The following is an 84,609-nucleotide window of genomic DNA, read 5'->3' on the forward strand; positions in this document are numbered from 1 at the left end:
TGGGCGCGTAGCTCAGGTGGTTAGAGCGCACGCCTGATAAGCGTGAGGTCGGTGGTTCGAGTCCACTCGTGCCCATTTAAAATAGTATTATGGTCCGTTGGTCAAGGGGTTAAGACACCGCCTTTTCACGGCGGTAACACGGGTTCGAATCCCGTACGGACTATATATTCGGAGGATTACCCAAGTCCGGCTGAAGGGAACGGTCTTGAAAACCGTCAGGCGTGTAAAAGCGTGCGTGGGTTCGAATCCCACATCCTCCTTAGGGACGAATAGTATTGACGCGGGATGGAGCAGCTAGGTAGCTCGTCGGGCTCATAACCCGAAGGTCGTAGGTTCAAATCCTGCTCCCGCAATAGTTGGCTCGGTAGCTCAGTTGGTAGAGCAATGGATTGAAGCTCCATGTGTCGGCGGTTCGATTCCGTCTCGCGCCATAATTTAATAATAGGAAGGGTAGCGAAGAGGCTAAACGCGGCGGACTGTAAATCCGCTCCTTCGGGTTCGGGGGTTCGAATCCCTCCCCTTCCATAACCTTTACGGGCATAGTTTAAAGGTAGAACTAAGGTCTCCAAAACCTTCAGTGTGGGTTCAATTCCTACTGCCCGTGTTTAAATATGGCGGGTGTGGTGAAGTGGTTAACACACCAGATTGTGGCTCTGGCATGCGTGGGTTCGATCCCCATCACTCGCCTATTTAATATTATTGGGGTATAGCCAAGTGGTAAGGCAAGGGACTTTGACTCCCTCATGCGTTGGTTCGAATCCAGCTACCCCAGTTAAAAACTTGAGCCGGCGTGGCGGAATTGGCAGACGCGCTGGACTCAAAATCCAGTGTCCTCACGGACGTGCCGGTTCGACCCCGGCCGCCGGTATAGCTTAAGTTTAGCGAAGCTTTTTAGCTTCGTTTTTTGTTTTTTTTCTAGTATTTACTTGCAAGCTAAAGCGGAAGATTGAATTTTGATTTTGTTTGTAAATTTATACTCAATTAGTGTGATGGATATTGAAGACTTTTACTATTAAATGTCTTATAAAATCTGGAATGCTAAAAAGTCTCAACTTGGTTTGTTCCTTTTTATTCTCTGATTGTGTTTTTATTTAGGTCTTAAGAATCTAATTGTATGATTAAATATTTTTTGTGAAAAGCATCTGACCTTTACTGAAAATTCTTGACTCTTTTCTTTTTTGTGGTATAATTAACCAGTAAAGCTTTAACTGGTTAAGAGAAGGAGGAGGAAATGACTCATTTAGCAGAGAAGATCGATCAATTTTTAAATGAAGTTATTTTGAAAGCAGAAAATCAGCATGAGATTCTGATTGGTTCTTGCACGAGTGATGTGCCTTTAACCAATACGCAGGAGCATATTTTGATGCTTTTGTCTGAGGAATCTTTGACAAATTCTGATTTGGCAAAAAAACTGAATGTGAGTCAAGCTGCTGTAACCAAGGCTGTGAAATCTTTGGTTCGGCAAGAGATGCTGCAAGCTTTTAAAGATAAGAGAGATGCACGGGTTACCTTTTACCGTTTGACTGAGTTAGCTCAGCCGATTGCAAAGGAACATCAGCATCATCACACGCATACTTTGGCAACTTATCATAAAGTAGCAGAGCAGTTTTCTGATGCTGAACAAGCTGCAATTGCTAAGTTTTTGGATTCCTTAGTGGGAGAGATTGGGAAATGAGATATATCACAGTAGATAATCTTTCCTTTTACTATGACAAGGAGCCGGTGCTGGAGCATATTCATTATTTTCTAGACAGCGGTGAGTTTGTAACTTTGACAGGGGAAAATGGAGCTGCTAAGACGACGCTTATCAAGGCTAGTTTGGGTATTTTGCAGCCTAAGCATGGGGAAGTGAAGATTTCCAAGACTAATGTGCTAGGCAAGAAACTGCGGATTGCTTATCTACCTCAGCAGATTGCTAGTTTTAATGCAGGTTTTCCTAGTACGGTGTATGAGTTTGTCAAGTCGGGACGTTATCCGCGCAAGGGTTGGTTTCGTCGTTTGAATGAGCATGATGAGGAGCATATTAAGGTAAGTCTGGAGTCGGTTGGAATGTGGGAACATCGGGATAAGAGGATTGGTTCTCTCTCTGGCGGGCAAAAGCAGAGGGCTGTGATTGCTCGGATGTTTGCTTCGGATCCGGATATTTTTGTCCTAGATGAGCCGACAACAGGTATGGATACAGGCAGTAAGGATGAATTTTATAAGCTCATGCACCATAGTGCTCATCAGCATGGAAAAGCTGTCTTGATGATTACACACGATCCGGAAGAAGTTCGTAAATATGCCGACCGCAACATTCATCTGGTCCGTAATCAGGACTCGCCTTGGCGCTGTTTCAATGTGCATGAAAGCGACAATAGTCAGGAGGTGAGTCATGCTTAATCTATTTTCCTATGATTTTATGCAGCGAGCCTTCTTGGCAGTTATTGCCATGAGTCTCTTCTCACCGATTCTGGGGACCTTCCTGATTTTACGTAGGCAGAGCCTTATGAGTGACACCCTCAGTCACGTTTCATTGGCAGGTGTAGCTTTTGGTTTGGTTCTTGGACTATCGCCCACCCTCACAACGGTGTTTGTCGTCATTGTCGCAGCAGTCTTTTTAGAGTATCTGCGAACTATCTATAAGAATTTCATGGAAATCGGAACAGCCATTCTCATGTCAACCGGCTTAGCTATTTCCTTGATTGTTATGAGTAAGGGCAAGAGTTCTAGCTCAATAAGTCTGGACCAGTATCTGTTTGGCTCCATTGTGACTATCAGTAGGGAGCAGGTGATTTCGCTCTTTGTCATTGCGGCCGTCGTGCTTGTCTTGACCTTCCTCTTCATTCGCCCCATGTATATCTTGACCTTTGATGAGGATACGGCCTTTGTGGATGGGCTGCCTGTGCGGACCATGTCTATTCTCTTTAATATCGTGACGGGTGTTGCGATTGCCCTCATGATTCCAGCTGCGGGAGCCTTGCTGGTTTCGACCATCATGGTTTTGCCGGCTAGTATTGCCCTGCGGATTGGGAAAAATTTCAAGTCAGTTATTTTGCTGGCAAATGCCATCGGCTTCTTTGGTATGATTGCCGGACTTTATATTTCTTACTATGCAGAGACACCAGCTAGTGCTAGCATTACGATTATCTTTGTCAGCTTGTTCTTGCTGGTCAATCTGGTCAAAAAATTTATGAAATAGGAGCAGAAAATGAAAAAAATTAGCTTACTATTAGCAGGTTTACTGAGTATTTTCTTAGTAGCTTGTTCCAATCAAAAAAATGCAGACGGCAAGCTCAATATTGTCACGACTTTTTATCCGGTTTATGAGTTTACTAAGCAGGTGGCTGGAGATGAGGCCAATGTTGAACTTCTAATCGGGGCTGGTACAGAGCCGCATGATTATGAGCCTTCAGCTAAGGCAGTTGCGACGATTCAGGATGCAGATGCTTTTGTCTATGAAAATGAAAATATGGAGACTTGGGTTCCTGAACTGTTAAAAACTTTGAAAAATAAGGAAGAAACGGTTATCAAAGCAACAGGAGACATGCTCTTGCTGCCTGGTGGTGAAGAGGAAGAAGACCACGACCATGGGGAAGAGGGACATCATCATGCCTATGATCCTCATGTCTGGCTATCTCCGAAGCGGGCTATTAAAATGGTGGAGCACATCCGTGATAGCCTGAGCAAGTCTTATCCTGATAAGAAAGCTGCTTTTGAGAAAAATGCAGCGGCTTATATCAAGAAGCTGGAAGCCTTGGACAAGGAATATGAAGATGGTTTGGCTAATGCCAAGCAAAAAAGCTTTGTCACTCAGCACGCAGCCTTTAAGTATCTGGCATTGGACTATGGCTTGAAGCAGGTGCCAATTTCTGGACTTTCACCAGACAGTGAGCCATCCGCTTCGCGCTTGGCGGAATTGACTGAGTATATCAAGAAAAATAAAATCAAGTATATCTACTTTGAAGAGAATGCCTCTCAGGCTCTTGCTTCTACTCTGGCTAAGGAAACAGGGGTAGAACTTGATGTCTTGAATCCGTTGGAAAGCTTGACCGAAGAGCAGACCAAGGATGGAGCGGACTATATTTCTATCATGCAGGCCAATCTAAAGGCTCTCAAGAAGACAACTGACCAAGAGGGAGCAGAGATTGCAGCCGAGAAGGAAGAAGACGATAAGACAGTCCAAAACGGCTACTTTGAAGACAGTGCTGTCAAGGATCGGACCTTGTCTGACTATGCTGGCGAGTGGCAGTCTGTTTACCCTTATCTGAAGGACGGGACCTTGGACCAAGTCTTTGACTACAAGGCTAAGCTGACTGGGAAAATGACGGCAGCTGAATACAAGGACTACTATGACAAGGGCTACAAAACGGATGTTTCCAATATCAATATCACAGACAAGACTATGGAATTTGTGGTAGATGGAAAATCTAAGAAATATACTTATAAATACGTTGGTAAGCACACTCTGACTTACTCTAAGGGAAATCGAGGGGTACGCTTCATGTTTGAAGCGACAGACGAGGATGCTGGGGAGTACAAGTATGTTCAGTTTAGCGATCACAACATTGCACCAACTAAGGCAGCTCATTTCCATATCTTCTATGGCGGCGAAAGCCAGGAAGCACTCTTTGACGAGCTGGAAAACTGGCCAACCTACTATCCAAGTAAGTTGACAGGTCAAGAAATTGCCCAAGAGATGTTGGCGCATTAATATAAATAAAGTAAGAAGACGGGATTTTCCCGCCTTCTTTTTTCTATATCAGGAAATGATGATAAAAATACTTGACAAATTACGATTACAAATGTAAACTAATAAAGAGTTAGATTACAAATGTAAATGATAAGGGAGTGTTAAACAATGGAACAGCAAAATATTAGTCAAGCAGAATGGCAAGTGATGCGTGTGTTATGGGCCTATCCACACAGTCGCAGTACAGAGATTATAGCGCGGTTGGAAGCCGATTTTTCTTGGAAACCGGCAACCATCAAGACCCTTTTGAATCGTCTGAAGACCAAAGAATTTATCGCTATGGAAAAAATTGAGGGCAAGTTTTACTACGATGCTCGGATTTTAGAAGCGGACCATCTGGAAAGTACTTGGCAGGCTCTTTTTGACAATATCTGTAATACTAAACACGGTGACCTTTTGATTTCGATGATTGAGAGAAGTCAGTTCAGTCAAGGGGACTTGGAGCGGCTCAGCCAGGTCATTGATAAGAAAAGAGCCTCGGCACCATTGGAAATCAAATGCGACTGCCCGCAAGGTCAGTGTCGTTGTGGTCACAGATAAGGAGAATATGATGGAAAAAAAAGAATACAAACTCTCAGGAATGACCTGTGCATCTTGTGCTATGACAGTTGAGATGGCGGTCAAAGATTTAGAAACGGTTGAGGATGTCAGTGTCAATCTGGCGACAGAACGTCTCAGTTTGCTTCCTAAGGCGGGATTTGACAGCCAGCAAGTGCTGGCTGCTGTAGCCGAGGCTGGTTATCAGGCAGAAGAAAAAGGAAAAGACCGACCGTCCGATGTGAGCGAAGAGGCTGCAATGAAAGCGCAGGAATTGCGAAGGAAGAAGCAAGAATTACTAATTCTTTTGGTTACAGCTCTGCCTTTGCTTTATATCTCTATGGGCAGTATGGTCGGTCTTCCTCTACCTAGCTTTTTGGACCATATGGCGCATCCCTTGGTCTTCGTTCTGTCACAACTTCTTTTGACTCTGCCTGCTGTGTGGATTGGGCGCGGCTTCTATCAGAGAGGATTTCGCAATCTTATCAAGCGACATCCCAATATGGATAGTCTGATTGCAGTGGGAACCAGCGCAGCATTTTTCTACAGTCTCTACTCGGTCAGTCAGGTTTTTCTAGGTTATCATGCCTTTGTTCATCAACTCTATTTTGAGTCGGTTGCAGTGATTATTGCCTTGGTTCTTCTGGGTAAATATCTGGAAAGTTCAGCTAAGGGGAGAACGTCTCAGGCAATTCAGTCTCTGCTTGAGCTAGTGCCTAGTCAGGCGACAGTGATTCGCTATGGAGAGGCTGTGACCATTGATACGGAGGATATCCGAGTTGGAGACATTATCCGTATCAAGCCAGGGGAGCGTATGCCTGTAGATGGCCTTGTGACAGAGGGCCAGACCTTTGTGGATGAGTCCATGATGACTGGTGAAAGTGTCCCGATTGAAAAGAAAGTTGGCGACACTATTACCAGTGCCACAATCAATCAAAATGGTAGTATTGATTACCAAGCAACTAGGGTGGGTTCGGATACGACCTTAGCTCAGATTGTTAGATTAGTGGAGGAAGCGCAAGGGTCTAAGGCTCCAATAGCGGCTTTGGCCGATAAGATTTCGCTCTATTTTGTCCCAATCGTGCTGAGCTTGGCTACTTTGTCCGCGCTTGGCTGGTATTTTCTGGATGGTGAGAGTCTTAGCTTTTCTCTGTCAATCTTTATCGCAGTTCTGGTCATTGCCTGCCCTTGTGCGCTGGGGTTAGCTACTCCGACAGCCATCATGGTCGGGACTGGTAAAGGAGCTGAAAATGGGATTCTGATTAAGTCTGGGCAAGCTTTGGAAGCAGCTTATCAGCTGGATACTATTGTTCTTGATAAGACGGGGACGATTACGGTTGGTAAGCCCAGTCTGACGGATTTGTTACCTTTGAGCGATTTTAATCGCTCTGACTTATTGCAGCTAATAGCCAGTGCTGAGCAGCATTCTGAGCATCCTTTGGCTCAGGCTATCTTAGAAGCAGCTGAAGAGGAGGGGCTTGACTTACTGCCTGTCAGTCATTTTGAGGCTATGGTTGGACGAGGCTTATCCGCTCAGGTTGAGGGCAGACAGCTTCTGGTGGGAAATGAGTCATTGATGAAAGACAAGAACATTGACAGCAGTGTCTTTCAAGAACAGTTGTTGGAGCTTTCCCAAGAAGGGAAGACAGCCATGTTTGTCGCAGTAGATGGACAGCTAGCTGGTATTTTAGCGGTAGCAGATGAGATGAAGTCTAGCAGCCTGAAGGCAGTGCAGGAGCTCCAGTCTATGGGGCTGGAAGTCATCATGCTGACAGGAGATCGTGAAGAAACAGCGACAGCTATTGCCCAGAAAGCTGGCATCCAAAAAGTCATCGCAGGTGTATTGCCAGATGGGAAGGCCGCTGCTATCAAGAACTTACAGGAAGCTGGGAAAAAACTGGCTATGGTAGGAGACGGTATCAATGATGCGCCGGCTCTGGTCCAGGCCGATGTTGGAATTGCCATCGGCTCTGGCGCCGATGTGGCTATTGAGTCAGCAGATGTAGTGCTCATGCATAGTGATTTGCAGGATGTAGTCAAGGCTATCAAGCTCAGCCAAGCGACCATCCGTAATATCAAGGAAAATCTCTTCTGGGCTTTTGCCTACAATACACTAGGTATTCCGATTGCTATGGGGCTATTGCATCTTTTCGGCGGTCCCTTGCTCAATCCTATGCTAGCTGGTCTAGCCATGAGCTTGAGCTCAGTGTCGGTTGTCGTCAATGCTCTGCGTCTAGGACGCTTTAAAATGAAGAAATATACGGAGGAATGAATCTATGAAACAAACAATTCAGTTAGAAAATTTATCTTGTCAAAATTGTGTCAAACACGTCACCCAGCACTTCCTGTCTATGGAGGGAGTGTCAGATGTGGTTGTGGACTTAGAACAGCAGACAGCCCAAGTCACGACTGATAAGCCTTACGGTGCATCTGATTATGAAGCAGCTCTGGCAAAGACAATCTACAGGGTTCTGGATGTGGCAGAAGCTGAGTGAATAAAGTCAGTAGCTTTGCGCCTGCCCAGTTGCTAGAATTCTTCTTGTAAAAAGCGATAAAATAATCTATAATGTTACTAATCACATGATTTATCTTACCGTGAGAAAGAGGAGAAAAATGAAGAAAAAAGCTTTACCTTTTTTACTAGCAGGAGCTGCTTTATTAGCAATGACAGCTTGCTCAAACGGCAGTGCTACGAATCAATCAGAGACGCCTACTAGCAGTACTGGCTCAGTAACAAGTTCTGTGGAGCAGGTATCCAGTCAATCAACTGTGTCAGCATCTTCAGCGGCTAGCAGCACTAGCTCAGAGAGTGCAAGCACAGAAAAAAACAAGGAAAAGAAGGAAGCGATGGACATTTCAGCACTTGCAAATGGCAATTATGCCAGCGTTAAAGGAACCTGGCAGGATGCTTCTGGCAACCAGCTTGTTTTTGATGACAAGGGCTTGGTTTCAAGTGTTTATGAATTGTATGGAGCTTCTCTGACAGACTATGGCACTGCTGCTGGCGGTGTCTACGGCGGAGAAAGCGGAGGTTTTCTGATTGAGTTTCTTCCTAAGGGAGTTAAGGTCGCAGACAAGGAAAACTTTACAGACAACTCCGATGCTGGCCAAGATAGAATCTGGACAGGGGTTGGCCTGAATAGCTTTGACGAGCAAGGCAACTTCTATTATCGGGTAGATTAAACGAAGCTTGGCTTTTGATGTTAAAATCTATATAGTTGATGAGAGCAGAAAAACATCTGCTCTTTTTTCTTTTGTAAAGTAAGAAATTTTACCGACAAAAAAGCCTGCCTAAATTAGGCAGGTTTTATAGCTTTTAGTTGAATTAGGACTCACTATGAGGTGTTATAAACTGATCCATAGGGGTTGAAATCACATTCAGGAAGAGCTTGGCGAAATCCTCTGCAGGCATAGGTTTTTCTTTGATAATCCAGATCTCAATGAGGGAGTTAATCCATCTAACAACAATTTCCGTAGCCATTTCTTTTGGAATTCCCAACTTTTTAGAGTCAATTTCTAAATTTTGTACGACCCACTGAGTGAAGAAGGTAGATAGATAGTCACTCCAGAAAGGATCGATAGCTGTAGTGTAGAGCACCTTCATCCATTTCCTATGTTCATAGAGGGTAGGAATCATATGCTTGGCAAAGAAGCAGAATGGATTTTCTCCATTTCCTTCTTCGTAGCTTTCATACAGGGGCAAAAACGGAGTCATAATTGTCTGGCGGATGTATTGGATAATATCTTCAACATTACTAAAATGCTTTTTATAGATAGCCTGGCGCGATAGACCGGCTTGTTTAGCAATCTCTGAAAAAGTAAAATAAGACTTTTCAGGATTTTGCTCTGCCAGCTCAATTAAGGCATTGACGACTTTGTCTCGAGTATCTTGGGGCATAAGTACCTTCCTTCTTTTTTATTAATTTCTTGCTGGTATGTCTAAAAAAATAGAGCAGACTCCAACAAAGCAGTTTACCATTTGTCAACTAAAATAATAACACTTTATAGAGAAAATGTCCAATTATTTTTAAAATTTAATATAAAAAACCAGTCTTCCCTTACAAGGACCGGTTCTGTCATTTCTCTGTTTTTCTTCTGGTTGGCTATGCGATAACAATTTTGTTTGAAGGACCAGCTGGACTATCATAAGCAGCAAAGCTGGTTAGGGGTGAAGATACAAGGTTGAGAAATGTCTTAGAAAACTGCTTGCAAGGAACGGGGTCATCCTGAGTGATCCAATTCTCGATAAGAGAACTAATCCAGCCGGCCAGCAGTTGATTGGCCAGGTCTTCAGGAATACCTAATTTTTGGTGGTCAAGATTTAGATTCTGCTCGATCCAGTCCTTGTAACTGGCAGTAATAAAATCGCTCCACAGGGGATCGACAGAACTAGTATATAATATTTTAATGCGTTGGCGTTGCTCATAAATAGCGGGAAGAATCGTTTGAGCCAAAAAGGTGAAAGGATCTAAGTCTGCTTCAGCATTGTTGCTATTCCAGTTTGGGGCAAAGGCTTGCTTTACCATATCTTGGCGAATGTATTCGATAATTTCAGTAGTGTTATTAAAGTGTCGTTTGTAAATAGCCTGTCTGGACAAGCCGGCTTCTTTAGCGATTTCTGTAAAGGTAAAGCGCGGCCTGTCTGGCTGTTTATCTGCTAATTCAAAAAATGCATCCAAAATCCTATCTCGTGTATTAAGAGCCATAATTTTATCCCTCCTATACCATTTTACTTTTTCTGTCTGAAATAAGCTAGAAAATAGCCCAGAATTTTTACTAAAAAAGTTTACACATTGTTAAATGGGAAAATTTTTAGTTTAATTTCTGGACATCTTGTCTATTTAAAAACTGGACGATTTCACAAAAATGTACATAAATCAAGCCGATAATTCTTTTATTTTAAAAAGTTAATATGATAAAATAATAAAAAATCTTATCAGAAGTCAAATAGAAAGTGTAGTTTAAAGATTACCTAATCTGAAAGATTTATGGGAGGTTTGACTGGACTTTTTATTAAGGGTTACTGATCAGAATAATAAAATATGTTCAGAGGAGAATAAAATGAAAAGAACAGAAAAAGTTTTGCGATATTCTATTCGGAAGTCAGTTTTAGGTGTTGGTTCAGTCCTTATTTGTGCTCTGTTTTTAGGTTACAGTATGGTGGCGGCAGATGAGGAGCAGCCAGTGGCAAATGCAGTAGAGACTTCGGCCGCTGCATCGCCAGTAAATCAGGATTTGACAACGGTCAGGGAGGCTGCTAATACAGAAGTAGGCACGTTTCTGGCTGAGAAAGTGACAGATCTTGGGAATAATCCAAATTTGTCAGCTGAGGAGCTTGCAGCAGCTAAGGAGGAAGTCAATCAAACAGCTGCAAAGGCTCAGAATGAAATTGCTGCAGCTGAGGATAAAGAAAGGATTGATCAAGCTAAGGAAGATGGATTGGCAGACATCAACTCTATCAATCCAGTCGGCAAAGATTTGCTTCTAGATGAAATCCAAAATGGAAAAGCAGAGTTTGATAAACTTGTAGATAGTAGCGATTTACTGCCTGAGGAGCAAAAGAAAAGCTTCCAAGAGTCTGTAAGGAAGAAGGCTGCAGAAGCAGAGGATGCAATTCAGAAATTAGATGTTAATGCAACAACAGCAGAGCAGGCGGAAGTGATTCAAGAGCAGGCAGTAACCGAGGAAGATAAGTTTTTCAAATTTATAGCAAGTTCAACCGTAGATTTCACTCTGGCTGCCAAATTAGCTGACTTGGAAGCAAATCCTAATCTTTCAGAAGCAGAAAAGAAAGCAGTTAGAGGCGAGATAGAGCAGGTGGTGGAAGCGGCCAAGAAGGCTATTGAAGGAGCAGATTCTCAGGAAGTCTATGACCGGGCAAAAGAAACAGCCATAGCCCACTTAGCTAAGATTCACCCCATTGGCAAAGAGCAGTTCTTAAAAGAAATTCAGGAAGAAAAAACAGCTACTATAGAGGCTGTTGAGAAGAGTCAAAGTCTTTCTGCTGAGGAAAAAACTGCAGCTAAAAAGAAAATTGAAGATGCAGCAGCCATAGCTCAAAAAGCAATTGCAGCTTATAATGCTTGGGTTGAAAGTCCTGATGATGCCGAAAAAATTCAAGAACAGGTAGCGGCAGAGAAGCAAGGTTTGCTGAAAGTTACGACTGGGCTGAAACTAGATCTTGCTCTGTCTGATAAGCTAGCAGACTTACGGAGCAACCCGAATCTGTCAGAGGCAGAACAGGCTACGGCTAAAGCTGAAGCGGAAGCAACACTAGCAGATGCGAAAACGGCGCTTGAAAAGGCTGATACCGAAGAGGAACTAGAGAGAATTGAGGAAGCTGGAATTGCTAGCTTGGACACGATTCATCCAGTTGGCAAAGACTTGGTTTTAGATGAGCTTGAAGAAGAAGTCGACAAACAGATTGAAGCGATTGAACATCACCAAACACTTTCAGAACTCGATAAAAAGCAAGCTAAAGAAAAGATTCGAGCAGTATTAAAGACGGTGACAGATGCGATTGCGCAGCTAGATGATAGTGTAGACAGTGCTGAAAAAGCAGAGAAGCTGCAGGAACAGATTGCTGCTGAGCAGACAAAAGCTCTTGAAAATCTAGAAGCGATTGTCAAGAATGCTGCTAAAGCTGAGACAGCTTCTTCTATTCCAAGTGATTCACCACAGGAAGCTGGGCAAGAATTTAGTGGAGGAGTTAGCGACTCTGAACCAGCAACGGCAACGGCGTCGGAATATGATTTGTCTAGCCATGAAGTTGGAACTCATCCCGATACAGCTCCGCAGTCTTCAGTACAACCAGAATTCAGTGGAAATGTTAATGATTCAGAAGCACCAACAGCAACACGGCCTGAATTTAGTGGAGGGGTCAGTGATTCTGAACCGACAACAGCGACAGAGTCAGAGTATGATTTATCTAGCCATGAAGTTGGAACTCATCCTGATACAGCTCCGCAGGCGTCTGCACAAGCAGAATTCAGTGGCAATGTTAGTGATTCAGAGGCGGCAACAGTAACACGGCCTGAATTTACAGGAGGCGTCAATGATTCAGAGCCAACTATGACAGAAAATAACACCTATGATGCTGGCGTTCAGCCATCAGTCAGGAGTGCACATCCAGACAGCGCTCCTCAAATGGCGGCTCTTCCGGAATTTACTGGCGGTGTCAATGCTACTGACGCGGCAGTAGCTGATGCTTTACCTGCTTACCAAGTAACTAGCGGTATTTTGCCAGCAGTTGATGAGGCCAAATCAGTACAAGAGCAGTCTTCATTAGCTAAGGTCACCCAGCCAGCTCAGCTTAAAAACAAGGAAGGTAAGAGTGGTGCGTCAGTCTTGCCGCATACGGGTCAAGCTTCTAATGCTCTTCTCACAGTTGCAGGAGTTATCAGCGCTTTAGGCGTAGCTGGATTGTCATTCCGTAGTAGAAAAAAAGAAGAATAAGTTTTAAAGAGGCCACTTGGTCTCTTTTCTGATGGAGAAAATTTTCAAAAATTATGCAAACGTTTTACTAAAAGTGCTTGAAAAAGTCAAAAAAAAACGATATAATGGACAATGTGAAAGCGCTTTGCAAACGAGAGCTTAAAAGAAAATATTTTTATTCAAAAGAAGGGGCTTATTATGGTCGAATTAAATCTGAAAAATATCTATAAAAAATATCCCAACAGCGACCACTACTCAGTGGAAGACTTCAATCTTGATATTAAGGACAAGGAATTTATCGTTTTTGTCGGTCCGTCCGGTTGCGGGAAATCAACTACGCTGCGTATGATTGCAGGTCTTGAAGACATCACCGAAGGAACTGCCTCTATTGACGGTACAGTGGTTAATGATGTGGCACCAAAAGACCGTGACATCGCTATGGTCTTCCAGAACTATGCCCTTTATCCGCACATGACTGTCTACGACAACATGGCTTTTGGCCTCAAGCTGCGCAAGTACAGCAAGGAAGATATTGACAAACGGGTCAATGAAGCAGCAGAAATCCTAGGCTTGAAGGAATTCTTGCAGCGTAAGCCAGCTGATTTGTCTGGTGGTCAGCGTCAGCGGGTAGCAATGGGACGCGCTATCGTTCGTGATGCAAAGGTTTTCCTTATGGATGAGCCTCTGTCTAACTTGGATGCTAAGTTGCGTGTTTCTATGCGGGCGGAGATTGCCAAGATTCACCGCCGTATTGGGGCAACAACTATCTATGTCACCCATGACCAGACTGAAGCTATGACCTTGGCGGATCGTATCGTTATCATGTCAGCGACCAAGAATCCTGCTGGAACTGGAACGATTGGACGAGTGGAACAGATTGGTACACCGCAGGAAGTCTATAACAACCCAGTTAATAAGTTCGTTGCCGGCTTCATCGGTAGCCCAGCTATGAACTTTATCCCAGTTAAACTTGAAGGGAATGAGATTGTCGCAGAAGGGCTGCGCTTGACTGTGCCAGAAGGAGCTCTCAAGGTTCTGCGGGAGAAAGGTTACGAGGGCAAGGAGCTGATCTTCGGTATTCGTCCGGAAGATATCAATGCGGAAGCTGCTTTCTTGGAAACTTTCCCGAATTCAGTTGTGCATGCTAAAATTTCTGTTTCAGAATTACTGGGAGCAGAGTCTCATCTCTATTGCCAAGTGGGTTCTAGTGAGTTTGTGGCGCGTGTGGATTCACGCGATTACCTAGAAACTGGTGCAGGAATTGACCTAGGTTTTGACCTCAATAAAGCGCACTTCTTTGATCCAGAGACAGAGAAGACGGTCTATTAATCAGTAGATAAATAACGCAGACAGTCCTGTCTGCGTTTTTAAAATGGCTGTTATAACAGCGTTTTTTACTGAAAGGTGATCAGATTTTTTCTTCTTTTAGTTTTCCGATAAGAATCTCAGCTGAAATGGTGGCATGTGTAAGCTGCTCCCAATTGATTAGATTTTTTTCAACATGAAAGAGTAAAGGAGTCATCTGCAGTAGGGCAGTTTTCTCCTTAGAATGCAGGGCATGTGTGGATTCTACGGTTTTTCTGGATAGAATCGTAAAGTGCTTCTGGAAGTGCTGGATGATATCTTGATTAGAATAATCTTTCTTGTCCAGATATTGAGTAGCTTTTTGACGAATTTCTTTCAGATGACTTTCTGTCGGGATGACTTTAATGATAAGCCCCTCTTTTTTCAATACTCGTTGAAATTCATGATAGTTAGCTGGTGAGAAGATGTCCAGTAAGACATCCATGCTTTGATCCTGAACGGGTAAGTGTGCCAAATCCCCGACGAACCATTTTACAGCAAGGCTCTGATCACTTTTGGCAGCTAGTTGGATAGAATCTTTGGATAGATCAAAAGCGTAAATTTCTTTGTTGGGGAATTTTTCCTGAATTTTTCGAGCATAGTAGCCCTCTCCGCAAGCGACGTCCAGAATGGTCTGTTCTTCAGGCAGAGTCTGCAGCAGATCCTGCAACTCGTCTAGGACATGCTGATAAAAGCCGGCTTCCAAGATGACTTGCCTATTTTGAAAGCTTGTTTTGTCATAGTCTTTAGCTTGTCTAGCCTGAGGAGCTAGATTGACATAACCGAATTTGGAGATATCGTAGGAATGGCGATTGGCGCACTTGAGGCTGTTTTCTTCCATAGCCAAACTTTGCTGGCAGAGTGGACAGGCCAGAGCCGGAGCTTGGGCAAATCGGGCAAGTTTTGGTTTCATGAGAACTCTCTTTCTATCTGTTTTTATAAAGTTGAATGTCCTTTCCTTCGTAAGACATAGAAAAGACATAGAAAAATCCGATTCAGGTAATCGGATTTTTATCTTTAGTAGGTAAGGACAAAGTATTTCTTTTTACCACGGCGGATAACTGTCAGCTCGTCTTCCAGTTTATCTGAGTCGCTGAGAACATAGTCTAAATCTTGGATGCGCTCACCATTGAGGTAGATAGCGCCGTTTTGGACGTCTTCGCGGGCTTGACGTTTTGAGTTTACCACGCCGGCTGTCACAAGCAGTTCTACAATATTGAGGTTGTCTTCTACCTGGACCTGATAGTTAGGCACGCCGCGCAGACCTTGTTTGAGTTCCTTGACAGATAGGTTTTTAATATTTCCAGCAAAGAGCTGCTCAGTGATGTTGAGGGCTTCCTGGTAAGCTTCTTGACCGTGAACCAGACTGACCACTTCGCGAGCTAGGACTTTCTGAGCCAAGCGTTCGTGTGGTGCTGCTTCAAACTGCTGACGAATTTCTTCAATCTCATCCAAGGACAGGAAGGTGAAGATTTTCAGGAAGCGGATAGCATCTGCGTCCATGACATTCATCCAGAATTGATACATTTCGTAAGGAGAAGTCTTGTCAGGATTGAGCCAGACAGCATTACCTTCTGACTTACCAAATTTTTTGCCAGTAGCATCGGTAATGAGCGGAACGGTCATCACATGGCCAGTCTTGTCAGCCTTGCGGCGCAGGAGTTCTGTACCTGCTGTCATATTACCCCACTGGTCAGAACCACCGATTTGTAGGGTTACGCCGTGGTTTTGATTTAGGATATAGAAGTCATATCCTTGCATGATCTGGTAGGCGAATTCTGTATAGGAAATCCCTGTCTCAATCCGGCTCTTGACAGAATCTTTACTCATCATGTAGTTGACAGTGAAGTATTTGCCGACATCGCGCAGAAAGTCGATAAAGCTGATGCTGCTGAACCAGTCATAGTTATTGACCATTTCGGCCTTATTATCACCTTTTTCAAAGTCCAGAAAACGAGAAAGCTGATTTTGGATAGATTTTACCCAGCCTTCCACGGTTTCCTTGGTTTGGAGACTGCGCTCAGCATCCTTAAAAGATGGATCGCCAATCAATCCAGTTGCTCCTCCAACCAGAGCGTAGGGTTTGTGTCCGGCTAGTTGCAGGCGGCGGCTAGTCAGAATGGCTACCAAGTGGCCTAGGTGCAGGCTGTCCGCGGTTGGGTCGTATCCGGTATAATAAGAGACTTGTCCTTCTTCTAAGGCCTTGCGTAAAGCTGCTTCATCAGTGGTTTGGAATACCAAGCCACGTTCTTTTAGCTCATCAAAAATGTGCATCATGTCTCTCCTATTCTAAAAGCCAAGAAATTGGCTTATCTATATTTTAAATTTATGTTACTCTATTGTATCATAAAGCTTTTAAATAGCAATGATTCCTTGAAATAAATCATAGATATTTGGTATAATGGGAAGATAACAAGGAGAATCGAACTTGGAACAATTAATAGAAAAATTAAAAGAGTTCTGGGGAAAAGCCCAGCAGTTTATCAAAAAAATACATCTTCCAGAATGGAGCAAGAAAATCGGCAGTGGTAACAACGGCTGGTCTATCAGTGATGTTTTTGCTGTTTTCTTGCGGACTTTTAAACTTCTGATGAATATGGCTTTTGTGTTTATCTTCTTCGGTGCCGTAATCGGTGCTGGGATTGGGATAGGCTATGCAGCTAGTCTTTTCAGTAAGGTTGAAGTGCCCAAGCAAGAAGAGCTGGTCAAGCAGGTGAATAATATCTCTGGTATTTCTAAGCTTACCTATGCCGATGGCAGCTTGATTGCAGAAGTGGACAATGATTTGCTCCGCATCCCGGTCAAGAGTGACGCCATCTCTGAAAATGTAAAAAAAGCCGTTATCGCTACAGAGGATGAGAATTTTGAAACGCATAACGGAGTGGTGCCCAAGGCTGTGCTTCGGGCTACGCTCGGATCTGTTGTCGGAGTTGGATCTTCTAGCGGGGGTTCAACCATTACCCAGCAGTTGATCAAGCAGCAGGTGGTGGGCGATGCACCGACTTTCAAGCGGAAAGCAGCGGAGATTGTTGATGCGCTGGCTTTGGAGCGCTACATGTCCAAGGATGATATTTTGACGACCTACTTGAACGTTTCGCCGTTTGGGCGCAACAATAAGGGGCAGAATATCGCCGGTGTGGAAGAAGCAGCTCAAGGGATTTTTGGTGTTTCTGCTAAGGATTTGACTGTGCCCCAGTCTGCTTTTATTGCCGGCTTGCCACAGAGCCCGATTGTTTATTCGCCTTATGCAGCGGATGGCAGTCTCAAGAGTGAAGGGGATATGGCTCTGGGCTTGGAACGTGCCAAGGATGTGCTCTATAATATGTACCGGACGGGCCATCTAAGCGAGAAAGAGTACAAGGAGTACAAGGACTACGACTTAACCAAGGACTTTAAGCCTTCTGAAAGCTCGGAAAAATCTTCGCATGGCTACCTTTATTACACAGCGATTGAAGAAGCTCAGCAGACCATGTACGAGTACTTGATTCAGCGGGATAATGTTTCTCAGCAAGAGCTGAAAAACAATGACACTGTCAAAGCCTACAAGGAATTGGCCGCTAAGGAACTGAGCGATGGCGGCTATACTGTCACCACCACAATTAACAAGAACATTCATACGGCTATGCAAAATGCAGTAGCCAACTATGGCGGCATCTTGGACGACGGAACTGGCGCAGTTGAAGTGGGAAATGTCCTCTTGGATAATAAAACCGGTGCTGTGATTGGCTTTGTAGGAGGCAGAGACTATGCTTCCAATCAGAACAATCACGCCTTTGATACGGAACGATCACCGGGTTCGACTATTAAGCCGATTCTTGCTTATGGGATTGCTATTGACCAAGGTCTGATGGGTAGTGCCAGCGTTCTTTCCAATTATCCAACTAACTTTTCAAGCGGCGATCCAATCATGCACGTGGACAGCCGTGGTACAGCCATGATGGACCTGCAAGAAGCGCTCAATACTTCTTGGAATATCCCGGCTTATTGGACTTACCGCGGATTACGCGAAAAAGGTGTCAATGTCCGTGGCTATATGGAAAAAATGGGCTATTACATTGATGACTACAGCATTGAGAGTCTGCCTATGGGCGGGGGAATTGAAGTATCTGTAGCTCAGCATACCAATGGTTTCCAAACCTTGGCTAATAATGGAACCTACCAGAAAAAATATATGGTTGAAAAAATCACAGACCGAGATGGCAAGGTGATTTACCAGCATAAGGCCAATCCTGTTCAGATTTACAGTCCAGCAGCGGCTACGATTATGCAGGAGCTCATGCGGGGAGTTATCAATTCTGGGGCTACTACGACCTATAAATCCAGAATCAGTCAGGTCAATGGAACCTTGGCTGGAGCCGATTGGATTGGTAAGACTGGAACAACCAACACCAACGGCGATATGTGGCTGATGCTTTCTACTCCTAAGATGACTTTGGGAGGCTGGATCGGTCATGATGATAATAGCTCTATGGCGGCGTTGACTGGTTATAATAATAACGCCTCCTACATGGCCTATATGGCAGATGCTATCTATCAGGCAGATCCAAATGCCTGGGGTGTTGGTGATAAGTTCACTCTTGATCCGAGTGTGATTAAGTCTGATGTACTCAAGTCCACAGGGGAAAAGCCAGGTACAGTAACGGTAAACGGCCGCTCTGTTAATCTCAGCGGCCCGACAGTGCCTAGCTATTGGGCTAAAAATGGTGCTCCGACCACGACCTACCGCTTTGGTATCGGGGCATCAGATTCGGATTATCAAAAAGCTTGGTCAGCTATTCTGGGCGGTTCTACCTCTAATTCTAATTCCAGTTCCAATTCTAACAATAATCGGCAAGGGAACTAGCGCATCAAGAATAGTTTTAACTTTTCAGAAAGCGGATGAAATCCTTGCAATTTCTAGCTAAATAAGGTATAATGATAACAATAATTTGTCGTGTGCTTTATTTGAAATATTGTCCAAATAGAAGCTTACAGCAGTTAAATCAAACTTGAATAAGTCAGATTTAGCTGCTCTTTTTGTGCCTATTTTTAGGAAAAATGGATTATGTAACCATAATTTAATTTTTCTGAAAATTGAACAAAAGGGACTGATTGTGGCTGTTTTGCAGCATTGTAAATGACAGAGGATTTTCCTCTGAAAACATTTCACAGAACTCGCCCTCAAAGCGTTGAGAAAAAGATACGTCTTTTCTCACTTTATCAAGGGCTTAGTATCTTATCATAAAGGAGTAAAAACTTGGCAGGACATGAAGTTCGATACGGGAAACACCGTACCCGTCGTAGTTTTTCAAGAATTAAGGAAGTTCTTGATTTACCAAATTTGATTGAAATCCAAACGGATTCGTTCCAAGATTTCTTGGATCATGGTCTGAAGGAAGTCTTTGAAGATGTACTTCCTATTTCAAACTTTACCAACACCATGGAATTGGAATTTGTCGGCTATGAAATCCGTGAGCCTAAATATACGCTAGAAGAAGCACGTATTCACGATGCCAGCTATTCAGCGCCAATCTTTGTGACTTTCCGTCTAATTAACAAGGAAACTGGTGAAATCAAGACTCAGGAAGTCTTCTTTGGTGATTTCCCAATCATGACTGAAATGGGGACCTTTATCATCAATGGTGGTGAGCGGATTATCGTATCCCAGTTGGTGCGTTCTCCAGGGGTTTACTTTAACGATAAAGTTGACAAAAATGGAAAAGTTGGCTACGGTTCAACGGTTATTCCTAACCGCGGTGCTTGGTTAGAGTTGGAAACAGACTCAAAAGACATTGCCTACACTCGTATTGACCGGACACGGAAGATTCCATTTACCACTCTGGTGCGTGCGCTTGGTTTCTCAGGTGATGATGAGATCTTGGACATCTTTGGTGACAGCGACTTGGTGCGCAATACCATTGAAAAAGATATCCACAAGAACCCAATGGACTCCCGTACAGATGAAGCTCTGAAAGAAATCTATGAGCGTCTTCGTCCAGGTGAGCCTAAGACGGCTGAAAGTTCTCGTTCCCTTCTTGAAGCGCGTTTCTTTGATCCGCATCGTTATGACTTGGCAGCAGTTGGTCGGTACAAGATTAATAAGAAACTCAGCGTCAAGACACGCTTGCTGAACCAAACCATTGCAGAGCCATTGGTAGATGCTGAAACTGGAGAAATCTTAGTTGAAGCTGGTACAGTTATGACCCGCAGTGTGATTGACAGCATTGCAGAGCAGCTGGATAATGGTTTGAACAAAATCACTTATATTCCAAACGACTCAGCTGTCTTGACAGACCCTGTAGAATTGCAGAAGTTCAAGGTAGTGGCACCGACTGATCCAGACCGCGTTGTGACCATCATTGGTAATGCAAATCCGTCTGACAAGGTTCGGATCGTGACACCAGCTGATATCTTGGCTGAGATGAGCTACTTCCTCAACTTGGCTGAAGGTATCGGTCGTGTAGATGATATTGACCACTTGGGGAACCGTCGTATTCGTGCTGTTGGTGAGCTTTTGGCTAACCAAGTCCGTCTTGGACTTTCTCGGATGGAGCGTAATGTTCGTGAACGGATGTCTGTTCAGGATAACGAAGTACTAACTCCACAGCAAATCATCAACATCCGTCCAGTGACTGCAGCCATTAAAGAATTCTTTGGCTCTTCACAATTGTCTCAGTTCATGGACCAACACAATCCGCTGTCTGAGCTTTCTCACAAGCGCCGTCTTTCTGCCTTAGGACCTGGTGGTTTGACACGTGACCGCGCTGGCTATGAAGTGCGGGACGTGCACTATACTCACTACGGTCGTATGTGTCCGATTGAAACGCCTGAAGGACCAAACATTGGTTTGATTAATAACTTGTCTTCTTATGGACACCTTAACAAATACGGATTTATTCAAACGCCTTACCGTAAAGTAGACCGTGAAGCTGGCGTAGTAACCAACGAAATCGTTTGGCTGACAGCTGATGAGGAAGATGAATTTATCGTAGCGCAGGCCAACTCTAAGCTGAATGAAAAAGGTGGCTTTGCAGAGCCTATCGTTATGGGACGCCACCAAGGTAATAACCAAGAATTCCCATCAGACCAAGTAGACTACATGGATGTATCGCCTAAGCAGGTAGTTGCCGTAGCGACAGCATGTATTCCTTTCTTGGAAAATGACGACTCCAACCGTGCCCTCATGGGTGCCAACATGCAACGTCAGGCTGTGCCTTTGATTGATCCAAAAGCGCCTTATGTCGGTACTGGTATGGAATACCAAGCTGCCCACGACTCTGGTGCAGCGGTCATTGCCCAGCATGATGGTAAGGTTACCTATGCGGATGCAGACAAGGTTGAAGTCCGCCGCGAAGATGGTTCTCTCGACGTTTACCAAATTCAAAAATTCCGCCGTTCTAACTCGGGAACTGCTTACAACCAACGTACCTTGGTAAAAGTTGGCGATGTCGTTGAAAAAGGCGACTTTATTGCTGACGGACCTTCTATGGAAAATGGAGAAATGGCCTTGGGACAAAACCCAATCGTTGCCTACATGACATGGGAAGGTTACAACTTCGAGGATGCGGTTATCATGAGTGAGCGTCTGGTGAAAGACGACGTCTATACCTCTGTTCACTTGGAAGAATACGAATCAGAAACTCGCGACACCAAGCTTGGCCCAGAAGAAATTACCCGCGAAATTCCAAACGTAGGGGAAGATGCCCTACGCAATCTGGACGAAATGGGTATTATCCGCATCGGGGCGGAAGTCAAGGAAGGCGACATCCTAGTCGGAAAAGTCACTCCTAAGGGTGAAAAAGACCTTTCTGCTGAAGAACGCCTGCTTCATGCCATCTTTGGTGACAAGTCTCGTGAAGTCCGCGATACCTCTCTGCGTGTGCCACACGGTGCCGACGGAGTGGTTCGTGACGTGAAGATCTTTACCCGTGCTAATGGTGATGAACTGCAATCTGGCGTTAATATGCTGGTTCGCGTCTACATCGCTCAAAAACGTAAGATCAAGGTCGGAGATAAGATGGCCGGTCGTCACGGAAACAAGGGGGTTGTATCCCGTATCGTTCCTGTGGAAGACATGCCTTACTTGCCAGATGGAACACCAGTTGATATCATGTTGAACCCACTCGGGGTACCATCTCGTATGAACATTGGTCAGGTTATGGAGCTTCACCTTGGTATGGCAGCACGTAACTTGGGCATCCATATTGCAACACCAGTCTTTGATGGAGCAAGCTCAGAAGACCTCTGGGATACAGTCCGTGAAGCTGGTATGGATAGTGATGCCAAGACTATTCTTTATGACGGACGTACCGGTGAGCCGTTTGACAATCGTGTATCCGTCGGTGTCATGTACATGATCAAGCTCCACCACATGGTAGATGATAAACTCCATGCCCGCTCAGTAGGTCCTTACTCAATGGTTACCCAACAGCCGCTCGGAGGTAAAGCTCAGTTTGGTGGACAACGTTTTGGTGAGATGGAAGTTTGGGCCTTGGAAGCTTACGGTGCCTCTAACGTTCTGCAAGAAATCCTGACTTACAAGTCAGATGATGTCAATGGACGTTTGAAGGCTTATGAAGCTATTACCAAAGGGAAACCAATTCCAAAACCAGGTGTGCCAGAATCCTTCCGCGTTCTTGTCAAAGAGTTGCAATCTCTTGGTCTGGATATGCGCGTTCTCGATGAAGATGACAATGAAGTAGAACTGCGTGACCTAGACGAAGGTGAAGATGATGATGTGATTCACGTTGACGATCTTGAGAAAGCGCGTGAAAAAGCAGCTCAAGAAGCGAAAGCAGCTTTTGAGGCTGAAGGAAAAGAATAAGAATAGACACTGATTAGAAAATGAAGAAAGGTAAGAAATAGTGGTTGATGTAAATCGTTTTAAAAGTATGCAAATCACCCTAGCTTCTCCAAATAAGGTCCGTTCATGGTCTTATGGGGAAGTGAAGAAACCTGAAACAATCAATTACCGAACCCTGAAACCAGAACGCGAAGGCCTTTTTGACGAAGTGATCTTCGGTCCAACCAAGGACTGGGAATGTGCCTGTGGTAAGTACAAACGGATTCGTTACAAAGGAATCGTCTGTGACCGCTGTGGTGTTGAAGTAACCCGTGCCAAGGTTCGCCGTGAGCGTATGGGCCACATCGAATTGAAGGCTCCTGTTTCACATATTTGGTACTTTAAAGGAATTCCAAGCCGCATGGGGCTCACTTTGGATATGAGCCCACGTGCCCTGGAAGAAGTCATTTATTTTGCCGCTTATGTGGTGATTGATCCTAAGGATACACCGCTAGAGCACAAGTCCATCATGACGGAGCGTGAGTACCGTGAACGTTTACGCGAGTACGGTGCAGGCTCATTTGTAGCCAAAATGGGAGCAGAAGCTATTCAAGACCTCTTGAAACAAGTGGACTTGGAAGCTGAGATTGCTGTCCTCAAAGAAGAATTGAAAACTGCTTCAGGTCAAAAACGGATCAAGGCTGTCCGTCGTTTGGATGTCTTGGATGCCTTCTACAAGTCTGGCAATAAGCCAGAATGGATGGTCCTCAATATCCTGCCGGTTATTCCGCCAGATTTGCGTCCAATGGTTCAGCTGGACGGTGGTCGTTTTGCGGCTTCTGACCTTAATGATCTCTATCGCCGTGTTATCAACCGGAACAACCGTTTGGCTCGCTTGCTGGAACTCAACGCCCCTGGTATTATCGTTCAAAACGAGAAGCGGATGCTTCAAGAAGCGGTTGACGCTTTGATTGATAACGGTCGTCGTGGTCGTCCAATCACGGGACCAGGCAGCCGACCACTCAAGTCTCTGAGCCACATGCTCAAAGGGAAGCAAGGCCGCTTCCGTCAAAACTTGCTGGGTAAACGGGTTGACTTCTCAGGTCGTTCCGTTATTGCCGTTGGTCCTACATTGAAAATGTATCAATGTGGTGTGCCGCGTGAAATGGCGATTGAGCTCTTCAAGCCGTTTGTGATGCGGGAAATCGTTGCTCGCGATATCGTGCAGAACGTTAAAGCTGCCAAACGCTTGGTAGAGCGTGGAGATGAGCGTATCTGGGATATTCTGGAAGAAGTGATCAAGGAACACCCAGTGCTTCTCAACCGCGCACCGACCCTTCACCGTCTGGGAATTCAGGCCTTTGAGCCAGTTCTGATTGACGGTAAAGCTCTGCGTTTGCATCCACTGGTCTGTGAAGCCTACAATGCCGACTTTGACGGTGACCAAATGGCCATCCACGTACCATTGTCAGAGGAAGCCCAAGCTGAAGCTCGTATCCTCATGCTGGCTGCTGAACATATCTTGAATCCGAAAGATGGTAAACCAGTTGTAACACCTTCTCAGGATATGGTCTTGGGGAACTACTACCTGACCATGGAAGAAGCTGGCCGCGAAGGCGAAGGCATGATTTTCAAGGATATGGATGAAGCGGTGATGGCTCTCCGTAATGGCTATGTTCACTTGCATACTCGTGTTGGTATCGCAACAGACAGTCTTAATAAGCCTTGGACAGAAGACCAGAAGCATAAGATTTTGATTACAACTGTTGGTAAAATCCTCTTTAACGCAATCATGCCAGAGGAATTGCCTTACTTGCAAGAGCCGACTAATGCTAACTTGACGGAAGGTGTGCCAGCTAAGTACTTCTTGGAGTCAGGACAAGACATCAAGGAAGTTATTGAGCAGCTTGAGATCAATGTTCCGTTTAAGAAGAAAAATCTTGGGAATATCATCGCGGAAATCTTCAAACGCTTCCGTACCACAGAAACATCTGCTCTTCTTGACCGCTTGAAGAACTTGGGTTATCACCATTCTACTTTGGCTGGTCTGACAGTGGGTATCGCTGATATCCCAGTTGTTGAAGACAAGGCTGAGATTATTGAAGAATCCCACAAGCGTGTTGAACAAATTACTAAACAATTCCGCCGCGGTATGATTACTGATGACGAACGCTACAATGCAGTTACTGCTGAGTGGCGGGCAGCTCGTGAGAAATTGGAAAAACGTCTGGTTGCCAACCAGAATCCGAAGAACCCTATCGTTATGATGATGGACTCTGGAGCCCGGGGTAACATCTCTAACTTCTCTCAGTTGGCTGGTATGCGTGGTTTGATGGCTGCGCCAAATGGACGTATCATGGAATTGCCAATCTTGTCTAACTTCCGTGAAGGTCTGTCTGTTCTGGAAATGTTCTTCTCAACCCACGGTGCTCGTAAGGGTATGACCGATACGGCCCTTAAGACAGCCGACTCGGGTTACCTGACTCGTCGTCTGGTTGACGTTGCCCAAGATGTGATTATCCGTGAAGATGACTGTGGTACAGACCGAGGCTTGCTCATCACTTCTATCACAGAAGGCAAGGAAATGATTGAGTCTCTGGAAGAGCGTCTCAATGGTCGTTACACTAAGAAAACAGTTAAACATCCAGAAACTGGTGCTGTCATTATTGGTCCAAATGAATTGATCACAGAAGACAAGGCGCGTGAAATCGTTAATGCTGGTGTTGAAGAAGTGACAATCCGCTCCGTCTTTACATGTAACACCCGCCACGGTGTCTGCCGTCACTGTTACGGTATCAACTTGGCAACGGGTGATGCGGTTGAAGTCGGTGAAGCAGTCGGAACCATCGCTGCCCAGTCTATCGGGGAACCTGGTACACAGCTGACCATGCGGACCTTCCACACGGGTGGTGTTGCCTCTAATACCGATATCACGCAAGGTCTTCCTCGTGTCCAAGAAATCTTTGAAGCCCGCAATCCAAAAGGGGAAGCGGTCATCACTGAAGTCAAGGGTGAAGTTACTGCTATCGAAGAAGATGCATCTACTCGTACCAAGAAGGTCTTTGTTAAAGGCCAAACTGGCGAAGGTGAATATGTGGTACCATTTACAGCCCGCATGAAGGTAGAAGTGGGCGACCAAGTTTCTCGTGGTGCTGCCTTGACTGAAGGTTCTATCCAGCCTAAGCACTTGCTGGCTGTCCGCGATGTCTTGTCTGTTGAAACTTACCTGCTTGCTGAAGTACAGAAAGTTTACCGCAGCCAAGGGGTAGAAATCGGCGACAAACACATTGAGGTAATGGTTCGTCAAATGATTCGCAAGGTGCGCGTCATGGATCCAGGTGACACAGATCTCCTCATGGGTACTCTCATGGATATCACTGACTTTACAGATGCTAACCGTGATGTGGTTATCTCAGGCGGTGTACCTGCGACAGCTCGTCCAGTCCTCATGGGAATCACCAAGGCTTCCCTTGAGACAAACAGCTTCCTATCTGCAGCTTCCTTCCAGGAAACAACTCGTGTCCTGACAGATGCTGCGATCCGTGGTAAGAAAGACCATCTCCTTGGCCTTAAGGAAAATGTTATCATCGGTAAGATTATCCCAGCTGGTACTGGTATGGCCCGCTACCGCAATCTGGAGCCTCAGGCTGTCAATGAAGTTGAAATTATCGACGAAGTGACAGAACTGCCAGGTGGATTTGAAACTGAAGAAAATATTGTTCTTAAATAAAGAACTTTCCCTCCCGAAAATCGGGAGGGATTTTTTCTTGCAGCCGATAATTTCTTGCTCGCAACTAAATATTATCCTATAACATACTTAGAAAGTTGTTTTTAAGTTCTCCTTTATGGATAAACAACTATAGAAGAAATATTCAAGATTTCCTGTTTCAGTTTTTCTATGATGCGAGATGCCATATTTATTTTTAATCAGGGAGGTAGCTGGTTTTTTGTAGTATGATAGCGCTAGGTTATATTATTTTAAAAATCCTAAAATAGTAGGAGGAGAGGTTTGAAATTTAAAAAAAGAGGAGGTTGGTTTTAATGGTGGTGGTCGGAGGTTATAGAGAACGATAGCTGGCATTTATCCAGCTAGCTCATTCATGAAGGGAGGATTTTGAAATATAAAGAATAGAAAACAATTAGATTACAAATAGAATAATATTTTATTACAATGAATAAAGATTAAAAAATATAGGTAAAAAACACAAAATTCTGCATAAAACAGGGCTTTAAGCCTATAAGTTCTTTCCTTTTTATTTATTTTTTTGAGAAAACCGAAAAATTTCAGTAATTTTAAGTTACAGTTAAGTTAAGAAAATTAAAATAATCTTAAATAAGTTACCAACATGTAAATTACTATTAAGAAAGTATAAAATAATAGTTCATGCTTTGATTATTGAAACGCTTGATGGTAAAATAACTAAGGTTGCTTAAAGCAAACATTTTTTAGTAAAAAGTTAATATAACAATGTTGATTTTTGGTGAGGAAAAATGAAGAAAATTAAGGTAATGGTTGTTTTTGGAACTCGTCCAGAAGCAATTAAGATGGCTCCACTGGTTATTGAACTGAAGAAGCAGGCAGACTTGTTTGAGACAACAACAGTTGTGACTGCTCAGCATCGTCAGATGCTGGATCAGGTACTTGAAACTTTTAAGATTAAGCCTGATTATGATTTGGATATTATGGGGAAGAATCAAACCCTGACAGATATTACTGTCAAGATCTTGCATAAGCTGGATGATATCTTAAAGGAAAACAAGCCAGATATTATGCTGGTGCACGGTGATACGACAACGACCTTTGCAGCTAGTCTTGCAGCGTTTTATAATCAAGTTCGTATCGGCCACGTAGAAGCTGGCTTGCGGACTTGGAATAAATACTCTCCTTTCCCAGAAGAAATGAATCGTCAGATGACCGACTCTTTGACCGACTTGTATTTTGCACCAACGGATCAGAGTAAGGCTAACTTGCTCAAGGAAAACCATCCGGCAGAAACAGTTTTTGTGACAGGGAATACAGCTATCGACGCTCTCAAGCTGACCGTCCAAGCTGATTATCATCACGAGGTGCTTGACCGTATTAATCCAGCTCGCAAGATGATTTTGGTGACCATGCATCGCCGGGAAAATCAAGGTGAGCCGATGAGAAGGGTCTTTCGAACTCTACGGCAGATTGTAGATGCCCATGATGATGTAGAAATTGTCTATCCCGTTCACTTGAGCCCAGCGGTTCAGGAAGCGGCTAGAGAAATTCTGAGTGACAATGAGAAAATTCATCTGATTGAGCCTTTAGATGTGTTGGATTTCCATAATATCGCAGCTAAAAGCTACTTCATCATGTCAGACTCAGGCGGAGTACAAGAGGAAGCACCTTCCTTAGGTAAGCCTGTACTGGTACTTCGTGATACAACAGAGAGACCAGAAGGAGTTGAAGCCGGCACCTTAAAGCTGGTCGGTACAGAAACTCAAGCAGTAGCAGAGGCGATGGAAGCCCTGCTGACAGATGAGTCACTCTATCAGGAAATGGCCCGAGCCAGCAATCCGTATGGTGACGGTAAGGCTTCTGAGCGGATTGCTCAAGCAATAGCTCACTATTTTAAGCAGACGGCTAGGCCGAAAGAATTTAAGACAGGAGTAAAAAATGTTTAGGAAAAAAGGACTAGAAAAATCATTAGCAGTCTTTGTACTGGCAATTGGACTAATTCTTTTCTACAGTTGGAATTTTGCAGCTAACATATTTTATATCGGAATCGCGCTGATTTTATTAGGTATCTTTAGTGTCTTTGTCCTATCTGATCTCTTGGTGACATGGGCTATGATTCTGGGTGTGGTTATCGCAACTCTGATCTTGCTCTTTGATGTAACCTACCTACCAGACAATCAAGTTCTCTTCTTGCTTTATGTCTTCCCTGTCAGTGCTTGGCTGACCAGCCGAGTGAATTTCTATCTTCATCAGCGCTTGGGATTAGTGCAGGATGACAGTGAAGATGCTGCTGAGGCCTATGAAGAAATGGTTCAGAAAGTAAATCAGAAACAAGCTCCAGCCTTTCAGGCCTTGTTGGTCCATTGGGCACACAATCATCATTTTTATCAAATTCACTCTCGGGAGTACAAGCGGATGCTCAAGAGAATTTTACGACTGCTTAACTGGGACTTCCAGAATGTAGAAACAGTTTACTATGTATCCAATGGTAACTTTCTCGTTCTGGTAGAAGATCTGGATCAGGAAGTCAAGGAATATTTCCAAGAGAAAGTGCGTGACGATTTAACGATGATGCACTTTGAGAATAAGAAAACTGACCAAAAAATTCAGTTTCAGTCCGGTAGTTTAAAACTGAATGCTCAAAATATTGACAAATTCCATAATTTTGATGACGCTTTGAGCAATCTGGAGCGTCAGCTTGAAACCGACATTATCGTAGAATACTAGGAGGTAAACACATGTCTTTAACAGAAGTATTTTTTATCATCTCTATGGTGCTAAGTATCTTTTTTGCTATTAGCTTTTTGGTCCTCTTCATTTATTATCTGGTTATTTACAATCGGGTCAATAAAAATTTTAGGGCGGTGACTCGTCATGATTAGTCAACTTATTATGATTGTCACTCTGTTCTCCATCTGGATGTCTCTGGCTTGGGCCTTGGTTATTCTATGCTCTTCCGTGCATTTCTGGATGAAACGCAGTGACTTCAACGTGGATACCAGCCCATTGGAACATTATCCTATGGTTACTGTCGTTGTCCCAGCCCACAATGAAGATGTGGTTATCGCTCAGACAACTAAGGCCATTCTGGACTTGGACTATCCTCATGACCGAGTGGAAGTTCTGCTCTTTGCGGACAACTGCTCGGATGACACTTATCAAGAAATGCTGAAAGTTCAGGCTATGCCTGAGTACGCTGGACGCAATATTACAATTACAGACCGTACTGGTACGGGAGGTAAGGCAGGGGTGCTGAATGACGCCCTGAAGATGGCCAAGGGTGAATATATCTGTGTCTATGATGCGGATGCCATGCCAGAGAAGAATGCTCTTTACTTCCTAGTCAAGAAAGTTTTGGAAGATCCAGAACGCCACGTTGCTTCCTTTGGACGCAACAAGACTCGGAATGCCAATCAGAACTTCCTGACACGTTGTATCAACCAAGAAATCGTTGTAACTCAGCGTGTTTACCACGTAGGTATGTGGCACCTCTTTAAGATTGGGCGGATTCCAGGTACGAACTTCTTGATTAACACTGAGTTTGTTAAGAGTATTGGTGGTTGGAAAAATGGTGCCTTGACAGAGGATACGGAAATTTCCTTTAAGATTATGCAGAGCGGCAAGCTGATTGCTTTGGCTTATAACTCAGAGGCCTTCCAACAAGAGCCAGAAACCCTCAAGTCTTACTACATGCAGCGTAAGCGCTGGGCTAAGGGGAATTACGAGGTGGTTCTTGCCAACTTCAAGCATCTTTTTAGCGGCGGTAACTGGCGCGTGAAGCTGGAAGTGTTTAATTATTCTTGTATCTTCTTCTGGTTTAATTTGGCGATTGTCTTATCTGACTTGGTTTTCTTTGCCAATGTAGCGGCGATGATTACCCAGCTCTTTATACCGGATGTGCGGATTCCTTTCGCTTTTGATGCTCAGAATATCTATATCGTCCAGCTGATGCTCTTTAACTGGCTTCTGATGATTTTGCTTTATCTTTTGCAGATCAATATCGCCCTGGCTTCTCAGTTTGGACAGGCGACCACCAAACAGATTTGGCTGGCTCTTGTGTCCTATTTGACTTACTCTCAGCTCTTTATCGTTGTTTCTTTAGATGCAGTAGGATCTGTTATCTTGGACAAGATTTTGAAGAGGAAAGAAACCAAGTGGGTTAAAACAAAACGATTTGCAGGTTAGGAGAAAGTGTGAAAAGAACAAGATTAAGATTTATTTGGTTTGTGACAATTCTGGCTGTTTTGGCTGGTATCCTGTTGTACACCCGCATGGGCAGTACTCCTAATATCAAAAAGAAGATATACAGCCAATGGTCTAAAGAATATGTCGTAACCAAGGACAAATTGTCTTATATCAGGACGACAAACAGTAAGACTGAAGATGTTGTGCTGTCTGAGGCACAGGGTTATGGCATGGTGATTGCTGTGGATGCAGCTAAGCAAGGCGATGCCAGTTCGGCTGATTTTGAAAAGCTCTACCAATATTATCTAGCTCATCGTCTGAAAGATACCCAGCTCATGTCTTGGAAACAGACGATTAAGGACGGAAAGAGCAATCATGAAGACGAAAACAATGCTACAGATGGCGATCTCTACATTGCCTATGCTTTGATTCAGGCGGCTAAGCAGTGGCCAGACAAGGCTAAAGAATACCAAGCCCAGGCTCAGGCTATTCTGAAAGATGTCTTGGCATATAACTATAATGAAAGCAACGGCGTTTTGACGGTTGGGAACTGGGCGAATGCAGAATCGAAATTTTATAATCTCATGCGGACTTCTGATACATTGCCGCAGCAGTTCCAAGCTTTCTATGAGTTGACAAAGGATAAGCAGTGGCTGACAATCCGGGATAACATGCTCAGCAAACTTGAAGCAATCAGCGCTGATAACAAGACTGGTTTGATACCAGACTTTATCTGGGTTGAAGGCGACAAAGTTCGGGCAGCTGATGCTGATACGGTTGAGTCTGCAAATGATGGTTATTATTCTTATAATGCCTGCCGACTTCCTTACAACTTGGCTCAAAGCAAGGATGAAAAAAGTCAAAAAATGCTGAAGAAGATGTTAAACTTCTTCCTCAGTCAAGAAAAGATCTATGCGGGCTACACTCTGAAAGGTAAAGCTCTCAATAGTAATCAGGCTGGCAGCTTTACCGCTCCGGTATTCTACGCGGCTAACAACAATATGGAATTCCGCAAATTGGTGCAGCAGAATAAATATCTCTTCATGCAAGGTTTGCCGTCAGATAATTACTATGACGCAGCTGTGACAACGATGATTGCTTTAGAAACTTTATAATGCAGAAACGAGTAAGATGAAAATTTTGCTTAAGATGATGCAGACAATAGGGTGGGACAAAATGATATTTGTCTCACCTTTTTTGAAGAAAAAGATTGAGATTTATTTCAGAAATTGTCAAAATAGAAAGCTTGTATTTATGCTAAATCAGGACTTACCCAGTTTCTAGATGTTGAGAAACCTGTCGTATGTGCAAATGGACCAACACTATTTGTTCGCATGGTTAAGAACACTATCCATGAGGTTACTCTTCATATTATGAAGAGCGATGTGCTTGCCTCCGTTCCAATAAAGTTCTTGTTTTCTGATTTTGAGCAAAATAGTTTTGTTCGTCAAAGAATTCATATATAATATACGGTACAAAGAGAGGACGAGTATGTATTGTGTAATTGAGATGTACGGGGACTATGAACCGTGGTGGTTCCTAGATGGCTGGGAAGATGATATCGTTGCAAAAAAGCAGTTCGATGATTATTATGAAGCCCTTAAGTATTATAAAAGCCGCTGGCTGCAAATGGAAGAGCAGTCACCTTTGTATAAGAGCCGCAGTGATTTAATGACAATTTTTTGGGATCCGGAGGATCAGCGCTGGTGCGAGGAATGTGATGAGAATGTTCAGCAGTATCACTCGCTGTTTTTGCTGGAGAATGACTGCCAGATTCCTCAGAGCAAGTACCGGCCAGGCTATACTAAGCAGAACGGCCTTGAAAAGCACCGAGCTTGCTCAGTCAAACTAAAATCCGCTAAGCCTCTTTAAATCGACAGAATATATTTTGCAAATCTGATAATAGAGCAGCAGAAGAGACCTAACTTGTTATAAGTTAAGTTTCTTCTGCTGTTTTTTCTTTTTCTGGATTTTTTGCGAATAGTAAGGTGAGGAGGAGGATGTATGGTTCAAGAAATTGCAAAAGAAATGATCAGGCAGGCTCGGCAAGAAGGGGCGCAGGATATTTACCTCATTCCTAAGACTACTTGCTATGAGCTTTATATGAGAATCGGTGATGAACGCCGCTTTATAAAGACTTATGATTTTGAGATTCTGTCAGCTGTTATCAGCCACTTTAAGTTTGTCGCAGGTATGAATGTTGGAGAGAAGCGCCGCAGTCAGCTGGGGTCTTGCGATTATGACTGTGGGGAAGCCAAGGTTTCAATCCGGCTGTCGTCAGTTGGGGATTACCGTGGTTTTGAAAGTCTGGTCATCCGACTCCTGCATGATGAAGACAGGGAGCTGCGCTTTTGGTTTGAGCAATTGCCGGAGCTGCGCAAGAAAATTCAGGCTCGCGGTCTCTATCTTTTCTCGGGTCCGGTCGGCAGCGGCAAGACGACCTTGATGTATCATTTGGCTCAGCTCAAATTTTTTGGCCAGCAGGTTATGTCGATTGAAGATCCGGTTGAGATTAAGCAAGAGACTATGCTGCAGCTGCAACTGAACGAAACCATTGGTATGACTTATGACAGTCTAATTAAGCTGTCTCTGCGACATCGGCCGGATCTCTTGATTATCGGGGAAATCCGTGATCGAGAGACAGCTAGAGCAGTGGTTAGGGCAAGTTTGACCGGAGCTACGGTCTTTTCAACAATTCATGCCAAGAGTGTTCGCGGTGTCTATGAGCGGCTTTTGGAATTAGGCGTTAGTGAGGACGAGCTAAGAATGGTGCTTCAAGGTGTTTGTTACCAGCGTTTAATCGGGGGAGGAGGTGTCGTTGATTTTGTCAGTCAAAACTATCAAGAGCACGAAGCCGCAGTCTGGAATCAGCAGATTGATCAGCTTTTTGCAGAAGGACATATCAGTGCTGAGCAAAGGCAGACAGAAAAAATTGTCTACGCCTAAGCAGAAAAGGATTATTGAGCTCTTTCATAATCTCTTTAGCAGCGGTTTTCACTTAGCAGAGATTGTAGACTTTCTGAGGCGAAGTGCCTTGCTGGAGGAAGTATATGTCACTGAAATGCGGGCAGGCTTGTCAGCTGGTCAGTCCTTTTCAGAGATTGTCAGTCGACTGGGATTTTCCGACAGCGTTGTAACCCAGCTGTCCTTATCTGAGCTACATGGCAATCTGACACTTAGTCTGGGCAAGATTGAGACCTATCTGGAAAATCTGTCCAAGGTTAAGAAAAAATTGATAGAGGTAGGGACCTATCCTCTCATGCTGCTGGGCTTTTTGGTCCTTATCATGTTGGGATTACGCAACTATCTTTTGCCTCAATTGGACAGCCAGAATCTAGCTACCCGGCTGATTAATCACCTGCCTCAGATCTTTTTGTGGAGCAGCTTTGCTTTAGCTGTCTTGGTTTCATTGGCTGTCTTTTACTATCGAAAGTCTTCCAAGATTCGTTTTTTCAGCAAACTAGCAGCTCTGCCATTTATTGGACGTTTGGTACAGGCTTACTTGACCGCTTATTATGCTCGTGAATGGGGAAATATGATTGGCCAGGGCTTGGAACTGAGTCAGATTTTTGCGATTATGCAGGAGCAGCCTTCCCAGCTCTTTCAGGAAATCGGAGAAGATATGGCTGCAGCTTTGCAAGGCGGTCAAAGCTATGCGGACAAGGTGGCAAGCTATTCTTTCTTTAAGAAAGAATTGTCCCTGATGATCGAGTATGGTGAGGTAAAGTCCAAGCTGGGGAGTGAACTGGAAGTCTATGCTGAAAAGACTTGGGAGGAATTTTTCCTACGTATCAACCGAGCCATGAATTTCATTCAGCCCTTAGTATTTATTTTTGTTGCCTTAGTGATTGTTTTACTTTATGCGGCAATGCTCTTGCCCATTTATCAGAATATGGAGGTTCATTTGTAATGAAAAAACTTAATACCTTAAAAGTTCAAGCATTTACCCTTGTGGAAATGCTGATTGTCTTGCTGGTTATCAGCGTTCTCTTGCTGCTCTTTGTGCCTAATCTGACCAAGCAAAAAGATGCTGTCTCAGATACAGGAACGGCAGCGGTGGTCAAGGTAGTAGAAAGCCAGGCGGAATTGTATGAACTGAAGAATACCAATGAAAAGGCTAGCCTAAGCAAGCTAGTCAGCGCAGGAAATATCAGCCAGAAGCAGGCGGATTCATATAAGGCTTACTATGGAAAACACAGTGGCGAAACTCAAGCAGTTGCCAATTAAGGCTTTTACGCTGCTGGAAAGTCTCCTCGTTCTTTTTGTTGTGAGTTTTCTCTTACTGGGCTTATCTGGCTCGGTCAGGGCTGGCTTCAATCAGGTTCAAGAGCAACTCTTCTTTTTAGAGTTTGAGAGGCTCTACCAGGAGACGCAGAGACTGAGCGTAGCCGGTCATGAGAAGCTTTCTCTGAAGATTTCGGGACGGCAGATTTCCAATGGCTATCAAGAGCTGGACTTTCCACAAACTTTGCAGGAACATGAGCAGCAGGTCATTCTGTTTGACCGGGCTGGCGGGAATTCATCACTCAGCAAAATTACTTTTCAGACGGAGGACAGGACAGTTGTTTACCAGCTTTATATGGGAAATGGCAAGTTTAAAAAGACAACGGCTTCAGGCTAGCATTCTGCTGGAAGCTCTGGTTGCCATGGCAATTTTTGCGGCCATTGCCAGTCTGCTTCTGGGACAGATTAGCCAGTCTCGTAAAGAGCAGCAGATCCTTCTGCAGCAGGAAGAGGTGCTTCGGGTAGCTCGTATGGCCCTGCAAACAGGACAAGAAGAGCTTCATATCAATGGAATTGCTGTGCGTCAGCTTAAGACAGATAAGCAGCTGCTAGTCTATCACGAAGGGGAGGTAGTCATCCGTGTCCAAAAACCTTAAAGTCAAGGCCTTTACTCTCTTGGAGACTTTAGTTGCCTTGCTGGTTCTCAGTGGCGGGGTGTTAGTCTTCCAGGCTATGACCCAGCTCTTATCTTCAGAACTGCATCAGCAGGAGAACAATCAACAGCAAGAGTGGCTTTTGTTTGCCGACCAACTGGAAACGGAGCTTTCGCGAAGTCAATTTGATAAGGTTGAAGACAACAAAATCTACATCAGACAGGATGGCAGGGACTTGGCCTTGGGTAAATCTAAGGGAGATGATTTCCGTAAAACAGATAAGAGCGGTCGCGGCTACCAGCCTATGATTTATGGTTTGGAAGCAGCTGATGTGCGTCAGGACGGTAAGCTTGTCCATCTTCATTTTCGCTTTGAAAAAGGCTTAGAGAGGGAGTTCGTCTATCGTGTGGAAGAAGAAAGTTGAGGCTGGGATTTTACTGTATGCGCTATTGATGGCCGCTGTCTTTAGCCTGCTCCTGCAGTTTTATCTCAACCGTCAAGTCAGCAGTCAGCGTTTGCAGCTTTTCAACAGGGAAAGGACGGAAGCCTATGCAATGGCAGTTCTGACAAAAACTACAGCCAAGGATGATAGCGGTGAGATGGAGTTTGAGCAGGGCAAGGCGGTCTACCGTAAGAAAGGGAAGGAACTGGAAATCAGCAGTCAGCTCAGCAGCGGGCATTCCTATTCCTTTACTTTTACCATTTCTAAGAAGGAGGAGAAGGCTAAGGAAGACAAGAAAGCAACTGCCAAAAAAGAGAAAGCGGTTTCGGACGAAGCTGGGAAATCGGGCTAATATAACTGTAAAATCTTTGTAATTTTATATATCTTGGAATGGGGCCTTATTTTTGGTATGATAGGATGAACGGAGGATTTCATGAATTTTGAAAAGATAGAACAAGCTTATGCTCTGATTCTCGAAAACGTCCAGAATATCCAAAACGCTCTGGCAACCAATTTTTACGATGCTCTGATTGAGCAGAATGGCATTTACCTAGATGGAGATACTGATTTACAAGAGGTTCTGACCAACGATGAAAAAATCCGCGCTCTGCATTTGACCAAGGAAGAGTGGCGGAGAGCCTATCAGTTTATCCTAATGAAGGCTGCCCAGACGGAGCCCATGCAGGTCAATCATCAATTCACACCTGACACAATTGGTTTTCTGATTACTTTCCTACTGGACCAGCTGGCTCACGGAGAGGAAGCTGATGTATTAGAAATCGGCAGCGGAACCGGAAATTTGGCTGAGACTATTCTCAATCATACCCAAAAGAAAATAGATTACCTAGGTCTGGAGCTAGATGATTTATTAATTGACCTTTCTGCCAGCATTGCAGAGGTTATGAACTCTAAGGCTCACTTTGCTCAGGGTGATGCGGTTCGGCCTCAGGTTCTGAAAGAGAGTGATATCATTATCAGTGATTTACCGGTCGGTTATTATCCAGACGACAGTATCGCCTCCCGCTATGAAGTGGCTAGTCCGGATGAGCACACTTATGCCCATCATCTTCTAATGGAACAGTCGCTCAAATATCTGAAACCGGGAGGCTATGCTATATTTCTGGCGCCGAATGACCTCTTGACCAGTACTCAAGCACCGCTGCTGAAAAAATGGCTCCTAGCCAAGGCTCAGTTTATCGCAATGATAACTTTACCAGAGTCTATTTTCTCAAGCAGCAAGCATGCCAAAACTCTTTTTGTCTTGAGGAAGCAAGAAGCGAATAATATTCAGCCCTTTATCTATCCTCTGCGGGATTTGCAGGATCATGATGAAATGTTTAAATTCCGTCAAAGTTTTCAAAACTGGTACAAAGATAGTGAAATTCAAACAAAATTTTGATATAATAATTTTGAAAACGCTTAAAGAGGTGAAGAAATGTCGAAAACAATTTCTATTAATGCAGGAAGCTCAAGCTTAAAATGGCAACTCTATTTGATGCCGGAAGAAAAAGTATTGGCAAAGGGCTTGCTGGAACGGATTGGTCTCAAGGATTCTATTTCAACAGTGAAATTTGATGGTCGTTCAGAGAAGCAGGTTCTTGATATTGCAGATCACACGCAGGCCGTAAAAATTTTGCTGGACGATTTGAAACGTTTCAATATCATTGAATCTTATGATGAGATTACCGGTGTGGGCCACCGTGTTGTGGCTGGCGGTGAACACTTTAAGGATTCAGCCCTCGTTGATGAAGAAGTGATTCAAAAGGTAGAGGAGTTGTCTCTTCTGGCTCCATTGCATAATCCAGCCAACGCTGCAGGCATCCGTGCTTTTAGAGAAATTCTGCCAGACATTACCAGCGTGGTAGTCTTTGACACCTCTTTCCATACAACTATGCCGGAAAAAGCTTATCGCTATCCGATTCCGACTAAATATTACACTGAAAACAAGGTCCGCAAGTACGGAGCTCACGGTACCAGCCATGAGTATGTAGCCAAGGAAGCTGCGAAAGTTTTGGGTCGTCCGATTGAAGAACTCAAGCTTATCACCTGCCATATCGGTAATGGAGCTTCCATCACAGCAGTTGACAAGGGCGTTTCTGTAGATACCTCTATGGGATTCACACCACTTGGCGGCGTCATGATGGGAACGCGGACTGGGGATATCGACCCAGCTATCATTCCTTACCTGATGCAATACACAGATGACTTTAATACTCCCGAAGATATTAGCCGCGTTTTGAATCGTGAATCTGGCTTGCTTGGAGTTTCTGAGAAGTCAAGTGATATGCGTGATATCCATGAGGCGATGCGGGCAGGTGATGCCAAGGCTCAATTAGCCAACGACATTTTTGTAGACCGGATTCAAAAATACATTGGTCAGTATCTTGCCGTCTTGAATGGAGCTGATGCTATCATCTTTACCGCAGGAATCGGTGAAAATTCTGTGACCATTCGTGAACTGGTTATTAATGGTATTTCTTGGTTTGGCTGTAACGTAGATCCAGAAAAGAATGTGCGTGGTGCAGAAGGCGTGATTTCCAGTCCTGATGCCAAGGTCAAAGTCTTGGTTATTCCGACTGACGAAGAATTGGTCATCGCGCGTGATGTTGAACGATTCAAAAATCAATAAATTAAGAAATTCAAAAGCTCAGTTTGACTGGGCTTTTTGTAGGTTTTAAGAGAGGATTTTCTTGATTGCTGGCCTTGGAAAAACTGTGCGATTCTATCTCATAGTCACTATCAGTATTAGTTCCCAACCCGTGATATACAAGATGCTTGCAGTTAAGAATTGTCTATACAAAATAAGAAAATTGAGCTATACTAGGAAGGAAAAGGAGGAAGATATGAAAGCAATTCTAAAAAAATTAGAGTACATCCTACTGACTCTGTTTGTCTTATTTCTCAGCCAGATACCATTTATATTTATCCGGCAAATGACTGCTTCTGAAAGGAATTTTTCAGCTGGACAGACTATCTTTATGCTGGTTGTATATCTTTTGATTGTCTTTTTTGTTCTGAGAATGGCTAAGCAAGAAGAACTGCTGAGCCTTGACTTTAGCTTTTTTAAATGGTCTTCGTTTGGCTGGTTAGCTGTTTCTAATGTTGTCATGATTGGCGTCAACATGCTGGGAGCAATTATCATGCTGCTGGAAGGTCAGGCCATTTCTACTGCTAATCAGGATGCCTTGAATGCTTTATTTCAGCATGTACCCAAGATTTTATTAGTGGTAGGTGCTGTGATTCAGGCCCCTATCTTGGAGGAAGTAGTCTTTCGCGGCTTGATTCCTCAGAAAATTTTTACCAAGCATTATGTTTGGGGATTGGTTGTAGGAGTCATTCTTTTCGGTCTTTTTCATGGCCCGACCAATATCGGCAGTTTTGTTATATATGCAGGTATGGGTGCTGTTTTAGCTGCGGTTGCTTATATATTTAAGTGTTTGGAAATGTCTATTTTGGCACACATGTTGAGAAATGGAGTTGCAGTACTCATCATGATACTGACAGGTTTGGTGAACAAGTAGGAAAGCAGAGAATATCTGCTTTTTTGTCATTTGAGGCACAAATTAGGACATTTGAGGGGATTTCTCCCAGCTTGCTCTTACTTCTTCTATAATGATAAGAGAAGAATGGAGAGAATATGCTGAAATTAGAGAAAATCATTCAATTGTTATTACTGGCTATGTTGACTCAGACGGGACTGCTGCTCATGATTCATCCAATGCCTCATCGCTTGGTCTTTAGTCAGGCTAATCTGCTTTTTATGGTGGGCTTGCTGGGCTTGCTTTTTTGTTGTGCCTTTTATTTTTCCAGACAACTGCAGGAAATCAAAGGTTCTTTGCGTCAGTCAAGCAACTATCGACACCTGCTTTTCTTGTATTTTTTGATGATTTTGGTCAATGCTGCGGGGGTTCTTCTGCTGTGTGGTAAGGAGGCGCAGTCAGGACAGGCGATGGAGCAGATGATGACGGAGAGTTTTCTGTCATCTTCTCTTTTGCTTCTGGGGATTGATATTGCCGTTTTATCCCCTGCAGCACCGAAATTTGTTGACAGTGACTTCTCTCTTCGCTATCGGAAGAGCTGGGGGATTGCACTAGGTTTGCTCTGCTTTTCCCTTGCGAAAAATCCTCAGGAAACTCTGTGTTTTCTCTCCTATCTAGTTTTGGGACTAGTCTTTGTCCATCTCCTCAGACCTTATTTTCAGCGTTTGGAGCTGTCTATGCTGGCCCATATTCTCCGAAATATGATTATTCTCAGCCTTTTACCCTTTTGCTTTTAGAAAGTGTTTTGTCAAATAGAAGAATTATGGTAAAATGGTAAATGAAACAAGGGACTAGATAAGGTCTTCTTGTGAAGTCGAGTGCAGTTCATAGGACTGGATGCTGCATCTGCTGAGAGCTTTGCGGTACACTAGATGAGTGTGCCTTTTTTGTTGAAGAGCAGAGCAGCCAATAGAAATGAGATGAAAGTTAAATGGTAAATCTAAAAGCAATTGCTCCAGATGGCCGAACGGGCCTCTGTGGTATTATCAATGCGACGCCGGATTCCTTTTCAGATGGTGGGCGCTACAATACGGTTGAGACGGCATTGGCTCAGGCTAGAAAGCTGATTGCTGAGGGAGCTCACATGCTGGATATTGGTGGTGAGTCTACTCGGCCAGGCAGTAGTCATTTTGTGGCTATTCAAGAAGAGATAGAACGGGTGGTGCCAGTCATTGAAGCTATTCGTCGGGAAAGTGATATTGTGATTTCTGTGGATACTTGGAAGTCGGAAGTGGCTGCAGCGGCTTTGGCTGCGGGTGCAGATATCATCAACGATATTACTGGTCTCTTGGGCGATGAAAATATGGCGGAGACGGCTGCGAAATATGGCGCGCCAGTCATTGTCATGTTTAATCCAGTGATGGCTCGTCCTCAACATGCCAGTGCAAGGATTTTCCCAGAATTTGGCTTTGCCCCTGCTTTTAGCAAGGAAGAATTGTCTCTTTTTGCAGAGCTGCCGATTGCAGAACTCATGTGGAAGTGTTTTGAGAAATCTTTGAAGGTGGCCGAAAACGCTGGCCTTTCGCGTGATCATATCATGCTGGATCCAGGGATTGGTTTCGGTTTGACCAAACGGGAGAATCTTCTCATTTTGCAGGAGCTGGATAGTGTCCATCAGGCTGGTTTTCCTATTTTTCTTGGGGTTTCTCGTAAGCGATTTCTCGTTAGTATTTTAGAAGAAAACGGCTTTGAGGTCAATCCTGAGACTCAGGAAGGCTTTGAAAACCGTGATACAGCTTCAGCCCATCTGACTACCCTTGCGGCCAGCAGAGGCGTTGAAGTTGTCAGAGTGCACGAAGTAGCTAAGCATCGAATGGCTGCTGCCGTTGGCGATGCGATTCGTCTAGCGCAGCAGACAGAAGATCTCAATCTAGGTCAGTACAAGTAAGATGAAAAAACAAGAATTACCTGATTTAAGTTGGCTGGAAGCCTATCGGACAGCCAGTCCTAATTTTGGCTTGGAGCGGATGGAGCGTTTGCTGGAGCTGCGGGGGAATCCGCATTTGCAGCGACCAGTCATTCATATTGCAGGGACGAATGGCAAGGGCTCAACCATTGCCCATCTGCGCCAACTTTTGGAGGTGCGAGACCTGCGTGTTGGCACCTTTACCTCTCCTTATCTAGTCAGCTACAATGAGCAGATTGCCATTAATGGCAATGCGATTTCCGACCAAGACCTTCAGAGATTGCTGAGCCTTTATCAAGACCTCTTGGCCCAGCATGCGGCTGACTCTAGTTTACAGGGAGTGACTGAGTTTGAGATTGTAACTGCTCTGGCTTATGATTATTTTGTCCAGCAGCAGGTGGATGTGGCTATTATTGAGGTCGGCATGGGTGGGCTTTTGGACAGTACCAATGTCTGTCAGCCCTTGCTGACCGCTATCACGACAGTCGGTCTGGATCATGTGGCCTTGCTGGGTGACAGTCTAGAGGCTATTGCCCAGCAAAAAGCAGGCATTATCAAGCCTGGAGTTCCCCTTGTGACCGGTAGGTTGGAGCCGGAGGCTCTGGCAGTAGTCGAGCAAAAGGCTGCTGAAAAAGATGCTCCTCACTTTTCTTGGTCTCAAGACTATCAAGTGGAACATCAAGAGTCAGAGGAGGGGGAGTGCTTTTCCTTTTCGAATGCCTATCGGGTCAAAGACTCCTATCAAACAGCTCTGATGGGACTGCATCAGGCGGACAATGCTGGATTGGCTCTGCACTTGTGTGACCTATACTGTCAGCTGCAGTCGCTGCCCTTATTGACAAAAGCAGAGGTTGAGAGGGCTTTGCTTGCTGCTGTATGGCCAGGGCGTTTGGAAAGGATATCGGATCAGCCGCTTATTCTTCTGGATGGAGCCCATAATCCCCATGCCCTGCGGTCGTTAGCAGCGACACTGGACCAGCATTATCCGACTTATAAGAAGCACATTTTATTTGCTTGTATCCAAACCAAGGCCTTGGATGATATGGTGGAGCTGCTGCAAAAGATTCCCAAAGCAGCTATAAGCTTGACAGCCTTTGCTGATCCGCGGAGTTTTTCTAAAGAGAGCATGCAATCCTTGGCTGAGCAGCAAGGCCTGTCTTACAAAGAATGGCCGGATTATTTATCAGATTATTTAGCAGTAGAGCATGAGTCAGATGAGCTTTTGCTGATTACGGGTTCTCTTTATTTTCTAGCTCAGGTTAGAAAATCAATCCTTGAGAACCGCAAGTTAGACTTTGCTGAGCGTCCTTCTCAGTCAAGTCAATTATCAAAAAATAAAAATGAACATAGGAGCATATATGGACACGAAGAAAATTGAAGCAGCTGTAGCCCAGATTATTGAGGCGGTTGGAGAAGACGGAAGCCGCGAAGGCTTGCAGGAGACGCCACAGCGCATTGCAAAGATGTATCAGGAAATTTTTGCTGGGCTGGGCGAGACTGCTGAGGAGCATCTGGCCAAGTCTTTTGAAATCATTGACAATAATATGGTAGTGGAGAAGGATATTTTCTTTCATTCCATGTGTGAGCACCACTTCCTGCCGTTTTACGGGAAGGTTCACATCGCCTATGTGCCTAATGGTCGGGTAGCAGGCTTGTCCAAGCTGGCCCGAACAGTAGAGGTTTATGCCAAGAAACCACAGATTCAAGAGCGATTGACCGTAGAGATTGCTGAAGCCTTGATGGACTATCTGGGTGCTCAGGGGGCCTTGGTCTGGGTGGAAGCTGAGCATATGTGTATGAATATGCGAGGAGTCAGAAAGCCTGGCACTGCAACAGTTACTACAGCGGCGCGTGGCGTTTTAGCGACGGATAAGGACCTAAAAAATGAAGCTTACAAGCTGATGGGACATTGATCTTATCAGTGGTGGAGCATGTTAGGAAAGGCCAAGTAGTTTTATTAAGGATGAAATGCAGAAACTTGAATCAGAAAGGATAAGGGAATGGATCAGCTGCGCATTAAGGATTTGGAAGTGTATGCTTATCACGGTCTGTTTGGAGCAGAGAAGGAATTGGGCCAGCGTTTTGTGCTGGATCTGATTTTGGACTATGATATGACTCGGGCTGCCCAAACAGGCGACCTGACAGCTTCTATCCACTATGGAGAATTGGCTCAGGATTTGACCCACTGGTGTCAGGAGAGCAAGGAAGACTTGATTGAGACGCTGGCTTACAAGTTGATTGATCGGGTTTTTCTGACTCACCCTTTGGTGGAGAAGGTCAGCTTGGAGGTCAAGAAGCCTTGGGCACCAGTTCCGCTGCCTTTAGAGACCTGCTCAGTCAAGCTAGTGCGTCAAAAGCGGAAAGTCTTTATCGCTCTGGGCAGCAATCAAGGCAACCCAGCTGCCAATCTGGATGCGGCTCTGGAAAAAATGGCAGAACAAAATATAAGAGTTTTGCAGGCATCAAGTCGTATCGAGACAGAACCTTGGGGTGGTATTGAGCAGGATCCGTTTCTCAATCAAGTTGTTGAAGTTGAAACCTGGCTCAATCCTGAGGAGTTGATGCAGACGCTCTTGGCTATTGAAGCGGATTTAGGGCGCGTGCGGGAGATCAAATGGGGACCTCGTGTGATTGATCTGGATATTCTTTACATAGGACAGGAAGAGCTATACAGTCCGGGCTTGATTGTTCCCCACCCTTATGTAGCAGAGCGGGCTTTTGTCTTGCAATCTCTGGTGGAAATCGCGCCACACTTTGTTGATCCCGTGCAGAAAAAAAGCATCCGCCAACTCTGGGATGAGGTTGAAAAATGAGAAAAGAAGCTTGTCGTAAGGCAAGTTTTTTTTATTGTCTGAAGTTTCTCTGAACTTACCCCTGTATACTAAAGAAAAATCAAAAGGAGTTCAGTATGGAACATATAGTGAAAATAGAAGGAGTCTGCAAAAAGCATGGCAGCAAGCAGATTTTAGAAGATATTTCTTTTACAGCTAGAAGCGGTCGGATTACAGCTTTTCTGGGTCCAAATGGTGCAGGGAAAAGTTCGACCTTGAGGATTCTCTTGGGGTTAGATCGGGCGACAGCAGGGACGGCGACTTTTGATGGGCAAACCTATCAGTCAATGACCTATCCGCTCAGAACGGTAGGTGCAGCCTTTGACGGCATTGGCGGTCTGCCAAATCGAAAGGTCTATGACCACTTGAGGATTATTGCAGCGAGTAATGCTATTCCCAAGTCTCGGATCGATGAGGTTTTGGAGATGACTGGAATCGCTCATAAGAGGAAGGACCTCTTGTCAAGCCTGTCTCTGGGGGAAGGTCAGCGGTTGGGTTTAGCGGCAGCTTTGCTGGGTGATCCTCAGTTTCTTATATTAGATGAGCCGACTAATGGACTAGATCCAAGTGGGATTAAGTGGTTTAGAAAGTTCATCCGTCAGCAGGCTGATTTAGGGAAAACGGTACTTCTATCTTCTCATATCCTATCAGAGGTGCAAATGGTGACAGATGATGTAGTCTTGATTCATCATGGGCGAATTATTGAGCAGGGACGATTGGAAGAGGTGCTGCAAGATTCAGACAGTCTAGAAGATCTCTTCTTTGATTTGACAGAGGAGGTTTAAGATGAAAGAAACGATGTCCTTATTGCATTCAGAATGGTTGAAAATCTGCTCAACCAAGGCTTTCAAAGTGAGTATGACCTTCATGCTGCTATTGGTGCCTGTCGTATCCTGGTTGGAGGGCCGACAGTATCTGTCTATCGGCTTGGATGCTACGCCTGAGACGGTTCCTAATCTGATAAACGCCATTGATCCGCTGGAATATCTAGGTCTCAACGGGGCTTCTATGGCGGTCATGGTTTTGGTCATCTTAGCTGGAATTTTGGGAGCTATGGAATTTCAGTCTCATAGCTTGAGAACCAGTCTCTTGACCTGTAATAACCGCCTGAAGTTGCTTGTGGGGAAACTCATGACCTTTACTTGCTTTTCTCTTGCCACTAGCTTTTTATCAATCTACTTTAGTTATATGGTCATGCATCTCGCTTTAGGAAAGGAAGGACTTGATCCGATTTTACTTAATCAAGCTGCCTGGAGTCATCTTTTATGGAAGGCACTAGCTACTGCATTGCTAGGTCTCCTGTCATTTTTATTGGGATTACTTGGGCGGACGATGTTGCTTCCCTTACTCTTTCTCGTGCCACAGATCTATAATCTAGGAAACTACCTGGCAGCTCACACGAGTTGGGGAGCTTATTTGCCACAGCCAGCAGGAGAATTGTTTGCGGCAACGCCGACTTCCCAATATGCCAACAATCCCTCACAAGGACTGTTGATACTTGGTGCATGGTTACTAGTCATCGGCGGTATGACCTCTCTGCGCTTTTTGAAGACGGATTTAGGAGGGCGATACTGATGATAATAGCTCTGCTTAAAAGTGAATGGATTAAGTTCCGTTCTTACTATCTCGCTTTTGGTGCAGCCTTGGTGGCTCTGGTAGCTGTTCCGTTTTTTCTAATGAATCTTGACTACAGTCAGACAGCAGTTGGCCAGACGAAGGCTCTGAGCGAGGCTTTGCATGCCCTCTATCTGGCGCAGCCTGTCATCGTCATCTTTACTTCCCTCTATTTTGCCCAGGAGTTTGTCAAATCAGGGATGCGAACGAATTTTCTAACCGTATCAAATAGAAAGGCTTGGTTGGCTGGGAAATTCCTTTTTCTGGCCTTGCTGCTCTTGGTTCTCTACAGTGTCATGATAGGCAGCTGTTTCCTTGTTATGCTGGCTCGTTTTGACCTAGACTTTAGCTGGTACTTACTGGGGAAATTCCTTTATTACAGCTCTTTTGGTCTTCTCAGCAATCTTTTTCTGGCTTTTTTAACTGCTGGCCTCGCTTTGCTATTTCAATCTTGGGTTGTGCCGGTGTCGGTGCTCTTTCCTCTCTTGATTGGTCTCAGCCGTTTATTGGCGACTTTCATCAAAGAAGCAAAATACCTGCCCGATCTGGCTACGCTAAATCTTTTTGAGTATGAAGAGCTTCAGCATTCAATAGATCTCTCAGGGCTGGGAATACAGCTTTTATGGTTAGCTTTGGTTTGGAGCTCTGCTATATTCTTAACCTTGAAACGAGATGTTCGCTAGAGGTATGCTATAATGGAAATCATGAGACAGTATCGTATTTTGGTGGTTGATGACGACCGGAGCATTTTGAAGCTGGTGAAAAACGTCCTAGAGCTCGATGCTTATGATGTGACGACGCTTGATCGGATAGAAGACCTAGAGCTGACGCATTTTGTCGGATATGACTTGATTCTGCTGGATGTGATGATGGAGCCTGTTAATGGTTTTGATCTGTGTTCCTACATTCGTCCTCATCTTTCGTGTCCAATCATCTTTCTGACGGCCAAGGAGTTGGAGGCGGACAAAGTAGAAGGGCTCTTTCGCGGAGCAGATGACTATATTGTCAAGCCTTTTGGAACTAAAGAATTGCTGGCGCGTGTCAGAGCTCATCTTAGGCGGGAGGAAAGACGTGAGGAGCGATATTCTGAAATTGCTTCTTGTCAATTTTATCCAGAGCGCTATGAAGTTGCTTGTTTTGGTAAAGTCTTGAAATTTTCAGAGCGAGAGTTTAAGCTGCTGCATTTACTAGCTAGCAATCCCAAGCAGACCTTTTCAGCTGAACGCCTGCATACCTTGCTTTACCCAGAAAGCTCAGAAACACAGCTTCGTTCCATCTCAGAATACGTATATCAGATTCGTCAAAAATGCAAACAAGAAGGGCTGCAAGCAATCGCAACTGTGAGAGGAGTAGGCTATAGATGGCAATTAGAACCCGAAATTTCAAAAGCCTAGTCTGGACAACCAGTTTAAAAATCGTCTTTTTCCATGTTTTGATTTTTGTGCTTATAGGCTATGAATTTACGCAAGGAAGTGATCACGTTCTTTTTACCTTGTTCTTTTGGGCAGGGAGCTTGTTGCTGATTACTTTTTATCATATTTTGAAATTGCTCCGAAAAATCGACAGGGAAATAAAAATGCTAAAGAGCGAGAAGCTTTTGGAAGAAAATCAAAGCCAGCTTTTTCGGATCGAGGAAATGCTAGAAGTCTATAGCGATTTACGGAGCAGCCACCAAGAAAATGCTCGTCTTCTAGAAAAAGAGCAGCAGCATAATCAGGAGCTGATTTTACAGCTATCAGCGACATCGCACGATTTGAAGACGCCCCTAACTGTGATTAAAGGGAATGCTGAGCTCTTGGAGTTGGCGCAGTTAGGCCAGCCACAGGCAGACTATGCTGCTGAGATTTTGCAGGCTAGTCACAAGATGGAAGAATATTGTGGCTCTTTGATTGATTACGCTAAGACCTTTCAGATTGATTCTAATCAGTTCAGTCAGCTTTCCTTAGGGGACTTTTTGGCTGATCTCCAGGACGATTGGGCACTGTTCAGCAAACAGGACAGCTATCGTTTTTATCTCCAAGAAGATTGTGATCTTAGTCTGATTTTGTCGATTCATTTGGACTATCTCAAACGGGCTTTGCTTAATATTTTACTGAATGCGCTTGAACATGCAGACCAGGATCAAAAGGAAGTCAAGCTAACGGTATCAGTACAGCAGGACCAGTTGGTTTTTGCTATCTGGAACAACGGCCCTTCATTTTCAGAGGAGATGCTGCTGGGAGCGGAACGGCTCTTTTACCAGAGTGACCAAAGCCGCAATTCAGCTAATCCCCATCATGGTATCGGCTTAGCCTTTTCTAAGCAGGTAGCTCTCTTGCACGGTGGTCGTCTGACCCTGCTCAATCCAGACCAAGGAGGAGCTTGTGTCGAGTTGACTGTAGCTTTGGAAATCAAATAACAAAGGAAGTTAATAAAGATGATAAAAGAGAGTGGGACAGAAATCGGTAATTCGTTAGAATTCGATTTCGTCGTCCCACCTCCGCACAGTTGAGTAGGGCTGTAAAAGCTGATGAAATCAGCGTAGTAGAGCCCACTCAACCACTGCGTCTTGCTCGACAATCCAAAGACAATTGAGAGGCTAGGACTTTTGTCCCAGCCTCTTTTTTTGCCGCTTTCTTCTTGACAAAAGATGTAAAGGAGGCTAAACTATAGTTGAAAAGTAAAGTTTGTTTTACATTATGGAAAGGAGGCAGCCTTGGAAAATCGAATTCAAGAATTACGAAAAAGAAAAAAGCTCAGCCAAGAAGAACTGGCTGAGAAGCTAGAGGTCACGAGACAAACGATTATTTCTTTGGAAAAAGGCCGCTATAATGCCTCGCTGCTTTTGGCTCATAAAATTGCATCATTTTTCAATTTAAGGATTGAAGAAGTTTTTCTCTTTGAGGAGGATGAATCATGAAATGGACTTATTTGTGTAAATGGATATTGGCTATTTTGGTGGTGGTTGGCTTATCTTATCTCCATTTTAAAGCCAATTTTATCCCTAAGGAAATCCTGCCTTTTGTGGGAATGTTCCTGATTGTGGTGATTTTGAAAATTTTTCAAGCATATGAAAAATAGGAGGCTGACATGGAAAGACTAACAAAACAAGAATTTCGGAAAAAACTTCAAAGGAAGGTTATCGTAGGGCGTATCTTAAGCTTTATCATCTTGCTAGGACTGGCCTGGAGCCATTTTCATTCTCTGGATGATCAGCAGGAAGGAGTCATGCTCGGCATACTGTTGGGGCTTTCTTTGATGACCATTCGGTATAATCTGGCCTTAAGACGGGAGGAAAATTTTGAGAAGCTCTACATTCAGGTGACTGACGAGCGCAATCGCATGATTGACGAAAAGACTCGTACTTTGCTTTTTAATATCCTTTTGCTGCTGGCAGCCTGTTTGAGTGTCCTGTCCATGATTTTCCCAATCATCTTGAGTCTCAATCAGTTTCTGACCGTGACCATTATTCTGGTTTTGGGACTTTACTATCTCTTGCGTTTTCTCCTGTCTAAGCGTTATTAAAAAAAAGCTGGCAGAGCCAGCTTTCCCAACAAGCTTTTAATAAAGCTTGTTTTTTCTACTATTTCAAACCAAGGAATGGTTCATTTAAATCAATCAGTACCTCTCCCATATAATCTGGGAAACTAGTCATCATAGCCTTTTTATATTGACTGAAGGTCTCTACTTTGCCTAAGGTTTCCTGCGCTAAGTTTAGGTAATCTGTCATGTGTATAAAAACGTCCTTATTTGTTGGTAAACCATGACCTGGTAATATGAGATTCCAGTCGCGACCATTTAAGTTGGCTAAAACTTCCTTCCAATTTTCTAACTCTTGTTGAGCAACAAAGAGATGAATGCCGTTGTAAACAATATCCTGCGTGATAATGACCCCCTGCTCTACCAATTCTAAAGTCGTGATGAAGCTGCTTTCAGTATCTGCTACTTTTGCAACACGGATGGTTACACCATCAACCTCAAAATCTCCCTCATCTAAAATCAAGTTTGGAAGAACAGCTTCTTCTTGAGTTGGGACTAGATCACCCAAGGCTTGTCTGTTACGCTCAATTGATTCTGCACCGATTTCATCTAGCTCACTTACCACTTCTTTGATAGCGTAGATTTTTTCACCTTCAAATACAGAGGTACCAAACCAGTGGTCAGGGTGACTGTGTGAGATGATGACTTTTGCAATCGGCTTGTTCAAACGATCGATAAAGGCTTTCACTTCCTTAGCGTATGGTAAGAGCATTTGAGTATCAACTACGATTAAATGATTTTCTGTTTCAATAATATGTGTGTTGACCAGAGCGCCGTCTTCTGGCGCGGTATAGGTATGGGTAGTAACTTTATCAAATTTTCTGCTTGTCATTGTCATATAAATGATCTCCTTTAATTTTTCTTGCTTTTTTCAAGCTACGGGTATATAATATCATCGATAGTTACTTTTGAAAAGTATGCACCTTAAAGTGCCCTAATAACCAAAAAGTTACTATTGTTTGTTTTCAAAGAAAGTTCAACGATATTTTAAAAAATAGGAGAAGACATGACTAGTAAAAAACTACCAAAAGATTTACCAGCTTGCCCAATAGAAACAACCTTGCTACTTATTAGTAGCAAATGGAATATTCTTATCCTGCGTGATTTAATGGAGGGAACGAAGCGCTTTGGAGAATTGCAACGATCAATTGGTCTCATCAGTCAAAAAGTCTTAACAGCTAGCTTGCGAGACCTAGAAAATAAGGCTATTGTTGACCGAAAGGTCTACGCAGAGGTACCTCCTCGTGTTGAATACTCTCTGACTGAATTGGGTCGTTCCTTAAAGCCAATCCTAGATTCAATGTGGGATTGGGGGAGTTGGTATCAAGAACAACAATCGTAATCAGAAAAACCTTAGACGTGAGTGCCATCATCTAAGGTTTTTATATTGTATTGCCCTCAAAAAGTGAGTTTTTGTGTTTAAGTTTTGGGGTGCAGTTCAATTTCTGTATTAGAGTTGTTTTTATTTTCTATAAAGTCGATCATACTGGTAAACGGGGTCCATGGTTACATGGATGCCCAACTTACGCAGGACGTTTTTGTCTTCATCTGTCAGAGTGACGGTGGAGTGGGCCTCGCTGCCCTTGAGATTACCGAGTTGCTGCATAGCATTTGCTGCATCTTGATTTTCCATGGCTGTGATTGCCAGAGCCATCAAGATTTCGTTTGAGTGGAGGCGAGGATTGCGGCTGCCCAGATGATTGATTTTCAGGCCTTGGATTGGCTTGACATACTCAGGCTCAATCAGCTTGGTTTCTTTGGCAATGTTAGCTAATTTCTTAATGGCATTAATCAATACAGCAGCCGTAGGGCCAAAGAGTTCAGAGGTTTTACCAGTTACGATTTCACCGTTTGGCAATTCCAAGGCCAGAGCAGGCTCGCCAGTGCTTTCAGCTTTATCGCGTGCTACAACTGTTACCTTACGGTCCAGCGGTGTGATGCCCAGATCGTTCATCAAGAGTTCGATTTTCTTGACAGCAGATTCAGAAACGCGCTCTGCCTTGAAGTCCAGAATCGTCTGGTAGTAGCGACGGATGATTTCCTGCTGAGATGCCTCGATAGCTGCATCATTATCTACAATAGCAAAGCCGACCATGTTGACGCCCATGTCTGTTGGAGAAGCATAAGGTGATTTTCCAAGGATGCGCTCCAGCATACGTTTGAGGACTGGGAAAATTTCAATATCGCGGTTGTAGTTGACTGTAGTCTTGCCGTAGGTTTGCAGGTGGAAAGGATCAATCATGTTGACATCGTCCAGGTCTGCCGTCGCTGCCTCATAAGCTAAATTGACCGGATGGTGCAGGGGCAGATTCCAAACGGGGAAGGTTTCAAACTTGGCGTAGCCTGATTTGATGCCATTGATTTGGTCATGATACATGTTGGACAAGCAAGTAGCCAATTTACCAGAACCAGGACCAGGTGCGGTCACAACGACTAAATTACGGCTGGTTTTGATGTAGTCGTTTTTCCCCATACCTTCAGGTGAGATGATATGATCCATGTCAGTCGGGTAGCCCTTAATCGGGTAGTGGATGTAGGAGGCGATACCATTCTTTTCCAGCTGGCTGCGGAAGAGGTCCGCCGCCGACTGACCGGAATACTGGGTGATGACCACTGAGCCTACATAAATATCCAGCTCGTTAAAGGTATCAATTAGTCGCAGCACTTCCTGATCATAGGAAATGCCCAAATCACCACGCGCCTTAGAGTGCTCAATGTTGTTGGCATTGATAGCAATGACAATCTCTACTTGGTCCTTGAGCTCTTTGAGTAATCTGATTTTATTGTCCGGCTCGTAGCCTGGCAGGACACGGGCAGCATGGAAGTCTTCCAGCATTTTACCGCCGAATTCCATGTAAAGTTTGCCCTCAAATTGATTAATGCGCTCCAAGATATGGTCGCGCTGTAGGTTTAAGTATTTCTCAGAATCAAAAGCAATTTTTTTCATGTATATTTTCACCTCTGCTAAGCATTATAACAAAATTTTCTTCAAATTGGAAAGTTGAAAGGGGAAGTATCAGACAAAAGAGATAGCAGCCCGAATGAGGAACGGGCTGCCTTTTGAGATTAGTAGTTGGTAATCGTGTCCACCGTTGAGCGATCCAGCTTTTTGACCAGAGCTTGCAGGAAAGCTTGGGCTTGCAGAAAATCGTCCATGGCATAGAGAGTTTGGTGGGAGTGGATGTAGCGGGCGCAGACACCAATGGTAGTAGATGGTACGCCGCCGCTTTGGAGATGGGCAGCACCAGCATCCGTTCCGCCCTTGCCGCAGTAGTATTGATACTTGATGCCAGCTTCCTCAGCAGTTGTCAAGAGGAAGTCTTTCATAGCTGGCAGCATGAGATGACCAGGGTCAAAGAAGCGAATCAGGGTTCCGTCACCGATGGCCCCTTGACCGCCATAGATGTCGCCCGCTGGTGAGCAATCTACAGCCAGGAAGACCTCAGGGGCAAATTTTGTCGTAGAAGCATGGGCACCACGCAGGCCAACCTCTTCTTGAACATTGGCCCCGACATAGAGTTGGCTGCCTAGTGGTTGACCAAACAAGGCATGGGCCAATTCGCTGACCATAAGGACGCCGTAGCGATTGTCCCAGGCTTTGGAGATGATATTTTTACCGTTAGCTGTTAGAATAGCAGAGCTGTCTGGCACGATCGTGTCTCCTGGACGGATGCCGTAGCTTTCAGCTTCCGCCTTATCCACAAAGCCACCGTCAAAGACAATATCTGCAATCTGTGGCATAACTGGTCCGCCAGATCCGCGCGTCAGATGAGGAGGGACAGAGCCTGAGATAAGAGGGATTTCCCGACCTTCACGGGTAAAGAGTTTGAAGCGTTGACTGCTCACGACCAGCGGATTCCAGCCGCCGATTTCCACTACGCGGAAGGTGCCGTCCGGCTTGATCTCGCTGACCATAAAGCCAACCTCGTCCATGTGAGCCGCTACCAATACACGGGGAGCATTTTCAGCTTCTGCATGGCGTACCCCAAAGATACCGCCTAGACCGTCAGTGACGATCTCATCGACATGCGGAGTGATTTTTTCCCGCAGGTAGCTGCGAACAGGTGCCTCGTGACCTGAAATAGCAGAAAGCTCTGTTACTTCCTTGATTTTTGAAAATAATGTTGTCATAAACTTACCTTCTTTCTGCCCCCTATTTTATCACTTTTTACGGTAAATGAGTAGGGAAATCTTATAGCTTGCCTGAATCAAGAGGACTGCCCGCCCAAGAATCCAGCTTCTCCCAGGAAAATCTGGAATATTGTTTGTCGCCTCTGCTCTTTTGTGTTAAAATATTCTACATGAAAGCTAAAAAAATCATTTTAACCACAACCGCCCTTTTGGGGGCTGGAGCGCTGGCTTTTGGAGCAGCCAAAGTCGTACAGGAGCAGAAACGACTGCGTAATCGGGAGGAAATCGTCGAGCTTGTGCGAGATTTCTTTTCCAGTCAGGGTACTATTTCCTGCCTTTATGTCAAGCTCTACGAGTCCACAGATGACTGCTTGGTTGGCGGTTTGGTCTTAGAGGACGACCGTCATTTTGCCTTTGTCTATGAAAATGGTCAGCTAAGCTACGAGGAAGAAGCATGATTTTTCCTGTAAATATAGAGGAATTGGCCTCTTATGTCAATGATGGGGAGAAGACTGTCTTCTTTTTCACGGCTGAATGGTGCGGAGATTGCCGATTTATCCAACCTTTTTTGCCAGAGATAGAAGCTGAAAATCTTGACTATCGCTTTATCCAAGTGGACCGTGATGCCTATTTGGAACTGGCCAAAGAGTGGGACATTTACGGGATTCCCAGTTTAGTAGTGCTGGAAAAGGGACAGGAGATTGGCCGTCTGGTCAATCGTGACCGCAAGACCAAGGGCCAAATCAATGAATTTTTAGCTAGTATAAGAGAAAAAGGGAGCGTAAAATGATTTTTACATATAATAAAGAGTATGTCGGCGACGTGCTGATGATTATTGCTGCGGACAATCAAGGAGCTAAACTGGCAGCTGAGCGCAAGGGACGGGTAGCGCGTGTTTACCGTGAAGACAATGGCCAGACAGTAGCTTGGAATATTTTTGAGCAGTCTGACCTTTTTGAAATTGCAGAGCGCGGACAGGTCTTTTTGACAGATGAGCAAGTGGCCATTCTCAATCAGGAGCTAAGCAAGGAAGGATTCCCAGCGGACTTGGTTAATGACAGCCAGCCAAAATTTGTGGTTGGAGAAATCGTTGATATGGTAGCTCATCCAGATAGTGACCACCTGAATATCTGCCAAGTGCAGGTGGCTGCTGATAAGACCGTTCAAATCGTGGCCGGTGCTCCTAATGCCAAGGTCGGACTCAAAACGATTGTGGCTCTGCCGGGTGCTATGATGCCTAAAGGGAATTTGATTTTTCCTGGAGAACTTCGAGGCGAAAAGAGTTTTGGTATGATGTGCAGCCCACGGGAACTTCAGTTGCCTAATGCGCCTCAAAAACGCGGCATCATCGAATTATCCGATAGTGAACTAGTTGGAACTGCCTTTGACCCAGCCAAACATTGGCAGGGATAAAAATGAAGATTTAAAATCACAAAAAGCTCAGAATTTCTGAGCTTTTTTGTTAGAAACTTATGGCTAATCCTCACACTGTCTCAAAAGAAGACGCTGTCGCTATTACTTTGCGAGTCGGTTGTCGACTGAGGAGTGGCTGTGGGGCTCTGGCTCGGAGTGCTGTATTTGTATTGGTAGATAAGGCTGTTTAGGCCGTGGTCTTCCAATACTTTGAGGCGCTTTCTCTTGAAAACAATGCCGATGAGTTGGCTGTCAGGATAGGCATAAATTTTGTGGCGGGGATGATTAAAGGAAGCAAAGTCATGGAAGCCATCCTCCATCCAAAGGCCAATCTCGGATTCTTCACTGTCTCGGCTGTAGCGAGCATGACTAATCTGCTGCATAGGAATGCAGTAGGTGGCAGCTGATAAGAGTCCGCTATAATGGTAGGTTACATATTCGTGGTCAAAGGAGAGGATAGTCGCATGAATGGTTAGTCTGCGAATAGCAAAGATAAGGAGCAGTAAGAAGAAAGCAGCAACCAGTAGACTAAGGACAAAGAAACTGGTGTCTTTGTAGGGGATGGAGCTAGTCAGGTAGTCTACGGCAGCCAAGGCAGAAAAGCCTCCGAACCACAGAGAAATCAGGATAAAAAGAATATTTTTCACAGGCGAATGTTTAATGGTCATCGGAGCCTCTATTATACAAATCTAGTAGGAAAGGGGCAGAAACTGCAACTTTCCTTTTTATCTATACTATACCACATTTTTTTCACTTTTTGCCTCCTTTTACGAATGATAAGTTAGGAGGATATAAAATGTATAATAAAGTAATAGTAATCGGCCGGCTGACGGCTACGCCTGAACTTCACAAGACTGCGAATGAAAAATCTGTTGCCCGCGCAACGGTCGCGGTTAATCGCCCTTATAAGTCGCAGAGCGGTGAGCGTGAGGCGGATTTTGTAAATGTGGTTGTCTGGGGGCGCCTAGCTGAGACTTTAGCCAGCTATGCAAGTAAGGGCAGCTTGATTTCTCTGGATGGTGAGTTGCGGACTCGTCGCTATGAAAAGGAGGGGGCCACTCATTATGTGACAGAGGTGCTCTGTCATAGCTTCCAACTACTGGAAAGTCGGGCCCAGCGTGCTCTGCGTGAAAATAATAGCGGAGCTGATTTGGCAGATTTGGTGTTGGAAGAAGAGGAACTTCCCTTTTAAGCAAGAAGCAAAGACTGGGAAATGACCTTGCTCTAAAAAATCATTATTCAGTTTTGTAGGATGCAAGCTCTGTTTGACTGAATTCTATTTCTCTCAAGCTTTTAAAAGTTTAGTTATGATCGTCGAGGTGGGACCAAGAATCAAAAATCAATGATTTTTTAGATTCTCTCTCGCCTCTTTTATTATAGCCATTTCTGGAAAGATTTTGCTTTTTGGCGGCTTTGTAATATAATAATCCTATATGTTCCATAAAGGTGCTTACGGCATAGGGGGTGAAAAATGGTATCAGCTAAAGTCAAAAAACGGATACAGCATTATCAGAAAAAGGCTCTCTGGCCGCTTTTCATTCTGCTTATCTTGGGTTTGCTTTTTGTTTATTTCAAGGGCGTTGTGCCAGATGAGAAGCAGGTCAAGATTGGGGTGACCTATATGACCATGAACAATGACTTTTACAAGACCTTAAATGCGGAACTGGAGAAGAAAACCAACCAGCAGGGCAGCCGACTTTACGTTCGGGATCCTGAGCTGGATGAGGGCAAGCAGAGCCAGCAGATTGACTTTTTTGTTCGAGAAAAGGTTGATGTCATTGTTATCAATCCAGTGAAAAGCAATAGTCCAAGTATCATTTCCTCTCTTCAAAAGGCCAAGAAAGCTGGGATTAAAATTATCGTAGTGGATGCGCCTATCAGTCAGGATGTAAAAGTGGATACGACCATTGTGTCTGATAACTACCAAGCAGGCGTCCTGATTGCCCAGGACATGATGAAGCGTCGGCCTTCTGCCAATATTCTCCTTCTAGAGCACCGCAATGCCGTCTCTGCCATGGACCGGATTCAGGGATTTATTGATACGATTGAAAAACGGCCTAGCTACAGGATTATTTCCCAGAAAGAAACACTGGGCCAGACTGAGGAAACCATGCCGCAGGTCAAAGGGGCTCTAGACGAAGGTTTAGACTTTAATGTAGTTATGGCGCTCAATGATCGAGCAGCTATCGGGGCCTTGGCTGCTATTAAAAATCAAGGTCTTGATAAGAAAATCTCAATCTATGGCGTGGATGGTTCACCAGATATCAAAAACTTTCTGGCTACGACTAGCGATATAGAGGGAACCGTGGCCCAATCGCCCATTCAGATGGGGCGCAAGGTGGCGCAGGTAATTGAGCTGATGCAGGAGGGGAAATCCTACGACAGCCAATACCTGATTCCCGTTCACTTAGTCAACAGGGATAATATCAGTCAATACACAGTTACAGGGTGGCAATAATGAGACCTCAAAAAAGTATATTTTACAGCAAAATAGCCTTGATGGTCATCAATCTGGTTGCCATTGTCTATAATGCGTCCATCTATCTCTTTGCGACCAACTATGTAGCAGCTAAGGGCTTCAGTCATTCGCTTTTGGAGCGTTTGGATGCTATTCCGGGCTCTCCCAGCTTGATTTTCTGGGTATCAATTAGCCTCTATGGTAGTTTGCTTTTGGTCATGTACTATCGCGAGCGCCACCCCAATCAGCTGTCCGTCTATGACAAGGCAACCATTATTGAAATCCTGCTCATGCTGGTCATCTTTTCCGTTCTGCACTCGTCCTACAATGGCTTGATTCTCCTGGTGTTTGCGGATATTTTCTATGGCTCTAAGGAGTTCAATTCTTCTAAGGACAAGAAGTATTGGTTTTCTTTCATTATTTTGAGCTTTGGCATGCTGCTCTTGTCCAACTATGACCTCATGTCGCTCTTTATCAAGCTGCCTTCGCTGGATACCTATATTCGGTTTTACCCAGAGTCCGTTCGGCTGTTACTGCTTTTTGGTAAGAACTTTCTCTACTCCCTCAATATCGTTGTCTTTATGATTTCCTTGCTCTTCTATATCTTGTCGGCTATTACAGAGCGTCATCGGATTGAGGAAGAGCTGCGCATGACTTCTCAGGCCAATCGCGAGTTGAACTCTTATCTGGCCTTGTCTGAGAAAATAGCAGAAGATCGAGAGCGAAAGCGGATTGCCAGAGAGATTCACGATACATTGGGCCATGCCCTGACGGGAATTTCGGCGGGTATTGATGCGGTCAAGGTCTTGGTTGATATTGATACCAATCGGGCTAAGGAGCAGCTCAATAATGTCTCAGTCGTCGTTCGAGATGGTATCCGTGATGTCCGAGGCTCGCTCAATAAGATGCGGCCGGGAGCTCTGGAAAATAATACTTTGAAGGAAGCTCTGATTAAGATTATCCGTGAGTATGAAGCTATCTCCAACTTAGAGATTCATCTTCGTTACGAATGGGATAATATTGACTTGGATATTGCCAAGGAAGACATTGTCTTCCGGGTGATTCAGGAGTCTATTACCAACTCTGTCCGCCATGGGCATGCCAAGACTATCTGGATTGAGTTGCTGGAGGAAGAGTCCTATGTAATGACTATTCAGGATGATGGTGTTGGTTTTGATGAACTCCACTATGGCTATGGACTCAAGCAGATGCAGGAGCGTCTAATGATTATTGGCGGAAGCGTCCGATTTGAAAATCGGGACGGTTTCTACACGCATATCGAAATCCCAAAAATAGGAGGAAGACATGATTAAGGTTTTAATAGCAGACGATCAGGCCTTGATTCGCGAGTCTCTGCAAATCATCTTGTCAGCCCACGCTGATATTGAGGTTGTTGGGACAGTCGGAGACGGCAAGGAAGTGCTGGAAAAGCTTCATCGGGTACGCCCAGATGTGATTTTGATGGATATTCGCATGCCAGTCATGGACGGTGTTCTCTGTACCAAGGCTGTCAAGGAGCAGTATCCAGATGTGAAGATTATCATTCTGACGACCTTTGATGACGATGAATTTATCTTCTCCGCTCTCAAATACGGCGCGTCTGGTTATATTCTCAAAGGGGTTTCGACAGAAGAGCTTCACGAAGCCATTCAGACAGTCTATCGGGGCGGAGCTATGATCAATCCCAATATTGCCACCAAGGTCTTCAAAATCTTTTCACAGATGGCCCAGTCCAATTTTGCTATCACAGTGACGGAGGAAAATATAGAGGACATGAGCCGGACGGAGTGGAAGATTATCCAGCAGATTGGCTTTGGGATTTCCAATAAAGAAATTGCTGCTAAGCTCTTTCTATCAGAAGGGACAGTCCGAAATTACCTGTCAGGCATCCTAGCTAAGCTCAATTTGCGCGACCGAACCCAGCTGGCTATCTGGGCTGTGCAGACCGGAGTCACCCAGAGAGATTTTAGTAAGGAAAGCGACAAATGAAGTGGAGACTGAGACATTTGGCCCTACTGGTTGTCCTGATTATATCTGTTGCTTTGGCTTTTGTCTTTTGGGCCTCAGCTCAGGAAAAAGTCCTTCGTATCGGGGTCTATGCTGGCTCTAGCTGGGATGTGCCTAACAGCCGGGAAAACAAGGTCTTGGACATCCTGATTAAAAAATTTGAAAAGACGCATCCTCATGTCAAGGTCGTCTATGAAAGCGGTATTCCCAAGGATGATTACGCTGACTGGCTGGCAGAGCAAGTCTTGAAAGGCGAGCAGCCAGATCTCTTTATGGTACCGGAAAACGACTTTAGCATGTTGGCTTCGACTGGCGCGCTTAAATCCTTGGATACCCTCCTAACGGATGATGAACGAAAGGCTTTTTATCCGGTGGCTTATGAAGCCGGGCAATATCAGGGAGTCAGCTATGCTCTTCCAGTTGAGAGCAATCCCATCATGATGTGTGTCAATAAAGACCTGCTTGAAAAAGAAGGAATTAGCATTCCTGAGTCAGGTTGGACTTTAGAGGATTTCTATGAGATTTGCAAGAAAGTAACCAAGGATACCAATGGCGATGGTATAGTGGATCAATACGGTATAACAGATTACACGTGGCAGCAGGCTCTGGTAGCTTACGGCGGCCATCTTATCGATAAATCCGGTATCAATGTAGACAGCGCAGAGATGCACCAAGCCTTGGCCTTTATGAGCAAGCTAGATATGCTCAGCCAGCACTATAAGGTGACTTCTAATGACTTTGATGAGGGGCGGGTGGCCTTCTATCCTATGAGTCTGGCTCAGTATCGGACCTACAAGCCTTACCCTTACCATGTCGCCAAGTATTCAAGCTTTTCTTGGACCTGTATCCCGATGCCGACAGCCAATAGCCAGGTGATGGGAACACAGGTTAAGACCTCGCTCTTTGCCATGTCTTCCAATACCAAGCAAGAGAAGCTGGCTTGGGAATTTATGCTCTTGCTGTCACAGGATAAAGAAAGCCAGCAGGTTTTGTTTGAAAAATCGCAGGGGACCTCAGTTTTACCATCTGTGGTGAAAAGTCAACAGGCTAGAGAAATCTTACAGGCCGATGATTTTGGCTTGGATTCCTTGACTTCTGAGAGGCTAGACCACATGATGAATCGCTCCATCATTGACATCAGTCTGGAAGTGGACCGTCATACGATGGATCGGATGGACTATCTGATTCAAAATGCTATGCAGAATCAAGAGATTGACAGTGCCTTGCCGAGCATTCAAAGAGAAATAGAAAGCGGAAAATAATCTGCTTTCTTTTTTATTGCTAATTAAGCCAGAAAAAAGCACAGCTGACTAGACCAATATGACAAATGTCATATTTTTCCTAACAAATGTCATCTGGGCAAAGTGACATTTGACAATATGAAACCGGTTCCATATTCTGTACAATAAAATCATCAATAAATTCTTCGTCATCTAAAGCCTGACTTGGCTAAGAAGTCGAAGGATAAAGGAGGCAGGAAAGATGAAATACCTTGTACTGGTCAGCCATGGGGGACTGGCTGCAGGCGTGCAGAGTTCCTTGAAGATGTTTGCCGGAGACAAGACGGATCAGGTGATTGCGGTCGGTCTTCAGGAGAGCAAGTCAGTTGATGATTTTGCAGTTGATTTTACTCAGGCCTTGTCTGGCTTAAGCGCTGATGACAGTGTCTTAGTTCTGGCTGATATTGTAGGAGGCAGTCCTCTGACGACAGCAGCTAGCGTCTTAGCTGACATGGGTAAGCTCGACTCAGCAGTTATCTTGGGAGGTTTGAACCTGACCATGGGACTTACTGGCTTGGTTATGAAAGACATCTTGGACGGAAAAGAGCTGGCTCAGGCCATCCTTTCCGAGGCCACAGCTGCTTTGCAGGAATTTGAAGTCGTAAGCGATGCAGCTGACGAAGATGAAGACGACATTTAGTGCTTCCGCTATACATTATAAAAGATAAAAGGAGATTTTAAAGATGACAGTATCATTTGTACGGATTGACGACCGCATGATCCACGGTCAAACAGTCACTCGCTGGGCTAAGGAATACCCTTGTGATGGCTTGATTGCAGTTAATAATGCAGCCGCAGGAAACAAGGTTTTGATTCAGGCCTACAAGGGAGCTTCTGACAAGAAGACTTTTGTTTGGACCAAGGAAGCCTTCAAGGAAAAATCAGGCAAGGTCACAGAGTCAGACAGCCGTTATTTCCTCATTACGAAAAATCCTGTAGACATGAAGGAAATCCTAGTGGACCAAGGTTTTGTACCTGGGGATGTTAAGGAAATCATCGTAGGTCCTGCTAATGACCGTCCGGGAGCTGTTAAGCTGGGCAACAACCAGTCCATCACCCAGGAAGAAGCAGAAGCGATTGAGGCGATCGAAAAAGCAGGCTACAAAGTCAAATTCCAGCTCTTGCCTGATGTTTCCATCGGTTACTGGAGCGATTTCAAGTCTAAATTTGGTTTTTAATTACAATAATGAAAAGGAGAGTCTATTATGACAATTTCTTGGCTGCAAGCCGCTTTACTGGGTCTTTTTGCTAGTTTAGCTTCTATGCCTGGTATGGGTGGTTCTAGTATTGGTAACTACACTCTGGGACGTCCACTGGTCGGAGGTTTGATTAGTGGGTTGATTCTTGGAGATTTAAAAACAGGGATTATGGTTGGGGTAGCCCTTCAGGTCCTCTATATCGCTCTGGTAACACCAGGTGGTACAGTTTCCGCTGACGTGCGGGCGATCTCTTACATTGGGATTCCTCTCGCAATCTTGTTTGTTCACTCTAAAGGAATCACGTCTGAATCTGCTATCGCTGCAGCAGCTGCACCAATCGGAGCAGCAGTTGGTACTATCGGTACAGTTCTCTTCTATGGAACAGCTACTACAAACTTGCTTTGGCAACATATTGGTTGGAAAGCTGTTGAAAAAGGCGAATTCAAAAAGCTTTACGCTGTTGACTGGGTCTATCCTTGGATTTCCCACTTTGTCTTCTCTTTCCTTCCAACCATGATCATCACGAAGTTTGGTCCGAATATGGTTGAACTGATGAAAACCCACCTGCCAATGGATGGCTTCATCATGAAATCCCTCTTTACAGTCGGAGCTCTTCTCCCATGTGTCGGTATTGCCATTCTCTTGAAACAAATCGTTACCAAGGCTGCTGACTTTATCCCATTCTTTGTGGGCTTCACCTTGGCTAAGTCACTTGGTCTTAATTTGGTTGCCAGTGCAGTTGTTTCATTGATTTTTGCAGTAATTTACTATGAATTGGAAGTAATCAAATCAGCTCGAGTAACCGCGCCGGCTGGTGGAGCTGATTTTGATGACGATGAGGAGGATATCTAAGATGGCTGAAAGAAAGAAAATAACTAAAAAGACTTTAGCGAAATCATTCCACCATTGGTACTATGGTCATTTGACTTGCTTCTCTCAAGAGCACATGCAGACTTTCGGCTACTTGACCTCTATGCTGCCAATCGTGGAAGAACTCTACAAAGACAAAGCAGAGCAGAAAGAAGCTATGCAGACCTATACGGCTTTCTTCAACACAGAACCTCAGCTCGGAGCTTTGGTAGTAGGGATTACAGCTGGTTTGGAAGAAGCGCGTGCCAATGGTGACGCTGTTGACGGCGAAACTATCAATGGTATGCGTGCCGGTCTCATGGGACCTATCGCGGGTATCGGTGACTCTTTGGTAGTTGGAACTTTGATTCCAGTTCTGCTGGGGATTGCCCTTGGACTCTCTAAAGGTGGAAATCCTATCGGCGCTCTCTTCTACATCCTTGTCTGGAATGTTCTCATCTATGGCGGTATGCGCTTTGCCTACTTCAAAGGCTATGAATTAGGGGACAAGGCGGTAGAATTCCTTGTAGGACCTAAAGGACAGGCGCTTCGTAAGGCAATCAGTGTCATTGGTGGTATGGTTATCGGGGCAGTTGCTGCAACTTGGGTATCTGTAACGACTTCATTAGAGCTGAAAAATGCTGATGGCGAAGCTTTCCTGAAGTTGCAAGAAAAGATTGATGGTGTTTATCCAGGTCTCTTAACAGCTGGCTTTATCACCCTTTGTTGGTGGCTGATGGCCAAGAAAAAAGTATCACCAAACCTCGTTATGCTCCTCTTGGTTGTCATTGCTTTGATTGGTGTAGCGCTTGGCATCTTTGACCCTCAACTTAAATACTAATTCTCGCTCAATTTTAGGCTGGCAGTAAGTCCGATTTGCAGCTAGTCTAATACAAATTTGTTTGAGCAGAGTAAAAGAAAGAACGGAGAAGATCATGACAGAACAAGAATTGATTCAAGGCTATGAAACAGAAATTCACTACCAGAAGCATATGATTGAAAATCTAGGACGCTGGTTCAGTCTCTTCTTTGCCATTGCCAGCATCGGTCTTGTTCTGATTTATCTCTTTCATGAGACCAATCTCCTAGCACTGATTGCAGGAATCGTCCTAGCTCTACTAGGAATCTTAGCCATGCTTTTGTTTGGCTATGGTATCTATAGAGGACGCCTAAATCTGCAAAAAGTGATTGATGATTTTGAAGCAAAACTAAAACTTGCAAGATAGACATTCCCCCTAAAGACAAGTCTGAGAGGATTTTAGCTCGGACTTGTTTTTTTGAGTTTAGGACCAAGTGAAGAAAAAATAAAATTTTTCTTTCATCTAGCCGGTTTTTTTCTTGACTATTTCTGACCAAGTGATAAAATAATAACTATAGATTAGCACTCGATAGTTTAGAGTGCTAAAAATTCAATCTTTGGAGGAAAACTATGTTAAAACCATTAGGAGACCGTGTGGTCTTAAAAGTAGAAGAAAAAGAGCAGAAAGTTGGCGGATTTGTCATTGCGGGCAACGGCCAAGCAGCGACTAAGACAGCTGAAGTTGTAGCAGTTGGTCAAGGTATTCGTACTTTGAACGGTGAGCTGGTAGCCCTGAGTGTCAAGGAAGGGGACAAGGTTCTCGTAGAAAGCCATGCAGGCGTGGAAGTCAAGGACGGAGATGAAGCTTATCTCTTAGTCAGTGAAGCCAATATTCTAGCAGTTGTCGAGTAAGATTAGAAGAGAGGAATAATAAAATGGCAAAAGATATTAAATTTTCAGCAGATGCAAGAAGCAGTATGGTTCGTGGAGTTGACATCTTAGCAAATACTGTCAAGGTGACTTTGGGTCCTAAAGGCCGCAATGTCGTTTTGGAAAAATCCTTTGGATCACCCCTTATCACCAATGACGGTGTAACCATTGCCAAGGAAATCGAACTGGAAGACCATTTTGAAAACATGGGCGCTAAGCTGGTGTCAGAAGTTGCTTCAAAAACCAATGATATCGCTGGTGACGGAACAACAACAGCAACAGTTTTGACTCAGGCTATCGTCCGTGAAGGGATTAAAAATGTTACAGCTGGTGCTAATCCAATCGGTATCCGCCGCGGGATTGAAGCAGCCGTTGCGACAGCTGTTGAAGCCCTGAAATCTAACTCAGTTCCAGTTTCCAACAAGGAAGCTATTGCTCAGGTCGCAGCCGTATCTTCTCGCAGCGAGAAAGTCGGTGAGTATATCTCTGAAGCTATGGAAAAAGTTGGCAATGACGGCGTTATTACCATTGAAGAGTCCAAAGGAATGGAAACGGAGCTGGATGTAGTTGAGGGAATGCAGTTTGACCGCGGCTACTTGTCTCAGTACATGGTAACTGACAATGAAAAAATGGTAGCCGAACTGGACAATCCTTACATCTTGATTACTGACAAGAAAATTTCTAACATTCAAGAGATTCTGCCATTATTGGAAAACATCTTGAAAACCAATCGTCCGCTCTTGATTGTTGCAGATGATGTGGACGGTGAAGCTCTGCCAACGCTGGTTCTTAACAAGATTCGTGGAACCTTCAATGTTGTAGCTGTCAAGGCACCAGGCTTTGGTGATCGTCGTAAGGCTATGTTGGAAGACATCGCTATCTTGACGGGCGGTACAGTGATTACAGATGATCTTGGCCTAGAGCTCAAAGATGCTACGATTGAAGCGCTTGGACAAGCTTCTAAAGTCACTGTTGATAAGGACAGCACTGTGATTGTGGAAGGTTCTGGCAATCCTGAAGCCATTGCTAACCGTGTGGCAGTTATTAAGTCACAGATTGAAAGCAGCACTTCTGAGTTTGACCGTGAAAAACTGCAAGAACGTCTGGCTAAATTGTCCGGTGGTGTAGCTGTGATTAAGGTTGGAGCTGCAACCGAAACAGAACTCAAAGAAATGAAACTCCGCATCGAAGATGCCCTTAATGCAACCCGTGCAGCGGTAGAAGAAGGAATCGTCTCTGGTGGTGGTACTGCCTATATTAATGTACTGGACGCTGTCGCAGGTCTTGAGTTGGCAGGGGATGAAGCGACTGGTCGTAACATTGTTCTTCGCGCCTTGGAAGAGCCTGTCCGTCAAATCGCTCTGAATGCAGGCTTTGAAGGTTCAATCGTCATTGACCGTCTGAAAAACTCTGAAGTTGGTACAGGTTTTAATGCCGCGACTGGCGAATGGGTTAACATGATTGAGGCTGGAATCATTGACCCAGTTAAGGTGACTCGTTCAGCCTTGCAAAATGCCGCTTCTGTTGCCAGTCTTATCTTGACAACCGAAGCAGTAGTAGCTAATCAACCAGAACCAGCTAGCCCAGCTCCAGCTATGGATCCAGGCATGATGGGCGGTATGATGTAGGAAATAACGGGATTATATATTTCTATAAATTAGATATAATCTTTATCTTATATTTATCAATTAGAAAACTGAGCAGATTTGTTCAGTTTTTTTATTGTGACTAGTTATGTAGCAAGCATTAATAATTATGCTTATTTTTAAAAACAAATTTATATATATGAATATTTATGGTCATATAATTCATATTTGTTCATTTATTATGCAGGCAAATATTACATTTTTGTTTCAAAAAATACAAAGAAATAACAGCTGCAAGTGTTTCCAAGTCTTAAATGACAAGGTTTTTGGAGAAATAAACTGGTTTACACATTGTCGACAAAAGCTGAACTGGTAAAGGTAAATAGTTGACTTATAGTCAATCGTATGCTAGTCTAATATATGTAGTATATTGGAAATGTAAAGGAATTTTAATATTTTTACATGTTCGATAAAAAGGAAAAAAGGAAAAAAATGGAGGGATTATTTATGAAAAGAATATCTCAGACTATTGCGCGCTTTTTCTCAGTAGCCTTTGTGCTCCTCTTTAGCCTGTTTTCTAGCAGTCAATCTGCCAGAGCCAACACGGTAGACGATGTTATCACGTCAGTAAATGTTTACAATCAAAAGGGTGAAGAACTGACTGACGGCCTCTCCCCTTGGGAAAAATTCCAAATTGACGCAAACTTTGCCTTTAATTATGGCAAGGTTCAGCCAGGAGATACTACGACCATTGGACTTCCTGCTGAATTTGCTTTGGAGGGAGCTGATTTTGAAGTCAAAGATGATGACGGCAATCTCGTAGCGACAGCTGTGGTTGATGCAAGCTCTAAGCAGCTTACACTGACCTATACAGACTATGTCCTGACTCGCTCTCATATTGAAGGGAAAGTTCATCTTTTAGCTCGCGTTGATCATACAGTAGCCAGAGATAAAGGCTCTATTCCTCTGAAACTTATCGTTGGCAAGAAGATTGTTGAATATGGAAAAATTGACTACAAAGGTCTTCCTGGCCAAGCAACTCCTTATACTTTCATAAAATACGGCTGGAATAATGCGGATAATATCAAGAGCATTACTTACAGCCTGAATATCAACCAACAAAATCAAGAACTGGATAATGTTGTTATTTCAGATACTCTGGGCTTTAATACCGGAGAAATTGATCTCAACAGCTTCCAAATTCTTAAAGGTTCATGGGTTGTTGACCCGGCTGATAACTCTTACCGACTAAGTCAGCAACGCGAGGATGTGACAGCAAATTATACGATTAATCTTGCTGCTGACAAGCGTTCCTTTACCATTAACATGGGGCATATCGGTGCCAATGAAGGCTTCTATGTTCGCTATCGTGTCAACTTCCCTACAGTTCCGACTGATGGAACACTCTTCCCGAACGAAGCAATCATGCGAGCAGATAATATCGAAGAGCAAAAATCTTCAGTTGCTGTCCGCTACCAACGTGCAAACGGCTATGCACATGGGGATGTCTATGGTGTGCAGGTGACTAAGAAAGATGAAGCTGGTAAAGCCCTAGCAGGTGCTGAATTCACATTGTACGATGAAGATGGTGTGACAATTGTTCAAAAAGCAACCAGTGATGCTAATGGGATTGCTTCTTTCAGCAACTTGATTAAGGAGCATTATCTGATTAAGGAAACCAAGGCACCAGAAGGTTACCAACTGTCAGATGAAGAGATTCAGGTTAATGCCGCTCAGCTCAAAAATTATGGTTCTGGTATTATTTACAAAGACTTTACCAACCGTAAGGCATTGATTACCGCTTCAGGTACCAAGACTTGGAATGATGACAACGATAAAGATGGCAAACGTCCAGACAAGATTACCGTTCGTCTCTATGCAAATGGCACTGAAGTTGCTCATAAAGAAGTTGGTCCGAATGATAAGGGTGAGTGGAAGTATGAGTTCACTGACTTGCCAGCGACTGGTGAAGATGGAAAAGATATTGTCTACTCAGTTACTGAAGACCGTGTTTATGGTTATACAGCTACTGTTGATGGTATGAACATTACCAATACACCAGTTCCAGGAGTTCCGCAACCGCCGAAACCTAGCTCGGACAATAGCTCTAAGAGCAGCAGTAGTAGTTCTAGCTCTAGCTCTAGCTCAAGTAGCAGTAGCACGACTTCTAGCTCAAGCAGCACTACAGGAAGCACTGTTGTGATTATCGAATCAGATAATGGTACTGGCGGAGGAAATGCCTCTAATGTTGGAACCAAGAAAGTTCTCCCTAAAGCGGGTGAGAATGCTAGCTGGATCATGATTGCTGCTGGAGTAGCTCTAGTAGGCTTGGTAGGCTTCATTGTCTTCCGTGCGAAGAAGAAATAAATTTCATCTCTGTTCCCTTAAGGGGCAGAGATTTTTTACTCCAAACCCGGATTAGCAGTGGTCGCTTTTTAGAAAGCAGAAATAAGAATGTTTTTTACAATCAGTCACTATCTTGTATCCTTTTGTTAATCAAGACTGTGATGTTCCGTAATATAGTTGTTTTAAAATAAAAAGCAACTAAGATGTTTCCTAGAACAAATTAGTTGCTCAGAACTACGGGGAAGGCCGCTTGGATATGCAAGCGTGAGGCATATCTAAACTTGATATATAATCTTTCTTAATTCCTAAATCAAAAAAATTATAAGACGTCCTTAGGAATATGCTCGGTGTGTAACCATCTTTATCAGGTTTTCGTCAAACATATTTTGTTTCAGTCTTCTCTCGTAGTTTTTTTCTATGCGATGCCTCTCCTTTCTTGTGTCTAAAGGAAGGGGATTTTTTGTGTGGAAAATCTACTTTGAATTTAAGGAGATGATTGAGCTGAAAAAAGCGAAATTAAATAAGCAAAAAAGCCTTGTAAATCAAGGCTTTTACTGTTGAAGTTTGATGCCCCCTGCATGAATTTGTAAGAACTTTTCATATTGAAAATAAACAAAAATGTTGAAATATAGCTGATTTTAGGGAAATACTTTTAGGTATTTTCAATGTCAGGATTTAAAAATGGGGCAAAAGTGGGGCAAAAACAAATTAACGAAAAAAATATCGAGTTCGTGCATCAAGTAAATGATAAATTGCAAGAATAAGTGCAACATTTACTCGAACTCATCCTCTAGAGCTTCACTAGCAGTTCTGTAAGCTAAACATTTTCGTGGTCGGTGATTGATATCATATAAAGCCTTGGTTCCCAAAGCTTTTTTAATGCTATAAACTCATTAAAAGAACCCCCAGTTAGATTTGGAATATTTTTTATTCTGTGTCACATAAAAATAAATAAAATGAATGGCTATAGCTAGAGTAAAAATGGTTGCAATACTCAACACTGTTATAGGATTAGAAGCGAAAAGCAAAGAGAGAATCAAGGCAGCCAGATAGAGTGTCGCTTGAGCACAGTAGTAACTTCTCGGATAGCGAAGATAGTTTTTGTTATAGGGCCCATTTGCTAGGACAGCAGCTTGGAAGAGGCCAATTCCGATATAAAAGAAGCTGATTGCAACGAGAAGATTAGCCTCGGGATTCAGGAGATAACCCACCGAAACTGTCATCAACATAAGCCCGATGAAAATAGGATAGTGACTATAAATTACAAATAATCCCTTTTGACTAGATCCTTCATCAATAGCATGGTCAAATTCGCCAAAATAAAACAAGAACAGGGAAAGCATGATAACGAAATTGAGAACCGAATAAATCGAGAAATTCTCGACTGTAAAGAAGCTAGCTAGCCCAACAACCATCTCTCCAAACGTAATAATCACAAGAAGGGAGACGCGCTCGATTAAATGGGGAAGATTTACCTGGAAATGCTCATCTTTAGTAATCAAGAAAATTGGCACAATAAATGTTAGCAGAATACTAGCAATAAAGATATAGACTCCAACGTAAATAGGAAAAAGAGCTGCCAGATAGACTCCTAAACTTCCTAGACCTGTTAACCATAGAAAACCTTTGATACTTTCCCGATCAGTATTATCGGTTGATTTTCTAAAAAATTCAACCAAATATTGAAAAAATAAGGTAAGGGTCAATGTACCAACAGCCCAACAGGTATAATAGAACCATTGTTGCCAATTGTATCCAATCATATTGGACATAAAGAGCATAAGTCCCATGTTGATAAACATGATTACCATGTTAAATAACGAGTTTGTTCCATAGCGATTGGTATAAATGGTTTGAATCATCCAGGAATTGATGATAACCATGACAGAGATGAAGAAATCAAGTAAAGAATCCCAAGCCACAACACCGCTATGAAGAGGGTGAATTAAAGCAGTTGCTTTTGAAATTGCAAAAACAAACACTAGGTCATAAAATAGTTCTGAAAATTCTACACGTTTATGCTTAATAAGAGTTGTCATCTTAAGTCCTTTCTATTCTAGAAGTACAATTTATTATAACAGAAAATGGTAATGAGAGAAAAGGAGATGCTTAAATAACTTCATGTGACGCGAATTGTCAAAACCTTGGAGCACATTTACCTCATGTACCAACTCACAGGCAGAGTGTTTGATGATTGATAATGAAGAATAAGATTTTACAATAGAAAAGCGAGGATATCCTCGCTTTTTTTATTTAATCTAATAGCTCCTTATTTTCAATTAAGAGCTCTAGTGGAGATTTATCTCTTGCTTCAATAAAACCAGGTTCATATTGGGTATGAAGTGTTCTTTTCTGAGAAGTTGGATCAATATACAACTCTTTTCCATCTTCTGTGTATAGTTGGTTGCCTCTTGTTAGGTAAAGAGACGAAAAAGCTGAGAATATGATTTCCCAGCTTTTTTGAATGCGATAGAAATAGCAACTAGACTATTTACGAAAGGCCTCAATAATGTAGGTGAAGCCAGTAACTAAAAATGAAAAGGCAATGACATAAACGACAAAGACACCTGTAGCCACTGGATTGAACAGAATCGCTAGACCTAGTAAAAATTCAAGCAAGGCTACCCACATGATATTGCTACCAATAATAGGGAAAATCAATCCTAGACGATTGCCTTTAAAGAAAGCAATAATGGCTTCTACAATTAACCAAATTCCTACAATGGTCGGAATGACGACCGGCAGGGTCACAAAGCCATAAGCAACGAGGTAAAGAGCTAAGAGAAGACTAACAAATCCTTGGAAAAGATAAACAGGTGAGCGAAGCTCTTTTGGTGCAGAGAAATAGCCTAAAATAGCTGCTATAGAAGAAACCAGTAAACCAAATGAAATCCACCAGCTGTAAGCAACAAGATTAGCTACTGGGTTTGTAAATAGGAAAAGTCCTAAAAGGACAAAAACAACTCCTGCAAGGAATAGCAGTAAACGATTAGAAAATTTCATTTCAATACCTCCTATATAGTATAATTTGCTAATAAAACTATTGTACTTATTTTTATAGAAAATGTCAATAAAATAAATAAACAAGTATGTGTCTGAATTTTTGAGAAGATAAAAAAATAGCAGAAATTCAAGGAAATGAGATACAAACAATTACACTTGCTCTTCAGCCTTGACATTCTCTACTTTATGCTGTAAACTAGATTAAAGACTGAGTAACACAAGAGGTATTTGTTTACTCGGTGGAGGTTAGGTGTTGACGCACCTGCCTCTTTTTTTGTTTCGTTGCTATAATTATACTACAATTGTTTTTAAGTGTCAATAAAAAATCGCAAATCACTGCCGAAAAATGCGATAATGACGCTATTTTTTCTCTCTAAGTTTAAAATAAAGACAGTCCCTCACTCTTTTTAGCTTTTCTAGGAATAGGCTTATGATTTTTAAGATTGTATTGTTTTTTTGAGGAACTCAAATACCGACTTGCTGAGACATTATCTAACGATTTTATTTTTTCATATTCTGTCCGCCAGCCACCAAAAAAGAGATCTCTAAGACGACCTTCCTGACCTAAAATAATTATCTGACTCATTTTTTCTGCTCCACGAACAGACCAGTACATCCCCTGATTTTTCATCCTGTAACTGATTTTTCGATGCTGCGACTCCATAATTCCGATTCCAAAATCAACCATGCCTTTATTTTTGGGAGAAACAGTGTATTTAAAATTGTTAAGAAATTGATTTTTTACTCTATGAAAAGCATCCAATTTCTCTGGATCCTCAATCAAAGACTCTGCGGTATCTAGTGCCAAAATCATTTTTTTCTTATCATGCTTTGCTACAGCATCAAAAGCCAGATCAGTCAAAGCTGCTGGAAATGGTCGAAAGGTTTTTTTGATAAGTTCATTTACATGGAAAGCATCCCAAAAATGATAGTGAATTTTTGGACGAAAAGCTGAGGCTAAATCTTTGAAAACCTCTGGAGAATATCCGTGGCCTCCGTCTGAATTCGTTACAATAACCGTGTCCGAAGTAATTTCAAATTGATTGTATAATGTGTCAAGGAGTTGCTCCTTGGCTTTTTTATAAGAATTTGAAACAATCTCTACCTTGTTTTCTAGCTTACGGCGCTTACCAGTTACAGCAACACTGCCAGTATGAGCCACAAAATGAGCTAACTCAGTAGACTTACCTTCCTGCCCTGCTTGAGATTGCTTGACCCATAGTCCATCCCCCTCAATATAAAGAGTGTCTGTCTTAATTTTCCCCCTTTTTTCCGGAAAAGAAAGAAAACGATACTCCTCTTTTTCTTCTAGGAGATCTCCAGCTATATTGACAGCCTTTTGAACACTATCTTTGGTAACATAGACTTGATTTAGCAGCTCGACAACTTCTACCACTTTCCGATATGGGAGCTTTCTAGACAAGTCTGTCAGCTGGTAGAGAACTTCTTGAGAATATCGAACATAAGGAATCAATCCCAATTTTTCATCAACAGGGATTCTAGTCTCCTCACCTTTCTTCCAGCGACTCCTTGAAAAGCGAATTTCACCGAACGAAAAGACAACAGTCCTTTCAGCCTCGTTAATTCTCTTATAGCCTTTTGTCCTCATGATAGGGGCAATATACCGCTCATAACAATCAATCCATTTTAAAAATATCTCTTGGTTCTTTTGCTGCAGGTAAGAATAAAACTCTCTTTCGTCAAGCACTTCCATGTTCATACTTTCCCTCCGTATTTACAAGAAAAGTCGCTAGATATGGTTAGCGACTATCAAATATTTTTAAAATAGACAATGTAAAAGCTGTAGTCTTTACGGTGATAAATTATACCATAATTTTTTTATACCAGGAATGATTTGCCTATTTTTATATTTCTTATTTTCTTCTCTGGATAATCTACGGACATAGTTTACATGGGCTAACAGTTCCTCTTTTCGCTCCTTCTGAATAACTTTTACAAGTTCCTCATGTGTTAAATAGTAGTCCGCAAGGATAAGGTGTTTTAGCTCATAACTCTTTCTACGATACTTTACAGTAATAATCGTCCAGTACTCTACATAGCACTTGTTATTTATAATTTCCTCAACCCATACATCTTGAATTTTCATGATTTTGTCCTCCTCTATTTTTACTATTCGTAAAAATAGATCAAAAAATAAAAAAAGTTCCCAAATAGGGAACTGAGTAGATGAGTGTTAGGGCTTACTACCCTTTAGTAGTATAGCATAAATTTAAGCAATTTTATTCAATTGTGTAGCATCCAGGTCTCTTATATATCATAAAACATCAAAGTATATACGTTTTAAAACGAATTTTTTTGGATATATCTTGTATATCTTTATATATAATTTAGCTAGAAATGCTATATAAAATCGGATATATGACAATTACGATTTAGAACGAAAAATTCGTTGCCACCAGTGCTGCTTATGGGTTAGCAGCAAATTGTTTTTTAAGTCAAGTGACTCTTTTAATAATATATCGCTTCTTTCCAACTGCTCATCTTTGATTTTTAGCTGTTCTTTAAGATAGTCAACCTGATCAGTCAGTATTTTGATAGTAGATTCGCTTTCTATATTATTCTCTATATCAGGTATATCTTGAACTATATCTTCTTCTAGTGCTTTATCTATCATATACTGACTTCTATTTTTACCTGATTTATTAGCTAATGTATCAATTCTATCTAGCAGTTCCTCTTCTATTTTAATATTGACTTGTCTCATTGTTCTATCTTTCCTTATATAGTTATTGAATTTATTTTATATAAGCATTATATCACAGATATAGAGCATTTAACATTGAAATATCTGATTTATCCGATTATATATATTGTATATAATCTAGTCTATAGACCTTGAAATATTATATTTATTTCTATATCGTCTAAAGCTTCTTTCAGGTATTCCTGTAAGCTTGCTCACATCTTTATCAGTATAGCCTTGATTATATAAACTAAAGGCATGCTGCAATCGTTCGTCGTTTTCTGTATAGAGAGCCTTCCTGCCCTGGTACTTACCCTGAGCCTTGGCAAGAACAATCCCCTGACGTTGGCGCTCCTTGATGCGCTCTCGTTCAGCCTGCGCTTGATACTTATATATTTCTAAAATTAGACTATTCAGAAGCCGTCTGAGGTTCTCGTCCTCAATTCCTCGCAAGGTTGGCAGATTTAAAACCTCCAGAGTAGCTCCCTTAGCTTGGATGTCGTTCATAACTTCTGTCAGTTCCTTGTTGTTTCGTCCTAGCCTCTCCAGTTCACTGACGACCACAATATCACCCTCACGTATATACTCCAGGAGAGCCTGCAGCTGTGGACGTTCCTTACTGGCTCCGCTGGCTGCCTCTCGAAAAATCTTCTCACAATCCTGTAGTTGCTCCAGCTGCCGAGATAGATTTTGATCAGCAGAGCTGATCCTGGCATAACCTATTTTGGCCATTTTCTTTACCTCCTTATTGCCGAACTCTATTGGCCGTGTCTTTTGACCAGTAAAATCAAGTTGCACGTGCAAGGCCAATAGGGCATACCTAATTGGCCTGTTGTATTTACTTGTTTATTCCTGATTTACACGTCCAACATATTTATAATTATGTTTATGTTTATAATGAGCTTTCCTGCTCTTTCTCTCTCCGAACCTGGTTATTATCCTTAACAGATTGGTACTCTTCAAAGCTACCAACAATGCCATCATATTTCTGCTGCAGACCTGCTTGCTCAACACTGATTTCAGTAATCTCTTTCTCCAGTTCCTCCGCTCGAATGGTCAAAGGGAAGCCCAAGCTTTCTAGAATTTCCTGACCTAGCGCCTGGTATTCTGGATTGTCAGAATGCAGATCAGACAAAGCAGCTGCAGCTTTGTTGAGTTTAATCAGTCGTTGGTCAATCTGCTGCAGAGTCTCCTCTGTTTGGTCCAGCTGCTCAATAAAGCGTTCCTCGAGTTCTTCAAATTGTTGGCCACTGGTCACGTCATGAGCAGCCAGGAACTCAAACTCTTTAATCAACTGATCTAGATTAAAGATGTTTCGGTTTTTAGTCAGAACAACCTCGCCATTATTATAAGCCATCTGCTTCATAAGGGTATTTCCTTTGATGTAACGGTTATTCTCTGAGTGATCTGGATTAAGAAAATAAAAGAAATCATTTCTTCGGACAAAGAGTTCAAAACGTCCATCTTCAAGCTGATCTACTTGCCGATGTGGGACCTTAATCAAACCATGATTACGGATCCCAAAGTCTATCTCAAGGTAGATGCCGTCAGCTGTAACCTCTTTAACTTGCCAAGGTTCAATCATGAGACGTTGTTCAAAATCTTCTGCTTTTTCTTGCTGCAGTTTGTCATACTCTGGCTTAATGTCCTCTAGGGAGTAGGTCGCCTTGTTTTGACTGACTCGCTTCTCAATCGTGGCCAAAGTGTAAGCACCTTTTTTAGATAACGTACTGTCACGAGTATTGCGTTGCTGCTCACTGTCCAGCAACCGATAAGTGGCATGCTTGCCAGAGAAATTGACCGCTAAATTCAGCGCCTCTGCCTTTTTCAAAAAGTCCTCAAGGGATGTTGAGTGCTTAATCAAGAAATTCAAACGGGACTTAATCTCAAGTTTAAATACATTCTTTTTCTGATAGGCCGCATACTTCGTATGAGAAAATCTTGGAGCGCTACGATCAATAATTTTAGCTCCAGCCAATTCCGCATAGCGGTCCGAGATTTTCTCCAGGCTCCGCTTAGTTCCCTTTTGCCAACGGAACTTTTTCAAGCTGCTGGTATCCGTTGTATTGAAAATAATGTGATTATGAATATGGTTTTTATCTACATGTGTTGCGATGACAAATTCATGTTTTCCCTTTGTCAATTCCAAAACAGTCTTGCGCCCTATCTCGTGAATTTCCTCTGCTGTTAGATTGTCCGACGGATCAAAAGATTGGATCAGATGATGAGCTAGCACTCCTTTTTCTGTCACCAAATCAGAGGTTTCTTTTCGCCCAAAGCGAGTGTCAGCTAACTTCTTTGTCAGGATGAATTCCTCTGCAGCTTTCCTCTCTTGTCCAATCAAATGACCAGAGACTAACTGCGTCTGCAATTTCCCATCTTTGAGAATAACTGGAAAAGATTGGTTGCTGTTAGTGACCAGTTCTACTGTCTTAGCTTCATCCAAAATATATTTAACAGCCCTCTTTAAGTTACCAGTGTTTTTGATCTGAATAGCTTTTGTAACAACCATCTATTCTCCTTTCTCTGCTTCTTCAATCTTCCCCTCAATCAGCTCCTCAATCTCCTGCAGCTTCTCCAAAACAGCAACCAATTCCTCTCTGCTGGCTTCTTCGTTCGTGTTCACCTGCCGAGCAATTTGGTTGATATTGACCCCGACTCGATTGATTTCCTGACGCAGTTTAGACAGCTCTTCAAAGTTGATAACTTGCACTCGACCAGTAAGCAACATGTAGCGGGCAAAGGTCGAAAAGTTCCGGATACCAGCTTCCCCCATTTTACGACGGATGGCCTGATTTTCGCTTTCGTTTATCCAAAATAGCTTTTGTATTGGTCGTTCTCTGTGTCCTTGTTCTTTCATACCTAATTTTGTTCCTCTCTGCTTGATTGCAACCTGCCATCTTGATATACTTTGCTCTGGCAAGCATAGCATTTGTATATACAAATGCGAAATTTAAAAGAATAGGCTCTCTTCTCTTTGGGCTTTCCCTGCCCAAATAAGAGAACCTATCTTTCAAAACTTTGGGGAAATCCCCAAGCCCCTGGTGAGGTGCTGCGCACCTTAACAAGCGGACCATTTTTCAAATGGCCTCGCCTATTTTGAATACCTACCTAGCGGTAGTCATTCTTCAGCTGCTCATACTCTGCATCATTGATTGACTGAAGATAGCTGATTGTTTCAGCGGTATCCTCCGCCAAATCCAGCTCCAATTCTTCCTGTTCTTTCAGGTCCTTTTGGAGTTCATGTATAGCTGCCTTTCGGGAGAGTTTGAAAAACTCTTCATCTGCTTTCAGCACACCATCTGGTGCGAATGTTGTAAAATATGTGGTTAAAGTTTCATCAACTATTTCTTTCATCTTGGTTATCCTTTCGTTTACGATTAAGTGAGCTGAGCAGTTCTTTTACTTGCTCGCTTGGTTGTCCTTCTCCTCGTCCCCTTTCTGGGGATGAGATTTTTTTTCGGGTTCTGATGCCGCCTTTTCAGCCATCTTCTGCTGGCATTTTTCGTTGAAATGTTCCAACTTTTGAGAGAGCGGATCCTTTGAAACTTCCTTTGATTGATACTTCTCAAATGCTGTGTCCAGCCGCTGAATCAGGTCCTTTGCTTCCTGCTGGACGATGGAAAGCTGAGCCTCCAGATCAGCCAAGCTGTCCGGCTCCTTGCTCCAGCCGGCCAGATAACCAAAGCTGTAAGAGCTGGTGTCTAGGCCGTAATGATTGGCCACGACATAGGCCACACTCTCAGCCTGTAACTCTTTCGTCGTCCGGGTCAGATGCTTACCTTCGAGGCTCTTTGGGTTGTGGAGATCAGCGTGAGCCATCTCATGAAAGATGGTACTCAGTGTCTCACGTTCACTCATGCCAGCCCGAATAACAATCTTGCTATCTGTTGGCGAATAAAAGCCGTGGGCCTCCATTGGTTTCTTGGAGATTTCAAAAGCAATCCCCTTGGCTGCAGCCGTTTCTTTAGCCGCTCGGTAGAGGTTGGCATAATCTTGGTGGGTTCCCTCCAGCTCATAAACCGGTTGAGGTAACTCCTTACCTTCCGTTTGGCTGACATCAAATACTGGTACCAAACGGAAGCGGGTATCTTTGACTTCCTGCCCCTTCTTATTCAAGACCGGTTTCCCCTTTTCATCCTTACGGGTTACTTGATAGGGTGCCCAAATCTTGAGGGCCTTCTCTCCTTTCTTGACATGACGGTCAAATGATTTCCATGCTTTAAAGGAAGCCACAGCGGAAGCTTTCGGGTTCTGTGCCACGATTAGAAACAGGTTATTGAGTGAGTAGTTATTCAGCTTGCTCATCGTATTCAGGAAAGCCTTATAGGTGTCAGAATTGAAATAATTCTTGACTCCTTCCTTCATGTGAGCAGATAAACCTTTCAAATCTCTGTCTTGAATTAATTGGTCAATAGTGGGCTTCTTCTGTTCTGCCACTCGAAATACTTTTGGAAAATTTTCTTTGTCCAGTACTCCTTTTTCAACTGCTTTCGCTATCAATATATCAGCAGTTAGGCTAGTTAACTTTTCATGTCTGAGACCGTCATTTTGTATTCCTAAATAACGTTCTGCAAACTCACGCACAGGCTCAATATCCAGATTTTCTTGCAATAGCCGTTGCTTCACTTCTTGGTCTGATTCAGAAAGCAAGAAGACAATCTCAGAGTCATATTCTTGAACAAGTTTTACAATTCCAGTGAAATTTTCTTTGTCAATAGCATTCAGATAGTTTTCTTCATCCTGCTGAATCTGTTGCATCATATCCCGATGGACAACCTCCTCAGAAGTTCGTACTTTCAACTCAGTTGCTTGTTCGTCAATATTATTAGGATAAACACTGATAATACTTTGACCGTTTACATATACATCAAAATCTCCGACTAAAGCACTGTCTATTGTCATCAATATATCAGTTGGGGTCCCTCTATCATCTTCAGCAAGTTCTTGCTCTAAAATATGACGTTCAGTCTCTGAAAGATTCTGTTTCACAAACTCCAACAAGCCCGAAACGCTATCAAAATCCTCTTGTAATTCTCCATTTTTCACAGAATATGTTTTGATTGGTTCTAAAACAGTAATAGCCTGCCAAGGTTCAACAACTGGAACTTCATCTACTAATCCATTATTCTTAGCTAAAGTGATAAAAGAATCTACTGTTAAGTCTTTTCCCGCACCATTTTTAAAAAAGTCATTCCAAGCACCTGAAAAAATAGTTAATTCTTCATAATCTGGATCAATATATTGTATGACGAAGTCATCCAATGGCTTATAATCAAATCCCTCAAGATCAATTTGTAAAGCTTCTAAACGCTGGTCGTCTCCTTGATAGATAGGTGGTCTGCTAAGTACTTCTGAGACGCTGTATTTTTGGATAAGTTCCAAACTTTTTAGGAATTTATCTTTATCTAACGAATGTAAAAATTCTTCTTGACGGGCGGCCTGCAAAAGCATTTCTTGTTCAGTCGCTTGCTTCTGGATAACATCAATATTATTTTCTGCCATTTGATTCTCCTTAATGGAATGTTCTCTATCCCTTATCTTCATTAAAATTCTTGGAAATTCTATTCTCCATACTCCTTGATCTTGTTCATGGGTTAAAACTTTTCCTCTTGTTGCATCCAACGCTTGACGAAAGGACGTATCTTGCTGATAACGTTCTTTTAAAAGTTTCTCCATTAACAAAATATTCTTACTGGTATCAGCAAGCCCTAAAACTCGATCTGATTGGACTTTTTGACCTGCCTTAAAGGCTGCTCTATTTTTTTCAGCCCACGAATAAGCTTTTGCATTAATCTTTCCTGATTTCAGAGTCTGATAAGCATGTTCGACACTCTCATAACTGAAACCATCAATGACTAGTAGGGAAGGTGCTAGATTAGATAGTAATGTATTTTCATTCTTTCCAGCCCAGATGTTCAGTGTCTGCGGAACTTCCTCTCTAAGCCCCTCTTTGGCTTCTGATAGCTGTTGGTATGTCTTTGATTGATTGGCCGCCAATCCATCTATCTCGTCCCGAGAGAGCGTTTCAGAGGTACTGAAAGCGACCACATCACCTACAGTCAACTGGGCGACTTTTGCTGCAGCCAACTCTTTTGAAAAGTAACCTTGATAGGCTGCAGCTTTTTTCTTTTTATCGTAGCTGTAGATATGAACTAGCTCTTCTTGCCCCTGGAGTGGTTCTTTCAAAAAGCTGTTCCAATCAGCTTTTTCAACTCCTTTTTCAGCAATAGGCGGAATATCTAGCTTAAAAGGGATTCCCTTTTCCTGCAGCTTGCTGATAAAATTCCACCCTGCAGAGTCATTATCTACAGCCAAAGTGATAAAATCCTCATTGCTCTGAAAGAACGTGGAAGTTTTAGCTGTAGCTTCAAGTACTCTAGCTGTTCGCTCCCCTGGCTCATAAGTCTTGCCCTGCAGCTCACTGACTAGCTCTGCAAAGCGAAAACTCATAAGACCTTCCTTGAGTCCATCCATAGCCACTAAACGGACGTCTTGAAGCTGAGGATGGAGCTGATAATAGCTCATAACATCGATGGGAGACTCTGCAAATATAAGTCGTTTAGGTCGGCCAACGTCTGCGTAAAAACCAGTAAGGCCATCAGAATTTTTCAATATCCGCTTTAGATACCCCCTATCAGGATATTTCTCCCGATTTTCGACAATTCCCTGCAGGCTGGCTCCCATCACCTTTCCCTGGCTGTTTTTAAATTTAAAAACAATAGCTGGCTCAGAGTAATCGTTCATTTTATGAGATATTTCAGCTATATTCCCTTGCTGGAAGAAAAAAGTAATTGTATCCTCAGATAGTTTCCGCTCCCTTCTCAGATAGTCTTTGGTCCAGCTGGGGTTGGTATGCTCATAGCGTTCATGTCTGTATTCAAAGGCCAGTTTAGGCTCTGGTGCAGCGGTCATATCCACTTCTGGGAACTCTCCTACCTCCAGGAAGTGCTTGGCCGTTTTGAAGGATGGTCGAGTTCCTGTCTGCTCTTCCCGAATGGTCTGGACAAGCTTAATTACATCTCCTTTCACATCACGAGAAAACCATGAAAAGATATTGCGACGTGGGCTGATTACAAAACTTTCATGTTCTACCCAGACATATCTGTCCGTTCCCTGGCGCTTCAGCTCCATCCCTAAAGCCTCAGCTACATCTAAGATAGATAGTTTTTTCAATTCTTCTACTCGTGCCATAAGCAGCCTCCTTTCTATTCTGCACGGTTAGGCAACTTTAGGAAGAAATCTTCTGGAGTAGCTCGGATTAATTCAAATTCTTCTTGGGTTGCTTCCAACGGCCGAACTATTGGGACTTTTGCTGTTTGTTCTGCATCATAACAAAATAGATAAGGCTGCAGCTCTTGGAATTCTTGGTAAGTCAATTCCTGAATAGCTTTCACAAGCACCTGCAGCAAAAGCTCCTCCTGAGATTGATCTGCAGATCCTTCTTTTGTAGCAGCTACCGCAGCTCTCAATAATACACCTCCAGGTATTTGCTCCTCGATGCCCTCAAAAAAACCAACTCCATAAGTTGGTTTTTGAGGGTCTTTATTACTCTTAAACATAAAATCGTACATATCATTTCCTTTCTAAGCACTCAAGTCCCAAGGTAGAGCGATTTCTTCTAATTCCTCCAGGCTGATTTCAACCTGGTTGCTCTGATCTACATTCTCCAGCCATTCCTCAATATCTGACATGTAACGCTTGTAGCGATACCAGTTAGGATCTGTCGGACTGTCTGCATGTCTTCCATAACGTGGATGCTCTTCTAATCGGTATTTCTTATCCTTGAAAACATTCTGCCGGTTCAGGAAAAGCAGGGCTTCATCCAAGGCAATGGTTGCAACTTCATGATAATCAAGCAATTCCCGCTTGAGACTGTCCGTAGACTCACTAGAAGAGCCATGCTGTCCGTAACTTTTAGAAACTTTCGTTTGTTGAATTGTCTGCGCACCTGTTCGATCCGACATATTCTTAAGCGTGTCTGGATCATTAGATCCCAAGTAGAGAATTGCTCCGCAGTTATTAATAATTGTCTTTGTGTTTTTTTCACCGTAAAGCTCCTCTAGCTGACTATGCGATTGAAACATCAACTTTATGGAAATTTCACGAGTACGGATAACAGAGATCACTTGAGGAAGCAGCGGAATTTTACCAATTTGAGCAGCTTCGTCTCCGTAGACCTGCAGGTGTACCAAATTATCTTTTTTAGCCGTTTCATGCTCTCCTTTTAGAATTGAATCAACTACACGAATAGAGGTATCAAAGATTGTTGTAAACAATAGTGAGGATAAGAATTGATAGGACTTGTCCGTCTCAGGAATGTGAATAAAGACCGCTGTTTTCTCCAGCTGCCACTTTTCAATCTCCATGGTATCCCGCTGAACAATCTTTCTCACATCGTCATGGTCAAAAACGGAAAATCGGCTGGAAATAATAGCCAGGACAGACATCAAAGTCTGACCGCCAAAGTTCTTCATAAAGAGCTGGAACTGCTTATTAGCATAGTTACCTGGAAGCTCCTCTTCTAGCTGCTTAAACATTTCCTCAACCGGACTTTCAATCTCTGGATCAGTCCGCTTCAGGAAGCGTAACAAATCAGCTACTTGAGCCAGGTTTGGCTCATACTTGCCTAGAACTTTTCCATCAAAGTACAGATACCCAATCAAAGCTCTGGTCAAAAAGGCCTCTGCCTGGGCCCAGAAATCTTCACCTTGATGATCAGAACGCTTTGTCGCATTGATAATCGCTTCTGACACCTTATCGATGTCCGTTTCTTTGTTCATATAACGAAACACATTGAAGCCATCTGTATTAGAAAGCTTAATCAAGTCAAATACCTTAATATTATAATCTCCCTCTTTCAAGATCGTGCCGACTTCATGAATGACCATTCCTTTTGTGTCTGTAAACACATAACTAGAATTAAGCTGCATCATATTGGGTTTACCAAAAGAGCGAGTTTTCCAGTCACCAGTTCCCCCGATAACTAGGGCATTCTTATTGATATGCTTGTTGTAGGGCAAACGTTGATTAAAGAGGCCCATCTGAGCTCGCTGTGTAAAAATCATGTTTTTCTCTGGATCCTGATCCTGAAAGCTAGCCAGCTCCTCTACGGTTGCAAAACGAGCTGTTCCGTGTTCTTCTCCAGTTCGGTAAACTCCCTTATCCTGTTTGCGAGTAAAGAAGAAAAAGGCGGCCAGAACTCCAATAAACCCAGCAGTCAAAGATAGAGACGTAAACTGAATATCGATTAAAGATTTATCTGACCAATGTTCCGCCATCCAATCAAATTTAGCTAGACCGAATTCATCGTTAACTGCTGTATCTGGCGCCAATTCAAAGAGCTTTGCTAACCAATGGAGAGCATAAAATAGAACAGCTGCAGCAATGAGATAGGGCAGCGGCTTCCGTTCTGTTGTATTCATTTTACAACCTCCTTACTTGGAATAAACTTCTCTACTTTTAGAGCTTTCTCTGCCGCAGCTTTGATTTTCGCATCCTGCAGCTTTTGTAAATGCTCCAGTTTTTCTTCAAAGCTCATATTTTCGGGCCGTTTCAGTAGCTCTTGATTAAGCTTGGTACTCTCTTTAGGGTTCGTCAAGTCCGTCAAAAATTTCTCATAAGCCTCTTTTACCAGTGCCTCATTTTTCACCTCAAAGGCCAACATCACCCGGTTATTCTTTAGTTTCTGTGAAGCAAAGCCGATTTTATACTCTCTCAAGTAGTCCTTGAGCTTTTCAAGATTAACCTCATTATTCAGAAAGGTTTTAACTTCCTTTTTACTATCCGTGGTCATGAAACTGTTCCATTTAGTTTCTCCAGCAAAATGTTTGTTAGCCATCCGATGCTTAATTTTGTCATTTGTAGTTTCTAAGATGTAGGCCAATGCTTTCAACAAAGTTTCACCAGTAACCTTTGATACATCTTTTAATTGATAAATCGTTCGTTCTTGTTCCATAGAACCTCCTTTCTATAAGAAAACAAAAGCAGCCTAAAATAAGCTGCTTGATTACTTAGAAACTTTTCTATTTTTTAAACAGACTGAAAAGATTCCCAGAATTAATCCCCAAATAGCAAATAAAGGATTTGAGATTGTTCCTGTTTCTGGTAATCTATTCAATGTTTGAGTAGTTACTGATTCTGTCATTCTAACATCTGGAGTGGTAGACTGTGATGGGGATTCACGAGTTCCTTCGAAAGCTTTTTTGGAAGAGGAAATACTAGAATTATTTTTTTCCGATATACGGTCAGAACGTCTTGAAGTTACTTGTTCTTTCTCTCCTAAGGAAGTGTCAGGGACTGCTGGTCTTATCAATTGAAGCGGAGTACTTGGATCTGTCGGCTGCGCTGGAGTGGTTGGCTGCGTCGGAGCTACAGGATCTGTCGGTTGCGCTGGAGTGGTTGGCTGCGTCGGAGCTACAGGATCTGTTGGCTGCGCTGGAGTGATAGGCTGCGTCGGAGCTACAGGATCTGTTGGCTG

The 84,609-nt window shown here is 43.3% G+C and carries 81 protein-coding genes and 10 tRNA genes; 69 read left to right on the plus strand and 22 right to left on the minus strand.

Going from position 1 to position 84,609, the window contains the following annotated elements:
• The first annotated feature begins 1 nt into the window (after window position 1).
• The 18 genes from K1J09_RS11310 to K1J09_RS11395 all read left to right on the plus strand — a co-directional run bounded on the left by K1J09_RS11310 (window position 2) and on the right by K1J09_RS11395 (window position 8,452).
• A tRNA-Ile gene (locus K1J09_RS11310) sits at window positions 2-75 on the plus strand.
• A gap of 16 nt (window positions 76-91) precedes the next feature.
• Window positions 92-163: transfer RNA gene (locus tag K1J09_RS11315), tRNA-Glu, on the plus strand.
• 7 nt (window positions 164-170) lie between these two features.
• Window positions 171-260, plus strand: a tRNA-Ser gene (locus K1J09_RS11320).
• 19 nt (window positions 261-279) lie between these two features.
• Window positions 280-353 (plus strand) — tRNA-Met (locus K1J09_RS11325).
• A 5-nt stretch (window positions 354-358) separates the two neighbouring features.
• Window positions 359-431 (plus strand) — tRNA-Phe (locus K1J09_RS11330).
• A gap of 13 nt (window positions 432-444) precedes the next feature.
• Window positions 445-525 (plus strand) — tRNA-Tyr (locus K1J09_RS11335).
• Window positions 526-533: 8 nt separating this feature from the next.
• Window positions 534-604 (plus strand) — tRNA-Trp (locus tag K1J09_RS11340).
• 10 nt (window positions 605-614) lie between these two features.
• Window positions 615-687, plus strand: a tRNA-His gene (locus K1J09_RS11345).
• 13 nt (window positions 688-700) lie between these two features.
• Window positions 701-772: transfer RNA gene (locus tag K1J09_RS11350), tRNA-Gln, on the plus strand.
• A gap of 12 nt (window positions 773-784) precedes the next feature.
• Window positions 785-868, plus strand: a tRNA-Leu gene (locus K1J09_RS11355).
• A 363-nt stretch (window positions 869-1,231) separates the two neighbouring features.
• Window positions 1,232-1,675 (plus strand): zinc-dependent MarR family transcriptional regulator, encoded by a 444-nt coding sequence (locus K1J09_RS11360; RefSeq protein ID WP_126436015.1) that lies wholly within the window; start codon window positions 1,232-1,234, stop codon window positions 1,673-1,675.
• The gene (locus K1J09_RS11365) at window positions 1,672-2,382 is read left to right on the plus strand and encodes a metal ABC transporter ATP-binding protein (protein WP_125331529.1); all 711 of its coding nucleotides are present in this window, start codon (window positions 1,672-1,674) and stop codon (window positions 2,380-2,382) included. Before K1J09_RS11360 ends, K1J09_RS11365 begins: the two co-directional genes overlap by 4 nt.
• Window positions 2,375-3,181 (plus strand): metal ABC transporter permease, encoded by an 807-nt coding sequence (locus K1J09_RS11370; RefSeq protein WP_125331527.1) that lies wholly within the window; start codon window positions 2,375-2,377, stop codon window positions 3,179-3,181. The genes K1J09_RS11365 and K1J09_RS11370 overlap by 8 nt, the downstream gene beginning before the upstream one ends.
• Window positions 3,182-3,190: 9 nt before the next feature.
• Complete coding sequence (locus K1J09_RS11375) at window positions 3,191-4,693, plus strand: zinc ABC transporter substrate-binding protein AdcA (RefSeq protein WP_125331525.1); 1,503 nt, start codon at window positions 3,191-3,193, stop codon at window positions 4,691-4,693.
• Between the two features lie 147 nt (window positions 4,694-4,840).
• Window positions 4,841-5,272 (plus strand): CopY/TcrY family copper transport repressor, encoded by a 432-nt coding sequence (locus K1J09_RS11380; protein ID WP_125331523.1) that lies wholly within the window; start codon window positions 4,841-4,843, stop codon window positions 5,270-5,272.
• Window positions 5,273-5,279: 7 nt separating this feature from the next.
• Window positions 5,280-7,541 (plus strand): heavy metal translocating P-type ATPase, encoded by a 2,262-nt coding sequence (locus K1J09_RS11385; protein ID WP_223322818.1) that lies wholly within the window; start codon window positions 5,280-5,282, stop codon window positions 7,539-7,541.
• Window positions 7,542-7,545: 4 nt separating this feature from the next.
• Window positions 7,546-7,764, plus strand: a complete 219-nt coding sequence (locus K1J09_RS11390; protein ID WP_125351726.1) for a heavy-metal-associated domain-containing protein — start codon at window positions 7,546-7,548, stop codon at window positions 7,762-7,764.
• Window positions 7,765-7,849: 85 nt separating this feature from the next.
• Complete coding sequence (locus K1J09_RS11395; RefSeq protein WP_164549616.1) at window positions 7,850-8,452, plus strand: DUF6287 domain-containing protein; 603 nt, start codon at window positions 7,850-7,852, stop codon at window positions 8,450-8,452.
• 142 nt (window positions 8,453-8,594) lie between these two features.
• Here K1J09_RS11395 and K1J09_RS11400 read toward each other — a convergent pair whose 3' ends face one another.
• Both K1J09_RS11400 and K1J09_RS11405 read right to left on the minus strand, forming a co-directional pair.
• Complete coding sequence (locus K1J09_RS11400) at window positions 8,595-9,167, minus strand: TetR/AcrR family transcriptional regulator (protein ID WP_126436014.1); 573 nt, start codon at window positions 9,165-9,167, stop codon at window positions 8,595-8,597.
• A gap of 205 nt (window positions 9,168-9,372) precedes the next feature.
• Window positions 9,373-9,975, minus strand: coding sequence for a TetR/AcrR family transcriptional regulator (locus K1J09_RS11405; RefSeq protein WP_002911051.1), 603 nt, complete (start codon window positions 9,973-9,975; stop codon window positions 9,373-9,375).
• Between the two features lie 355 nt (window positions 9,976-10,330).
• On the opposite strand from K1J09_RS11405, the gene K1J09_RS11410 reads away from it, so the two are divergent.
• Window positions 10,331-12,724, plus strand: coding sequence for an SIALI-17 repeat-containing surface protein (locus tag K1J09_RS11410; RefSeq protein WP_223322819.1), 2,394 nt, complete (start codon window positions 10,331-10,333; stop codon window positions 12,722-12,724).
• Between the two features lie 177 nt (window positions 12,725-12,901).
• The gene (locus K1J09_RS11415; protein WP_002896829.1) at window positions 12,902-14,032 is read left to right on the plus strand and encodes an ABC transporter ATP-binding protein; all 1,131 of its coding nucleotides are present in this window, start codon (window positions 12,902-12,904) and stop codon (window positions 14,030-14,032) included.
• 79 nt (window positions 14,033-14,111) lie between these two features.
• Here the strand turns inward: K1J09_RS11415 and K1J09_RS11420 are convergent, their stop codons facing one another.
• Both K1J09_RS11420 and tyrS read right to left on the minus strand, forming a co-directional pair.
• Window positions 14,112-14,960 carry a methyltransferase domain-containing protein gene (locus K1J09_RS11420; RefSeq protein ID WP_223322821.1) on the minus strand — a complete coding sequence of 283 codons (849 nt, stop codon included), beginning with the start codon at window positions 14,958-14,960 and terminating at the stop codon, window positions 14,112-14,114.
• A 104-nt stretch (window positions 14,961-15,064) separates the two neighbouring features.
• Window positions 15,065-16,321 (minus strand): tyrosine--tRNA ligase, encoded by a 1,257-nt coding sequence (gene tyrS, locus K1J09_RS11425; protein ID WP_032912136.1) that lies wholly within the window; start codon window positions 16,319-16,321, stop codon window positions 15,065-15,067.
• Between the two features lie 154 nt (window positions 16,322-16,475).
• On the opposite strand from tyrS, the gene pbp1b reads away from it, so the two are divergent.
• The 32 genes from pbp1b to K1J09_RS11585 all read left to right on the plus strand — a co-directional run bounded on the left by pbp1b (window position 16,476) and on the right by K1J09_RS11585 (window position 49,409).
• On the plus strand, window positions 16,476-18,890 hold the full coding sequence (pbp1b, locus tag K1J09_RS11430; protein ID WP_011836352.1) for a penicillin-binding protein PBP1B: 2,415 nt from the start codon (window positions 16,476-16,478) through the stop codon (window positions 18,888-18,890).
• Between the two features lie 393 nt (window positions 18,891-19,283).
• On the plus strand, window positions 19,284-22,850 hold the full coding sequence (gene rpoB, locus K1J09_RS11435) for a DNA-directed RNA polymerase subunit beta (protein WP_002896783.1): 3,567 nt from the start codon (window positions 19,284-19,286) through the stop codon (window positions 22,848-22,850).
• Window positions 22,851-22,890: 40 nt separating this feature from the next.
• Window positions 22,891-26,538 carry a DNA-directed RNA polymerase subunit beta' gene (rpoC, locus tag K1J09_RS11440; RefSeq protein WP_223322834.1) on the plus strand — a complete coding sequence of 1,216 codons (3,648 nt, stop codon included), beginning with the start codon at window positions 22,891-22,893 and terminating at the stop codon, window positions 26,536-26,538.
• A gap of 761 nt (window positions 26,539-27,299) precedes the next feature.
• The gene (gene wecB / locus K1J09_RS11445; RefSeq protein ID WP_223322836.1) at window positions 27,300-28,457 is read left to right on the plus strand and encodes a non-hydrolyzing UDP-N-acetylglucosamine 2-epimerase; all 1,158 of its coding nucleotides are present in this window, start codon (window positions 27,300-27,302) and stop codon (window positions 28,455-28,457) included.
• A complete protein-coding gene (locus K1J09_RS11450) occupies window positions 28,450-29,238 on the plus strand; it encodes a hypothetical protein (RefSeq protein WP_002896779.1) in 789 nt (262 codons plus the stop codon). The genes wecB and K1J09_RS11450 overlap by 8 nt, the downstream gene beginning before the upstream one ends.
• Before the next feature lie 11 nt (window positions 29,239-29,249).
• The gene (locus K1J09_RS11455; RefSeq protein WP_002896778.1) at window positions 29,250-29,393 is read left to right on the plus strand and encodes a hypothetical protein; all 144 of its coding nucleotides are present in this window, start codon (window positions 29,250-29,252) and stop codon (window positions 29,391-29,393) included.
• Entirely contained in the window at window positions 29,386-30,696 is a 1,311-nt protein-coding gene (locus K1J09_RS11460) for a glycosyltransferase family 2 protein (RefSeq protein WP_002901729.1), read from the plus strand. The genes K1J09_RS11455 and K1J09_RS11460 overlap by 8 nt, the downstream gene beginning before the upstream one ends.
• A gap of 8 nt (window positions 30,697-30,704) precedes the next feature.
• Window positions 30,705-31,811, plus strand: a complete 1,107-nt coding sequence (locus K1J09_RS11465) for a glycosyl hydrolase family 8 (protein WP_049547810.1) — start codon at window positions 30,705-30,707, stop codon at window positions 31,809-31,811.
• 376 nt (window positions 31,812-32,187) lie between these two features.
• A complete protein-coding gene (locus K1J09_RS11470; protein ID WP_223322252.1) occupies window positions 32,188-32,568 on the plus strand; it encodes a DUF1033 family protein in 381 nt (126 codons plus the stop codon).
• A gap of 132 nt (window positions 32,569-32,700) precedes the next feature.
• The gene (comGA, locus tag K1J09_RS11475) at window positions 32,701-33,642 is read left to right on the plus strand and encodes a competence type IV pilus ATPase ComGA (RefSeq protein WP_223322250.1); all 942 of its coding nucleotides are present in this window, start codon (window positions 32,701-32,703) and stop codon (window positions 33,640-33,642) included.
• The gene (gene comGB / locus K1J09_RS11480; RefSeq protein ID WP_263281113.1) at window positions 33,572-34,606 is read left to right on the plus strand and encodes a competence type IV pilus assembly protein ComGB; all 1,035 of its coding nucleotides are present in this window, start codon (window positions 33,572-33,574) and stop codon (window positions 34,604-34,606) included. Before comGA ends, comGB begins: the two co-directional genes overlap by 71 nt.
• Window positions 34,606-34,923 carry a competence type IV pilus major pilin ComGC gene (comGC, locus tag K1J09_RS11485; RefSeq protein WP_002896769.1) on the plus strand — a complete coding sequence of 106 codons (318 nt, stop codon included), beginning with the start codon at window positions 34,606-34,608 and terminating at the stop codon, window positions 34,921-34,923. The genes comGB and comGC overlap by 1 nt, the downstream gene beginning before the upstream one ends.
• On the plus strand, window positions 34,883-35,317 hold the full coding sequence (comGD, locus tag K1J09_RS11490) for a competence type IV pilus minor pilin ComGD (RefSeq protein ID WP_032913508.1): 435 nt from the start codon (window positions 34,883-34,885) through the stop codon (window positions 35,315-35,317). Before comGC ends, comGD begins: the two co-directional genes overlap by 41 nt.
• Window positions 35,283-35,576, plus strand: coding sequence for a competence type IV pilus minor pilin ComGE (gene comGE / locus K1J09_RS11495; RefSeq protein WP_002898637.1), 294 nt, complete (start codon window positions 35,283-35,285; stop codon window positions 35,574-35,576). The genes comGD and comGE overlap by 35 nt, the downstream gene beginning before the upstream one ends.
• The gene (gene comGF / locus K1J09_RS11500; protein WP_002901713.1) at window positions 35,560-35,997 is read left to right on the plus strand and encodes a competence type IV pilus minor pilin ComGF; all 438 of its coding nucleotides are present in this window, start codon (window positions 35,560-35,562) and stop codon (window positions 35,995-35,997) included. The genes comGE and comGF overlap by 17 nt, the downstream gene beginning before the upstream one ends.
• Entirely contained in the window at window positions 35,978-36,367 is a 390-nt protein-coding gene (gene comGG / locus K1J09_RS11505; protein WP_223322838.1) for a competence type IV pilus minor pilin ComGG, read from the plus strand. The genes comGF and comGG overlap by 20 nt, the downstream gene beginning before the upstream one ends.
• Before the next feature lie 81 nt (window positions 36,368-36,448).
• Window positions 36,449-37,414, plus strand: coding sequence for a class I SAM-dependent methyltransferase (locus K1J09_RS11510; RefSeq protein ID WP_223322840.1), 966 nt, complete (start codon window positions 36,449-36,451; stop codon window positions 37,412-37,414).
• 36 nt (window positions 37,415-37,450) lie between these two features.
• Window positions 37,451-38,644: an acetate kinase gene (locus K1J09_RS11515; protein ID WP_002901705.1), complete on the plus strand. Its 1,194-nt coding sequence runs from the start codon at window positions 37,451-37,453 to the stop codon at window positions 38,642-38,644.
• Window positions 38,645-38,786: 142 nt separating this feature from the next.
• Window positions 38,787-39,536: a CPBP family intramembrane glutamic endopeptidase gene (locus tag K1J09_RS11520; protein WP_223322842.1), complete on the plus strand. Its 750-nt coding sequence runs from the start codon at window positions 38,787-38,789 to the stop codon at window positions 39,534-39,536.
• 116 nt (window positions 39,537-39,652) lie between these two features.
• Window positions 39,653-40,291 (plus strand): CAAX protease family protein, encoded by a 639-nt coding sequence (locus K1J09_RS11525; protein ID WP_223322844.1) that lies wholly within the window; start codon window positions 39,653-39,655, stop codon window positions 40,289-40,291.
• Window positions 40,292-40,485: 194 nt separating this feature from the next.
• Window positions 40,486-41,442: a dihydropteroate synthase gene (gene folP, locus K1J09_RS11530; RefSeq protein WP_223322847.1), complete on the plus strand. Its 957-nt coding sequence runs from the start codon at window positions 40,486-40,488 to the stop codon at window positions 41,440-41,442.
• A gap of 1 nt (window position 41,443) precedes the next feature.
• A complete protein-coding gene (locus tag K1J09_RS11535; RefSeq protein WP_223322849.1) occupies window positions 41,444-42,838 on the plus strand; it encodes a bifunctional folylpolyglutamate synthase/dihydrofolate synthase in 1,395 nt (464 codons plus the stop codon).
• Window positions 42,819-43,373 carry a GTP cyclohydrolase I FolE gene (gene folE / locus K1J09_RS11540; RefSeq protein ID WP_002896758.1) on the plus strand — a complete coding sequence of 185 codons (555 nt, stop codon included), beginning with the start codon at window positions 42,819-42,821 and terminating at the stop codon, window positions 43,371-43,373. The genes K1J09_RS11535 and folE overlap by 20 nt, the downstream gene beginning before the upstream one ends.
• An 87-nt stretch (window positions 43,374-43,460) precedes the next feature.
• Window positions 43,461-44,273: a 2-amino-4-hydroxy-6-hydroxymethyldihydropteridine diphosphokinase gene (gene folK, locus K1J09_RS11545; RefSeq protein WP_223322850.1), complete on the plus strand. Its 813-nt coding sequence runs from the start codon at window positions 43,461-43,463 to the stop codon at window positions 44,271-44,273.
• A gap of 95 nt (window positions 44,274-44,368) precedes the next feature.
• Window positions 44,369-45,076 (plus strand): ABC transporter ATP-binding protein, encoded by a 708-nt coding sequence (locus K1J09_RS11550; protein WP_125331824.1) that lies wholly within the window; start codon window positions 44,369-44,371, stop codon window positions 45,074-45,076.
• Window position 45,077: 1 nt separating this feature from the next.
• Window positions 45,078-45,866, plus strand: a complete 789-nt coding sequence (locus tag K1J09_RS11555; protein WP_223322852.1) for a lantibiotic ABC transporter permease — start codon at window positions 45,078-45,080, stop codon at window positions 45,864-45,866.
• Window positions 45,866-46,588, plus strand: a complete 723-nt coding sequence (locus tag K1J09_RS11560; RefSeq protein ID WP_125331828.1) for a lantibiotic ABC transporter permease — start codon at window positions 45,866-45,868, stop codon at window positions 46,586-46,588. Before K1J09_RS11555 ends, K1J09_RS11560 begins: the two co-directional genes overlap by 1 nt.
• 12 nt (window positions 46,589-46,600) lie before the next feature.
• Window positions 46,601-47,299, plus strand: a complete 699-nt coding sequence (locus K1J09_RS11565; RefSeq protein ID WP_125331830.1) for a response regulator transcription factor — start codon at window positions 46,601-46,603, stop codon at window positions 47,297-47,299.
• The gene (locus tag K1J09_RS11570; RefSeq protein ID WP_125331833.1) at window positions 47,266-48,303 is read left to right on the plus strand and encodes a sensor histidine kinase; all 1,038 of its coding nucleotides are present in this window, start codon (window positions 47,266-47,268) and stop codon (window positions 48,301-48,303) included. Before K1J09_RS11565 ends, K1J09_RS11570 begins: the two co-directional genes overlap by 34 nt.
• A 297-nt stretch (window positions 48,304-48,600) precedes the next feature.
• Window positions 48,601-48,804, plus strand: a complete 204-nt coding sequence (locus tag K1J09_RS11575) for a helix-turn-helix transcriptional regulator (RefSeq protein WP_002896748.1) — start codon at window positions 48,601-48,603, stop codon at window positions 48,802-48,804.
• Complete coding sequence (locus K1J09_RS11580) at window positions 48,801-48,965, plus strand: hypothetical protein (protein WP_125331836.1); 165 nt, start codon at window positions 48,801-48,803, stop codon at window positions 48,963-48,965. Before K1J09_RS11575 ends, K1J09_RS11580 begins: the two co-directional genes overlap by 4 nt.
• Window positions 48,966-48,974: 9 nt before the next feature.
• On the plus strand, window positions 48,975-49,409 hold the full coding sequence (locus K1J09_RS11585; protein ID WP_125331838.1) for a hypothetical protein: 435 nt from the start codon (window positions 48,975-48,977) through the stop codon (window positions 49,407-49,409).
• 58 nt (window positions 49,410-49,467) lie between these two features.
• Here K1J09_RS11585 and K1J09_RS11590 read toward each other — a convergent pair whose 3' ends face one another.
• Window positions 49,468-50,262 (minus strand): MBL fold metallo-hydrolase, encoded by a 795-nt coding sequence (locus K1J09_RS11590; RefSeq protein ID WP_125331840.1) that lies wholly within the window; start codon window positions 50,260-50,262, stop codon window positions 49,468-49,470.
• Between the two features lie 168 nt (window positions 50,263-50,430).
• Between K1J09_RS11590 and K1J09_RS11595 the strand changes: the two genes are divergently transcribed.
• A complete protein-coding gene (locus tag K1J09_RS11595) occupies window positions 50,431-50,766 on the plus strand; it encodes a winged helix-turn-helix transcriptional regulator (protein WP_125331842.1) in 336 nt (111 codons plus the stop codon).
• Between the two features lie 120 nt (window positions 50,767-50,886).
• Here the strand turns inward: K1J09_RS11595 and K1J09_RS11600 are convergent, their stop codons facing one another.
• Window positions 50,887-52,371: a DUF1846 domain-containing protein gene (locus K1J09_RS11600; protein WP_223322854.1), complete on the minus strand. Its 1,485-nt coding sequence runs from the start codon at window positions 52,369-52,371 to the stop codon at window positions 50,887-50,889.
• Window positions 52,372-52,490: 119 nt separating this feature from the next.
• Window positions 52,491-53,555 (minus strand): glutamyl aminopeptidase, encoded by a 1,065-nt coding sequence (gene pepA, locus K1J09_RS11605; protein WP_049542008.1) that lies wholly within the window; start codon window positions 53,553-53,555, stop codon window positions 52,491-52,493.
• A 170-nt stretch (window positions 53,556-53,725) separates the two neighbouring features.
• On the opposite strand from pepA, the gene K1J09_RS11610 reads away from it, so the two are divergent.
• Genes K1J09_RS11610 through ytpR form a run of 3 tightly spaced genes read left to right on the plus strand, consistent with a single transcriptional unit; the run spans window position 53,726 to window position 54,968 of the window.
• Entirely contained in the window at window positions 53,726-54,013 is a 288-nt protein-coding gene (locus K1J09_RS11610) for a DUF4651 domain-containing protein (protein ID WP_223323474.1), read from the plus strand.
• Window positions 54,010-54,345, plus strand: a complete 336-nt coding sequence (locus K1J09_RS11615) for a thioredoxin family protein (RefSeq protein ID WP_223322856.1) — start codon at window positions 54,010-54,012, stop codon at window positions 54,343-54,345. Before K1J09_RS11610 ends, K1J09_RS11615 begins: the two co-directional genes overlap by 4 nt.
• On the plus strand, window positions 54,342-54,968 hold the full coding sequence (gene ytpR / locus K1J09_RS11620; protein WP_223322858.1) for a YtpR family tRNA-binding protein: 627 nt from the start codon (window positions 54,342-54,344) through the stop codon (window positions 54,966-54,968). Before K1J09_RS11615 ends, ytpR begins: the two co-directional genes overlap by 4 nt.
• A gap of 80 nt (window positions 54,969-55,048) precedes the next feature.
• Here the strand turns inward: ytpR and K1J09_RS11625 are convergent, their stop codons facing one another.
• Window positions 55,049-55,636, minus strand: a complete 588-nt coding sequence (locus K1J09_RS11625) for a hypothetical protein (protein WP_223322861.1) — start codon at window positions 55,634-55,636, stop codon at window positions 55,049-55,051.
• Between the two features lie 128 nt (window positions 55,637-55,764).
• Between K1J09_RS11625 and K1J09_RS11630 the strand changes: the two genes are divergently transcribed.
• The 13 genes from K1J09_RS11630 to K1J09_RS11690 all read left to right on the plus strand — a co-directional run bounded on the left by K1J09_RS11630 (window position 55,765) and on the right by K1J09_RS11690 (window position 68,443).
• On the plus strand, window positions 55,765-56,160 hold the full coding sequence (locus tag K1J09_RS11630) for a single-stranded DNA-binding protein (protein WP_002928959.1): 396 nt from the start codon (window positions 55,765-55,767) through the stop codon (window positions 56,158-56,160).
• A 279-nt stretch (window positions 56,161-56,439) separates the two neighbouring features.
• Window positions 56,440-57,426 (plus strand): substrate-binding domain-containing protein, encoded by a 987-nt coding sequence (locus K1J09_RS11635; protein ID WP_223322863.1) that lies wholly within the window; start codon window positions 56,440-56,442, stop codon window positions 57,424-57,426.
• Window positions 57,426-58,739: a sensor histidine kinase gene (locus K1J09_RS11640; protein ID WP_002910806.1), complete on the plus strand. Its 1,314-nt coding sequence runs from the start codon at window positions 57,426-57,428 to the stop codon at window positions 58,737-58,739. The genes K1J09_RS11635 and K1J09_RS11640 overlap by 1 nt, the downstream gene beginning before the upstream one ends.
• Window positions 58,732-59,415 (plus strand): response regulator transcription factor, encoded by a 684-nt coding sequence (locus K1J09_RS11645; protein WP_002896732.1) that lies wholly within the window; start codon window positions 58,732-58,734, stop codon window positions 59,413-59,415. The genes K1J09_RS11640 and K1J09_RS11645 overlap by 8 nt, the downstream gene beginning before the upstream one ends.
• A complete protein-coding gene (locus K1J09_RS11650) occupies window positions 59,412-60,695 on the plus strand; it encodes an ABC transporter substrate-binding protein (RefSeq protein ID WP_223322865.1) in 1,284 nt (427 codons plus the stop codon). The genes K1J09_RS11645 and K1J09_RS11650 overlap by 4 nt, the downstream gene beginning before the upstream one ends.
• A 220-nt stretch (window positions 60,696-60,915) precedes the next feature.
• Window positions 60,916-61,353, plus strand: coding sequence for a PTS sugar transporter subunit IIA (locus K1J09_RS11655; RefSeq protein WP_223322866.1), 438 nt, complete (start codon window positions 60,916-60,918; stop codon window positions 61,351-61,353).
• A gap of 43 nt (window positions 61,354-61,396) precedes the next feature.
• Window positions 61,397-61,891 carry a PTS system mannose/fructose/N-acetylgalactosamine-transporter subunit IIB gene (locus K1J09_RS11660; protein WP_002896729.1) on the plus strand — a complete coding sequence of 165 codons (495 nt, stop codon included), beginning with the start codon at window positions 61,397-61,399 and terminating at the stop codon, window positions 61,889-61,891.
• A 27-nt stretch (window positions 61,892-61,918) separates the two neighbouring features.
• Window positions 61,919-62,764: a PTS mannose/fructose/sorbose/N-acetylgalactosamine transporter subunit IIC gene (locus tag K1J09_RS11665; protein WP_002896728.1), complete on the plus strand. Its 846-nt coding sequence runs from the start codon at window positions 61,919-61,921 to the stop codon at window positions 62,762-62,764.
• A complete protein-coding gene (locus K1J09_RS11670) occupies window positions 62,748-63,602 on the plus strand; it encodes a PTS system mannose/fructose/sorbose family transporter subunit IID (RefSeq protein ID WP_002896727.1) in 855 nt (284 codons plus the stop codon). Before K1J09_RS11665 ends, K1J09_RS11670 begins: the two co-directional genes overlap by 17 nt.
• A gap of 94 nt (window positions 63,603-63,696) precedes the next feature.
• On the plus strand, window positions 63,697-63,987 hold the full coding sequence (locus tag K1J09_RS11675) for a hypothetical protein (protein WP_002901670.1): 291 nt from the start codon (window positions 63,697-63,699) through the stop codon (window positions 63,985-63,987).
• Window positions 63,988-64,190: 203 nt separating this feature from the next.
• The gene (gene groES / locus K1J09_RS11680; protein WP_002919847.1) at window positions 64,191-64,472 is read left to right on the plus strand and encodes a co-chaperone GroES; all 282 of its coding nucleotides are present in this window, start codon (window positions 64,191-64,193) and stop codon (window positions 64,470-64,472) included.
• Window positions 64,473-64,495: 23 nt separating this feature from the next.
• Window positions 64,496-66,118 carry a chaperonin GroEL gene (gene groL / locus K1J09_RS11685; RefSeq protein WP_002896724.1) on the plus strand — a complete coding sequence of 541 codons (1,623 nt, stop codon included), beginning with the start codon at window positions 64,496-64,498 and terminating at the stop codon, window positions 66,116-66,118.
• A 465-nt stretch (window positions 66,119-66,583) separates the two neighbouring features.
• Window positions 66,584-68,443 (plus strand): Cna B-type domain-containing protein, encoded by a 1,860-nt coding sequence (locus K1J09_RS11690; protein ID WP_223322868.1) that lies wholly within the window; start codon window positions 66,584-66,586, stop codon window positions 68,441-68,443.
• Between the two features lie 872 nt (window positions 68,444-69,315).
• On the opposite strand, the gene K1J09_RS11695 is transcribed toward K1J09_RS11690, so the two are convergent.
• The 14 genes from K1J09_RS11695 to K1J09_RS11760 form a co-directional block, all read right to left on the minus strand.
• Complete coding sequence (locus K1J09_RS11695) at window positions 69,316-70,461, minus strand: low temperature requirement protein A (protein WP_223322870.1); 1,146 nt, start codon at window positions 70,459-70,461, stop codon at window positions 69,316-69,318.
• A gap of 448 nt (window positions 70,462-70,909) precedes the next feature.
• Entirely contained in the window at window positions 70,910-71,425 is a 516-nt protein-coding gene (locus K1J09_RS11700) for a DUF308 domain-containing protein (protein ID WP_223322872.1), read from the minus strand.
• Window positions 71,426-71,804: 379 nt separating this feature from the next.
• Window positions 71,805-73,145, minus strand: a complete 1,341-nt coding sequence (locus tag K1J09_RS11705; RefSeq protein ID WP_223322873.1) for an ISLre2 family transposase — start codon at window positions 73,143-73,145, stop codon at window positions 71,805-71,807.
• 90 nt (window positions 73,146-73,235) lie between these two features.
• Window positions 73,236-73,532, minus strand: a complete 297-nt coding sequence (locus K1J09_RS11710; protein WP_223322874.1) for a trans-aconitate methyltransferase — start codon at window positions 73,530-73,532, stop codon at window positions 73,236-73,238.
• 279 nt (window positions 73,533-73,811) lie between these two features.
• The gene (locus tag K1J09_RS11715) at window positions 73,812-74,150 is read right to left on the minus strand and encodes a ribbon-helix-helix protein, CopG family (protein ID WP_002926305.1); all 339 of its coding nucleotides are present in this window, start codon (window positions 74,148-74,150) and stop codon (window positions 73,812-73,814) included.
• 117 nt (window positions 74,151-74,267) lie between these two features.
• Complete coding sequence (locus K1J09_RS11720; RefSeq protein WP_125348551.1) at window positions 74,268-74,861, minus strand: recombinase family protein; 594 nt, start codon at window positions 74,859-74,861, stop codon at window positions 74,268-74,270.
• A 160-nt stretch (window positions 74,862-75,021) separates the two neighbouring features.
• The gene (locus K1J09_RS11725; protein ID WP_223322876.1) at window positions 75,022-76,641 is read right to left on the minus strand and encodes a helical hairpin domain-containing protein; all 1,620 of its coding nucleotides are present in this window, start codon (window positions 76,639-76,641) and stop codon (window positions 75,022-75,024) included.
• Window positions 76,642-76,989, minus strand: a complete 348-nt coding sequence (locus K1J09_RS11730) for a plasmid mobilization protein (RefSeq protein WP_002926311.1) — start codon at window positions 76,987-76,989, stop codon at window positions 76,642-76,644.
• Between the two features lie 251 nt (window positions 76,990-77,240).
• A complete protein-coding gene (locus tag K1J09_RS11735) occupies window positions 77,241-77,486 on the minus strand; it encodes a hypothetical protein (protein ID WP_125348549.1) in 246 nt (81 codons plus the stop codon).
• A gap of 45 nt (window positions 77,487-77,531) precedes the next feature.
• A complete protein-coding gene (locus tag K1J09_RS11740; protein WP_223322878.1) occupies window positions 77,532-81,323 on the minus strand; it encodes an ArdC-like ssDNA-binding domain-containing protein in 3,792 nt (1,263 codons plus the stop codon).
• 14 nt (window positions 81,324-81,337) lie between these two features.
• Window positions 81,338-81,703: a hypothetical protein gene (locus K1J09_RS11745; protein ID WP_223322880.1), complete on the minus strand. Its 366-nt coding sequence runs from the start codon at window positions 81,701-81,703 to the stop codon at window positions 81,338-81,340.
• Between the two features lie 12 nt (window positions 81,704-81,715).
• On the minus strand, window positions 81,716-83,554 hold the full coding sequence (locus K1J09_RS11750; RefSeq protein ID WP_223322882.1) for a VirD4-like conjugal transfer protein, CD1115 family: 1,839 nt from the start codon (window positions 83,552-83,554) through the stop codon (window positions 81,716-81,718).
• The gene (locus K1J09_RS11755; protein ID WP_223322884.1) at window positions 83,551-84,087 is read right to left on the minus strand and encodes a hypothetical protein; all 537 of its coding nucleotides are present in this window, start codon (window positions 84,085-84,087) and stop codon (window positions 83,551-83,553) included. Before K1J09_RS11755 ends, K1J09_RS11750 begins: the two co-directional genes overlap by 4 nt.
• 51 nt (window positions 84,088-84,138) lie before the next feature.
• Window positions 84,139-84,609 (minus strand): LPXTG cell wall anchor domain-containing protein (locus K1J09_RS11760; protein ID WP_223340969.1); only part of this gene is annotated, 471 nt, incomplete at its 5' end.

Origin of the sequence: Streptococcus sanguinis, from assembly GCF_019928825.1 — a bacterium.
Lineage (GTDB): Bacteria > Bacillota > Bacilli > Lactobacillales > Streptococcaceae > Streptococcus > Streptococcus sanguinis_L.

Excerpts from the sequence above, each read along its gene's own strand:
- K1J09_RS11670 (WP_002896727.1), top strand. The coding sequence starts at position 62,748 with ATGAGGAGGATATCTAAGATGGCTGAAAGAAAGAAAATAACTAAAAAG.
- K1J09_RS11410 (WP_223322819.1), top strand. The coding sequence starts at position 10,331 with ATGAAAAGAACAGAAAAAGTTTTGCGATATTCTATTCGGAAGTCAGTT.
- K1J09_RS11560 (WP_125331828.1), top strand. The coding sequence starts at position 45,866 with ATGATAATAGCTCTGCTTAAAAGTGAATGGATTAAGTTCCGTTCTTAC.
- wecB (WP_223322836.1), top strand. The coding sequence starts at position 27,300 with ATGAAGAAAATTAAGGTAATGGTTGTTTTTGGAACTCGTCCAGAAGCA.
- K1J09_RS11695 (WP_223322870.1), bottom strand. The coding sequence starts at position 70,461 with ATGACAACTCTTATTAAGCATAAACGTGTAGAATTTTCAGAACTATTT.
- K1J09_RS11700 (WP_223322872.1), bottom strand. The coding sequence starts at position 71,425 with ATGAAATTTTCTAATCGTTTACTGCTATTCCTTGCAGGAGTTGTTTTT.
- folP (WP_223322847.1), top strand. The coding sequence starts at position 40,486 with ATGGTAAATCTAAAAGCAATTGCTCCAGATGGCCGAACGGGCCTCTGT.
- K1J09_RS11715 (WP_002926305.1), bottom strand. The coding sequence starts at position 74,150 with ATGAGACAAGTCAATATTAAAATAGAAGAGGAACTGCTAGATAGAATT.
- K1J09_RS11690 (WP_223322868.1), top strand. The coding sequence starts at position 66,584 with ATGAAAAGAATATCTCAGACTATTGCGCGCTTTTTCTCAGTAGCCTTT.
- K1J09_RS11385 (WP_223322818.1), top strand. The coding sequence starts at position 5,280 with ATGATGGAAAAAAAAGAATACAAACTCTCAGGAATGACCTGTGCATCT.
- K1J09_RS11555 (WP_223322852.1), top strand. The coding sequence starts at position 45,078 with ATGAAAGAAACGATGTCCTTATTGCATTCAGAATGGTTGAAAATCTGC.
- K1J09_RS11405 (WP_002911051.1), bottom strand. The coding sequence starts at position 9,975 with ATGGCTCTTAATACACGAGATAGGATTTTGGATGCATTTTTTGAATTA.
- K1J09_RS11420 (WP_223322821.1), bottom strand. The coding sequence starts at position 14,960 with ATGAAACCAAAACTTGCCCGATTTGCCCAAGCTCCGGCTCTGGCCTGT.
- K1J09_RS11640 (WP_002910806.1), top strand. The coding sequence starts at position 57,426 with ATGAGACCTCAAAAAAGTATATTTTACAGCAAAATAGCCTTGATGGTC.
- K1J09_RS11655 (WP_223322866.1), top strand. The coding sequence starts at position 60,916 with ATGAAATACCTTGTACTGGTCAGCCATGGGGGACTGGCTGCAGGCGTG.
- K1J09_RS11650 (WP_223322865.1), top strand. The coding sequence starts at position 59,412 with ATGAAGTGGAGACTGAGACATTTGGCCCTACTGGTTGTCCTGATTATA.
- K1J09_RS11660 (WP_002896729.1), top strand. The coding sequence starts at position 61,397 with ATGACAGTATCATTTGTACGGATTGACGACCGCATGATCCACGGTCAA.
- K1J09_RS11675 (WP_002901670.1), top strand. The coding sequence starts at position 63,697 with ATGACAGAACAAGAATTGATTCAAGGCTATGAAACAGAAATTCACTAC.
- K1J09_RS11635 (WP_223322863.1), top strand. The coding sequence starts at position 56,440 with ATGGTATCAGCTAAAGTCAAAAAACGGATACAGCATTATCAGAAAAAG.
- K1J09_RS11645 (WP_002896732.1), top strand. The coding sequence starts at position 58,732 with ATGATTAAGGTTTTAATAGCAGACGATCAGGCCTTGATTCGCGAGTCT.
- K1J09_RS11610 (WP_223323474.1), top strand. The coding sequence starts at position 53,726 with ATGAAAGCTAAAAAAATCATTTTAACCACAACCGCCCTTTTGGGGGCT.
- comGE (WP_002898637.1), top strand. The coding sequence starts at position 35,283 with ATGGCAAGTTTAAAAAGACAACGGCTTCAGGCTAGCATTCTGCTGGAA.
- folK (WP_223322850.1), top strand. The coding sequence starts at position 43,461 with ATGGATCAGCTGCGCATTAAGGATTTGGAAGTGTATGCTTATCACGGT.
- K1J09_RS11395 (WP_164549616.1), top strand. The coding sequence starts at position 7,850 with ATGATTTATCTTACCGTGAGAAAGAGGAGAAAAATGAAGAAAAAAGCT.
- groL (WP_002896724.1), top strand. The coding sequence starts at position 64,496 with ATGGCAAAAGATATTAAATTTTCAGCAGATGCAAGAAGCAGTATGGTT.
- K1J09_RS11370 (WP_125331527.1), top strand. The coding sequence starts at position 2,375 with ATGCTTAATCTATTTTCCTATGATTTTATGCAGCGAGCCTTCTTGGCA.
- K1J09_RS11415 (WP_002896829.1), top strand. The coding sequence starts at position 12,902 with ATGGTCGAATTAAATCTGAAAAATATCTATAAAAAATATCCCAACAGC.
- comGA (WP_223322250.1), top strand. The coding sequence starts at position 32,701 with ATGGTTCAAGAAATTGCAAAAGAAATGATCAGGCAGGCTCGGCAAGAA.
- K1J09_RS11515 (WP_002901705.1), top strand. The coding sequence starts at position 37,451 with ATGTCGAAAACAATTTCTATTAATGCAGGAAGCTCAAGCTTAAAATGG.
- K1J09_RS11755 (WP_223322884.1), bottom strand. The coding sequence starts at position 84,087 with ATGGAACAAGAACGAACGATTTATCAATTAAAAGATGTATCAAAGGTT.
- K1J09_RS11665 (WP_002896728.1), top strand. The coding sequence starts at position 61,919 with ATGACAATTTCTTGGCTGCAAGCCGCTTTACTGGGTCTTTTTGCTAGT.
- K1J09_RS11590 (WP_125331840.1), bottom strand. The coding sequence starts at position 50,262 with ATGACAATGACAAGCAGAAAATTTGATAAAGTTACTACCCATACCTAT.
- K1J09_RS11450 (WP_002896779.1), top strand. The coding sequence starts at position 28,450 with ATGTTTAGGAAAAAAGGACTAGAAAAATCATTAGCAGTCTTTGTACTG.
- K1J09_RS11390 (WP_125351726.1), top strand. The coding sequence starts at position 7,546 with ATGAAACAAACAATTCAGTTAGAAAATTTATCTTGTCAAAATTGTGTC.
- K1J09_RS11525 (WP_223322844.1), top strand. The coding sequence starts at position 39,653 with ATGCTGAAATTAGAGAAAATCATTCAATTGTTATTACTGGCTATGTTG.
- K1J09_RS11725 (WP_223322876.1), bottom strand. The coding sequence starts at position 76,641 with ATGGTTGTTACAAAAGCTATTCAGATCAAAAACACTGGTAACTTAAAG.
- K1J09_RS11380 (WP_125331523.1), top strand. The coding sequence starts at position 4,841 with ATGGAACAGCAAAATATTAGTCAAGCAGAATGGCAAGTGATGCGTGTG.
- ytpR (WP_223322858.1), top strand. The coding sequence starts at position 54,342 with ATGATTTTTACATATAATAAAGAGTATGTCGGCGACGTGCTGATGATT.
- pepA (WP_049542008.1), bottom strand. The coding sequence starts at position 53,555 with ATGACAACATTATTTTCAAAAATCAAGGAAGTAACAGAGCTTTCTGCT.
- K1J09_RS11720 (WP_125348551.1), bottom strand. The coding sequence starts at position 74,861 with ATGGCCAAAATAGGTTATGCCAGGATCAGCTCTGCTGATCAAAATCTA.
- K1J09_RS11460 (WP_002901729.1), top strand. The coding sequence starts at position 29,386 with ATGATTAGTCAACTTATTATGATTGTCACTCTGTTCTCCATCTGGATG.
- K1J09_RS11580 (WP_125331836.1), top strand. The coding sequence starts at position 48,801 with ATGAAATGGACTTATTTGTGTAAATGGATATTGGCTATTTTGGTGGTG.
- K1J09_RS11625 (WP_223322861.1), bottom strand. The coding sequence starts at position 55,636 with ATGACCATTAAACATTCGCCTGTGAAAAATATTCTTTTTATCCTGATT.
- K1J09_RS11550 (WP_125331824.1), top strand. The coding sequence starts at position 44,369 with ATGGAACATATAGTGAAAATAGAAGGAGTCTGCAAAAAGCATGGCAGC.
- comGC (WP_002896769.1), top strand. The coding sequence starts at position 34,606 with ATGAAAAAACTTAATACCTTAAAAGTTCAAGCATTTACCCTTGTGGAA.
- K1J09_RS11730 (WP_002926311.1), bottom strand. The coding sequence starts at position 76,989 with ATGAAAGAACAAGGACACAGAGAACGACCAATACAAAAGCTATTTTGG.
- K1J09_RS11600 (WP_223322854.1), bottom strand. The coding sequence starts at position 52,371 with ATGAAAAAAATTGCTTTTGATTCTGAGAAATACTTAAACCTACAGCGC.
- K1J09_RS11455 (WP_002896778.1), top strand. The coding sequence starts at position 29,250 with ATGTCTTTAACAGAAGTATTTTTTATCATCTCTATGGTGCTAAGTATC.
- K1J09_RS11360 (WP_126436015.1), top strand. The coding sequence starts at position 1,232 with ATGACTCATTTAGCAGAGAAGATCGATCAATTTTTAAATGAAGTTATT.
- K1J09_RS11615 (WP_223322856.1), top strand. The coding sequence starts at position 54,010 with ATGATTTTTCCTGTAAATATAGAGGAATTGGCCTCTTATGTCAATGAT.
- K1J09_RS11745 (WP_223322880.1), bottom strand. The coding sequence starts at position 81,703 with ATGTACGATTTTATGTTTAAGAGTAATAAAGACCCTCAAAAACCAACT.
- K1J09_RS11705 (WP_223322873.1), bottom strand. The coding sequence starts at position 73,145 with ATGAACATGGAAGTGCTTGACGAAAGAGAGTTTTATTCTTACCTGCAG.
- K1J09_RS11375 (WP_125331525.1), top strand. The coding sequence starts at position 3,191 with ATGAAAAAAATTAGCTTACTATTAGCAGGTTTACTGAGTATTTTCTTA.
- K1J09_RS11595 (WP_125331842.1), top strand. The coding sequence starts at position 50,431 with ATGACTAGTAAAAAACTACCAAAAGATTTACCAGCTTGCCCAATAGAA.
- K1J09_RS11710 (WP_223322874.1), bottom strand. The coding sequence starts at position 73,532 with ATGAAAATTCAAGATGTATGGGTTGAGGAAATTATAAATAACAAGTGC.
- K1J09_RS11510 (WP_223322840.1), top strand. The coding sequence starts at position 36,449 with ATGAATTTTGAAAAGATAGAACAAGCTTATGCTCTGATTCTCGAAAAC.
- K1J09_RS11520 (WP_223322842.1), top strand. The coding sequence starts at position 38,787 with ATGCTTGCAGTTAAGAATTGTCTATACAAAATAAGAAAATTGAGCTAT.
- K1J09_RS11740 (WP_223322878.1), bottom strand. The coding sequence starts at position 81,323 with ATGGCACGAGTAGAAGAATTGAAAAAACTATCTATCTTAGATGTAGCT.
- K1J09_RS11750 (WP_223322882.1), bottom strand. The coding sequence starts at position 83,554 with ATGAATACAACAGAACGGAAGCCGCTGCCCTATCTCATTGCTGCAGCT.
- K1J09_RS11400 (WP_126436014.1), bottom strand. The coding sequence starts at position 9,167 with ATGCCCCAAGATACTCGAGACAAAGTCGTCAATGCCTTAATTGAGCTG.
- K1J09_RS11565 (WP_125331830.1), top strand. The coding sequence starts at position 46,601 with ATGGAAATCATGAGACAGTATCGTATTTTGGTGGTTGATGACGACCGG.
- K1J09_RS11470 (WP_223322252.1), top strand. The coding sequence starts at position 32,188 with ATGTATTGTGTAATTGAGATGTACGGGGACTATGAACCGTGGTGGTTC.
- K1J09_RS11585 (WP_125331838.1), top strand. The coding sequence starts at position 48,975 with ATGGAAAGACTAACAAAACAAGAATTTCGGAAAAAACTTCAAAGGAAG.
- comGD (WP_032913508.1), top strand. The coding sequence starts at position 34,883 with ATGGAAAACACAGTGGCGAAACTCAAGCAGTTGCCAATTAAGGCTTTT.
- K1J09_RS11735 (WP_125348549.1), bottom strand. The coding sequence starts at position 77,486 with ATGAAAGAAATAGTTGATGAAACTTTAACCACATATTTTACAACATTC.
- folE (WP_002896758.1), top strand. The coding sequence starts at position 42,819 with ATGGACACGAAGAAAATTGAAGCAGCTGTAGCCCAGATTATTGAGGCG.
- tyrS (WP_032912136.1), bottom strand. The coding sequence starts at position 16,321 with ATGCACATTTTTGATGAGCTAAAAGAACGTGGCTTGGTATTCCAAACC.
- K1J09_RS11365 (WP_125331529.1), top strand. The coding sequence starts at position 1,672 with ATGAGATATATCACAGTAGATAATCTTTCCTTTTACTATGACAAGGAG.
- K1J09_RS11535 (WP_223322849.1), top strand. The coding sequence starts at position 41,444 with ATGAAAAAACAAGAATTACCTGATTTAAGTTGGCTGGAAGCCTATCGG.
- K1J09_RS11630 (WP_002928959.1), top strand. The coding sequence starts at position 55,765 with ATGTATAATAAAGTAATAGTAATCGGCCGGCTGACGGCTACGCCTGAA.
- groES (WP_002919847.1), top strand. The coding sequence starts at position 64,191 with ATGTTAAAACCATTAGGAGACCGTGTGGTCTTAAAAGTAGAAGAAAAA.
- K1J09_RS11570 (WP_125331833.1), top strand. The coding sequence starts at position 47,266 with ATGGCAATTAGAACCCGAAATTTCAAAAGCCTAGTCTGGACAACCAGT.